Origin of the sequence: Arenimonas donghaensis DSM 18148 = HO3-R19, from assembly GCF_000743535.1 — a bacterium.
Taxonomy (GTDB): Bacteria; Pseudomonadota; Gammaproteobacteria; order Xanthomonadales; family Xanthomonadaceae; genus Arenimonas; species Arenimonas donghaensis.
The window spans coordinates 113,397-224,853 of record NZ_AVCJ01000012.1; the positions used below are offsets into that span (position 1 = coordinate 113,397).

The window sequence follows — 111,457 nt, forward strand, 5'->3', positions numbered from 1 at the left end:
GACCACGCCGATGTGCAGCAACAGGGCGGATCCGGTCACCAGTCCGAGCAGGGTCAGCCCCTGGCCCAGCACCAGGCCCAGGCCCACCGGCAGGTAGTGCCAGCGACTGGCCTCGGCCTGCGCCATCCAGCGCGGGAACACCGTCAGCAGGAAGCCGAAGATGAAGGTCGGCAGCACCTGGTACTGCATGATGAAGGCATGCATCCATCCCGCCGGCACCGCCGGCGCGGGCAGCAGGCCGCCCAGCCAGCCGGTCCACCAGGCCATCGCCGCCAGCACGTTGGCGGCGCCGATGAAGAACAGCAGGCGATGCGGCGCGGCGGCCAGCGGAAACGGAGCGGGGAGGGCGGCGACGGCCATGTCGGGAGTCCTGGAACCAACGTGGCCCCACTGTCGCCCGCCGGACGGCCGGGCGCCTTGACGCAAGTCATTCGCATCGCCCATGGGCAAAAAAAAGGGGCCACCGAAGTGGCCCCGTCAATCACGCTTCGGAGAAACCAGGGATCAGCGTGCCGATTCCGTGGCGCCATCCACGGGCACCGGTACCGATTTCGGGGCGATCCACAGGCGCAGTACGAACCAGGCCAGGGCCAGGGCACCGACGCTGAAGAGCGTATCGCCGGGCACGCGCATCCAGACCAGCATGTCCACGATCGGCTGCTGCATGAACTCGGCCGAACGCGCGAACCAGTAGCCATGGTTCATCGCCGCGTTGACCTGCAGGATGCCCAGCGGCAGCAGGGTGAACAGCGCCATGCCCGACAGGCCGATGTTGAGCGACCAGAACGCGGTGCGCAGCGGCGCTTCGGGCCAGATCGCCTGCGGCTTCATGCCGCGCAGGCAGAACAGCATCAGGCCGATGCCGAGCATGCCGTACACGCCGAACAGCGCGGTGTGGCCATGCAGCGGGGTCAGGTTCAGGCCCTGCATGTAGTACAGCGGCAGCGGCGGGTTGATGAGGAACCCGAACAGGCCGGCGCCCACGAGGTTCCAGAACGCCACCGCGACGAAGAACAGGATCGGCCACTTGTAGCGCTGCATCCACGGCGTCGACTTGCCCAGCTTGAAGGTGTGGTACGCCTCGAAGCCGACATAGGCCAGCGGCACCACTTCCAGGGCGGAGAACGAGGCTCCCAGCGCGATCACCGCGGTCGGCGTGCCGGTGAAGTACAGGTGGTGCAGGGTGCCCAGCACGCCGCCGGCCATGAACACGATGGTGGCGAAGAGCACGGCGATCGTCGCCGTCGTGGTCTTGATCAGGCCCAGCTTGGTGAACAGGAAGGCGATGACGGCGGTGGCGAACACTTCGAAGAAGCCTTCGACCCACAGATGCACGACCCACCAGCGCCAGTATTCGACCATCGACAGGTGGGTGTGTTCGCCCCAGAGCAGGCCGGCGCCGTAGAACAGGCCGATCGCGACGGTGGAGAGGAACAGCAGGGTGGTGATGGACTTGGACTCGCCGCCCATGCGGATGGCCGGCACCAGGCAGCGGCCCACCAGCGTCAGCCAGATGCCCAGGCCCAGGAACAGGAACCACTGCCAGAAGCGGCCCAGGTCCACGTACTCCCAGCCCTGGTGGCCGAACCAGAAGTTGTTGGCCAGCCCCAGCTTCTGCATCACCGCGAACCACTGGCCCGCGAACGAACCGACCACGATGATGATCAGGCAGACCCAGAGCACGTTGACGCCCAGCGCCTGGTACTTGGGTTCATGCCCGGAAATCGCCGGTCCGATGTACAGGCCCATGCCCAGCCAGGCAGTGGCGATCCACAGCACCGCCAGCTGCGTGTGCCAGGTGCGGGTCAGCGAGTAGGGCAGGATTTCCGACAGCGCGAAACCGTAGAAGTCCTGGCCTTCGACCTGATAGTGCGCGGTCATCGCGCCGAGCAGGATCTGGGTGAGGAACAGAGCGACCACGAGCCAGAAATACTTCGCGGTGGCCTTCATCGACGGCGTCACCTTCACTTCGGCGAGCGGGTCGGTCAGCGGCAGCTTCGGGTCCTCGTCGCGCTCGTGGTTGACGGCGTAGTGCCAGCCGAGCAGGGCGATGCCGGCGATCAGGAACAGCACGCTGAAGACGGTCCACATCAGCAGGTTCGACGGCGGCTCGTTGCCCACCAGCGGGTCGTAGGGCCAGTTGTTGGTGTAACTGATCTCCTTGCCCGGGCGCTGCGTCACCGCGGTCCAGGACGTCCACCAGTAAAAGGCCGTCATCTGCCGGCGGTGCTCGGCGTCGGCGACCGTGGCTTCCTTCATCGCATAGGCTTCGCGCAGCGACCGGGTGGCCGGGTCGTTGCTGAACAGGCTCTGGTAGTGCGCGGAGACGTTGTTGATGGCCGCCAGGCGGTCGTCGTCGATGACGATGGTGCCGTTGGCCTCGTCGAAGGTGTTGGTGCGCAGCATGTCCTGCAGACGCGACTGCAACGCGGCCTGTTCGGGCTTGCCCAGGGCGTCGTAGCCGGGGGCGGAGTACTCGGCGCGGGCCCAGCGGTCGAGGATCTCGACGGCTTCGCGATGCAGCCAGTCGGCGGTCCAGTCGGGCGCGACGTAACCGCCGTGTCCCCAGATGGATCCCAATTGCTGGCCACCGATGGACTGCCAGACCACGCGGCCGGTCTGGATGTCGTCGCGGGTGAAGACCACCTCGCCGGAGGTGGTGACCACCTGTTCCGGTATCGGGGGCATGACGCGGTGGATTTCGCTGCCTACCCAAAGCAGGGCGGAAAACGAAACCACCAGCAGGGCGGCAAGGCCCAACCACAGTTTCTTGGTGCTGCTCATGACGACTCTCCTTGCAGGATGCCGTCATGGTCCGGACCTGGCCCGGACCCGTCACTGACACAGGTCAAGCGGCCCCCTTGTGGGAGGGACTTCAGTCCCGAAGCCCTTAGCTCTTGGCCTGTGGTCAAGAGCATCGGGACTCAAGTCCCTCCCACAAGGGCGCGGGCTAGTTGCGCAGGACGGCCATGGCCAGGGCTTCGAGGCGGTCGCGGTCGATGATTTCCAGTTCGCGGCGGTCGACCTTGACCATGCCCTCTTCCTGCAGGCGCCGCAGCACCCGGCTCACCGTTTCCGGGGCCAGCCGCAGGTAGTTGGCGATGTCGGTGCGGGTCATGGTCAGGTGCAGGCGCGTGCCGGAGAACCCGCGTTGGGCGAAGCGCCGCGACAGCGCCACCAGGAAGGCGGCCATGCGCTGGTCGGCGCTGTAGTCCCCGGCCAGCAGGGCGGCCTTGCCGATGTCCTGGCTGAGCAGCCGGAACAGCTGGGCCTGCAGCCCGGGCATGCGCGTGGCCAGCAGCGCCATCTTCGGGAACGAGAACCGGCACAGCATCACCGTGTCCAGCGCCACCGCATTGCAGGGGTAGCGCGACTGGCTGATGGCATTGAGCCCGATGATCTCGCCCGGCAGGTGGAAGCCCAGCACCTGTTCGTGGCCGGTGGCGTCGAGCACGTAGGTCTTGACCGTGCCGGCGCGAACGGCGGCGATGGCGTTGAACTCGTCGCCCTCGCGGAAAATGTGTTCGCCTTCGTGGAATGGGCCGACGTGTTCGACCAGCACGTGCAGGTCCATCAGGTCCGACTTGTTGTACCCCTGGGACAGGCAGGCGTCGGAGAACGCACAGGTGCTGCAGAAATGAAGGGCGTCGCCGTCGTCGGCGATGGGATTGTGCCGGGGTCGGCGCGCCGTGGGGCTCACGCGGACGGCCCTTCGGGGTTCAGATGGCCTTGGAGAACCGGGTCGGTTCGGCCTGGGGCTGGTGCAGGTAGCGATCGAAACATGCGGCGATGATACGCAGCAGCAGGCGGCCGCGCGAGGTGGCCCTGATCCGGGTCGCCGACACGTCCACCAGGCCATCGGCCTTGAGTGGGGCCAGGCGGGCCAGTTCCTGGGCGAAATAGCGCCCGAAATCGATCTCGTGGCGCTCTTCCAGCGCCGGGATGTCCACTTCGCCCTGGCACATCAGCTGCTGGATCAGGTCGGCGCGCAGCTCGTCGTCGGCGTCGAGCTGCATGCCGCGCCAGGTCGGCAGGTGGCCGTTGTCGATGGCGATTTCCCAGCTCGGCAGGTCGCGCGGGTTCTGGCTGTAGGTGCCCCCGACGTGGCTGATGGCGCTGACGCCCAGCCCGACCAGGTCGCAGTCGGCGTGGGTGGTGTAGCCCATGAAGTTGCGGTGCAGGCCACCCCGCTCCTGGGCGACGGACAGGTCGTCTTCGGGCAGGGCGAAATGGTCCATGCCGACGTAGCGGTAGCCGGCCGCCGACAGCTTCTCGATGGCCAGCTGCAGCAGGCCCAGCTTGTCTTCGGGGCTGGGCAGCTGGGAGGGGTCTATCTGCTTTTGCGGGCGGAACAGCTGCGGCATGTGGGCGTAGCTGTACACGGCCAGGCGGTCGGGTCGGGTGGCGATGACCGTGTCCAGGGTCTTGCCGAAGCCGGCCCGGGTCTGCAGCGGCAGGCCGTAGATCAGGTCCACGTTCACCGAGCGGAAGCCGTGCTGCCGGCAGGCGTCGATCACCGCCTGGGTTTCCTCGACCGACTGGATCCGGTTCACCGCCGCCTGCACCGTCGGGTCGAAGTCCTGCACGCCCAGGCTGGCGCGGTTGAAGCCCATGAAGGCCAGAGCCTCGATGTCGCCCTTGTCGACGAAGCGCGGGTCGAGTTCGATCGAAAAATCGCGCGCCGGCGATTGGCTGAAGCGGAAATGGGTATCCAGGCTTTCGAGCAGTTCGCCGATCTGGCCGGCGCTGAAGAAATTCGGGGTGCCGCCGCCCAGGTGCAGCTGGATCACTTCGCGGTCGCGGTCGAACAGCGGTCCCAGCATCGCCACCTCGCGCACCAGGCGCGCCAGGTAGGTACCGGCCCGGGCCTTGTCGCGGGTGATGATGCGGTTGCAGCCGCAGTAGAAACACGGACTGAAGCAGAAGGGCACGTGCGCGTAGAGCGACAGTCGGCGCGGGATCGGGTCGTCGTTGCTCAGCCGGGCCGCTCGGGCGAACTCGGCCGCCCCGAAGCCCGGCGTGAACTGCGGCGCGGTCGGGTAAGACGTATAGCGCGGACCGGGCCGGTCGTAGCGGCGCAGCAGGTCGGCATCGAAGGGAGGGATTGCGGCCATGGCAGGCATCGTGCCGCCAGGCGGCCAAGCCCGCCTTGACCTCCGTCAAGCCAGGCATCCCCTCTGTGGGAGGGACTTCAGTCCCGATGCCTTTTCCGCAGGAGCGGCTTTAGCCGCGAAAGGCTTCGGGACTGAAGTCCCTCCCACAGAAGCGAAGTATCACAGCCACTTGGCGCGGCGCAGCAGGACGAACAGCCCGCCGACGACGGCCAGCGTGGCGCCCACCACCACCGGGTAGCCGAAGCGTCCGGCGAACTCGGGCATGTGCGGGAAATTCATTCCGTACCAGCTGGCCACCAGCGTCGGCGCCGCCAGCAGGGCCGCCCAGCCGGCCAGGCGTTTGACCACTTCGCCCTGGGATACGGTGACCAGGGCCAGGTTGACCGACATCGCCGCCGTCAGCATCTCGCGCAGGGTGTCGGTGGCTTCGTTCACCCGCAAGGTGTGGTCGTAGATGTCGCGGAAGTAGAGCCGCATTTCCTCGCCCACCAGCTGGGTGTGCACGCGGGTGAGCTGGCCGGTGATGTCCTGCATCGGGGCCACCGCCAGCCGCAGCGTGGTGACCCGGCGCTTGAGGTCGTAGAGCTTGCGGACCGTGTCGCGGCTGAAGCTCTCGGCGAAGATGTCCTGTTCGAGGTCGTTGAGCTGGTCGCGGAACGCGTCGACGATCGGCAGGTAGTTGTCGACGATGAAGTCGAGCACCGCGTACAGCCCGTAGGACGGGCCAAGCGCCAGCAGTTCGGGCTCGCGTTCGACCCGGGCCCGCACCGTGTTGTAGGACAGCGAGGTGCCGTGGCGCACCGTCACCAGGAAACGCGGCCCGACGAACAGGTGGGTTTCACCGAACGAAACAACGTTATCCAGCACCTGTGCCGTGTGCACCGCGATGAACAGCGAGTTGCCGTAGGCCTCGATCTTGGGCCGCTGGTGGGCGTGGTGGGCGTCCTCGATGGCCAGGTCGTGCAGGTTGAACTCCACCTGCAGCTTGTCCAGCAGCGCTTCGTCGGGCTCGTACAGACCGACCCAGACGAAGCTGCCGTCGTCCACCGCCAGCACGTCGCTGATGGTGTCCAGGTCGATGTCGCTGCGGGTTCCGTCGCGCGCGTAGCGGACGCAGTTGACGACGGTGGGCGAGGCGGGGGCATCCATGTGCCTACTGTGCCTCGTCCCCCCGCTTCGGGTCCATGGTGCGCAGCAGCGCCCAGTGCAGGGGCAGCAGGAGCAGCACCCACTCGACGTTTTCCTGGGGCAGGAAAGGCAGGAACTTGAGGAAGCCCGCCAGGGCGGCGCCGCCGGCGACGAGCCACAGCAGTATCCGGAATCGGCGCGTCGGCCTGCGTCCGCGCAGCGCCGCCCAGGCGCCGGGCAGCAGGAACAGGCACAGCGGACTCAGCAGCAGCAGGTTCTCGTTGCCGTGGCCAGCCACGTGGGCGGTGCCGAGCCAGATGAAGGCCATCAGTGCGCCGGCCAGGCCGGCCAGCAGCCAGAACACCAGGGCGCCGGCGGCCAGGGCGCGCGGCGCCCGCTTGCCGCCCACCACCACCAGCAGCGCCAGGGGGAGCCCGGCGAACAGGGCGGGCGTGCGCAGCCGCGGCGCTTCGGCGGGCGGCGGCACCAGTCGGTGCGGCAGCAGTTGCTGTTCGGCCTTCACCAGCGGCCGGCCATCCTCGCGCTTCACTTCGCGCAGGGCGTCGCGCAGGCGCATGGGGATGAAAGCTTCGTCCCAGCGCGACAGCGGGCGGTCGGCGTGGCCGGACAGGCCGACGTGGAAGCCCAGGGCCATCCACGGGGCGGGCGCCGCCAGGCGCACGGATTCGCTGCGGTGGGTATTGCCCTGCGAGCGGCCGCTGAGCTGGGCCCGCAGTTGGCCGCCCAGGGCTTCGTCGACGGCATCGCGGACCCGGGTCGAACAATTGGCGGTGTAGTAGTCGTAGGTGTAGCGGGCGTTTTCGGGGCGGGCGTTTTCGGCCAGGCGTGCCGCCATCCGGCGCGCCTCCTCCGGGTCCAGGTCGAGCCATTGGATGACCGCGCCGCGACCGGTGCGTTCGTAATAAGCCAGGTCGCTGGCCATCGGCAGCACTTCGAGCCGGTACTCCATGCGCCCACGGATGAAGTTCCAGTGGAAGCCGGGTTCGTCCAGGTCGAAGAAGCCGAAGTTGTACGACAGCGGGTAGGGCGCCGCGGCGTCGTCGACGATGATGGCGTTGTGGCCGAAGCGTTCCCAGAAGATCTCGCCCGGCTCCATGGTCAGCACGCCGATGCGCGGCGCGGCCAGGGCCAGGGCCGGCACGACCCAGGCAAGCAGGGCAAGCAGCAACCAGGCGGGTTTCCAGGCGCCGGGGCGCCTGCCGTCAGTCCTCGCCATGCACGCTGACCACGAAGGTGTGGACGCGGCGCTGGTCGGCGCGGCCGACGCGGAAGTGGAACCGGCCCAGGGCGAGCTCCTCGCCGGCCTCCGGCAGGTGGCCGATGGCCGCGGTGACCAGGCCGCCGATCGTGTCGTATTCATCTTCCGGGAAATCGGCGCCGAAGCGCTCGTTGAAATCCTCGATCGGGGTCAGCGCGTCCACCAGGTACTGGCCGTCGGCCTGGGCGGCGATGAGCTTGGTCTCGTCGGCGTCGTCGTGCTCGTCGTCGATTTCGCCGACGATCTGCTCGAGCACGTCCTCGATGGTGACCAGGCCGGCGACGCCGCCGTGTTCGTCCACGACGATGGCCATGTGGTTGCGCGAGAGCCGGAATTCCTTGAGCAGCACGTTCAGGCGCTTGGATTCCGGGATCAGCACCGCCGGGCGAAGCAGTTCGCGCACGCTGCCGGGCCCGCCGTCGGTGACCATGCCGCGCAGCAGGTCCTTGGCCAGCAGGATGCCCAGGATTTCGTCACGGTCGTCGCCGTGCACCGGGAAACGGGAGTGGCCGGACTCGACCACCAGGTGCATCAGGTCCAGGAACTTCGCATCGATGGGCAGGGACACCATCTGCGACCGGGGCACCATGATGTCGCCGACCTGCTGTTCGGACACCGACAGGGCGCCCTCGAGCATCTTCAGGGTATCGGCCTCGAGCAGGCCGTTGGCTTGGGCCTCGCGCAGGATCTCGACGAGGTCCTCGCGGGTTTCGGGTTCGCCGGAAAAGGCCTGGCTCAGGCGTTCAAGCCACGAGCGGCGTTCCGGCGGGCTACTAGGGGAATCTTCGGACATTTCGGGGTTCAGGGGCGCCAAGGGGGCGGGGATGCAAGTCTAACCGGAACCCGGGAAGGCTTCATTTCCGCCTGGACCCCTGTAGGAGCGGCTTCAGCCGCGAATCTTTTGCTTGGCCTTTGGCCAAGAAGAACTTCGCGGCTGAAGCCGCTCCTACAGGGTCGGTCAATACGGGTCGGGGAAGCCCAGCCCGGCCAGGATCTCGCGTTCGAGCAGCTCCATCGCCTCGGCCTCGCGCTCGTCGTCGTGGTCCAGGCCCAGCAGGTGCAGCACGCCGTGCACGGTGAGGTGGGCGTAGTGGGCGGCCAGGTCCTTGCCCTGTTCGCGGGCCTCGCGGGCAACCACCGGGGCGCAGATGACCAGGTCGCCCAGCAGCGGCAGGTTGACGCCCTCGGGCAGGTCCACCGGGAAGCTGAGCACGTTGGTGGCGTAGTCCTTGCCGCGGTAGTGCCGGTTCAGGGCCCGGCCTTCCTTGGCGTCGACCACGCGGATGGCCAGGTCGCCGCGCCGGATCCGGTCGCGGGCGGCGGCTTCGGCCCAGCGGCGGAAGCTGACGGCGGCCGGCAGGCCTTTTCGCGGCAGGCCGTAGCTGACGCCGACGTCGAGATCCAGCGGTTTCCGGCTCATTCCTGCGACTCCTTGCCGTCCCGGGCATCGTAGGCCCGCACGATGCGTGCCACCAGCGGGTGGCGGACCACGTCGCGGGCCGTGAAGAAGGTGAAGCTGATGCCGTCGACGCCGCGCAGCACGTCGATGCCGTCGCGCAGGCCGGACTTCTGGTGCTTGGGCAGGTCGATCTGGCTCAGGTCGCCGGTGACCACCGCGGTGGAACCGAAGCCGATGCGGGTCAGGAACATCTTCATCTGTTCGATGGTGGTGTTCTGGGCTTCGTCGAGGATGACGAAGGCGTCGTTGAGCGTGCGGCCGCGCATGTAGGCCAGCGGCGCGACTTCGATGACGTTGCGCTCGAGCAGCTTGGCGACCTTCTCGACGCCGAGCATCTCGTACAGCGCGTCGTAGAGCGGCCGCAGGTAGGGGTCGACCTTCTGGCTGAGGTCGCCGGGCAGGAAGCCCAGCTTCTCGCCGGCTTCGACCGCCGGCCGCACCAGCAGCACGCGCTGGACCCGGCTTTCGTTCAGGGCCTCGACCGCCATGGCCACGGCCAGGAAGGTCTTGCCGGTGCCGGCCGGGCCGATGCCGAAGTTGATGTCGTGGGTGGCGATGGCATGCAGGTACTTCTGCTGGTTGTCGCCACGGCCGCGGATGGTGCCGCGCTTGACCCGCACCGCGACCTCCTGCGGCGCGAAGCCCTGCTCGAGCCGGTCCATGCTCGATTCGCCCATGCGCAGGTGCAGCTTGTGCGGGTCCAGGGTCTCGGTCGCGGTTTCCTCGTACAGCGCGTGCAGCAGTTTTTCGGTCGCCTCCACCGGCTTGTCTTCGCCGGTGACCCGGAAGACGTGGCCACGGTTGGCGATCTCGACGCCCATGCGCAGCTCGATCTGCCGGAGATGCTCGTCGAAGGGGCCGGCCAGGTTTGCCAGCCGCTCGACGTCCTGCGGCTCCAGCACGAAGTCCCGGTGCGTCCTGTGTTTGCTCATACGACTTTGCCGCGCAGGGAGTTGGTGCGCGCTTCGGTGATGCGCACGTCGATGAACTGGCCGACCAGGCGCGGGTGGCCGGGGAAATTGACGTTGCGCATGTTCTCGGTCTTGCCGGTCAGTTCGGCCGGGTCCTTGGCGCTGGGGCCTTCGACCAGGACGCGTTGCACGCTGCCCACCATCGCCTCGGCGTAGCGGCGGGCATTGTCGTTGATCGCGGCCTGCAGGCGCTGCAGGCGCGCGCTGGCGACGTCGGCGGGCACCTCGTCGTGCAGGTTGGCGGCCGGCGTGCCGGGGCGGCGCGAGTAGGCGAAGGAGTAGCTCTGGTCGAAGCCGATGTCGTCGATCAGCTTCATCGTCGCCTCGAAGTCGCGGTCGGTTTCGCCCGGGAAGCCGACGATGAAGTCCGAGCTGATCGTGATGTCGGGGCGGGCTTCGCGCAGGCGGCGGATCTTGGCCTTGTACTCGAGCGTGGTGTGGCCGCGCTTCATCGCCGCCAGGATGCGGTCCGAGCCCGACTGCACCGGCAGGTGCAGGAACGCCGCCAGCTCGGGCACGTCGCGGTGCGCCTCGATCAGGCTGTCGGTGAATTCCACCGGGTGCGACGTGGTGTAGCGGATGCGGCCGATGCCTTCGAGCTGGGCGATGGCACGCACCAGCAGGGCCAGGTCGGCTTCGTCGCCGTCCACGGTGGCGCCGCGGTAGGCGTTGACGTTCTGGCCCAGCAGGTGGATTTCGCGCACGCCCTGGGCGGCGAGCTGGGCGCATTCGAGCAGCACGTCGTCGAAGGGGCGGCTGACCTCCTCGCCGCGGGTGTAGGGCACCACGCAGAACGAGCAGTACTTCGAACAGCCCTCGATGATCGAGACGTAGGCCGACGGACCTTCCGCGCGTGGCTCGGGCAGGCGGTCGAACTTCTCGATCTCGGGGAAGCTGATGTCCACCTGGGCGCGGCCCTCGGCGCGGCGGGCGTCGATCATCGCCGGCAGCCGGTGCAGGGTCTGCGGGCCGAACACGAGGTCGACGTAGGGCGCGCGCTTGAGGATGGCGTCGCCTTCCTGGCTGGCGACGCAGCCGCCGACGCCGATCAGCACCGGCTTGTCGCGCTTGAGGTGCTTCCATCGGCCGAGCTGGGAGAAGACTTTCTCCTGGGCGCGTTCGCGGATTGAGCAGGTGTTGACCAGGATGACGTCGGCCTCGGCCTCGTCGCTGGTCAGTTCCAGGCCGTGTTCGACGGCGAGCACGTCGGCCATGCGGGCCGAGTCGTACTCGTTCATCTGGCAACCGTGGGTCTTGATGTAGAGCTTGCCTTTGGCAGGCGAAGTCCCGGGCATGGCGGCGGTTAATCCGTTCCGGAAAGGGGCGCCATTGTAGCGCCCGGTGGCTGTCCTGGCCGGCCGGCAGGGTCCGTTGTTCATGCAGGACCGGTCATTTTCCCGGCCCGAAGCCTTGGCAATTGCCCCGGCAAGGAGTAAACCTCGCCGCCATGGACCCTCGTTTGCCCCTGCTGGCCTGCCTGCTGCTGGCCGCCGCCTCGCCGGCGGCGGCCGGCACGCTCTACCGCTGCACCGGTGCCGACGGCGTGCCCAACTACACCGGCAAGAAGGTCGCCGGCTCGAGCTGCAAGGTGGTTTCCACCTACTCCGCGGCGGACGCGAGGCCAAAGGCGCCGCCGCCTGCGGCGGCGTCGGGCGGTGGCGGCTCCGGCGGCAAGCCGGCGCGGGCCGTGCGCTTCCAGACGGCCTCGGCCGGCCAGGCGCTGGCGCCGGCGGCGGCCGGGTCCGGGGCCAAGGTGACCCGCGGCGCCGTCTACAAGTACGAACGCGACGGCGTCACGCACTACACCAACGTCCCGCAGCCGGGCACCGGTGCCCAGATGTTGTTCAGCTACGTCGAGACCTGCTACGCCTGCGGCCTGCTGCCCGGCGTGGACTTCGGCAGCGTGCGGCTGAACATGGACGCCTATTCGGGCGAGGTGAAGGCCGCGGCCGAGGAGTTCGGGGTGGAGGAGGCCGTGGTGCGGGCCATCATCCACGCCGAATCCGCGTTCCGGCCCAATGCGGTCTCGCATGCCGGCGCCCAGGGACTGATGCAGCTGATCCCGGCCACGGCGGCCCGCTTCGGCGTCACCGACGTCTTCGAACCCAACCAGAACATCCGCGGTGGCGTGCAGTACCTGGCCTGGCTGCTCAAGCGCTACAACGGCGACCTGACCCTGGCCGCCGCCGGCTACAACGCCGGTGAAGGTGCCGTCGACCGCCACGGCGGCGTGCCCCCGTACGCGGAAACCCAGCGTTACGTCCAGCGCGTGGGCCAGCTGGCCGACCGCTACCGCGGCGCCCTCGCCGGGCGCTGACGCCCCCGGTCCGGCCCCGGCCGGGACCCTCGATGGCGCCGGCGTTGTCGCTCTCGCGCCCCGTCCGCTACAATTGCGCGTCTTTGCCGGCCCCGGGTGGGCTGGCTGCCGTTTTTCAGCCACTTAGCAAACGTTTCGGAGAGCCGGATGGCTAACCAAGGGGTCAACACGGGGCGTCGCCGCTTCCTGACTGCAAGCACCGCCGTGGTCGGCGCGGTGGGCGTCGGGTTCGCCGCGGTGCCGTTCATCAGTTCCTGGAAGCCCAGTGCACGGGCCCAGACGGCCGGTGCCCCGGTCGAGGTCGACATCAGCAAGATCGAGCTCGAGCCCGGCATGCGCATGATCGTCCAGTGGCGCGGCAAGCCGGTCTGGATCTTCCGGCGCACGCCCGAGCAGCTCGCCGCGCTGCCGGCGCTCGACGACCGCCTGCGTGACCCGAACTCGGAAAACGCCGACCAGACCCCGGCCTTCGCCAAGAACGAAGCCCGGTCGATCAAGCCCGAGCTGGCCGTCATCGTCGGCATCTGCACCCACCTGGGCTGCTCGCCGACCTACGTGCCGGAACTGCAGCCGCAGGCGTTCGACAGCGAATGGCAGGGCGGCTTCTACTGCCCCTGCCACAACTCGCGCTTCGACCTGGCCGGCCGCGTCTTCGAAGGCGTGCCCGCGCCGTCGAACCTCGAGGTCCCGCCTTACCACTTCATCGACGACAACCGCCTGATGGTCGGCGTCGCTCCCGAGGAGGCCGCCTGATGGCCAGCAAGTTCTCCCGTGGCGTCGATGGCGTGGTCGGCTGGTTCAACGACCGCACCCCGGGCCTGATTCCCTTCTACAAGAAGCACATGTCGGAGTACTACGCTCCGAAGAACTTCAACATCTGGTACTACTTCGGCTCGCTGGCCATGTTGGTGCTGGTCAACCAGATCGTCACCGGCATCTTCCTGACGATGCACTACAAGCCGTCCGCCACCGAGGCTTTCGCCTCGGTCGAGTACATCATGCGCGACGTCGAATGGGGCTGGCTGATCCGCTACATGCACTCCACCGGCGCGTCGCTGTTCTTCGTCGTGGTGTACCTGCACATGTTCCGCGGCCTGATCTACGGCTCCTACCAGAAGCCGCGCGAGCTGGTCTGGGTGCTGGGCGTGGTGATCTTCCTGGTGCTGATGGCCGAGGCCTTCATGGGCTACGTGCTGCCCTGGGGCCAGATGTCCTACTGGGGCGCGCAGGTCATCATCAACCTGTTCGGCACCATCCCCTTCATTGGTCCCGAGCTGACCGAGTGGATCCGCGGTGACTACCTGGTCGCCGACGCCACGCTCAACCGCTTCTTCGCCCTGCACGTGATCGCGCTGCCGCTGGTGCTGCTGCTGCTGGTCGTGCTGCACCTGGGCGCGCTGCACGAAGTGGGCTCGAACAACCCCGAGGGCGTGGACATCAAGAAGGTGAAGGATCCGGCCACGGGCAAGCCCAGGGACGGCATCGCCTTCCATCCCTACTACACGGTCAAGGACCTGTTCGGCGCCGGTTTCTTCCTGATCCTGTTCGCCTTCATCGTGTTCTTCGCCCCGACCATGGGTGGCTGGTTCCTGGAGTGGGACAACTTCATCGAAGCCAATCCGCTGGTCACGCCGGCGCACATCAAGCCGGTGTGGTACTTCACCCCGTTCTACGCGATGCTGCGCGCCATCCCGCATCCGCTGTTCGGCGTGATCGTGATGGGCGGCGCCACCATGATCCTGTTCGCGCTGCCGTGGCTGGACCGCTGCAAGGTCCGGTCCATCCGCTACCGCCCGATGCTGCACAAGGTGCTGATCACGCTGTTCTGCATCAGCTTCGTGGTGCTGGGCTGGCTGGGCGCGCAGTCGGGTTCCGACGTGCAGAAGCTGGTGGCCCAGATCCTGACCTTCTATTACTTCGCCTTCTTCATCCTGATGCCTTTCTGGTCCGTGATGGGCCAGACCAAGGCCGTTCCCGAGCGGGTGCCTTCGCATGACTAAGTTGCGCTACTTCGTCTTCCTGGCGGTGCTGCTTCCGGCCCTGGGCCTGGCGGCCGGTCCGGGTCCGGCGCTCGAGCACTCGGGCACCGACCTGAGCGACAAGGCCTCGCTGCAGCGCGGCGCCGGCCTGTACATGAACTACTGCGCGGGCTGCCATGCCCTGTCGATGCATCGTTATTCCCGCATCGCCAGCGACCTGGACCTGCCGCCGGAAGTGGTCGAGCAGTACCTGGTGCCGCCGCAGGCCGCCATCGGCGAGACCATCCGCACCGGCATCGACGCCGGGGATGGCACCACCTGGTTTGGCAAGGCGCCCCCGGACCTGAGCCTGGTCTCGCGCGCCCGGCTCGGTGGCGCGGATTGGGTGTATTCCTACCTCAAGGGTTTCTACATCGACGAAGCCCGCCCCCTGGGCTGGAACAACACCGTGTTCCCGGGTGCCTCGATGCCCAACGTGCTGTGGGAACTGCAGGGTATCCAGCGCCCGGTCTACGACCAGGGCGAAGACGGCGCCTCGCACCTGAGCAAGCTCGAGCTGGCCACGCCCGGCCGCCAGAGCCCGGAGGAGTTCGACCGCACCGCCCGGGACATCAGCGCTTTCCTGCAGTACGTGGCCGAACCGGCCGCGCTCAAGCGTGAATCCATCGGCGTCTGGGTCATCCTGTTCCTGGCCTTCTTCACCTTCATCGCCTACCTGCTGAAGCTGGAGTACTGGCGCGACGTTCACTGATTCCCATTAAAATCAGTAACTTGGGGCCGCCATTTGGCGGCCCTTCGTTTTTCGGGCCGGCGTTCCGGCGTCCGGTGCGAGGCCGGCTTGCGGGAAAGACGGCATTTCGGGCAGGGTTAAGGCTTCCGATGACCGCCGGCAGGGGCTGGCGGCACCCTGGGGGATTCCTTGATGGCTGCCAGTCCGCGCATTCGCAACGCCCTGACGCTGTTCTCCGCCCGCGATTGCGTCGTTTGCCATCGTGTCCGGCTGGTTCTGGCGGCCAAGGGCGTCACCTACGACCTCATCCCGGTGGATCCGACCAACCCGCCGGAGGACCTGGTCGACCTCAATCCCTACCACTCCGTACCGACCCTGGTTGATCGCGACCTGGTGCTCTATGCCGCTTCGGTGGTGTCCGAGTACCTGGACGAGCGCTACCCGCATCCGCCGCTGATGCCGGTGGACCCGCTTTCCCGCGCCCGCCTGCGCCTGGCGATGCTGCGGCTCGAGCACGACTGGGTCCCGCACGTGCAGGCCGTGCAGCACGGCACCAAGGCCCAGGCCGACGCCGGCCGCAAGCGCCTCAAGGAGCTGCTGATCGCGTCCTTGCCCTTGTTCAAGGCGTCCAAGTTCTTCCTGAACCCGGAGATGAGCCTGGCCGACTGCGCGATCGCCCCAATCGTCTGGCGCCTGCCTTCGCTTGGCGTGCAGTTGCCCAAGGAGGCCAAGGTCATCGAAGACTACGGCAACCGCATCTTCCGCAATCCGGCCTACCTGCGTAGCCTGACCCCTGAAGAAAAGGCGCTGCACGACATCCCGCAATGACCCAGACCCCCCGAATGGGATCCAATCGCCCCTACCTGCTGCGGGCGTTGAACGAATGGATCAACGACAACGGCATGACCCCCTACCTGCTGGTGGACGCCGCGCACGATGACGTGCAGGTGCCGGCGGCCTCGGTGAAGGAAGGCCGGGTCGTGCTCAACATCGCGCCGCGCGCGGTGGCGCGCCTGGCCATCGACAACCAGGGCGTCAGCTTCAATGCGCGTTTTGGCGGCGTCAGCCAGTCGGTGTACGTGCCGGTGGGTGCGGTGCTGGCGATCTACGCCCAGGAAACCGGCCAGGGCATGATGCTTCCCGACGACGGCGCCGACGTCGAAGAGGGCGATGATGGTTCCCCGGAGCCGCCGTCGGGGCCCGACGGTGGTGGCGAGCCGCCCAAGCGCAGCCATCTGCGGGTGGTCAAGTAGCCTCGGTCTGAGGCGACGGCGGTGCCGGTCCGGCCAGGGCCACCAGGCGGCGCCCGTGCAAGACGATCCGGCCGGCGTGGCGATCCTGGCCGCCGGTGGAATATTCGAATCCGTAGTGTCGTTCCAGGCCAAGCCAGCCATCCGGCCCACGCCGCAGGCGCAGGGCCAGCAGGTGCACGCTCTGGTCGAGCCACTGCACGCCGGCGCGTGTACAGGCCCGCTGTCCTATGACAGTGGCGGTTTCCGCGGCCGCGCGCCCTGAATACCAGAACACGACCAGGGCCATGGCGAAGATCGAAACGAGCAGGGTGCCTAACATGCCCAGAGTGTGGGGCCGGATCGGGCCCGTCACAAGTTGCCCCTCCCGGCTGCGTGAAGACATGGCTAAGATAAGCCCGGACCCCGGCCCGACCGGCGCACGGCGATTCGCAGGAGAGCGAAGATGAAACTGGTGTTTCCCAACGGCGAACATCCGCAGGTGCTGCTCAGCCATGGCGTCAACCGCATCGGCACGGCAGGCGAGGGGGCGGTGGTGCTGCAGGTCGAAGGCGTGGCCGCGCACCACTGCGAAATCCACGTCACCGGCACCGGTGCCAACCTGCAGGTGCCGGCCGGCGGCGGCGAGGTCAGCGTCAATGGCAAGCCGGTGGCCGACATCATGGCGCTGCGCGCCGGCGACATGATCGGCATCGGTCCGGTCCAGGCGCGTTTCGCCGTCGTCGAGGCCGCGCGTTCGGCCTCGCCATCGGCGGCCGGTGCGTCGGCCGACCGCGACGACGACAACGGCGTCACCCGGGTGCGCATGGCCTTGCCCAAGTACATGCTTCGCGGCGTGTCCGGCGCGGTGTTCGGCAAGGTGTTCCCGGTGCATGGCCCGGTGGTCATCGGTCGTGCGGCCGAAGCCGACATCTCGGTGGCCGCCGAGGAAATCTCGCGCCGCCACGCCCTCGTGAAGCCGACGGCCGATGGCCTGTCGGTCGAGGACCTGGGTTCGTCCAACGGCACCTACATCAACGGCAAGCGCGTGCAGCAGGGCTTCCTGAAGCCGGGCGACGAACTGCGCCTGGACGCGGTGCGGCTGATCCTGGTCGCACCCGGCATGGAAATGGCCCAGCAGGCCACCCGCGTGGTCTCGTCCGACGCCGGTGCGCCGGCGGCGTCCCCCGGCATGAGCAAGTGGGTGCCGATCATGCTGACCGCGGCGGCCCTGGCGGTGATTGCCGCGATGTTCCTCAACCGCGGCTAGACAGGATGCCCTGTGGGAGGGACTTCAGTCCCGATGGCTTCGGGACTGAAGTCCCTCCCACAGGAACTCAGCTGCTTGCCGGGCCCAGGCGCAGCGACAGGTCCAGCGCCTGGACGTGCTTGGTGAGCGCACCGATGGAAACGTAATCGACGCCGGTATCGGCGATCGCGCGCAGGCGTTCCAGCGTGACGCCGCCCGAGACCTCCAGGGGGATCCGGCCATCGGCGCGGCGCACGGCTTCACGCAGGTCGTCGTCGCTGAACTCGTCCACCAGGATGCGGTCGCAGCCGGCGGCCAGGGCCTGGTCGAGTTCGGCCAGGGATTCCACTTCGACGATCAGCGGCAGCGCCGGGTGCAGGTTTCGCGCGGCCGCCACCGCGGCCGCGATGGAGCCGGCGGCGTGGATGTGGTTTTCCTTGAGCATCACGGCATCGAAGAGGCCCATGCGGTGGTTGAGCCCGCCGCCCGCGCGCACCGCGTACTTCTGCGCCTGGCGCAGGCCGGGCAGGGTCTTGCGGGTGTCGAGCACGCGGGTTCGGCTGCCGGCCAGCGCGGCGACGCATTCGGCGGTGCGGCCGGCGGTCGCCGACAGCGTCTGCAGGAAGTTCAAGGCCGGTCGTTCGGCGCTGACCAGCGCCCGGGTCCGTCCACGCAGCGTCACCAATACGGTGCCGGCGTCGATGGCCTGGCCCTCCTGCACGTGCCAGTCGATCCGGATCGCCGGGTCCAGGGCCCGGAAACAGGCGTCGAACCAGGGACGGCCCGCGACCACGCCGGCTTGCTTGGCGACGACGTGCGCTTCGCTGTGGTCGTCGGGCAGCAGGTCGGCGGTGGCGTCGCCGGGCCCGATGTCTTCGGCCAGGGCGCGTGCGACGTCCCCGGCCACCACGTCCGGCGGCGGCGGGCTCAGGGGCGCGGCCATGTCAGCGCGGGAAGCCGTCGATGGTGTCGGTGGCCAGCGCCTCGTCGGCCAGCAGCACCGGGATGCCGTCGTCGATGCGATAGGCGGTGCGGCGGTCGCGGGTGATCAGGCCGGCGTCCAGGGCCTCGGCCTGCGGACTGCCGTCGGCGCGGCTGACGCCCCCGGCGGCGATGGCCCGGTTGATCGCCTCGAGTTCGGCGCCGCCGAGCAGGGCCAGGGGCTGCTTGCTGGTCGGGCAGCACAGGATGTCGAGAAGTTTGCGGTCCATGGGGGCCGGTGTCCGGATGGTGGGCAAGGGTCTAGAATAGCGTTTTGCCGAAGCAGGCCGCCATGAACCAAGCCACGAAGAACCCACTGGTCGGCGTGATCATGGGCTCCCGGTCGGACTGGGAGACCATGCAGCATGCCGTCGCGCGCCTCGAGAAGCTGGGCGTGCCCCACGAAGTGCGCGTGGTTTCCGCGCACCGCACCCCCGACCTGCTGGCGGAATACGCCAAGGCCGCCGAGGGCCGCGGGCTGCGCGCGATCATCGCGGGCGCCGGCGGCGCGGCGCACCTGCCCGGCATGGTGGCGGCGATGACGCCGGTGCCGGTGCTGGGCGTGCCGGTGCAGAGCAAGGCGCTCAACGGGCTCGATTCCCTGCTGTCCATCGTGCAGATGCCCGCCGGCGTCCCGGTGGCGACCTTCGCCATCGGCGTGGCCGGCGCCGCCAATGCCGGCCTGTTCGCCGCCGCCCTGGTGGCCCAGCACGAACCGGGTGTCCGCGACGCCCTGGCCCGCTTCCGCGCCGAGCAGACCCAGGACGTGCTCGACCACTCGGACCCGCGGCAGCCGTGACCACCGTCGGCATCCTCGGCGGCGGGCAGCTGGCCCGCATGATGGCTTTGGCCGGCGCGCCGCTGGGCCTGCGCTTCCTGGTGCTCGACGCCACGCCCGACGCCTGCGCGGGCCAGTTCGCGCCGATGCTGGAAGCCGACTATCGCGACCAGGCCGGCCTGGCCGAGTTCGCCGGGCGCGTGGACGTGGCCACCTTCGACTTCGAGAACGTGCCGGCCGAAAGCGCCCGCTGGCTGGCCGAGCGCGTGCCGGTGTTCCCGAACCCGCGTGCGCTGGCGGTGGCCCAGGACCGGCTGGCGGAAAAAACCCTGTTCCGCGAACTGGGCATCCCGGTGCCCGAATTCGCCACCATCGACAGCCGCGAACAGCTCGACGCGGCGCTGGCGTCGGTGGGCACGCCCTGCATCCTCAAGACCCGCCGCCTCGGCTACGACGGCAAGGGCCAGTTCCGCATCAAGTCCCCGGCCGATGCCGACGCCGCCTGGCAGGCGCTGGGACCGCAGGCCGCCAGCGTCGGGCTGATCCTCGAAGGTTTCGTGGCCTTCCAGCGCGAGCTGTCGGTGGTCGCCGTGCGTGGCCGTGACGGCGAGCTGCAGGCCTGGCCACTGACCGAAAACTGGCACGACCACGGCATCCTCTCGGCCAGCCTGGCACCGGCGCAGACCGACGCGGCCCTGCAGGCGCAGGCCCTGGACGCGGCCCGGCGGGTCGCCGAGGCGCTGGACTACGTCGGCGTGTTCGCGCTCGAGCTTTTCCTCAAGGACGGCGTGCTGGTCGCCAACGAGATGGCGCCGCGGGTGCACAACTCCGGCCACTGGACCATCGAAGGCGCCGAGACCTCGCAGTTCCAGAACCACCTGCGAGCGGTGCTCGGGCTGCCGCTGGGCAGCACCCGGGCGCTGGGCCACAGCGTGATGCTGAACTGGATCGGTGCCATGCCCGCCGCCGCGCCGGTGCTGGCCGAAGCGTGTGGCCACTGGCACGACTACGGCAAGTCGCCGCGCGAAGGCCGCAAGGTCGGGCATGCGACGCTGCGCGCGGACAGTGCGTCTGAATTGGCCGGGGCGCTCGAACGCGTCGGCAAGGCCTTGGGGCGCGAATCGCAAGTCGCGCCAGTCATCGCCCGCCTGCGCGATTAATTCTTGTAGGAGCGCCTTCAGGCGCGAATCCGTTCTTCGCCGAAGGCAAAGCCAAAAGATTCGCGCCTGAAGGCGCTCCTACAGGGAGCCCGGCTCGCCGGGAAAGACCACGACATGGGCCAGGTCCGGGTGCACGCGAAGAAAGCTGCCCGGCTTGCGCTGCTGGTGGCTGGGCACCAGTGACATCAGGACGGTGCCGTCGCCCAGTCGCAGCGTATGCAGGGTTTCGGCGCCACGAAACGCGATGGCGGTGACTTCCGCTTCGATGCCGCCTTCGTCCACCGGGCGCAGGTCGTCGGGGCGGAGCAGGACGCGAACCTCGGTGCCGTCGGGCCAGGCCATCGGGCGCGCCACCGGCAGTTCGCCCAGCACGGTGGCCACGCGGTTGCCCGCCACCACCCGCGCCGGCAGGAAGCGTCCCTCGCCGACGAACGACGCCACGAACGGCGTCGCCGGCCGGTGGTAGAGCTCGAAGCCCGGCGCCCACTGCAGCAATCGGCCGGCCTGCATCACGCCCACGGTGTCGGCGAAGGCGAAGGCCTCCTCCTGGTCGTGGGTGACCAGCAGCGCGGCGATGCCGAGTCGGTGCAGCAGCTCGCGCAGGTCGTCGCGCAGGCGACCGCGCAGATCCGCGTCGAGGCTGGAGAAGGGTTCGTCGAGCAGCAGCAGGTCCGGCCGCGGTGCCAGCGAACGCGCCAGCGCGACGCGCTGCTGCTGGCCGCCGGAAAGTTCATGGGGGTAGCGGCCATCCAGGCCTTCCAGGCCGATCAGCGCCAGGGTCTCGCGGATGCGTTCGGCGCGCTCGCCGCGGCCCAGGCGGTGCAATCCGAAGCCGACGTTGCCGGCGACGGTGAGGTGCGGGAACAGGGCCAGGTCCTGGAACACGAAGCCCAGGCCGCGGGCCTCGGGGGCCAGCGGCAGGGCGTTGCTGCCGCGAAGCAGCAGGCGCCCCGCGTCCGGCGCGTGGAAGCCTGCGATGGCGCGCAGCAAGGTGGTCTTGCCGCAGCCGCTGGGTCCGAGCAGGCAGCCCAGTTCGCCGGCGGAGAGCGTCAGGTCGAGCTCCCGCACGGCCGGCTGCCCTGCGTAGCCGCAGGACAGCCCGTGGATCGACAGCAGGGCTGGGGCCATCCGGCCTCAGGCCATCTGGCTGGCGACGAAGTCCCAGTTCACCAGGTTCCAGAACGACTCGACGTACTTCGGTCGCGCGTTGCGGTAGTCGATGTAGTAGGCGTGCTCCCAGACGTCGCAGGTGAGCAGGGCCTTGTCGCTGCCGGTCAGCGGGGTGGCGGCGTTGGGCGTGCTGACCAGGGCCAGCGAACCGTCCGGGCGCTGCACCAGCCAGGCCCAGCCGGAGCCGAAGGTGGTGATGGCGGTCTGGCTGAACTGTTCCTTGAACTGCGCGAAGCTGCCGAAGGCCTTGTTGATCGCCTCGGCCAGGGCGCCCGACGGCTCGCCGCCGCCCTTGGGGCTCAGGCAGTTCCAGTAGAAGGTGTGGTTCCAGACCTGGGCGGCGTTGTTGAACATGCCACCCTGGGCCTTGCGGATGATGGACTCGAGGTCCATGGACTCGAATTCGGTGCCTTCGATCTGCTTGTTGAGGTTGGTCACGTAGGCCTGGTGGTGCTTGCCGTAGTGGAAATCGATGGTTTCGGCCGAGATATGCGGCTCGAGCGCGGCGCGATCGTAGGGCAGGGCGGGAAGTTCGATGGCCATGGGCTGTCTCCTTTCGGGTGGGGGAAGGCGCCGGTAGGGCACCCAGCCGTATAATTCTATCCCCATCGCGGCCCGCACCCGGGCCGTCAGCGAAACGGAGCTTCACATGAGCGTCATGGATCGAATCAAGGCCGAGGTCGACGGCCACCCCATCGTGCTCTTCATGAAAGGCACGCCGCAGTTCCCGATGTGCGGCTTCTCCAGCAGCGCCGCCAAGGCGCTCAAGGCCGCCGGTGCGTCGTCCTTCCACAGCGTCAACGTGCTCGAGGATCCGGAGCTGCGGGCCAATCTCCCGCGCTATTCGGACTGGCCGACCTTTCCGCAGCTGTTCGTCAACGGCGAATTGATCGGCGGCTGCGACATCACCCGCGACCTGCTCGACAGCGGCGAGCTGGCGCGCATGGTCGCCGAGGCGCAGAAGACGGCATGAGCAGCCAGGCCGCCATGCCCGACGTCGCCGCCGACGCCCTGGCCGGGCGGGTCGTGCTGGTCACCGGCGCGCAGGGTGGCCTGGGCGCCGAGGCCGCCAAGGCCTGCGCGCGCGCCGGCGCCACGGTCGTGCTGCTGGGCCGGAAGCTGCCCAAGCTCAACCGGGTCTACGACGCAGTGAAGACCCTGGGCCCGGAACCGGCCCTGTATCCGGTGGACCTGGCGGGCGCCGACCCGGCCGACTACTCGCAGCTGGCGGAGAAGGTCGCCTCGGAGCTGGGCGGCCTGCACGGCCTGCTGCACTGCGCCGCGGAATTCACCGGCCTGGCGCCGCTGGAGGCGACCGAGCCGGAAGCCTTCGTGCGCTCCTTGCACGTCAATTTCACCGCCCCCTGGCTGCTGACCCAGGCCTGCCTGCCCTGGCTGCGCAAGTCCGGCGATTCGGCGGTGGTGTTCACCACCGACGACCCGGCGCGGGTGGGCAAGGCCTACTGGGGCGCCTATGGCCTGGCCAAGCAGGGCGTGGCGGCCCTGGTGCGCCAGCTCAGCGCCGAAACCGACCAGACCGCGGTGCGCGTGGCCGGGCTCGAACCCGGGCCGATGCGCACCGACCTGCGTGCGCGCGCCTACGCCGACGAGGCCCAGCTGCGGGTCCCCGCGCCGGCGGCCTACGCCCCGGCCTGCGTGCACCTGCTGTCGCCGGCGGGCATCGACCACCGGGGCCGCATCTGGGCCCCGCGGGTGCCGGCATGACCACCCTGTCGGCGGCCCTGCTGCTGTTCCTGATCCTGGACCCGCTGGGCAACATCCCCATCTTCCTGGGCCTGCTCAAGCCGCTGCCCGGCCAGCGCCGGCGGCGGGTGCTGGCGCGCGAACTGCTGATCGCCCTGGGCGTGCTGATGGCTTTCCTGTGGGGCGGCAAATACGTGCTGGACCTGATGCACCTGCGGCAGGAGTCGGTGTCCATCGCCGGCGGCATCGTGCTGTTCCTGATCGGCCTGAAGATGATCTTCCCCAGCGCCGAGGGCATGTTCGGCGAGGTGCCCGAGGGCGAGCCCTTCATCGTGCCCATGGCCATCCCCCTGGTGGCCGGCCCGTCGGGCATGGCGGCGGTGATGCTGCTGGCGGCCCAGGAACCGCACCGGATGGGCGACTGGAGCCTGGCCCTGGTGATGGCCTGGGGTGCCACGGCGGTCCTGCTGTTCTCGGCCACCTCCCTCTACAAGGTACTGGGCATGCGGGTCCTGACCGCCGTGGAGCGGCTCATGGGCATGCTGCTGGTCGCCATTTCGGTGCAGATGCTGCTCGACGGCGTGGCCACCTACCTGCGGGCGCCCGGGCTGGGCTGACGGCCCCCGGGCCCGGCCCGTCGCGCTGTCACCTGAATGACATGTAATCCCGTTAGCGTGTTAAACTCTTGTTATTGCCACGGGGCAGGGGAACCACCCGAACGCGGCAATCCTTCAAGGACTAGCCGGGCCTGGCCCATCAGGCACCGCGGCGGGACGCCGCAGCCAATTTCAGCCACTTTACTTAAACCAGGGTTCATCACCATGACCAATCGCAACCGGGTTCGGCTTTCGCAGCTCTCCCTCGGCCTTGCCATCGCCCTCGCGGCGGCGCCGGCCTTCGCGCAGAACACTTCCGCCGGCGTCAGCGGCCGCATCGTCGGTGCCGACGCCGCGCCCGTGACCGGCGCGCAGGTGACCATCGTGCACACGCCCTCGGGCACCGTCAGCAACGCCACCACCGGCGCCGACGGCCGCTATGCCGCGCGCGGCCTGCGCGTTGGCGGTCCGTACACGATCACCATCGTCAAGGACGGCGTGACCGAAGTCCGCGAAGGCATCTACCTGCAGCTGGCCGACGTCACCTCGGTTGACGCGACCCTCGGCGAAGAAGCCGCGACCCTGGCCACGATCGAAGTCACCGGCGCCAACGTCGCGTCCGAAATCTTCTCGTCGGACAAGATGGGTGCCGGCAGCAACGTCACCAACGCCCAGATCCAGGCCTTCCCGTCGATCGAGCGCAACCTGCAGGATTACGCCCGCCTCGACCCGCGCGTCACCCAGACCGACAAGTCCCGCAACGAAATCTCGGTCGGCGGCCAGAACCCGCGCTACAACGCCATCCGCATCGACGGCATCAGCACCAACGACGCCTTCGGCCTCGAGTCCAACAGCCTGCCGACCCCGAAGCAGCCGTTCTCGATGGACGTCATCGACGAAATCGCGATCGACGTGGCCAACTACGACGTCACCATCTCCGGTGGCACCGGCGGCGTGATCAACGCCGTCACCAAGTCCGGCACCAACAACTTCAGCGGCTCGGTCTACGGCCTGTACCGCGACAACTCGATGGTCCGCGACAACGACGACGGCAGCGACTTCTCCGGCTTCGAGGACGAGACCACCTACGGCGTCACCTTCGGAGGCCCGCTGGTCAAGGACCGCCTGTTCTTCTTCTTCAACTACGAGAAGTACGAGCAGGGCGCGCCCGGCCCGAGCTTCGGCCCGGTCGGCTCCGGTGCCTCGAACATCGTCAACATCACCCAGGGCGACATCGACGCCATCCGCGGCATCGCCCAGGGTTACGGCTTCGACGCCGGCACCTACGGCGCCGGCGGCGCCGACACCACCGGTGAAGAGTACGGCCTGAAGATCGACTGGAACATCAACGACGCCCACCGCGCCGCCTTCCGTGTCGGTACGTCCGACCAGAGCGTCGCCAACTTCCCGGGCTTCGGCAGCACCCAGATCGCCCTGAGCACCTACGCCTACCAGCGCGACTACAAGTTCGACACCTACACGGCGCAGCTGTTCAGCGACTGGACCTCGAACTTCTCGACCGAAGCCAAGGTGTCCTACCGCGACTACTCGGCCGTGCGTACCCCGACCGTCGACCTGCCGGCCGTGGCCGTGCGCGTCGGCAACGCCACCGTGAACTTCGGCACCGAGGAAAACACCCACGCCAACATCCTCGAGACCGAGACGCTCAACGCCTACCTGGCGGGCAACCTGTTCGTCGGCGACCACACGCTGAAGTTCGGCGTCGACTACGAAGACAACGACATCTACAACCTGTTCGGTCGTCGCAGCAACGGCGTCTACACCTTCAACTCGATCGCCGACTTTCAGAACGGCCGTCCCAGCTTCTACCGCTACTACCACCCGGCCGGTGGCAACCGCGACAACACCGCGGCCATCTGGGGCATCGAGAACCTGGGCCTGTTCGTGCAGGACACCTGGGCGGTCAACTACAACCTGACCCTCAGCTTCGGCCTGCGCTACGACGAGCCGATGGTTGACACCGACCCGACCTACAACGCCGCCGCCGAGGCCACCTTCGGCTTCGACAACAGCTCCACCATCGACGGCAACGGCCTGGTGCAGCCGCGCTTTGGCTTCAACTACACCTTCGACAGCGACCGTCCGACCCAGATCCGCGGCGGCTTCGGCCTGTTCCAGGGCGCGGCGGCCAACGTCTGGCTGTCCAACCCGTTCACCAACACCGGCTTCGGCTACATCGACTACAGCTTCTTCAGCGGCCTCAACACTCCCTGCAACACCTCGGATGGCCGCTGCTTCGTGGCCGATCCGAACGGCCAGCTGGTGCTGGTGCCGCCGGGCGCGAGCGAAGGCACGCAGTCGGTCGACTTCGTCGATCCGAACCTGGGCCAGCCGGCCGTGTGGAAGGCCAACCTGGCCTGGGACCACGAGCTGCCGTTCTGGGGCCTGACCGCGTCCGCCGAAGTGATCTTCTCCGAGGTTGAAGAGGCGATCTACTACGAGCACCTGAACCTGGGTGCGCCGACCGCCGTGGGCCAGGATGGCCGCCTGATCTACTGGAACGCCAACGGCCTGAATCCGGCCCGCTGGAACCAGTTCGGTTCGGGTTCGGGCGTCAGCGCCCGCGCCAACCGCGACAGCAGCTTCACCGACGCGATCATCGCCCGCCCGACCTCCGAGGGTGAGTCCCAGCAGATCTCGTTCTCGCTGAGCAAGATGAACAACGGCGAGAGCCCGTGGTCCTGGATGGCGTCCTACACCTACACCAACGCCGAGGAGGTCAGCCCGCTGACCAGCTCCACCTCCGGTTCGCAGTGGGGCAACAACAACACCTTCAACCCGAACGAAGAGGTCTCCGCGACGTCCTCGTACGAGATCAAGGATCGTTTCGTGGCCGCCGTGAGCTGGGAGAAGCGCTTCTTCGGTGACTACGCCACCCGCGTCTCGATGTTCTACGAAGGCCGCTCCGGCCGTCCGTTCAGCTACGTGTTCGACAACGACGCCAATGGCGACGGCCGCTTCGGCAACGACCTGCTCTACATCCCGACCGGTCCGGGCGACGTGCGCTTCGGCAGCGCCGCGGAAGAGGCGGCGTTCTGGGCCTACGTCGAGAGCAACGAGTACCTGCGCGCCAACCGTGGCCGCGTCGCCGAGCGCAACGGCGCCCGCGCGCCGTGGGTGAACCAGTTCGACGTGCGCATCAGCCAGGAACTGCCGGGCTTCTTCAAGGACCACAAGTCCGAGATCTGGCTCGACATCCTCAACGTCGGCAACATGATCGACAAGGACTGGGGCCAGATCGAAGAAGTCGGCTTCCCGGGCAGCCGCGGCGTGGTGGAGTACGGTGGTATCGACCCGGTCACCGGTCAGTACGTCTACCGCTTCAACACCCCGGACACCACCCGCATCTACGACGACCGCGCCATCTCGCGCTGGTCGCTGCAGATCGGCTTCCGCTACAAGTTCTGATCGCGGCACACCGAGTCACGGCGACGGCCGGCGGGAAACCGCCGGCCGTTTGCTTTTGTGGGCCGCGGCCTTGTGGGAGGGACTTCAGTCCCGATGGCTTTCGGGACTGAAGTCCCTCCCACAAGTTGATCTGCCCGGTGCTAGAGTCCGGGGTTCGAAAACGAAAAGACCAAGAGAAACAGCGCCATGAGCGACACCCTGACCCCCGCCGCCACCGTCAACGCCCGGATCTCGCCGCGCGGTGGCCTGGACATCCTTTCCCGCGATGAAGTCGCCCGCCTCGCCGACGCCTCCGTCGGCGGCCAGCGCGATCTGCTGCGCCGCTGCGCGCTGGCCGTGCTGACCAGCGGCAGCGACTCCGACGATCCGCGCGCCGCCGCGCAGCGCTTCGCCGATTTCGACATCGAGGTGCACCAGCAGGACCGCGGCATCAAGATCGAGCTGCGCAATGCCCCGGCCGAAGCCTTCGTCGATGGCGAGATCATCCGGGGCATCGCCGAGAACCTGTTCGCGGTCGTGCGCGACATCGTCTACAACGCCAACGAGGTGGCCGAAGGCGGCCGCATCGACCTCGAGTCCGGTCCGGGCATGACCGAGGCGGTCTTCGAGATCCTGCGCAATGCGCGGGTGATGAAGTCCTACATGGAACCGAGCCTGGTCGTCTGCTGGGGCGGCCACTCGATCGGCCGCGACGAGTACCTTTACACCAAGCGGGTCGGCTACGAGCTGGGCCTGCGCGGCCTGGACATCTGCACCGGCTGCGGTCCGGGCGCGATGAAGGGGCCGATGAAGGGCGCGACCATCGCCCACGCCAAGCAGCGCCACTGGAAGCCGCGCTACATCGGTATCACCGAGCCGGGCATCATCGCCGCCGAATCACCAAACCCGATCGTCAACCACCTGGTGATCATGCCGGACATCGAGAAGCGCCTCGAAGCCTTCGTCCGGCTGGGCCATGGCATCATCGTCTTCCCCGGCGGCGTCGGCACCGCCGAGGAAATCTTCTACATGCTCGGGCTGCTGCTGCACCCGGACAACCAGTCGCTGCCGTTCCCGCTGATCCTCACCGGCCCGCGCGAGTCGGCGGCCTACTTCGAGCAGATCGACCAGTTCCTGAAGCTGGCCCTGGGCGAGGAAGCCCGCAAGCGCTACCAGATCATCATCGACGACCCGGTCGCGGTGGCCATGGCCATGCGCCAGGGCCTGCGCAAGGTGCGCGAGCACCGTCTGGACGAGAAGGACGCGTTTTTCTTCAACTGGTCGCTGCACATCCCGTTCGAGTTCCAGCAGCCGTTCGCGCCGACCCATCGGGCCATGGCCGGCCTGAACCTGCATCGCGAGCAGCCCCTGCATCTGCTGGCGGCCGACCTGCGGCGCGCCTTCTCCGGCATCGTCGCCGGCAACGTCAAGGAAGAAGGCCTGCGCGAGGTCGAAAAACACGGCCCGTTCCGGATTTCCGGCGACAAGGACATCATGGCCGCGCTCGATTCGTTGCTGCGCGCCTTCGTCGAACAGCGACGCATGAAGATCGCCGGCGACTACGTGCCCTGCTACCAGGTCATCGACTGACCGGCAGGGTGATCGTCGCCACGTAGCGGCCATCGAGCACCCGCGTCTCCAGTCGTCCCCGGCCTTCGCTCAGGGCCTGGATGCGCTCGCGCGCCGACGCCAGGCCTACCTGGTGGCCTGCCGCGGGCCGTCGACCGGCGGGGGGCAGGTCATTGCTGATGACCACCCGCACCTCGTCCACCTCCTGCACGACGGCGATGTCGAGCCGGCCACCGGCGGGGCAGGGTTCGATGCCGTGGCGGATGGCGTTCTCGACCAGGGGCTGGACCGAGAGCGCCGGCACGACCACGTCCGGCAGTGGCGCCGGCAGGGTCCAGTTCACCCGGAGACGGTCACCGAATCGCAGGCGTTCGATCTCCAGGTAGCGGCGGGCCAGGTCGAGTTCGTCGGCCAGTGGCAGCTCCGTCGGACCCGACAGGGCCGCCCGGAACAGGTCGGCCAGGTCGAGCAGCAGCTGCTCGGCCTCGCCGGGCCGGGCGTGCACCAGCGCCGCGCCGGTATTGAGGGTATTGAAAAGAAAATGTGGCCTGATGCGCGCCTGCAGGGCCTCGAGCTCGGCCTGCTTGGCGCGCACGGCCGCCAGCCGCCCCTTCCAGTGATTGTGGAAGGCCGCCAGGCCGAGCAGGCCGACGGCGATGGTGATGCCGGAGACGTTCAGCGCCAGGTTGCCCCAGTCCACGCGTCCGACCGACCCGCCCGGGTCCAGGTAGGAGCGCACGGCGAAGGTGATCAGCCAGCCCATGGCCAGGGCGATGACCAGGGCCAGCGCGGCCACCGACGAGGGGCCCAGGCGGTTGAGGGGGCGGCGGGCCAGGTACAGCACCGCGAGCGTCAGCAGGCTGGTCCACTGGATCCATAACGAGGCCAGGCCAAAATAGACCATGCGGTCACCGATGACCTTGGGGGCAAGGGCAAGCGCGGCGGCCAGGCCTTCACCGCCAAGGATGACCCACATGATGGCGGTGGCCTGCCAAAGCATGTCCAGGGGGCGGGTGGCAGGTTGGGGCAAGGGGTCGGCCATCGGTTCCGGGGCGCGGGGGAACGCCTCAATCATGCCCGTAAACGCCGCCAGAGGGGGCTTGCTGCCGCCCGCACGGGCAGGCGGCCCGTTCGTCGGGGGCCATTGGCCACCGGGGCCGGCTTGGGGATAAGTTGCCCACGTCAGCCTGTAAAGGATGGGGAAATGGGCCGCAACACACATGCGACGGGTGGATTCACCCTGGTTGAACTGATGGTCGTGCTGGCCGTGCTGGCCGTGCTGCTGGGGGTTGCCGTGCCCAGCTTCCAGAACATCACCAACCGCAATCGTTTGACGGCCGTCACCAATGAAATGGTGGGTGCCCTGCAGCTCACCCGGGTCGAAGCCGTGCGCCGGAACGGCCGGGTCGTCTTTTGCCCGACCACGAACGGTACCGCCTGCGGCGGCGACGACTGGACGCGCAGCATCGTGCTCGCGCCCGGCGGCGAAGTGGTCCGCGAGCTGAACTTCGAAGGGGCCGGCCTGGTGGTCCTCGCCAGCCCCGCCGTGGACACCGGCGACCAGATCTCCTTCGGTGCCAGCGGCTTCGCGCGGGCGGGCACCACGGTGACCAATCGCGCCGGTGGGCTGCGCGTCTGCAGCACGCTGGTCAGCGGCAACGAAAACGCACGCGATGTCATGGTCAACGTCAGCCGCGTCAGCGTGGTGACCCGCGGTAGTGCGGGCTGCGCCGTCGCGCCCGGGAATCTATAAGGCAGCCAGCATGCGAACCAAGCAGACATTCCCCCGGACCCAGCAAGGCGCGAGCCTTCTCGAAGTCCTGATCGCCATCCTGATCCTTGCGATCGGCCTGCTCGGCATCGCCGCCCTGCAGGCGGTCACGCTGCGCAACATGCAGGGTTCGGGCGACCGCTCGGTGGCGGTCATCCAGGCCTATGCCATGTTCGACATCATGCGCGCCAATCGTGACGACGCGCTCGACGGTGACTACGACACCGCCGGTTTCATCTGCGAGGCGCCGGCGGCCGGCACTCGCGTCAACAACGAGAAGGCGCTCTGGATCAACCAGATGCAGGCGGCGATGGGCCCAACGGCCTGTGGCGAGGTCGACTGCCTCGGCGGTGAATGCACCGTCAGCGTGCGTTGGGACGAAAGGCGGCTTGGCGGCAATGAAGGCAACGCGGAAGCGGAAGAGCACACCCTGAGCATGGAGTCCACGCTGTGAACCAGAACGCCTCTCTGCGCGGCGTCGCCCGCCCACGAACCGGTACCGCCGGCTTCTCGCTCATCGAGCTGATGGTCGCGATGCTGCTCGGCTTCCTCGTGGTGGCGGCGGCCGGTGGTGTCTTCCTGTCGAACAAACGCGTGTATGCCTCCAGCGAAACCATCGGTCGCATCCAGGAAAACACCCGCGTGGCCTTCGAGCTGATGTCCCGCGACGTGCGCGAGGCCGGCGGCAATCCCTGTGGTTCGGCCAGCGTCCCGGTCAACATCCTGGAAGGTACGAACGACATCTTCTGGGACCGCTTCAACGAGGGGCTGACCGGTTACGACGGCGGCGACGCGCTGCCGATGACCGCCACCGGTACCGGCGTCGCCCAGCGGGTGGCCGGCACCGACGCGATCGAGGTGCACTCCGCGCTCGACGGCGGCGTCCGGGTCATCGAACACGACGGCCCCAGCGCCAACCTCCAGGTGACGTCGATCACCGGTTTCGTCGACGGGGACATCCTGCTGGTCTGCAACATCTCCCAGAGCTTCATCTTCCAGGTGACCGGCTTCAGCGCGGCCGGTGGCGGCCTTTCGATCCAGCACAATGCCGGCGGCGGCACCTCGCTCAACTGCAGCCAGACCTTCCAGGTCTTCGACGGCGATGCCGACACCGACTGCAGCCCGGGCGCCAGCAGCGCCGTCGACTACTGCTTCACCGAGGTGGCCGCAGGCAATCCGCAGTGTGACTTCGGCAGCTTGTCGCCGGCCTACGTGGTGCGGCCCGGCAGCATCCAGTGGTACGTGGGCAACAATGCCCGCGGCGGCACGTCCCTTTACCGGTCGGTGGTGGTCAACCGCTCCGGGACGGCCACGCCCAACGTCGAGCTCGCCCGGGACGAAATCGTCGAGGGCGTCCAGGGCCTGGCCCTCACGTATCTCGAGCAGGGTGAAAGCGCTTATACCAACGCGGCCGGCGTCGGTGACTGGGGTCGTGTCCTGGCCGCACGCATCGAGCTCGTGATGACGGGCGCGGACGGCGCCCTGGGCGGCGGCGAGATCGAAGGCACCGACGGTGCCGTGCTGTCCCGCACCGTTGCCCACGTCGTATCGCTTCGCAACCGGGAGGGCACGCTGTGAGCCTGCGCAACTTCCATGCTCCGAACCGCCAGCGCGGCGTCACCCTGGTGATCGTGTTGCTGCTGCTTATCGTCGTCACCCTGCTGGGCCTGGCCGCGATGCGTGGCAGCATCCTGCAGGAGCGCATGGCCGGTAACGTCGCCGCGCGCGGCATCGCCTTCCAGGCGGCGGAATCCGCCCTCCGCGTCGGCGAAGAGTACCTGCGCGTCGCCGATCCGGCCGTGCCCGCCAACGGTTGCAGCGGCGGCGTCTGCGCCATGCCCGTGGATGGCGGTGCCCCGGCTTACGAGGCCGCCAACTTCTGGTCGACGGCTGCCAATTACCGTTCCGTGGCCCTTGACGACGATACCAACCTCTCGATGCTGCGTTATTCCATCGAGTCGCTGGGCGAAGGCACCGCGAGCGCGGCCAGCAGCGGGCCCGCCGAATGCCTGGGCGCCGAGGGCGACCAGTCCGGCTGCGTCGGATCCGATGGCGCCGCCAACGTACGCAACTACCGAATCACTGCAATCGCGCAAACCGACAACGGGGCGCAAGTCGTGCTCCAGTCGACCTTCCAGATGCCCTGAGGCAGGTGAAGCCATGAAGCGTTCAATCCCCCAATCCCGCTCGCAGCGCCCGCTGGTCGCCGCGCTTGCCTTCGTCGCCACCTGGCTGGCCCTGCCGGTCTCGTCGGTCATGGCCCAGAGCTTCCCCGAATACCCGCTGCAGACCGGCGCGGGCAACGTCGAGCCGAACATCATGTTCGTGCTGGATGACTCCGGCTCGATGGCCTTCGACTACATGTACAACCCGGCCCTGGGCGACATCGAAGCCTGCGTGGACGTCCGGAGCAATGGCACCTGCAGGACCACCCTGGACATCACCGACCAGGCCTATGTCGGCAATACGCTTTATTACAACCCGGCGCAGGTCTATCGCACCTGGATGCAGGCGAACGGCACCCGGATGACCGGCGGCACCACCCTGGGTTCGGTCTATGGTTCGCGGAACTTCGCGGGCAGCGGTTATGGCGGGGAAAGCGACACGCTTGACCTGCTCAATCCGTCGAGCTGTGAAACCTACGACAACAACGGCAGCAACAATACGATCTGCGGCAGCAACGCCCAGACCTTCTACGTTCCCAAGAACCCGGCCAGCACCAGCGCCGCCTACCTTGAGAACGCGCTCAACTACTACCGCTACCAGATCCGCAATTTCGAGGGCTCGGTCCGGCTCATCCGCAGCGAGCTGATGCCGGGCGGTGGTTACGGCGACTTCCCGGCGACCACGACCGTGGATCAGAACCAGGTTTATCTCTACAACAACCTGTCGCTCGGCCGTAACCAATCCTTCAATGGCGACTGGTTCTACATCGACCAGACCGTCGACGAACTGATCGCGACCACGGTCGGCAACAACGGCAACGCCAATCTCCGTGTCTATCGCTGGAACGGCAGTGGTTGGAGCCAAGTGTGCCAGTCGGCCGCCAACAACAACAGCAACGAGACCTGCACCATCACTGATGCACAGGGTTATTACTACCTGCAGGTCTATACGCCCAACAACGGCAGTGCGCCCTTCACCGGGCTGACGGTCCGGGCCATCACCCGCGACACCGAGACGGTCACCCGCGATTCGGGCTGCGACGTGACCACCGAGACCTACGGTTGGGGTGGCTGCACCTTCGCCGTGCCCGTGGCTGGCCGGAGCGAAAGCCAGGAATACGCGAATTTCGCGACCTGGTATTCCTACCACCGCACCCGCATGAAGGTGGCCAAGGCCGGTGCGGCCGACGCCTTCCACCAGCTGGGCAACAACGTCCGCACCGGTTTCCGATCGCTGCACCAGAACAACGGCAACAGCAACTACGACATCCCCGTCAACGACGGCAACAACGGCGTTTTCGAGGGCAGCGCCCGCACGACCTGGTTCTCGAAGCTGATGAATGCCCGTGGCCAGAGCGGAACCCCGCTGCGCACTGCGCTGGAAGGCACGGGTAGCTACTTCAGTTCCAGTTCGTCTTCCGGCCCCTATGGCCCCGGTAGCGTGGCCAACCAGCTGGCCTGCCGCCAGAACTTCGCCATCCTGACCACGGACGGCTACTGGAACGGCAGTTACAGCGGTGGCGCCGGCGACCAGGACGGCACCAATGGGCCGTCCATCACCAATCCGGCCGACGGCACCAACGCAGTCCGTTACACGGTCTCGCACCCGTTCAGGGACGGCGTCGGCGCGAACTACAGCAATACGCTGGCCGACGTCGCCATGCGTTACTGGAAGCAGGACCTGCGCAGCGACCTCGACAACATCGTGCCCACCGCCACCAACAACCCGGCGTTCTGGCAGCACATGGTCACCTTCGGTGTCTCGATCGGCCTGCGCGGTACGGTGGACCAGACCACGGTCGCCGACGTCCTGGCGGCCGGGCGCCCGCGCATCAATGGTGTGTCGGTGAACTGGCCGGATCCGACCGATGCCGAAAACGCCGAGCGCATCGACGACCTGCTGCATGCCTCGGTCAACGGGCGCGGCGAGTTCATCGCCGCCAGCAACGCCGAGGACTTCGGCACGGCGCTCAACAGCGTGCTGGGCCAGATCCAGTCCCGCCTGGCGTCCGGCTCCAACGTGGCCACCAACAGCACGTCCTACCAGACCAACTCGCGCATCTACCAGGCGACCTACCGGTCGGTGCAGTGGACGGGCGAACTGGCCTCGATCCCGATTTCCGCCAGCGGTATCGGCAGCACCCCCAGCTGGCTGGTCACCTCCCGCATCGCGGCCACCTATGCCGACGGCAGCCCCGCCAACGACTACCACAACCGCACCGTGCTGACCTGGAACGGCAGCCAGGGCGCGAACTTCCCGACGTCGGCCCAGACCACCGCGCTGGCCCGCACCACGGGTTCGGCCCAGGTAACGGGCGCGAATAATGCCGCCTACATCAAGGGCAATGCCTCGCAGGAGCGGGCCAACGGCGGCGTGCTGCGCAACCGCCTTACGCGTCTGGGCGACATCATCAACTCTTCGCCCTTCTACGTGGCCGACACGGAGACCATCTACGTCGGCGCCAACGACGGCATGCTGCACGGCATCGACGCGCTCACCGGCGACGTGAAGTTCTCGTACGTCCCGGCCGGCCTCAACTTCGCCCGTCTCAAGGACATCAGCGACCCGGCCTATGCCCATGCCTACTTCGTGGATGGCCAGGTGACGGTGAGCTCCTCGCGCGTGACGCCGGGTGAAAACCTGCTGGTCGGCGCCCTGGGCCGCGGCGGCAAGGGCGTATTCGCCCTGGACGTCAGCAACCCGTCGTCCATGTCCGGTGGCAACAACGGCGACGTGCTTTGGGACAAGACCGCCGCCGTCGACGCCGACATGGGCTATGTGCTGGGCACGCCGGTCATCGTCAAGGCCAACAACGGCCAGGTGGTCGCGCTGGTGCCCAATGGCATCGAAAGCACCAACGGCGACGCGGTCCTGTACGTGATCGAAGTCGAGAGTGGCGCCGTCCGCGCCAAGATCAGCACCGGCAACACCGTCGGCAATGGCCTGAGCACCCCGCGTACGGCCGACCTGGATGCGGACGGTGACGTCGATTACGTGTATGCCGGCGACATGCTCGGCAACCTGTGGAAATTCGACCTCACCAGCGCCAATCCCGCCGACTGGGGCGTGGCTTACGGCGGTGAACCGCTGTTCGTCGCCCGTACCGCGAGCGGTGGCGTCCAGGCCATCACCGGCACCCCGGCGCTGGCGCGCGAAACGGCCGCCAACCGGATCTGGGTGAGCTTCGGCACGGGCCGGTTCATCTACGAGTCCGATGTCAGCAATACGGAAATCCAGACCTGGTATGGCGTCATCGACGACGAGGAATCCGACCTGCGCCGGGCCGACCTCACCGAGCGCGAGATCGCGGCGGTGGGTACCGATGGCCAGGGACGCGACATCCGCGCCTTCGAGCGCTACTCGGACCTGCCCGACGACTCCATGGGTTGGTTCGTGGATCTCGACCGGCCGCTCACGGGTGAGCGCATCATCGGTTCGGCCCGGGTCAATGGCCGCGCCGTGATCGTTTCGAGCATGGCGCCCACGGTGTCCTCGGGCTGCGAAAACGAGGGCGCGGGCTTCCTGAACGCGATCGACATGTTCACCGGCACCAGCCCGGAGAACTCGTCGGGCGGTGGTCCGGCCTCGTTCTTCGACCTCGACGGCGACGGCACGGGCACCAGCGACGGTGACTTCCTCACCGACGAGGACGGCAATCGCATCGGCGCAGGCTCGGTGGATACCGGCGTCGGCGCGCACTACGATTCGCGCAACGTCGATGGCGACTACGTGATCTGCGGTTCCAACGGTACCTGCGAGCTGGTCGACGGCGGCGAACAGGAAGGCGGCGCAGGCGACACCAAGCGTCTGTCCTGGCGTGAACTTTTCGAAGAGGATTGACCGATGACCATGTTCAGCCGGAACACGAAGGGATTCACGCTGATCGAGTTGATGATCGTCGTGGCGGTGATTGCGATCCTGTCGGCGATTGCCTATCCCTCGTACGTGAATTACGTACTGGACTCCAGGCGCGCCACCGCCACGGCCTGCCTGGTCGAGCATGGCCAGTTCATGGAGCGCTATTACACGACCAACCTCGATTACGAGATTGATCCGGCGGCCATGCCGGCCTTCGGCTGCGAAACGGAGTTGGCGGACTTCTATGCCTTCAGTTTCGTGGCCGATCCGACGGCCACCGCCTATACGGTGCAGGCGGTCCCGCAAGGCTCCCAGCAGCGGGACACCGAATGCGGCACGCTGACGCTCAACCAGATCGGCAACCGCACAGAAAGCGGCTCGGGTGACCTGGACGACTGCTGGTAAGCCCTGGCCCACGGCACCGGGAAAAGAAAAAGGCTCGCAGCGATGCGAGCCTTTTTCATTGAACCTTGGCGCCCGAAGTTGGACTCGAACCAACGACCCCCTGATTAACAGTCAAGTGCTCTAACCGGCTGAGCTATTCGGGCGGGGACGGGCATTTTAAACGACCCACCCCCCGGGTCAAGCCCCGCGGGTTCAGGGAAGGAAGGGGCAGGGCGGTGGATCGACGCGTGAAACCCTTGCGTGGCGCACCCTGCCGGCGATATTCACCACCACGCTGCCCAGGTGCACGGCCCGCTTTCGGCTGCACAGGCGCAGGCTGGCGTTGTTGCCTCCCGACATCCCCGTGGGTTGGTAGCGGACCCTGTGGCGGCCCGGCGTGGCACGGATGGCCACCGGACCCGGTGCCAGGGCCTCTGTCCACAGCACGTCTTCATCCTTGGCCGGCTGCGGTGAGCGCGTGGCGTCGACGTAGACCAGCCAGCCGGCGTCCCAGACCAGGTCGCCGCGACAGCTCCGGCCATCGGCGCTGGGGCAGAGGGTGACCGGCCGCCCCAGTGCGACGGCTGCCATGCGTGCCTGGGCAAGGCCGGCGGTCAGGGCATGGAAGGCCTGCAGCGTCGCCATGCGTTCGCGCAGCAGCGACAGGGACGGCGCCGCCACGGCCAGCAACAAGGCAAGCAGGAGCAGCACCAGAACCAGTTCCACCAGGGTGAATCCTCGCCGTTGGGCCCGCATGGCCGACCTCCGGGAAACCGGCCACCAGTTTCCAAAAGCAGGCGTGGCCAGCCGTCCCCGGAAGCCTGAACCGCGGGTCGGCCAACGCGCCGGCCTGGCGTAGGCGGGCCGCTATACTGCTTGTTTGACCCCGCGAGGACGTGCCCCCGTGTCCGAACGATTCGAACTGATCGCGCCCTACCAGCCCGCCGGCGAGCAGCCGCAGGCGATCAAGCGCCTGGTCGAGGGCTTCGAGGCTGGCCTGGCGCACCAGACCCTGCTGGGCGTCACCGGCTCGGGCAAGACCTACACCATTGCCAACGTCGTCGAGGCCGTGCAGAAGCCGACCCTGGTGCTGGCCCCGAACAAGACCCTGGCGGCCCAGCTTTACGGCGAATTCAAGAGCTTTTTCCCGCACAACGCGGTCGAATACTTCGTCAGCTACTACGACTACTACCAGCCCGAGGCCTACATTCCGTCCACCGACACCTTCATCGAGAAGGACAGCAACATCAACGAGCACATCGAGCAGATGCGCCTGTCGGCGACCAAGGCCCTGCTCGAGCGCCGGGATGCGATCGTGGTGGCCAGCGTCTCGGCCATCTATGGCCTGGGCGATCCCAACGAATATTTCCGGATGGTGCTGCACCTGGTCCGGGGCGACCGCATCGACCAGCGCGAGCTGATCCGCCGCCTGACCGAGATGCAGTACAGCCGCAACGAGACCGAGCTGGTGCGCGGCGCCTTCCGCGTCCGCGGCGAAGTGATCGACGTGCACCCGGCGGAGTCCGAGATCGAGGCCCTGCGCATCGAGCTTTTCGACGGCGAGATCGAGAACCTGGCCCTGTTTGACCCGCTCACCGGCCACATCAGCCGCAAGCTGCCGCGGTTCACGCTGTACCCGAAGTCGCACTACGTCACCACCCGTCGCACCGTGCTCGACGCGATCGAGACGATCAAGGTCGAGTTCACCGAGCGCATGGACCAGCTGTACAAGGCCAACAAGCTGGTCGAGGCCCAGCGCCTGCAGCAGCGCACCCTGTACGACATGGAGATGATGGCCGAGGTCGGGTTCTGTTCGGGCATCGAGAACTACAGCCGGCACCTGACCGGCCAGATGCCGGGCGAACCGCCGCCCTGCCTGTTCGACTACCTGCCGCCGGATGCGCTGCTGGTCGTGGACGAATCGCACGTGACCATCCCGCAGCTGGGCGCCATGTACAAGGGCGACCGGTCGCGCAAGGAAACCCTGGTCGAGTTCGGGTTCCGGCTGCCGTCGGCGCTCGACAACCGGCCGCTGAAGTTCGAGGAATGGGAGCGTCGCTCGCCGCGCGCCATCTTCGTTTCCGCGACGCCCGGCAAGTACGAGATGGAGAAGTCCGGCGACCAGGTGGTCGAACTGGTCGTGCGCCCGACCGGCCTGGTGGATCCCGAGGTCGAGGTACGCCCGGTGGCCACCCAGGTCGACGACGTGCTGTCGGAGATCCACGCCCGGGTGAAGCTGGGTGACCGCGTGCTGATCACCGTGCTCACCAAGAAGATGGCCGAGAACCTGACCGACTACCTGGCCGAACACGACGTCAAGGTGCGCTACCTGCACAGCGATGTGGACACGGTCGAGCGGGTCGAGATCATCCGCGACCTGCGGCTTGGCGTTTTCGACGTGCTGGTCGGCATCAACCTGCTGCGCGAAGGCCTGGACATGCCCGAGGTGTCGCTGGTGGCGATCCTGGACGCCGATAAGGAAGGCTTCCTGCGCTCCACCGGTTCGCTGATCCAGACCATCGGCCGCGCGGCCCGCAACCTGCGCGGCAAGGCCATCCTCTATGCCGACCGCATCACCAACTCGATGAAGGCCGCGATGGACGAAACCGACCGCCGCCGCCAGAAGCAGGTCGAGTACAACGCGGCCCATGGCATCACCCCCAAATCGGTGGTGCGCGCGGTGATGGACGTGATGGAAGGCGCCCGCTCCGAACCCGAGGAAACCCGCGGGAAGGGCCGCAAGGTCGCCGAGGCCGACGCCGACTACGCGGCCATGGATCCCGCCAAGCTGGCAGTGCGGCTCAAGCAGCTCGAGGCGAAGATGCACCAGCACGCCCGCGACCTGGAGTTCGAGGACGCCGCCCGGGTCCGCGACGAAATCCACCGCCTGCGTGAGCAGGGGCTGATGGCCTGAGCCCGCCTTGCATTACTTCTGGCAGGGGGGTAGAACGGGGCCATGGACGGGTGGGGACCCGTCCGGAGCGAGCCAATGTCGACTTTGGGGATACGCGGCCTGTTGGCCGGGGGATTCGTGCTTTCGCTGGGCCTGCTGACCGGGGCCAGCCACGGTGCCACGCAGTGGTCCGGGGCTTCGGTGGCGGACGTGGCGCCCGATAGCCCCGGCCTGCTCGACCGCGCCCAGGCCAAGGCCTGCGAATGGAGCCACGGCCTGTCCGGCCGCAGCGACCGCCGCGGCAGCGAACAGCGCCGGACCGACTGCGCCCGCCGCCACGGACTGGCCGACTGACCCGCCATTGCCGGGCCCCGGGGCGCTTGTTATACTTCGCGGCCCTTGCGGGCGGTTAGCTCAGCGGTAGAGCACTACCTTGACATGGTAGGGGTCACAGGTTCGAAACCTGTACCGCCCACCATCCTTCCGAGGATGGATCGCAAGGCACCAGAAGCCGCCTCCGGGCGGCTTTCGTGTTTCTGGCGTTCCCGGCCGCGGTGCCTCAGGCCTGCAGGCGCTGCGCATGCAGCTTCTGGTAGGCCGGCCGGCAGGCATCGGCCACCGCCCGCGCGTCGGCGTCGAGCACCGGCGCGGGTCGCGCCGAGGGCGGCTCGAAGCCCGTGGACTTCCACACCGTGCCGTACCAGTGCGGGGCCCAGACGCCATCGCTGTCGCGCCGGCCTGCCGGCCAGCCCAGCATGCGCTCGGTGAACGCCAGCCCGAGCAGCCCGCACAGGGTGCGCAGGTAAGCCTCCGGCGCCGCGAGGAAGTCCCCCGAGTCGATCACCACGGGTGCCGCGCCGGTGGCTTCGGACAGTTCGTCGAAGAGCGCCGCCTGCTGCAGCAGGCCGATGTCGGCCGGCGCCACCGTCGCGCGCGAACGCAGGTAGGACGACACCACCTCATCGGGGTCCCGGATCAGCAGCACGTTGTGCAGGCCGTGGATCCAGTCGTGGTCCATGCCCGGCAGGAGGTGGTGCGCCATGTGTTTCTGGTACCAGACCGGCTTGTCGCCGGGCACCGGTCCGAGCAGGGCGTCGGCCACGCGCCGCCAGTCGGTGTCGCCGCTGGCGATGACGTCGTCGCGACCGGGATGGTCGAGGCCGGTCGTGGCCAGGTAGGCGGCGTAGAGCGGTTCGTCGCTGACCGCGCAGTCGGGCCGGTTTTCCCAGGCCCGCATCATCGCCGTGGAGATGTTGCGCGGCCCGGACCACATGCCGATGCGCAGTGGCTTCATGCCAGCCTCTCCCCGGCGCGCACGGCGACGTCGCGCTCGACCAGGCCGCGGTACAGGGCCTGCAGCCTGGCCACCATCGGTCCTGGCCGGCCGTCGCCGATACGGCGGCCGTCCACTTCGCGCACCGCCACCAGGCCGGCGAAGGTGCCGGTGCAGAAGGCTTCCTCGGCGGAATAGACGTCGGTGAGGGTGAAGTTCTTCTCCCGCGCCGGGATGCCTTCTTCGGCGCAGGCGCGCAGGACGTTGGCGCGGGTGACGCCATGCAGGCAGTAGTCGCCGGTGGAGGTCCAGACCTCGCCACGGCGGACGATGAAAAAATGGGTGGAATTGCAGGTGGCGACGAAGCCGTGCGGGTCCAGCATGAGGGCTTCGTCGGCGCCGGCCTGGGTGGCCTGGATGCAGGCCGTGATGCAGTTGAGCTTGCTGTGGCTGTTCCAGCGCGGGTCCTGGACGTCCGGGTAGCCGCGGCGCACGTGCACGGTGAACAGCGTCAGGCCGCGGGCCAGCAGCTCGGGTTTGGCCTGCTTGTGCTCGGGGATGATGACGATGGTGGCCGGGCCGGCCGAGGCGCGCGGGTCCTGGTAGGGGGTTCGCTTGGGGCCGCGGGTCACCATCAGGCGCAGGTGCACCCCGTCGTGCATGTCGTTGGCGGCCAGGGTCTCGCCGATGGCGGCCGCCAGGCCCTTGCGGTCCAGGCCGATGTCCAGCGCGATGGCGCGGGCGCCTTCGAACAGGCGGTCCAGGTGCTCGTCCAGGAACACCGGCTGGCCGCCGACCACCCGCAGGCCCTCCCAGACGCCGTCGCCGAGCACGAAGCCGCTGTCGAACACCGACACGGTGGCTTCGGCGCGGGGCAGCAGGCGGCCGTTGATCCAGATCAGGATGTCGGCGTTGCGGGGGTCGTCGTGGAACTCGTGGACGCTCTGGGCCATGCGCGGTCTCCCGATTGACAGGGACGAGTCTAGCCCGCCGGGCGCCGGTTTCATTGACTTGGCGGCCCCCGGGCCCTACCTTTGGCGGGGTAAACGGCTGAAAAAGGTGGCCCCGGGAAACCGGCGTCGAGCGTGCGACATGAGCACTACCCCGATTCCGTAGACACCCTGCCAGGCTTCGCATCCGCGAGGACGCCTGGCGTCCTTTTTTTTGCCCCGAAGAAACCCGGAAACCCCGCACCATGATCAACATCACCCTTCCCGACGGCAGCCAGCGCCAGTTCGACCAGCCCGTTTCGGTCATGGAAGTCGCGCAGTCGATTGGTCCCGGCCTGGCCAAGGCCACGGTCGCCGGCAAGGTCGACGGCCGCCTGGTGGACGCCAGCGACCGCATCGACCACGACGCGACGCTGCAGATCATCACCCCCAAGGACCCCGACGGCGTCGAGATCATCCGCCACTCCTGCGCCCACCTGGTCGGCCATGCGGTGAAGCAGCTTTTCCCCGAGGCCAAGATGGTCATCGGCCCGGTCATCGACGAGGGTTTCTACTACGACATCTTCACCGAAAAGCCGTTCACCCCGGACGACCTGGCCGCGATAGAAAAGCGCATGGCCGAGCTGATCGCGAAAGACTACGACGTCGTCAAGAAGATGACGCCCCGGGACGAGGTGATCAGCGTGTTCCGCGGCCGCGGCGAGGACTACAAGCTGCGGCTGATCGAGGACATGGCCGGCGAAACGGCGATGGGCCTGTACTGGCACGAAGAATACGTGGACATGTGCCGCGGCCCGCACGTGCCCAACACGCGGTTCCTGAAGGCGTTCAAGCTCACCAGGGTGTCGGGTGCCTATTGGCGCGGCGATTCGAAGAACGAACAGCTGCAGCGCATCTACGGCACCGCCTGGGCCGACAAGAAGCAGCTCGAGGCCTACATCCAGCGGGTGGAGGAAGCCGAGAAGCGCGACCATCGCAAGCTCGCCAAGCAGCTCGACCTGTTCCACATCCAGGAAGAAGCCCCGGGCCTGGTCTTCTGGCATCCCAAGGGCTGGCAGCTGTGGCAGGTGGTGGAGCAGTACATGCGCCGCGTCTACCGCAGCTCGGGCTACGACGAAGTGCGCTGCCCGCAAATCCTTGACGTCTCCCTGTGGAAGCAGTCCGGCCACTGGGACAACTACAAGGAAAACATGTTCTTCACCGAGTCGGAGAAGCGCACGTACGCCCTGAAGCCGATGAACTGCCCGGGCCACGTCCAGGTCTTCAACCAGGGCCTGCACAGCTATCGCGACCTGCCGATCCGCTACGGCGAGTTCGGTGCCTGCCACCGCAACGAACCCTCGGGTGCGCTGCACGGCATCCTGCGGGTGCGCGGCTTCACCCAGGACGACGGCCACGTCTTTTGCACCGAGGACCAGGTCGAGGCCGAGGTCACCGCCTTCCACCGGCAGGCGCTGCGGGTCTACGCCGACTTCGGGTTCGAGGACGTGCAGGTCAAGATCGCCCTGCGCCCCGACAACCGCCTGGGCGACGACGCCACCTGGGACAAGGCCGAGGCCGCCCTGCGGGCCGCCCTGGGCGCCTGTGGGGTCGAATGGGAGGAGCTGCCGGGCGAGGGCGCCTTCTACGGCCCCAAGATCGAATACCACCTGCGCGACGCCATCGGCCGGACCTGGCAGCTGGGCACGATGCAGGTCGATTTCATGATGCCGGCCCGCCTGGGCGCCGAATACGTGGACGAGGCCAGCCAGCGCCGGCATCCGGTGATGCTGCACCGCGCCATCGTCGGCTCCATGGAGCGATTCATCGGCATCCTGGTCGAAAACCACGCCGGCATCTTCCCGGCCTGGCTGTCGCCGGTGCAGGCGGTGGTGCTCAACATCACTGACGCCCAGGCGGATTGGGCCGAATCGGTGCGGAAAACCCTTGTGAATCAAGGCTTCAGGGTCCAGGCCGATTTGCGGAACGAGAAGATCGGCTATAAAATCCGGGAGCACACGCTTCAGAAGATCCCCTACCTGCTGGTGGTTGGAGACCGCGAGAAGGAAAATGGGATGATCGCGGTGCGTACGCGTTCGGGGGAAGACCTGGGGACCATGAAGGTCGAAGACTTCCTTGCACGCCTGAATGAAGAGAGTGGCCCGGTGGCCTGAAGGCAACCGGTACTGGAACCCAATAGGAATCAAGCGAATCAACAGCTCATCCAACGACAAGCGTAACCGCAAGAACCAAGAGATCCGTGTCCCGCGCGTCCGCGTCATCGGCCTGGACGGCGAAATGGTCGGCGTTCTATCGCGCGACGAGGCGCTTGCGCTCGCCGAAGAATCCGGCGTGGACCTCGTGGAAATCCAGCCCACCGCTGATCCGCCGGTGTGCCGCATCATGGATTTCGGCAAGTACAACTTCGACCTCCAGAAGAAGGCGAACGCGGCCAAGAAGAAGCAGAAGATCGTCGAGATCAAGGAACTCAAGTTCCGGCCCACCACCGACGATGGCGACTACAACATCAAGCTGCGCAACCTCCGCCGGTTCCTGGAGGAAGGCGACAAGGTGAAGGTCAACATCCGCTTCAAGGGCCGCGAAATGGCCCACCAGGAGCTCGGCCTGGTCATGGCCAAGCGCATCGAGGCCGACCTGGGCGAGGATGTGGTGGTCGAACAGCGCCCCCGCCTCGAGGGCCGCCAGATGATCATGATGGTCGCGCCCAAGAAGAAGTAAGGCCGCCTTCTGTGGGAGGGACTTCAGTCCCGAAGCTTTGCCGACAAGGCTTCGGGGCTGAAGCCCCTCCCACAAAGTTCACAAGTCACGGATTTTCATGCATAATTCGCGGCTCGCCGGGTTTCCGGCGGACCCCCGGTGCGGCATCCGGGCCCGGTTCATCGGGCGAAGCTGTCATGGACCTGCCCTTGTTTCCTTTTGGAATCAAGGGCTTATAAGCCGGCACGGGCAGGACGGAAAGTGTGGCGCAAGCCACCGCCCAGGTCAGTAAACAAATATCCCAAAGGGACTTCCCATGGCCAAGACCAAGATCAAGACCAATCGGGCGGCCGCCAAGCGCTTCCGGAAGACTGCTTCCGGCAAGTTCAAGGCTGGCCACGCCAACCGTAGCCACATCCTCACCAAGAAGAGCACCAAGCGTAAGCGCAACCTCCGCCAGACGAACCACGTCCGGGCCGAGGACGCCGGTCGTCTGATGCGCCAGCTGCCCTATCTCTGAGGAGGACTGAACCATGGCACGAGTCAAGCGTGGTGTAACGGCGCGCCGCCGTCACAAGAAAATCATCAAGCTCGCGAAGGGCTACTACAACGCCCGTCGCAAGGTATTCCGCGTCGCCAAGCAGGCCGTCACCAAGGCCCAGCAGTACGCCTACATCGGTCGCAAGCAGAAGAAGCGCCAGTTCCGCAGCCTGTGGATCGTGCGCATCAACGCCGCGGCCCGCATGCACGGCCTGAGCTACAGCCGCTTCATGAATGGCCTGCTCAAGGCGAACGTCACCCTGGACCGCAAGGCCCTGGCCGACATCGCCATCCACGATCCGGCCGCCTTTGGCGCGATCGCCGAACAGGCCAAGCGCGCTCTCGCGGCGTAAGGCCCATGCCTGCGGCGGCGAGCCGCACGCAGGCAGCATTCAAGCGGGGAAGGGCGAGAGTCCTTCCCCGTTTTGCTTACAGGACCCGGAAAACCATTCGAGCATGTCCGACATCCAGACCCTGACCCGATCGGCCCTGGCCGAAGTCGCCGCCGCCGGCAGCCTCGAGGCGCTGGACGCCCTGCGCGTTTCGCTGCTGGGCAAGAGCGGCTCCATCACCGGCCAGCTCAAGCAGCTTGGCACCCTGGCGCCGGACCAGCGCAAGGCCGCCGGCGAGGCGGTCAACCGTGCCAAGGAGGCCGTCGCCGCCGCCATCGCCGAACGCAAGGCGGTGCTCGAAGCGCAGGCCCTGGCAACCCGCCTGGCCAGCGAACGCATCGACGTCAGCCTGCCCGGCCGCGGCGCCGCGGTGGGCAACCTGCACCCGGTCTCGCGCACGCTGGAGCGCATCACCGACATCTTCGCGCGCCTGGGTTACCAGCTGGCCGACGGCCCCGAGATCGAGGACGACGCGCACAATTTCGAGGCCCTGAACTTCCCGCCGCACCATCCGGCGCGGGCCATGCACGACACCTTCTATTTCCCGCCCGACGCCAAGGGCGAGGCCCGGCTGCTGCGCACCCACACCTCGGGCGTGCAGGTGCGTTTCATGCAGGCGGCCGTGGCCGGCAAGAGCGGTCCGCCGCTGCGCATGATCGCCGCGGGCAAGGTCTATCGCAGCGACTCCGACCAGACCCACACGCCGATGTTCCACCAGGTCGAAGGCCTGCTGGTGGACGAGACGTCCAGTTTCGCCGACCTCAAGGGCACGCTGTCCGAATTCGTTCGCGCCTTCTTCGAACGCGATTTCGAGATGCGCTTCCGGCCCAGCTATTTCCCCTTCACCGAACCCTCGGCCGAGGTGGACATCGCCTGGCAGCAGCCCGACGGCAGCACCCGCTGGCTGGAGGTGCTGGGCTGCGGCATGGTCCACCCGAACGTCCTGCGCGCCTGCGGCATCGACCCCGAGAAATACACCGGCTTTGCCTTCGGCCTGGGCGTCGAGCGTTTCGCCATGCTGCGCTACGGCGTCAACGACCTGCGCAGCTTCTTCGAAAATGACGCCCGCTTCCTGCGGCAGTTCGCCTGACCACCGCCTCTCTGTGGGAGGGACTTCAGTCCCGATAGCTTTCGGGACTGAAGTCCCTCCCACAGCAGCCATGATGGATACCTGACAAATGAAATTCCCGGAAAGCTGGCTCAGGGAACATGTTGCGACCACCGCCACCCGCGACGAGCTCTCGGCGCGCCTGACCGCCATCGGCCTCGAGGTCGAAGACCTGCAGGTCCTGGGCGAAGGCCTGGACGGCGTGGTCGTGGCCGAGATCCTGTCCTGCGAAAAACACCCCGAAGCCGACCGCCTGCAGGTCTGCCAGGTCGCCACCGGCACCGGCAACGTGCAGATCGTCTGCGGCGCACCCAATGCCCGCGCCGGCCTGAAAGCGCCGCTGATCCAGGTAGGCGCCACCTTGCCGGGTGGCATGAAGATCAAGGCCGCCAAGCTGCGCGGCGTCGAGTCCAACGGCATGCTGTGCTCCGGCAAGGAGCTCGGCATCGACGCGGACGCCGACGGCCTGCTGGAACTGCCGGCCGATGCATTGGTCGGCCAGCCGCTGGCCGCCTTGCTCGGCCTGCCCGATGCCAGCTTCGAGCTCAAGCTCACGCCCAACCGCGCCGACTGCTTCAGCGTGCGCGGCATCGCCTTCGACGTCGCCGCCGCCATGGGCGCGCAGGTCACGCCGATGCAGATCGACGAGGTCGAGGTCACCAGCCAGGCGGCCATCGCCGTGCAGCTGCAGGCCGGCGCCGACTGCCCGCGCTTCTGCGGCCGGGTGGTGGAAGGCCTGGATCCGGCAGCGCGTACGCCGCTGTGGATGGCCGAACGGCTCAAGCGCGCCGGCCTCAGGCCCATCAGCGTGTTGGTCGATATCACCAATTACGTGATGCTCGAACTCGGCCAGCCGCTGCACGCCTTCGATGCCGACAAGCTCACGGGCCCGGTCATCGTGCGCCACGCCGAGGCCGGCGAAAAGCTCAAGCTGCTCGACGAGCGCGAAGTCACGCTCGACCCGGGTTTCCTGCTCGTCACCGACGCCGGCCGCCCGGTGGCCCTGGGTGGCGTGATGGGGGGCTGGGACACCCGCGTCACCGACACCACCACCCGCGTATTCTTCGAAGCCGCGCACTGGGTGCCCAGCGCCATCATCGGCCGGGCGCGCAAGCTGGGCTTGCATACCGACGCCGGACATCGTTTCGAGCGCGGCGTCGACCCGCAGCTGCCGCGCTACGCCGTCGAACGCGCCACCGCGCTGGCGCTGCAGATCATGGGCGGCCAGGCCGGCCCGGTCACCGAAACCACGTTGCCCGACCATCTTTCCGCGCCGGCCGCCGTGGCCCTGCGTCGCGATCGCCTCCAGCGCGTCCTCGGGATCCGTGTTGCCGACGACGAGGTCGAACGCATCCTGCGCGCCCTGGGCATGCAGGTCGCGAACACGGCCGACGGCTGGTCGGTCACCCCGCCCACCCGTCGCTTCGACATCGCCATCGAGGAAGACCTGGTCGAGGAAGTGGCCCGCATCCACGGCTACGAAAACATCCCGACCAGCACGCCCACCGGCGAAGTGCGCCTGGTCGCCCCCAGTGAAACCCGGGTCGCCGACGGCGTGCTGCGTCGCCAGCTGACCGGCCGCGACTTCCTGGAAGCGATCAACTACGCCTTCGTCGACGCCGGCCTGCTTGAGACCTGGCAGCTGCAGGACCGCGCCGTCGTCCTGGCCAACCCGCTCTCGTCCGACCTGGGCGTGATGCGCACCGCGCTGCTGCCCGGCCTGGTCGCGGCCCTGGGCCGCAACCAGTCGCGCCAGCAGGCGCGGGTACGCCTGTTCGAACTGGGCAAGGTCTTCCACCAGGCGGCCGATGGCGGCGCGCCGGTCGAAACGCCGCGCCTGGCGGCCATCGCCTGCGGACCGCAGGCGGCCGAGCAGTGGGCCCAGGACGATCGCGAGGTCGATTTCTTCGACCTCAAGGCCGAGGTCGAGGCCCTGCTGGCCCTGGCCGGCGCCGAAGGTGAATTCCGCCCGGACGACAGTCCCTGGGGCCATCCGGGCCGCAGTGCCTCGGTCTGGCGCGACGGCCGGCGCATCGGCTGGCTGGGCCACCTGCACCCGGCCCTGGCCAGGACCCTGGACCTGGATGGCGAGGTGGTCGGCTTCGAGCTCGACCTGGCGCCCCTGGCAGCCCGGCCGGTGCCTCGGGCCGGGGAGGTTTCACGGTTCCCGTCCGTCCGCCGGGACATCGCGCTCGTCGTCCCGGAAACCACCCCCTTCGCGGCCCTGCGGGCCAGCCTGGAAGCCGCGCTGGGCGGGCTCCTGCAGGACGTGGTGCTGTTCGACCGCTATGTCGGGCCGGGCCTAGACCCGGGTTCAAAGAGTCTGGCTATGGGCTTGATTCTGCAGGACGTTTCACGCACCCTAACTGACCGCGACGCCGACCAGGCCGTGGCCACCGCCCTCGAGGCGCTGGGCAGGGACTGCGGCGCGCGGTTGCGGTCATGATGTTCGTCGGCAACGGCGGGTTACAGGGGATGTTATGGCACTGACCAAGGCCGAAATGGCCGAGCGTCTGTTCGAGGAAGTTGGCTTGAACAAGCGCGAGGCCAAGGAATTCGTGGACTCCTTCTTCGATGCGTTGCGGGAGGCGCTGGAGCGTGGGCAGCAGGTCAAGCTGTCGGGCTTTGGCAACTTCGACCTGCGCCAGAAGAACCAGCGTCCGGGCCGGAACCCCAAGACCGGCGAGGAGATTCCCATCTCCGCGCGAACCGTCGTGACCTTCCGTCCAGGCCAGAAGCTGAAGGAGCGCGTGGAAGCCTATGCTGGATCCAGGCAGTAACCGGGAACTCCCGCCGATCCCGGCGAAGCGCTACTTCACCATCGGTGAGGTCAGCGAGCTGTGCGACGTCAAGCCGCACGTGCTGCGCTATTGGGAAACCGAATTCACCAGCCTCAAGCCGGTCAAGCGCCGGGGCAACCGCCGCTATTACCAGCGCCACGACGTGCTGATGATCCGCCAGATCCGCGGACTGCTGTACGAAGAGGGCTACACCATCTCCGGCGCCCGCCAGCGCCTGGAGGGTGAAACCGGGCGCATGGAGAACTCCATGACCGCCCAGGTGGTCAAGCAGGTCCGGATGGAGCTCGAGGAAGTCCTCAACCTCCTGAGGCGCTGAGCGTCTTGCCCGTTGTGGGAGGGACTTCAGTCCCGAAAAGCCTTCGGGACTAAAGTCCCTCCCACAGTTCACTTCATCGCGTATAATCGCCAGCCCGGCTCCGGCCGGGGAACACGAATCGGGGCGTAGCGCAGCCTGGTAGCGCACTAGCATGGGGTGCTAGGGGTCGTGAGTTCGAATCTCACCGTCCCGACCAATTCGTGAAGCCGGCCCGTACCCCAGGGCCAGCGTCGAGAAGCCCGCCACCCGGCGGGCTTCGTGTTTTCAGCCCTTGGCGTCCGGCCCGCAGGCGGACTCGCCGCCGGGCCCGGTTTCGACCAGGGCAAGCAGGGCCGCCGGCGGGGCCATCGCGTACAGCGCCGCCGCCGCCGCGCCACGAAGCAGCAGCGGGCCACCCTGCGGACGCACGCTCGGATCCGCCAGCGTGCCGCCGACCTTCAGCGGGGAGCGCAGGGTGAAGGGGCTGAAGTCCTTGGGCCGGGGTCGCAACACCAGGTCGAGCTGCTCGTCGCCCAGATGGACCTGGCCCTCGCCCAGCACCAGGGTGTCGGAGGTGTCGAATCCCAGCGCCCGGGCGGTCATGACCCCGTCTTCGACTGCGAAGTCGGCGTAGCCGCAGTGCACCGGCACCTCCTGGTCCTCGCCGAGCTTGAACTTGAGCATCTCGGCGAAGTCCAGCCCGACCAGTTCCATCATGTAGTTGCTGATCCGGCCACGGCCCATCGCCAGGCCGGCTTCACCGTCGGCGGTGGCGAGCACGCCGGACACCGACTCGCCGCGGCCGCGAAGCTGCACGCGCCCGCCCAGCAGGCCCTGGCTTTTCGCGGCCTCCGCCTCGGGCAACATGCGCGGCAGCTGCAGGCCGCGCGCCTGCAGGTCGATGTCGGCCGTCATCGGGTCCTGCCGGGCGTCGAGGTGGATCGTGCCCAGCAGATGGCCGCCGGCGAAGCCGAAATCCAGCGGATCCAGGCGCAGGTCGCCGTTCTCAAGCTCGAGCCGCGCGTCCATGGATTCGAAGGGCAGCGGCGGTGCACTGAGCGCTTCGGCGACCAGGCTCACCCGCGCATCCATCGAGCGCAACTTGGTGGTGTCGTACGGACTGGTGGGGAACACCCTGCCATCGTCCGGGTCCGCGGCCTGGGGCTTGCCGCCGATGAAACCCGCCAGGTCGTCGAGGTCGAGCCGCCGGGACTTCAGGTCCGCGACCAGCAGGGTGCGCTCGCGGCCGGTGTCCACGCTGACCTCGCCGGCCAGGTCGGATTCGCCGACGATGCCCTGCACGCCGCGGTAGTGCCAGGTGCTGCCGGTGCGGCCGAGCCGGCCCGCCAGGTCGTAGGCCGCCGTTTCCGGGATGGCCAGGCCAAGCAGCGGATAGAGGTCGGCCATGTTGTCGCCGGCTATCGAAAAGTCGACCTCGAAGTCCTGCAGCTGCAGTACCGAACGCAGGCCGCCGTCCACCCGGGCACGGGTGGCGCCGGCCTTGGCGGACAGGTTGATCCAGTAACGCTGGTCCGGGTCCCTGTCGACCAGGTGCAGCGGTGACCCGATGCGGCCTTCGATCACGAACGCATGCCCGCGGTAGCTGCCGCCGCCGTCCACCAGCAGCGGCGCCAGGCGGCCGGTCGCGGTGGGCTGGCCGCTGCGGATGTCCACCGACAGGTCGGTCCGGCGCTTCTCCTGCGCTTCCAGCAGGTGAAGCTGGCCTTCCCGCACCTGGAGGGCTTCGATCTCGGGGAAGCGCCGGGGTAGCGGGTCGTTGACCGGTTCGTCGCTGAAGCGCCAGTTGGCGCGCAGGTCGGCGTCGCGTTCGAGGTTGAGCACGGGCTGGTCCAGCTGCACCGCAGTCACCACCACATCGCCCAGCAGCAGGCGCCAAGGCACCCATTCGATCCGGACGCGGCGGGCTTCGAAGAGGTTTTCGTGGGCCGCCCAGTCGGCGTTGCCGAGCCTGACGTCGCGGCCTTCGACGCGATGGCGGACCAGCCCGGGTGACAGCGACAGGCCACCGGCGATGCTGAAGTCGCGGCCGGTGCGGGCGCTGACCTGGTGTTCGATCAGGGCCTTGGCGACCGGATTGGCGGCGACGATCACCAGCAGCAAGGCCAGCAGCACCAGCAGCAGGCCGCGGGCGTGGCGTCCGCGGGTCGCGTCGGAGTGTTGGCCAGGGCGATCAGTCATGCGCCCAGCTTAGGCGCACCAAGCCGACCGGAACCCGAACGGCCTCGGCGCCGTTCAGGTTCCCGCAGGGCAGCCTCGCCCTCAGCTGTCGAAGTGCGCCTCGTCCAGGCCCAGCAGGTTGCCGGCGCCGCTGCGCATCGCCGCGGCATGGGCCTGGGTGCGCGGCAGGATACGGGCGAAGTAGAAGCGTGCCGTTTCGCGCTTGGCGGCCTTGAAGCCCTCGCCGTGGCTGCCGGCTTCGGCCGCCACCACGGCACGTGCCCACCAGTAGGCCAGCGCGACGTAGCCGGAGTAGTACAGGTAGTCCACCGACGCCGCGCCGACCTCGTCGGCATCGGCCATGGCCTTCTTGCCCACTTCCATGGTCAGCTCGCCCCACTGTTTGGCGATTTCGGCCAGCGGCAGGACGAACTCGGTGAGCGATTCGTCCTTGGCGTGTTCGGTGCAGAACGCCTGGATCATCTTCATGAACATCTGCAGGCCGGCGCCCTGCAGCTGCATGGTCTTGCGGCCCAGCAGGTCCAGGGCCTGGATGCCGGTGGTGCCTTCGTAGATGGTGGTGATGCGGGCGTCACGGGCCAGTTGCTCCATGCCCCATTCGCGCACGTAGCCGTGGCCGCCGAAGACCTGCAGTGCATGGTTGGTGCACTCGATGCCCCACTCGGTGAGCATGCCCTTGACGATCGGGGTCAGGAAGCCGAGCAGGGTGTCGGCCTGCTTGCGCTCATCGGCGTCCCTGGAACGCTCGATGACGTCCACCAGGGTGGCCGCGTGCAGCGCCAGCATGCGGCTGCCTTCGCCCAGCGCCTTGCCGGTAAGCAGCATGCGGCGGATGTCCGGATGCACGATCAGCGGGTCGGCCGGCTTGTCCGGGTTCTTGGCACCCGACAGCGAACGGCCCTGCAGGCGATCGCGGGCATAGGCCAGGGCGTTCTGGTAGCTGCGGTCGATCAGGCCCAGGCCCTGCAGGCCGACGGCCAGGCGCGCGGTGTTCATCATGGTGAACATCGCATTGAGGCCCTTGTTCGGCTGGCCGATCAAATAGCCCTGGGCGCCGTCGAAGTTCATCACGCAGGTGGACGAACCGTGGATGCCCATCTTGTGCTCGATCGACCCGCAGCGCACCGCGTTGCGTTCGCCGGTGCTGCCGTCGCGCGCGGTGCGCAGCTTGGGCACGATGAACAGCGAGATGCCCTTGGTGCCCGCCGGTGCGTCCGGCAGGCGCGCCAGCACCAGGTGCACGATGTTGTCGGTGAAGTCGTGCTCGCCGCCGGTGATGAAGATCTTGGTGCCCGAGACGGCGTAGCTGCCATCGTCCTGCGGTTCGGCCTTGGTCTTGAGCAGGCCCAGGTCGGAGCCGCAGTGCGGTTCGGTCAGGCACATGGTGCCGGTCCACTCACCGGAGATGATGCGCTTGAGGAAAACCTCCTGCTGCCAGTCCTCGCCGTGGTGCTTGAGCGCCTCGGTGGCGCCGTGCGAAAGCAGCGGATAATTGCCCCAGCTCAGGCAGGCGGCGTCGATCATTTCCTTGAGCGCGGCGCCGAAGCTTTCCGGCAGGTCCTGGCCGCCGAATTTCTCCGGGGCGGTCAGCGCACTCCAGCCGCCATCGACGAACTGCGCATAGGCTTCCTTGTAGCCCGGCGGGGTGGTCACCGCGCCCGTGGCCTTGTCGAACCGGCAGCCGTGTTCGTCGCCAACGGCGTTGAGCGGCGCCAGCACGGTTTCGTTGAAGCGCGCGGCTTCGTCCATGACGGCGTCGAGCAGGTCGCGGCTGGCGTGTTCGATGCCAAGCTTCTCGTAGAGCTTGTCGGCGCCGATGACGTCGTAGAGCGCGAACTTCATGTCGCGCACGGGGGCTTTGTAGCGGTTCATTCGCGGGTTCCTCGGTGTCAGCGCAGGACGCCGTCGAGCCCGGGGACCGGGTCGAGGCGGCTGGGGTATTCGATGGGGTCGTCGGTGCGCGGGTCGCTGCTGGCCAGGCGGCCCGACAGCAGGTAGGCGACCGAACTGCGATTGGCCAGGGCCTTCTTCACCGCGTCGCTGGCGGCCGCGCCCGGGGTGAACACCTGCTCGATCAGTTCGGCCGAACCGGGACCGACGGTGACGGCCGGGTCGAAGTCGAAACGGGCGGCGTCGTGGCCACCGACGGTGAAGCTGGCCTGCAGGCGCGAAAAACGCATGGGCACGGTGCTGAAGTTGCGGATGCGCAGGCTCAGCCGCCAGCTGCCGTCGTCCTGGACCCGCAATTCCTGCACGCTGGCCTGGGGCGGATATACCCGCTTGGGCGGGCCGCCGGCGCAGGCGGCCAGCAGGGCGACCAGCACCAGCAGGAGGACGGCAAGGCTCGGTTTGCGCATGGCAGGCAGGCTCCGTGAGGCGAAGCCCCGAGCATACCAGTCCGTACGTTCGCGGCGCGTGGGTTCAGGTCATCAGGCCGCGTCGTACCGCGTAGCGGATGACGTCGGCGGTGTTCCTGGCCTCGAGCTTGGAAAGCACGCGCGCACGGTGGTTTTCCGCGGTCTTGGTGCTGATGTCGAGGCGCCGGGCGATTTCCTTGGTGCTCATGCCCTCGATGACCAAGTGGAAAACCTCGCGTTCGCGCGGCGTGAGGCTGCCGTAGGGATCGTCCATCGACTGCTTCGGGCGGTGCAGTTGCTCGGCCAGGATGCGGGAGGCTTCGGCGCTGAAATGGCCGCGACCCTCGCCGACGTTGCGCACCGCGGTCACCAGTTCGGCGCTCGGGCTGTCCTTGAGCATGAAGCCGGTGGCGCCGGCGCGCACGGCATGGAGAAGGTACTCCTGGTCTTCGTGCATGGTGAGCACGAGCACGCGCGTGCGTGGTGACTCCGCCTGCAGCCGGCGCACGACCTCCAGGCCGCCGAGGTGGGGCATCGATATGTCGATGATGGCGACGTCGGGGTCGTGTTCCGCGGCCAGGCCCAAAGCCTCCAGGCCATTCGACGCCTGCGCCACCACCTGGCAGGCGCCCGCGGTTTCAAGCACGGAAACAAGGCTCTCCCTGACCAGGGTGTGGTCATCGGCGATCAGGACCCGCAGGGCGCGGCCTGGATGCGTGCTCATGGAGGCAGTATGCCACTCTCCCCGGGGATCGGGACCGCGGCGGCAAGCCGGGTGCCGTCATCGCCGGACTCCAGGTGCAGGTGGCCGCCGTAAAGCGCGACGCGGTCCTTCATGCCGCCCAGCCCGGTGCTTTCCCCGCGCCGGGATTTTTCCATCGCGGCCACGACGTCGAAGCCGGGGCCGTCGTCCCACACGGTGAGCCGCAACATGCCTGCGTGCACCCGGACCGAAACGATCGCCTGGCTGGCGCCGGCATGGCGCGTGACGTTGGCCAGGGCTTCCTGGGCCAGCCGGAAGACCAGGGTCTGCAGGTCGGGTTCCAGTGCGGGCAGGCCATCGGCGCGGATCTCGATGGCCAGGCCACCGGACGTGCCCAGGGTGCGTGCCAGCCAGTCCAGCGCCGCCTCCAGGCCCAGGTCGTCCAGGACCTGCGGACGCAGCAGGCGTGAAAGTTCGCGGGTATCGGCCAGGCCTTGCGAACACAGCGCCAGGCTGGCGTCGATGTCGGGCTGCAGATCGGGGCGCGAGTCGCCCAGCTGGCTCGCCAGCAAGGCCAGGCGGTGTTTGAGCGCGGTAAGGTTCTGGCCCAGTCCGTCGTGCAGTTCCCGGGCAAGGCGGCGGCGCTCTTCTTCCTCGACGCGGAAAACCGCGCGGCCCAGGCGCTGGAACTCGCGCTCGTTGGCTTCCAGGCGCTGGACCAGTGCCCGGTAATCCCCCCGCAGGTTGGCAAGCGTGGCGGACAGGTCCTCAGTCTTGCCGGTCATCTTGCGTCTTCTCCTGGACAGGCAGGGAGAGGGCCTGCGATCGCAGGGAATCGAGCGCCCGCGTCGCGCGTTCGGCGGCCTCGGCCGAGCCTTCGGTGTCGCCTGCCTCGGCCAGGGCGCGTGCGCCCAGGGCATGCAGGCGGTGCGCGCGCAGGTAGCCCTGGCGACGAAGCAGGAGATCGGACGCCAGCCGGTAGGAAGCGGCGGCGCCGGCGGGGTCGGCGTTTGCCAGGCGTGCCTGCATGCGTTTTTCCAGCCAGAGCAGGCGCAATGAAAGATTGCCCAGCGCGGCGACGTCCGCTTCGATGGTCGCTTCGTCGCGGGCCCCTTCCAGGCCCAGCACGTCGGCCTCAAGTCGAAGGACCCGCACGCCTGACTCGTCGGAAAGCGCGCGCGCGCGCACCAGGGCCGAAGTGGCGCCGCGCTCGTTGCCGGCGTCCTGCTGCAGGCGGGCATCGAGCAGGGCGGCGATGGCGCGTTGCTCAAGCGAACTCTCCAGCAGGGCCGGCCGGATCTGGTCCAGCAGGGCCATGGCCTGCGCGTCGAGGCCGGCGGCCGCCAGCAGGCGCGCCTGCAGCAGGTCGGCGTCGACCAGCCCGCGCTGGTCGCCACGCTCGGCGAAAAGCCGTCGCGCCTCGTCCAGATGCGTGGCCGAGGCCGACAGTTGCCCTTGCAGCAGCGCCAGTTCGGCAAGGTTGCGCAGGCTCACCGCGGCTTCCTCGGGCATGTGGCGGGACCGCGCTTCGTCCAGCGACCGGGCGAGCCGGCGGTCCGCCTCCGTCCAGTCGCCCCTGGCCAGGTCGAGCAGGCCGAGGTTCTGGTCGGCGCGCACGATGCCGTTGTGGTCGTCGAGCGCCAGGAACGCGTCCCTGGCCTGCTGCCAGAACACCCGCGCGTTGTCGTAGTCGCCGAGCTGGTAGTGGGCGAAGCCGATGTTGTTGAGGCTCTCGGCCGTGCCCTGTGGATCGTTGACGGCTTCCCGCCCACGCAGCGCGCGCTTGTAGGCAGCCAGTGCCTGGCCGTAGTTCCCGCGTTCTTCGGCCAGCAGCCCGAGCTCGTTGTCGACGGCAGCGGCGCCGCCGCGGTCGCCCAACTGTTCGAAAAGGCGTCCGGCTTCGGCGAGGTTGTCCTGGGCGGCGTCGAAATGGCCGCGGACCATGGCGATCTGGGCAAGGTTGCGCAGGCTGCTCGCCAGTCCGCGGCGGTCGCCCAGTTGACGGCGCAAGTCGGCGGCCTTGCGGTATTGCTCCTCGGCGTCCTCGATCTGGCCCAGCCTTGCGTAGCCCACGCCCATGGCATTGGTTGTCTCGGCCTCGCCGAAGGTGCTGCGCCCGCGCTTGTACAGCACCAGGGCGCGCACCAGATGCTCCTCGACGGCGGCGCGATGATCGCCCTGCAGGATGGCGGCCTTGCCCAGCAGGAACCACGCCCGCGGGTCCTGGGGGTCGCGGTCGAGCAGTTGCTGCAATACCTCGATGGCGCTGTCGAACCCACCGGCGTCGATCTCCAGTTCGGCCAGCGCCAGCCTGGCGTCGAGATCATCGGGACGGGCCTGCACCAGGGCGCTTTGCCGGGCCAGCACGTCGTCGAAGCGGCCTTCGTAGATGTCGAGGATGGCCTGCAGTTTCGGTTTGACCGGCGATGGCAGGCTGGCGCCGGTGCGTGCCGCTTGCTCGGCCAGCTCGTGTTGCCCGGCGGCACGGGCGCTTTGCGCCAGTCCCAGCCAGCCCGGCGCGAATGCCGGCGCCCCGTCCACCAGCGCCTGGAACGCGGCCGCCGACTCTTCCCAGCGGCCGGCGTCGCGCAGCGCCAGGGCAGCGCCATAGGCGCGCAGGTGTGCGTCGTCGTCGGGCAGCAGGCCGGATGGCAACTCGCCCAATCCGAACCGTCGGGCGAGCGCGGTCGCCGTCCCGGCCAGGCTCGTGCCCTGCGGCGCCTGGAATCGAAGCGGCGTCGCGTCGCCGGCCTGCACGTAGCTCGCTTGCAGGCCCGTGCCGGCGTCCTGGCCCAGGCGCAGGATGCGGGTGGCCGGCAGCACGGCAAGCAGCGATGCATCGTCGGCGCGGCGCCCGCCGAGGCCGGCCTGGGCCAGCGCGAGCTGGCTGCGCTCGGCCTCGACCATCGGCGGGGCGGGCGGTCCTGAGAGGCCCAGGCGAAGTGCCTCGGCGATCGCGGTCAGCGCGGCGACGTCGTCGGACGCGGCGTCGGCGACCAGCACCAGTCGATCCGGGACATGCTGCTCCGGGGGCGGCCGCTCCGGCGCCGGCCCGGCCTGCCACCAGGTGAAGACGGCGACGGCGGCGGCGACGACGACGACGAGCAGGAGCGTGGTAGCGCGCTTGCCGGGGCGCAGGTCGCGGGCGACGTGGCGTGCGTCGATCGCGGCGACGACGGCCTCGGCATCCTGGAAGCGGCGCGCGGGGTGCGGCTGGAGCAGCCGGTCGACCAGCCTCACCACCCAGGCGGGGAGGTCGTCGCGCAGGGTGTCCAGGCGAGGCGGTGGCTGCAGCATGCGCTGGGTCAGCGACTCCGCGGGCGTGCCGTCGGAAAAAGGCGGCTTGCCGGCCAGCATTTCGTAGAGGATCAGGCCCAGTGAGTACAGGTCGCTGCGCGCGTCCACCGGGGCTGCCCGCGCCTGTTCCGGGGACAGGTAGTCCGGCGTGCCGACAATGGCGCCCGGCTGCGTCAGGCCGCTGGTGCCCAGGGAGCGCGCCACGCCGAAGTCGCTGATCAGCGCCTTGCCCTGGGCATCGAGCAGGACGTTGGACGGCTTGAGGTCCCGGTGCACGATGCCGCTGGCGTGCGCGGCGGCCAGGCCGGACGCGACCTGGCGCGCGATGGCAAGCGCCGACTCCGTCGGCAGGCGTCCTTCGCGGTCCAGCCGGCGGTCGAGCGATTCGCCGTCCACCAGGTCCATGCTGATGAACCAGCGGTCTTCATGCCGGGCAATGTCGTGGATGCGCACGACGTGCGGACTGGACACCTGGCGGGCAAGCAGCAGCTCCTGCCGGAATCGTTCGAACGACTCCGGCCGCGAGGCCAGCTCCGGACGCAGCAACTTGATCGCGACCGGGACGCCCAGGTCCTGGTCCCGGGCAAGGTAGACCACGCCCATGCCACCGATGCCCAGCATGCGGGATATCTCGAAGCGACCCGCCAGGACCATCCCGGGCACCAGCTCCGCGCCGGCCATCTGGCCGGTCATGGTCGCGGGGTAGTGCCTGGGGCCGGTACCGGTCATTCCCGGCTCACGCGGCGGCGCCTTCGGCGCCCGGCCAACGCGCCTGGCGGGCGACTTCGGCCAGGGCGAGTTCGCTTCGCCGCGCCGCGAGCCACAGGGCCGCGCGTTCGCTGAAGGCCGAGAGCAGGTCCAGTTCCAGGGTGGTGATCGCATGGCCGGGCTTGCGGCTGTCGGCGTAGGCCAGGCCCAGCACCTCGTCCTGTGCCACCAGGGGCAGGCAGACCAGGCTGCGCAGGCCGCCGGCAATTACCGAGGCCCGCCCGGCAAGCGCGCTGTCGAGCCCGGCATCGTTGACCACCACCGCGCGCCGCTCGCGAAGCGCGCGATCGACGGCGCCCCGGCTGCCGTCGAAGGACGGCGCGGCCACGGTGGAGGCGTCCAACCCCTGCCAGGCGCCGACGACCGGCCCTTCGGGCTGGTTGATCAGCAGGAAGCCACGCTCGCAGTCGGCCAGGTCCACGACGGCTGCCAGCGTGGCCTTGAGCAGGTCGGAGGGCGCGCCGGACTGTTCGATCGCGCGCTGGTGCAGGACCGATGCGGTCTGGCGCTCGATGCGACGTGCGCCCGCCCGGGCCAGGGACTGTTCGTCGACGTCCAGCAGTTCGCAGGTGACATCGCCGAACCGCAGCCAGGCATTCCGGGGCAGGCGGCGCCCGCCGGCGGGGGTGCCGTCGATGAAACTGCCGTTCTTGCTGTCCAGGTCCACCAGGCGCCAGCCGCCGTCCTCGGGCTCGAGGCGGGCATGGCTGCGGGACACCGAGGGGTGGTCGATGAGCCACTCACTGGGCGGCGCGCGCCCCACCTGCAGGCCATGGCCTTCCGCCAGCAGCGTTTCGACCGCGGCTCCTTCGGGCAGATAGGCTGTCAGGCGGGCAGGCATGGCCCATCTTAGCCCCAGCCGGCAGGGCCTCGAAATGGCCGGTGCAGCGGCGCCAGGCTCGCGCCGTTGCTCAGGGACCGTAGTCGCGCAGGTAGCCGATGCTGAAAGCCAGGGTGTCCAGGCCCGAGAGCAGTTCGCCGGCGATGTTTGCGACGTCGCGGGTAGCGCGCCAGTCGTCCGGGATGTGGGTGCCGGCGCGTGCGGAGACGCGCGAGCGCATGGCGTCGAGCAATGCATTGGCGGCGGCGAAATCCTCCACGGCCACGGCGTCCTCGATGCCGTCGATCATCGCCACCAGCGGCGCCTGCTCGCTGGCGGCCAGCAAAGCGGCCTGGTCACGCAGGAACTGGATTTTCTGGGCCACGACGGCGTCGGTCGGACGCAGGTCGAGCGCCACGACGAACTGAGAGAAACCGCCGGTGGTGCCGCGGGTGCGCACGCTGCCGGGCTCGACCGCACTGGTGATGTCCCGGAAAGCCCCGCCCAGGGGCGCCTTGAACAGGCGCAGGCGGGAGCCGGCCGTGTAGGGCAGGGCGTGGGTGTGCACCTCGACGTGGACCCGACGCTCGAAGGCCAGACCGCCCAGGGTCGGCGGCTCGACGGTGATCATCAGGGGCAGGTCGGTGGGCACCGACACCAGGCCGCTCGGAAGCCGGGCCAGCAGGGCGGGGGCGCTGACCGTCACCAGTTGGGCATTGAGCCCCAGCGAAGCCGCCGACAGCCCGGTCGAGTCGTCGAAATCCAGCTGCAGGTCGGCCAGCGGGGAAAGCGCCGGGCCGATGCGGACGTCGGCGGTGTCGCCGGAAATGGATACGTCCAGCGGCAGCAGCTGCGCCTGCGCGGCCGGGGCGGCCAGCAGCAGGGCGAGGGCGAGGCGGTGGATCAGCGTGGTCATGCGGATGTCCCCCTGTGGGATGCGGTGCGCTTGAAAGTGGCGCGTCCGCTGCGCCGCATGCCGTCCTGGGTGGTCCGGTGGCAATCGTGGCCCCGGCTCCATGAATCCTTGTGAAACCGAGACTAGAGCCTAAACGCCCTCCTGTCTCTAGGTGATTTCCCCCAGGCCGGCTGGGGGGTCTTCCCGATTTCCGGGCGTCGCCGGGCGGTGGAGGCTGTTCCCACCTTGCCGCGTCCGGCTTGGACGCACCCTTTCCCGGAGAACCGCCATGACTTCCCGTTCGTCCCGCAAGATCCGCGTGTCCGCCCTCGCCATCGGCCTGCTCGCCAGCGGCGTGGCCCTGGCCGACGCCCACCTGGACCCGCAGCTGGTGAACAAGCTCGCCAGCGCGCTGCCCACCGACGAGCTGCAGGTCGTCGTCACCTACCAGCAGTCCGGCCCGGTGACCGCGGCACAGGTCCAGGCCCTGAAGGCCCTGGGCATCGAGAAGGGCGTGACCATGCACACGCTGCCGATCGCCGGCGCCCTGGCCACCCCGGCTGAAATCGAGGCGCTGCGCCAGCGCGACGACGTCGTGTCGATCTACCACAACGCGCCGCTGCGCTTCTTCAACAAGGAACAGCGCGAGATCTCCGGTGCCGCCCGTGTCGTGCAGAACCCCAACGACTTCGGCAAGGCCATTCCCTACAGCGGCCGCGGCGTCACCGTGATGGTGAACGATTCGGGCATCGACGCCACCCACGAAGACATCAAGCTCGGCGAGAACGTCGTCGAAAACGTGCTCGCGCCGCAGAACATCCTGGCCGAGCTCGCCGCCATCGCCGCGCCGGGCATCGTGCCGATGACCTACCTGGAAGGCCAGCCCAACACCGACCTTGGCTCCGGCCACGGAACCCATTGCGCCGGCACCATCGGCGGCACCGGTGAGCGCTCGAATGGCCTGTACCGCGGCGTCGCGCCCGGTGCGGACATGATCGGCTACGGCTCGGGCGGCGTGCTGCTGATCCTCGACGCCGTCGGTGGCCTCGACTACGCGGCCACGCACCAGTTCACCTTCGATGCACCGGTTCGCGTGACCAGCAACTCCTGGGGCAGCTCGGGCAAGTTCGATCCGCTCAACCCGGTCAATGTCTCGACCTATGAACTCTACAAGCGCGGCATCGTCAGCGTGTTCGCCGCCGGCAACGACGGCCCCGGCGAGGACACCCACAATCCCTACGCGCAGGCGCCCTGGGTGGTGTCGGTCGGCGCCGGCGAAAAGGACGGCGTGCTGACCTCCTTCTCCTCGCGCGGCAAGCGCGGCGAATCCGGCACGTTCACCATGCCCGACGGCAAGCAGTGGACCTACTTCAACGAGCCGACGGTGGTCGCCACCGGCGTGGACATCGTGTCCACCCGCGCGCTGACCGGCGCGCTGCCGCCGCTGGCCGCCGAGCAGGACGCCGCCAACCTCACGCCCGCGCACCTGCCGTTCTATACGCACATGAGTGGCACGTCGATGGCGACCCCGCACGTGTCGGGCGTGATCGCGCTGATGCTTGAAGCCAACCCCGACCTGACGCCGGCGCAGATCAAGGCGATCCTGGAAGAAACCGCCACCAACATGACCGGGCGACTGCCCTGGGAGGCCGGTGCCGGCCACCTGAACGCGTATGCCGCGGTCGCCATGGCGCAGGGCCTGCGCGACGATTACGGTCGCACCGTCAACCTGCTGCGCGAATTCAACGCCAATGCGCTGCTGGCCCCGGGCGGTGATCCGCTGCCGTTCGAGATCTTCTTCTCGCCGGTGGGCGAGGTCGAAAGCCAGTCCTTCGAAGTCGGCGCCGACGTCGCCTGGGTCGCGGCCCGTGCGCAGGTCGATGCCAACACCATCGCGGTGGTGCTGACCGACCCGGACGGCAATCGCTACGGTTCCTCGATCACCCTGCCGGTGCTGGGCGACACGGCCGTGACCGGCGCGCCGGGCAAGCCGGGCACCTGGACGGTGACGGTGCGCGGCATCGGTTCGGTGTCTGGCGTCGCGCTGGATCCGGCGTCCGTCACCAACGGCTACGCCGCGCCGGGCAACATCGCCGGTGAGATCAGCTTCCTCAAGAGCGCCGGCTTCACCGGCATGGACGATGTCGGCAACCATCCGGCCCGCCAGGCGATCGAATTCGCAGTGGCCAACCGCCTGGTGGATGGTTATTCGGACCGCAAGTTCCGTCCCGACCAGGTCCTGCGTCGCAGTGAGCTGGCCCAGTACCTGGGCATGGGCGCGAGCATCCGCCAGTCCCTGCCGCTCGATGGCAGCAGGAGCTTCAGCGACCTGTCGGTGTCCTCGCCGGCTTATGCCTACGCCGAGGCCGCCGTCGCCAAGGGCGCGTCGCTGCGTGACCTGACCTGGAACCAGGACGGCGTGATGCGCCTGGTCAACGGCGGCTTCAAGCCCAGCAGCAGCGTCAACCGGACCGACCTGGCCTATGCGCTGGTCCAGGCCCAGGGCCTGCAGGCCGAAGCCCGTGCCTTCGACGGCGAACTGACCGCCTTCTTCAACGGCCAGCGGGTGCCGGTCCGGGACGCCAGCCAGGTGCCCGCTGACCTGCGTGGCTACGCCCAGCTGGCGCTCGACACCGGCGTGCTCAATGCCCGCTTTGGCATCGAGCAGGGTCCCTTCGACCTGCAGCCCAAGGTGGTGGCCTACTTCGATCCGGGCCAGTCGGTCACCCGTGCCGCCTATGCGGTCGCGGCCGGCCGGTTCATGACGCAGTTCCAGACTGCCGAAGACTGATTCTCCCCCTGGATCTTCGGCTTTCTGATTCGGGCGGTCCGGTTTCCGGGCCGCCCGTTTTCTTGCGCGGTGGCCCGCACCTGGCGAGCCGGCGCCGCCACCTTGCTCCCCGTCCGGTCAGGACTGGCGGGCGCTGGAGGCGTTCATTTCAGCGATCAGCCTGGCCTGGAACGCGTCGAAGTCCAGGCCCTGGTCGGCGGCTTCCTGGTGGGCCGCGGCGCGCAGGGTCGCCGAAAACACCAGCGTGACCTCGCGTCCTTCGTCGCGGGCGATGGCCGCCGCGCGCTTGAGGATGGCCAGCACATGCGCGGCGCTGGTCGATTCACCCACCATCCTGCCGCCCAGGCCCAGCACCCACTGGCCGTCCTTGAAAACGATGCCGCCCAGCAGCTTGCCGGCCTTGTCGCGCAGGTGGGCGTGCGGTTCGCCGAGTTTTTCGGCGGCGATGGGCGGGGTGGGTCGTTTCGGCATGGCCTGGTTCCGGTGCGGGGGTCGCGGGCCGAGCGGCCCGGGTCGCGGGTGCACAGGGTAGCCGAGTCCTTGCCCGGAGGGGGTGGGCGCCCCGGTTGTCCTGCGCCGCCCGGGGAAGGCGTTTTTCCGGGTATCGCCGAGCCATGCAGGGAGCCTTCGAATGATCCGTCGCCTGGGCACCCTGGCCGTGTTGTGCCTGTCCTGCATCCTCGGTGCGCCGGAAGTGGCCGCGCAGACCGTGCACCGGTGTGATCGCATGCCCGCGCTTTCCTCGGTGGGTTACGGCGTCGGCACGGCGTCCGGCGAGTGTTACCTGTGGCCGGGCAGCAGCCGGGAAATCAGGCTCTATTACCCGCGGGAATGGGGGACGCCGCTGGCCGGCGACAACAACGACCGGCTGGCTGAGATTTTCGCCACGGTGCGGGATTCGCTGGCCACCTACACCCGTTCGGGCCTGATGACGCCGCCGGTGACCGACCGCATCAGCATTGCCTACACCACCAACATCGTGCCCCCGAGGCCGGACGACGAAGAGGGCCTCATCACCGCAGCGGTCACGAACTCCAATAACCGAAGGGATGGTAGTTGCGCCATCCTGCTCGTACACGACGGACTTCCGGGCGGGACCGCGATGCAGTTCACGGTGGCCCACGAGGTCTTCCACTGCGTGCAGATCAACAGCTATGGCCAGGCCTACGAGGACGGCGGGTACTGGTGGCAGGAGGGGTCGGCCGAGTTCGCGGCCAACCTGGTGTACCCGACATACGATGACGAGCACTTCAGCGCCCTGCAATACGTCCAGGACCACGCCGTGTTCGACCAGGGCCTGGGCTATCCGGCGACGATCTTCTTCCAGTCCCTGTCCAACAAGGTGGGGACGCGGATGCTGGCCAAGATCCTGCGAAGGATGCCCGACACGCGGGACGCCGGCGTGCAGTACACCCTGCTGGCCGGCATCACCGGCTTCGACCAGCACTTCCACGAATTCACGCGGGAGTTCGTCGATCGCAACGTCACCGACACCAGCGGCGGCACGATGGCGCAGCCCAACCCACGTTACCGGCCCCGGCTGCGCGTCGAGGGCGACAGGGACCTGGAACTGGAAGTGACCGCTTATGAAGTCGGCGCCGCGGAAATCACCCTGGCGGCAGGCAAGAAGTATTCGATCGCCAACACCGCGTCCGAGGAGCTTCCCTGGGTGAGCTACAAGGAAGAGGGGGCCGACTGGCAGCGGTTTCCGCCAACCACCGGCTTCGAAGTAAAACGTAGTTGCGATGGACCGGTGACGGTCAGGTTCGCGATGAGCGCGGTGAGCGACCAACCCGACTTCTTCACCATGCCGGTGCATGTGCGCGCGGAGGATTGCGACGAACCACCGCCCGATTGTGTTGCACGCAACCGGCTGCCGCGCTGCGTCATTGGCGAATGGAACGTCGGGCTGGACGACCTCGGCGGGGAGCGCGGGTCCTACGACCAGTTCAAGTACCACGTCATCGTTCACCCCGATGGCAAGTACGAGGAAACCCTGGAGCAGTCCAACTCCGCCACCGGCCCGCGCTTCAACGGGCCTGGCCCGGGCAGCGTGACCATGCAAAGCGCGGTGTCGGCAAGCTCGAAGGGTTGGGTCTGCCGCGTCGGCGACAAGGGCCTGCGCTTCATCGGCACGCAGACCATCACCCACAGCCAGAAGATGAACTCGCCCAGCGGCGACAAGACGAACTCGCGCAGCTACCCGGCCAGTGCGGTGACCACCGACACCGGATTCGCCTGCGGCACGGGCAGTACGACGCGCCCGCCCTTCGCGCATCCCGCCAACATCAATATCCTCCAGGAACGGGCACGCAGGCTCGGTCTGTGAGTAGGGCGGGGCAGGTGATCGCGCGGCCAAAAAAAAGGCCTGCGATTTCTTGCAAGCCCTTGATTCTTGTGGTGGCCGGGGAGGGAATCGAAACCCCGACACGGGGATTTTCAAGCCGGCTGGAAGTCTAATATAAACAGCCACGTACGGCGCTTGCCTGCCACAGAAGTGGCAATTGAGCGAATATCCAGTAGGCCACAATCTGGCGGGGCTTCAAGCGAATCATGGAGGATCTGGATGACTAGCGCGTCTCCCAATTTTGGGATGTTGGATCGGGGGCATGTTCTGGCAGCCATCCAAGCGGTTGATCAAGGTCAGCCGAATAACTTTGCCGAGTCGACGAAGTTCGATCTCATATACCTTGGCCGGCGGTATCCCCCCAAACGAATTGCCGGTATGGCGTTGCAGCTGATGACAGGTCAGCCATACGGCCCCAAAGCCTTCAAAGGTGGGGTCGACACAGCGTGCTTTGGTGCCCTTCGGCGCTGCGGTTTCACGCTAATCGAAAAGCTTAGAGAGCCGAGTGGCCGCTCGCTCCGCGACACCATCGGCGAAGTGCTTGAACTTCAGAAATCGTACCAATCGACAAACACGCCCCAGATGCAGAGGCGCGGAGCGTTGATTCGGAACGAGATTCCTAATCAACTGCGTGAAGTCATTTCAGTTTTTGAACCAACGTTCTCAAGAGCCGGGTATGCATGTGAAATTGAAGGTTCAGATGGGGTTGGCCGAAAGAATGAATCACCCTGGGTACGAATCTATGATCCGGAGTTGTCGCCGTCAGCCACTCAAGGCTGGTACATCGTTCTTCATTTTTCTCGGCTCGGTGATTTCACTTATTTGACGATAGGGTGCGGGGCAACTGTCTTTGATCGAGGAAGTCTCGTTGATGTTCCTTCAACGGAACTGGCAAACAGGGTAGCTTGGGCTCGGGGTTTTGCCACTGAAAATGGGCTCTCAGTCGCGGACTTTGGCAGCGAACCTAAGCTGCATGGCAACCATCTTTCCGGGAAATTTGAACAGGCAATAGCGTTCGCAAAAGCCTACTCAACGGAGCATTGGGATGAGTCGGCGTTCTTGTCTGATCTAACGCGCATTTCTACGCTGCTGGTCCGAATCTACGATGCCGAGCGCTTCGGAAAGGATCCGGTGGCGGGGACCGTCGAGGATCAGCTGGTGGCGCAGCTGGATGGTGTCCTCAATCCGGGCAGACGAAAAGGTCAGGGGCGCGGGCTCTCAAAAGCAGAGCAGACCGCTGTCGAGCATTACGCTATGGCGGTCGCCAGGCGGTCTCTTCAAGATGCTGGGTTTGACAGCATCAAGGACACCTCGGAGAAGTTTGCATACGACTACTCAGCAAAGCGAGATGGCAAGTCATGGTTTGTCGAAGTAAAGGGAACGACCTCAACAGGTTCAGATGTGATCCTTCTGACGGCCAATGAATTGAAGCTGCATAGGGAAAACATGGGCAGCACCGCCCTCATAATCGTCAGCGGCATTATCCTGGATCGGATAATTTCGCCTCCATCCGCTGCGGGTGGCGAAATCGAGATTTTCGCCCCGTGGGATCCCGAGGAATGGGAGTACGCGGCCACGGCGTTTCGGGCTACTCGAAAAAAATAGGGGGTCGAGGCTCTATAGCCAGGCAACATCTCTAGGCCGAATTTGGCGGCGGGGGCATTGAGATTGTCGGTAGGGGAGTCTGTGTTCGGACGCACCTTTCGTCGGATGTCTTCTTGGTTTGGTTGGAGTCAGTTGGGGGTGGGTCAGATGGATCTTATTTCAGCGTTCAAGAGTGAATTGTTCCGCCCGTTGGCTACCTTGGTAGCGCCAGGCCTCTTTGCTATCGCCCCAGCGCTAATGCTTATCGCGCAGCAGCACGAAGAAGTTGGTGCATTCTTAGACTCGAATCCCTTTGGATTCGCGGGGTTGCTGCTTGCTGTCGCTACAGCAGCCGGCATGATTTTGGAGAGTGTAGGCGCCCGAATCGAGGCAGGGATTGACCAGTGTCTCGCGGAACGATGCTATCCGCGCTTTTGGGATATTTGGGGAAGTTACCTTCAATTGAAGACTGATTCCGAAGTTATTGGGCAGCGATACGCACGAACGGTGATTACTCGACTCAAGTTCTCACTCTCGTTTGCGCCGTCGCTGATCCTGTTCGCAGTAACACTTCTTCTCGTCAACACGAAGTTAAAGGTGCTTACATTGGGCTCAGCCGTTTGCGTAGCAACGATTTGTTTTGCTCTGGCCGGGTTCTTGCTTCTAGAGGCTGTCAAAATGTGCGACACCCTGAACTACACGCGATGCAGAGTTCTTGCGGCGCATGACGTTGAATGCACAAATCCTGAGCATGATTTGCCGGCTGCGAAGGCATTTGTCTGCTACGTCTTATTTCATCTTCTTGGTTTCCGATCCAAGCGAATTACTGGGCTGCTGAAATCGCACAAGCTTCTAGGTCCTCTGCCTGACCCGAAATTGGCGAAAGCAGAGAACGAAGAATGAGTCAGGATAAGTTTTTCGCCCTAAACGTCTCGTTTGATTGCCCCGACCCAGCTTGCCACGCGCTATCGGCCGACATGGAAATTCGGATGGCTTCCGGGGCATCGCCTGCGTGGCCGGCCAATATTGCTTTGTCTAGGCAATTCCCGCTGTGCCGCTGCGGTTCCGCCGGCCGGTCTAGAATTAGTGGGGTCAGATTGTCACGACAACGCGGTCGCCGAGAGCTTCTTCCAGCTCCTCAAGCGGGAGCGGATCCGGCGGAAGATCTGCCTGATCCGGGCCGATGCCCGGAGCGATCTGTTCGACTAGATTGAGATGCTCTACAACCCCCGCCGCCGCCACGGCTCCAAGGGAGGCTTGTCTCCGGTAGAGTTTGAAAGGCGGTCTGGACATTCAGGCCGGTAGGTGTCTATGAAACCCGGAGCGATTCAATGAGGGCGAAGGCACCCAAAGTGTTTAGTCGGGCAGGCCTTAGTCGGGCAGGCCTTTAGGGAGCGGCTCAATTTCGGACCTCGGTATTCCGGCTGGGAAATGCTCCCTCATCGCCAAGCGCGCCTCACGGGCGTGCCGCATAAGCTGAGCCAGAGTAGCCGCAACAGCGTTGCCTGCACTTACCGTGCCCTCATCCAGCAATTTGGGTGGCGGGGAATTACGAGCGCCGATTAGCAACCCAAGGGTGTGAAGTAGGCTTGAGCCTGCGGCCGGTGGGAATAGTGAGAATTCTGATGCGAATCGCTCCATCAAGTCGAAGCCCTTTGTGGGGATATTGGTGAGGGCCAATCGGATGTGATCCGGCACGCCTGTAGCAAGGGCCTTGTTTATGGCGTCCCAAGCAAAATGAGTTTGACCAAAAATCATGTACAGCTCGCGGTCTAATGCGAGCGCAAGGATTCCTCGCTGAGCGGTCTCTCGCTCGATCTCTACTTGCCTCTCTGAGTCTCTCAATTCCCGCGCCAGATTCTCGGCTCTGGCCGAAGACTGAAGAGCGACGATTACCGCCCAAAACGTAACGCCTGCCGCCAACATGCCAACCCCTACGTTGGCCCAGTCGCTCGCGGTTCCCCACTCGATAGCTTGCGGACAGAACATTTCTCGCTCTCCTGGCATCCCCGCCTCATAAGACAGGAACGGGCCATCCGGCCGCAAGTCATGTCAAACGCATGCCAAGGACTCTGGGGGGAGTTGGGCGAGACCCTAAAACGAATCGCCCCGCAGGGCTGAGAGCCAAGCGGGGCGCGGGATTCGTGGATGGTGGCCGGGGAGGGAATCGAACCCCCGACACGGGGATTTTCAATCCCTTTTCTAAACGACCCGAGCCCGCCCCGCCCCTGGTAAATGCTCGTGATTACCACTAGAGGGCTAATTTATAGCGAATTGCACCGTCCCGGGGTATCCCCTACAGTCCCCGGTTATGTAGGGACTGAGTAGGGACTGTAGAATGGGCATTACCGTTCGGGGGCTGGAATCGCTGAAGCCGGGGGAGTGGCTCACTGAGTCCGGGAACCGCAATGTTGGCGCCCTGCGCGCCAAGGGTGGCCCCAACGGCGCGCGCTTCTACTTCCGCTATCGGGACTCCGCTGGCCGGTATGACGATCTCCCGCTCGGTGCGTTTGACGCCAGGGGCCGCGATGGCCTGACCCTGACCGAGGCGAAGACCCGGGCCGGCGAGTTGAGCCGGCGCTACCTGGGCGGCGAGACCGACCTACGCCTGGCGCTGGAAACCGAACGCCGCGAGACCGAGCTGGCGCTCGAGGCCAAGGCTCGCGCCCACGAGGCAGCCAAGGCCAAACGGGCCGCCACGCTGGGAGCCCTTCTGACGGCATACGTCGCCCAGCTCGAGCGAGACGGAAAGGCCAGCGCCAAGGCGGTGGCGCGCGCTGTGACGCGCCATGTGGCCGAACCGTGGCCGAGCCTATGGGAGAAGGCGGCCGAGGAAGTGACCATTGAGGACCTTGTGGCGGTGCTGGCCCGCGTCGTGGACGGCGGGAAGCTGACCGAGGCCCGCAAGCTCCGGGCCTACCTGTCGGCGGCGTATCAGGCCGCGATCCGGGCCCGACAGGATGCGCGAGGGTTGGAGGCGCTGCGAAAGCTGCGAATCACGCGGAACCCTGCCCGGGACCTCGCCACCGTCGACGGAGGCAGCAAGGCCCGCGACCGCGCGCTGAGCGTGGCCGAGCTGCAGGCCTACTGGCGCCGTATCCGAGCGCTCCCCTGCCGCCCGGCAGGGGCTCTTCTGCGGTTCCATCTCCTGACGGGCGCACAGCGAGTCGAGCAGCTTTCACGGCTGACCAAGGACGACTTAGATCGGGACGCGGACGCGGTCTGCCTGCGGGATGCGAAGGGCCGGCGCAAGGTGCCGCGGCTACATCTGGTGCCCTTGCTGCCCGAAGCCTGGGACGCACTGCAGGCCATGGCCCCGGGCCGGGTGGGGCCGTTCCTTTTCTCCGTGACAGCCGGCGAGACCGGCGCGGCCTATTCCAGCGTCCTCCTGCGCCTGCGCGAGGTGGTGGCCGCCATGGAGAAGGCCGGCGAGCTGGAGCGCGGCCCGTTCACCGTGGGCGACCTGCGCCGCACGGTGGAGACCCGGTTGGCTGCGGTCGGTGTCTCGACCGAGACGCGCGCGCAGCTCCAATCCCACGGTCTCGGCGGTGTCCAGGCACGGCACTACGATCGACACGACTACCTGGAGGACAAGCGGGCGGCCCTCGTGACGCTGCTTGGCCTCTGTGAGGCAACTCCGGCCACGGTGACTCCGATTACAGGCCGCAAGATACCCGCTAGGCGCCGGTGATGGCGGCCGACCGAAGCGGCTAAGTAGCTGCGCCTAGGCTGATCCCCGAACGCCGGGAACCTTCCCCGGCTGGCGCGGCCCTTCAGGAAGGGCGAAGAGGCGTGCGGACGTGAACGTAGCTCTTATCAGCCGAGAGTTCCCCCATCGATTAGATGGATTGAGCTTGCCATGAACGGGAAAAACGAGAGTAAGAAGCGATTGACGATCGAGGGGTTGGTGCGCTGGAAAGAGGCGCAGAAATTCGATGCGCCTGCCCCCTTTTCTGGTGACACAACGAATATGCCCAGCAGGCTTTATGCGGAGGAGGCGCTGGCAGGCGATTCGAGCTTCGCAGATCAAGTCTTATCAACGTACTACTGGAAGATGATCTGTGATCATGATCTGACACCGTCTGACAGAGCTGTATTGGCGTTCATGCTTCTTCGGATCCTGGATGCCCCTCCTGCAATGGCGGCGGTCGCCGGGGTGAATAAGAAGGGCGGTGCCCCGCGGCGCGGCATCGTCGGGGCACAGGTTGCGTTTGATGTTCTGACCGCTTCGGCCGCGGAAACAAGCATTGAGAATGCGATTGCTCGTGTGGCGGAGGAGCGAAACCTCTCTGAAAGCCGGGTCAAGCAGCATTGGATTGAGTGGCAAGACCGCATCAGAGAGTCATATATCTCCTTTGCGAGAGAGCAGTTTGCAGATCGCCCTCATCTATTGAATTCCTTGGAGGGTAGATACGCGAAAAGGAAAAAGGGCAGGAAACCCCCGCGTTCCCAATCCGATTAGAAAGTCGCGCTTTTTCTAGCCTGACTTAGTTCAATCGTGGAAACAGCATCACTCGCACGAGCCCGGGCTGTCCCCGGGTAAAGCGAGAGGTGTCAGAATGACCCGCAGTGCAGGGGCAGCCCTACTGGGCAGTCGAGTTCTTGAGCGTCTTCCGAGCGTGAGGTCCCGCACGGGGCTCAGTCGCTCGGAGATCTACCGCAGGATCCAGGTTGGAATGTTCCCGGCGCCGGTGAAGCTGGGCGAGCGGGCCAGCGCGTGGGACTCCGGAGAGATCGACAACTGGATCGCCGGACGGCTGGCGGAGCGCGATGCGAGGGCCGGCACATGACGGCCCCCAAAAAGGCGAGAAGCCGCGGGGACGGCCGCAGCTTCTCGGGTGCAAATGGGGCAAGGGGTACGCTCCACGCAGAGTCCGAGGCTACCAACTCCAGCGGCAAGCGCAAGGGCTGGCAGGACGTGCGGCTCCCGCGGAACTGGCGGGAGCGTCTGCCGTTGCCGGTGGCGTATTACCCGACCCGACTTGAGCTGCTGACGCGCGCTAATCCGTCGGGTTGGGCGCAGGCACGCTGTCCGTTCCACGAGGACGGCACGGCCAGCCTCTCCGTGCAGATGAACGACCAGCGCGGCGGCTGGCGCTGCTTTGCCGGATGCGGGGCGGGAGACCTGGTCGCTTTTCACATGCGCGCCACGGGCAAAGGCTTCCGCGATGCGGTGCTCGACCTTGTAAGGGGTGGAGCATGAGCGCGGTTTCCCAGGCGTGCCTCCAAGCCGCGGTGCGTCGACTGGCGGCTGCGCGAATAAGCGAAGGCTTCGCCCCGCGGGCGCTCCACGAATACCAGCTTAAGGACGGTTCGACTTGGTGCTGGCGGATTCGCTGCGAGCATCCCGACGGCCGGAAATGGATCCGGCCCATGTGTGCAAACGGGCAGCGGTTCGCGATCGGTGAGCCCGAAGCGCCCAAGCAGGGGAAGCCGCTGTATCGGCTGCCTGAGCTTGTGAGGGCGCCCAAGGAAGCGCCGGTCTGGATCGTGGAAGGCGAGAAGTGCGCCGACGCTTTGGCGGCTCTGGGCTTGGTGGCCACGACCAGCGGCGCGTGCTCAAGCGCCGCGGCGGCCGATTGGAGCCCCCTCAAGGGGCGTAAGGTGATCCTCTGGCCGGACCATGACGATCCGGGCGCGCGCTATGCCGAAGACGTCGTGAGCGCCCTGCGCGGCAGAGTGGCGGGCTGTGAGCTGGTGGAGGTTGCCGCGCTCGGCCTGCCCAAGCACGGCGACTGCGTTAACTGGCTGGCGGCGAATGAGGGGGCTACGGCCAGGGATCTGCAGGCGCTGCCCCGTTTCGAGCCCGAACCCGAGACCGAACTTGAGCCCAGCGCGCCCGAGCCGCTCCGCCGGCCGGTGCCTCCCGCGGAACCGTACCCGTTGGCGGAGCTTGGTGAGCTGCTCGCACCGGCTGCCGCGGCTATCCGGCGAGTAATACAGGCGCCGGACGCCATCATTGGCGGCTCGCTACTGGCGGCGGCGTCCCTGGCAACGCAGGCGCAGGCAGATGTTCACCTTGACGGCCGCACCTATCCGCTCTCGCTATGGCTCCTGAGCGTGGCCGAGTCGGGTGAGCGCAAGTCTGCGGTCGACGCTGAGGCGATGCAGGCGGCTCGCGAGTATGAGAAGGAGCTCGCCAAGGCCTACGCCGAGGCGGCAGATTCCCACACCCGCGATCTGGCGGAGTGGGAGGCGCGGAGGGACGGGGCAAAGGCTGAGGCGAGGAAGAAGTCGGGCCAGGGCTTGGCGGAGAAGCTCAACATCATTGGTCCCAAGCCGGAGCCGCCCCTATTGCCCCGGGTGACCGCGGCCGACTTCACGGCAGAGGGGCTGTTCAAGCTGCTGAGCGTCGGGCGGCCGACCATCGGCGTCTTCACTGACGAGGCGGCCTTGGTCTTCGGTGGCCACGGCATGGCCAAGGAAACGGTCATGCGGACCGCCGGCACGCTGTGCAAGCTCTGGGATCGCGGCGAACTGGACAGGGTTAGAAGCGGGGACGGAGCATCCAAGCTCTACGGCCGGCGCTTTGCCCTACACCTGCTGGCTCAGCCGGTCATCGCGGAGCGCGCGCTCTCGGATGACGTGCTGGCCGGGCAGGGATTCTTGGCTCGCTGCTTGCTGGGCTGGCCCGAGGGGACGGCCGGCACGCGTCTGTATCGCTCAGAGAACCTCCGGGATGACGTGGCCCTCCAGCGCCTCCTTGACCGGCTGCTCTACCTTCATCGGCTCCCGCTGCCCTTGGATCCTGGTGAAAAGCAGGAACTGTCCCCGCGCGCGCTCAGCCTCTCCAGGGAAGCGATGGAGCTCTGGTGCCGGCTTCACGACACTGTGGAGGGCCACTGCGGGCCCGGTGGACGCTTTGCGCAGGTGAAACCTTGGGCCAGCAAGACCCCGGAGCAGGCCCTGCGAATTGCCGGCGTGCTGACCCTCCTCGAGGATCCGAGCGCCCAAATGATCGATGCCAGCACGCTAGAGCGCGCGGCGGAGGTCTCTCTTTGGCATCTGAATGAGGCGCGCCGGCTGGTCGGGACGGCCGAAGTTTCACGGGAAGTTCGCGATGCCGAGGCGCTCCTGGCATGGGCCCATGCGACCCAGCGGCGGCACCTGCATTCCGGTGAGGTGCTCAGGCTGGGGCCAAGTCGGATCCGGGAGCGGGAGGCGTTCTCCCTGGCTATCGGTGAGCTCGAACGCGCCGGCTGGGCGGAGCGCATCGAAGGCGGCATGTTCCTCGACGGTGCCCGCAGGCGGCACGTGTGGCGCATCGTTCCGGCAGAGGAGGGCCGATAGATGGGCCGGCTCTTGGACGGCTTGCAGGCCGAATCCGAGGAAGCTGCCGCTGCGAATCCCGCGAATGTTGGGAGTTCTTCCTCCGCGAGTTCGCAGATTCGCGAGATTCGCGAGGTGCAGGAGGTCGAGAATCAGCTCCGGCGGCAGCGGCTGTTGGCCCTGGCGGCTAGCGAAGGGCTGGCTGCGGCTCTGGTGTACGGCCAGCCCGAAGCCGAGTTGTCACTGTGCGACCAACTGCCAGAGGGCGGGGTGCGAGCATACCTGCGGGCTCTCGACGCCTCGAATCGCATTGGGTCGGGGCTGGTGCCCTCGGGTTGGAGCCATCGGCTCGACTGCGCCCACTGTGGTCCGGTGTGGTGGCACCGGGGCGGTTCGGTGCTCGCCTGCCCCTGGTGCGCGCGCCACCGTGCCGGCAAGGCCTTTCCGCGCCCCATTGTGACCTGTCGGCCCTGCCGGCATGCCAAACCGGACCACATAAACCCTTATGGCGGCGTTGGCCGCTGTGCCCTCGAGGGCGCGCGCATCCATTGGCCGGACCAGCGGCACGTCTGCGCCGAACACAAAGTGGGGGAGATGTCCGATGCCTAGAGCGCGCGGAGGTGGTGGCGACAGGGCGGCAGCCTCGAGCCGGCAGGTCTCCAGGGTAGCGGCGAAGGCAAAGAAAGCCGGCGGGGGGCGGGTTCGGCCTGCCCCCCAGGAGAGGGGAGAGTCGAAAGGCAAAGACATTGTCCGAAAGATCTCGCGGCCCTCGGTACTATCCGCCATCACGATCGACGCCTTCCGTCCTTTGGGCCTTGAAGCGCTATCGCTACCCGCCCTAGTCGAGGAACTAGGAGCACAGGTCACCCGCACAGTCAGCGGGGATCTGAATCGGCCGGTGGAGATGCTGACGGCACAGGCACACACGCTTGACGCCATCTTCAACCGCTTGGCGATGCGAGCTGCTTCGAACATGGCGGAGTATCCCGCTGCGACTGAAACCTATCTAAAGCTCGCTCTGCGCGCGCAGAGCCAATGCCGGGCAACGCTCGAGACGCTGGCCGCGATCAAGAATCCTCCGGTGGTCTTCGCCAAGCAGGCGAACATCGCTCATGGCCACCAGCAAGTGAACAATGGGATCCCGCGCGCGGAGGAAAGCGGGAACGCGCCAAACAAACTATTGGAGGGGCAGGATGGCCAGTGGATGGACGCCCGAGCGGCGACTACGTCAAGCAAAGCTGATCCGGCGGTGGCGCCCTTGGGAGAGGTCCACGGGCCCGACGAGCGAGGACGGCAAGGCGCGGACTAGCCGTAATGCTTGGAAGGGTGGGGCTAGAGCAATGCTGCGGGAGCTGGCTCGACTACTGCGTGCCGCCCGTTAGGCGTAGTCAGCGACCCTCCACTGAGACGAGGCAAAACGATCCCTCTCAGATTGCGGGCGCTGGTCGACCCTGATATTTGCGCCTGAATGAGCTGACCAGCGATTCTGGTGTTATCTGCGCGAGCCCGCCGGGGTGACGGCAACTGATATCTACTGGGAAGGGCGACTTCCGCTCCCGGCCATTCTGTTGGAAAACTCAGATCGCGAGAATCTGCCTTGAATTTGCGCTTGGCAGTGGTCGCGACAGTGTGTTTCTGAGTCTCTAGATGACTGCCGAACGCCCAGAAGGTAACTGTCACTAGCGCCGGTCGGATGGTGACCCAAGCGGGTCGAGTTTTTAACAGAATAGAGCACAAGTATAAATCGGAGAATGATAGAACGCCGTGCTTAAGCGGCCGCCGGCAGACGAATTTCACGAAACCAAATAGCTTCTCGCCGCGTTCCGCCGGTATGCATGGTTCGCCGCCACCTAGAAAAGTATCCCCGTAATGTCGCTGGCCGCGTTCCTCCCTGCTCGGTAGTCGCTGCTAGTTTTCGGGAGCACGAACATATACCGGGGGTCGCCGTGGTAAACAATTTTGAAGTGCTTGCCGTCTTCAGAAAGACTGAACCCAAGGCGAATTAGCTCGCCACGAATCCTGGCATCCATCGTCCTGTAGTCCTTCAGAATGGCCTTAACCCCTTTCGCCAGCTCAGCGGCATGATTGGAATGAGGGTTTGCCTCCATCAAGTCGTGGACTATATGTTCCCGACGGCTATTCTTCCGCACGCCGCTTAGGCTAGCTTGGAGAATGGAGATCACAGTGTCACGAACCTCATTCGGATACAGGTCGTGCTCTTTGCCAAGAACTAGGATGCCTCCGCCACTCGTCGCAATTGACGAGTTTGAGGCGCTAATCCGGCGGATCTCGGCATTTAGCCTTTGAATCTCATCCTCAGCCTCTTTTAGGCGCGTCTCTTTTGCCCTGAGCTCTGCATCGAAAGCTTCGACGTAGTCGTTCAGCGACGACGATCCTTGCTCCCGTAGCTGGGTGACCCGATACCGTGAGAGCTCCTCTTGGAGATGCGCCCACGTGCATCGACTTGAGAGGCGCCGGTTTGATAACGCCAAACGCAAGTCGTCTGAGAGCGTCCTCTGAAGCGCCCGAGCGTCATTCTCGAACATGGAAAGGTAATAGGACTTTCTGGCTCGACTCTGAGGCCAGTAGACGCCTACCGTGCCCCCGTAAACGTTCCGTCCATCGACGAGCTCTCGCAGCTTCGAGGAAAAGGCCCGTGACGGCTCAACAACGACGTGCGCCAAGCCGGAAACGTAAGCCGCAAGGGAGTTCGCATCGATGGCGGGCTCTCCGTCAAATCCGGCGCTTACGTACACGATAGGTAGCCTATTCTTTGCCACGCCTTCGATCAGTGCTGCCGCCGCGGACGCGTGCGCCTCTCCAAGCTCGAACGCCTTGTCTGTGACTGGTATCACACCATCTTCGCCGCCACCGAGAGTTCGGAGAACCTGTTTAATTATGTAGGGCTTTTTCGCCTGCGGAAGGCTTACGGCGGTGCCAAAGGATTCGCAGGAAACAAGAACGCTAAAAAGCGTTTCACCCCCCTCGCGTCGCGCCACGATTGAGGTTGACCACTCGAGTCCGGCATCTATTCTGCGATATAGCAAGCCCGCCATCTCGCTACTGCCTGTGACTACGGACGCAATCGTTGCAGTCTCATTTCCAGCTCGCAGCTCAATCGCGTCGTTCGTAGGGGTTGCTGCAAAACTCGACTCAGCGAAGGAGGTGTGAGGACTTCCGGTTACCCATTCACATGCCAGCCGAAGTACGGCGTCGGTTCCAATTCCGCTGGCGAGTGGAAATTCGGTGGAGAATGTGATCATGGCTAGCTACACGTTCAGGAGTGATGGCTAACGCCTGGGTCGAGCCGCGCGGAAAGGCGTTGGCTTAACTGATTGGTTAGTCGACGCTAGACCCGAATAGCTGAGGCCGCAACTCCCCTGGCGCCTACAGGCATGAGAAAGTTTCGCACCCGCCTGACTGCTGGGCACCGAAGTCGGTTACGGGCGTGGCAAAGTCCTAAAGCTTGAAGTCCGGGCTGGTAGACGTTCGGCCTGAGCGACGCTCGGACCGGGTATCTGCCACGCATTCTCCGATCAAGACTGACTTCAAGAAACTCCATCCGTAAGACCTAGTGCGAGCCGGCCCCTATGCCTTAGTGCCGGTGGCTGGTAAGCCCGGGATCGGGCGATGTCTGCCTCCGGCCAAAAGCGGACATCGTTACCAGGCAGAACGTTCGAGCTACGCTGCCCATGGAGGCAGGTACTGTAAGCCCGGACTGAGTCGATTTGCGGAGTACCTCTGGCCGGGCTCACAGAGCCTGCCGGATCGGGACAGCTTAAGCGAGGGTGTGGGCCTCAGTGCTCAGCGCCGGCGGACTTACTGCTCCTCTGAGCTCTCTTCGTCCTCAACTTCTTCAATCGACGCTGTCAATCCAAAGGTCGGAGCTTCAAGTACCTCCGCTTCTTCAGCGAGAACCAGTGACTCGACTGCTTGCTTGGCGCTCGTGATTTGAACGTACGCTTGATTCAGTGAAGCGAAGAACTGTGTAACGGCTGCACCATACTCCTGGGCAATTTGCCTCTGTCGATCAATGTGTGGCAGAAGGACGGTCATATCAAGAACGTCAGTATCGGAGATGACGGGATATGCAGTTTCAGTAATCGAGGACTGAAACTGGAACCGTGCAAGCGATGTACGAAGAAACAGCGCCAGATAACCCGGGTCGACTTCGTTCCAATCTCGGATTCGAAGTGTTGTAAAGAATACAGTGCAAATTTGCTCGTCAAACTCTTCTGGAACTGAAGCGATCGCGCCGCGCGTAGGCCGCCGCGTCGATATGAGGATGTCGCCGGTCTTCATGATACGGCGAGCGTTGTTAGGTGCTTGGTCGCCACGAAAGCTTCTGTAGCTCTTTATCCTCCCCAGGGCTACATCTATATCGCTAATCTGAACGTAGCGAAATACCTCGGTTGCCGTCTGCTTTTTGTTCCGCTCGTTGCGGTGCGCGTCGGCAAACTCCTTGATCTTCTTTGCAGTGAATCCACTGTTATCTAGCAGATCCGCGATATCTAGGTTGTTATTCTCGACGCGGAACTTGTGCGAGAGGTCCGTAATTGGAAGCGTGAATGCCTTTTTGACGCTGATCATTCCGGCAGCTCCCAGGTGATCTTGTCGCACATGTGTGTGATGCAGGCCTCCACTTCGCTTCCTGCCCTGGGTCTACCTGTCGCGTCGTAGCCGATGTTCTCGAGGAGGTAGAACGCAACGTCGTAGCGTTTCTCGTTGTCGAAGTCGGCAGGCTTCTTCTGCAGAAGGCAGAGGCTCGTCTTTGTGGTGGTGCCGAAGGGGGCAAACGTCTCAGATGGAAGGCTCACCACGCCTCGAAGTAACATGTGCTCTAGCAACCAGTCCCGAACGAACTGAACGTTTGAGTTTCCGAGATTTCCGTCTGGCAGAACAATTGCCATACGTCCGCCGGGCTTGAGGAACTGGTAGCAACGCTCGATAGCAAGAACTTCAAGCGGAACTGACTTCTTCTTCTGTGGGAGAGAGAACCTCCCAAGCATCGTCCGGGCTTCTTCGCCTAACAGGCTACCAAAGGGAGGGTTCGTTAGTATCAAGTCAAATATCGCAGGATCTTGAGTGTTGTCCTCGCGAAGCGCAATGATGTCAGGGTAGTTGTCGAAACTAAGTAGCGAGTCAGTATTGCGAATGTTGGTGTGTCCGTCGTCATGCATCAGCATGTCGGTCATGGCAATCCGAACCATTCTTTCGGACTTTTCAATGCCGTGCAGATGAAAGAACTTGAATTGATGAAACGCGTACTCCGTCAGATGAGCCTTCTGATTTTGTGAGACGTAGTCTAGCGATCGCGTTAGGAAGTGTCCGGATCCGCAGAATGGATCCAGGATAAGATCAGCCGCCTTTGGACGGGCGATTCGGACGGCAATCTCGACCACGGGGTCGGGAGTGAAGTATTGACCCATGCCCGCTCGAATCGCGGGTCCAAGGACTTTCTGAAATGCGCGCCCCTTAATGTCTGCCTCGGTATCGACCAGCGAAAACTCCTGCAGCAGCTCGACTACGCGGTAAAGGCATGTGTCGCTCAGTCGGATCGAGGACTTGAAGACTCCTCTCGATCTTTCGTAGCCAGGAATGCGCTGCGAGTAGATTTCGATGTCGCGTTTCCGTGCATCATCGTAAAGCTCGCGTATGGTGGATGCCGCCTCTGACGGGTTGCTCGTACCGTAGACTTGAAAGCGAAAGGGCGTGTTTGCTGGCTGCTCGCAGGTAAAGCGCTCGTCGTATATCTTCGTGTAGAGCACCTTTGCCAGTTCATCAAGGGCCTCGTCATCATGAAGGCCGTCAATGTCTCGAATGGCGCTATGAACCTCAAACAGTCGTCTTTCGTATTGCTCAGTGATGACCTTCAATCCAGTCGTTGGTCGAGCCTGGGGGTCAGGTGGGAGTTCACGTACTAAAAGGGCCTTCTGCGTTGCCGTTCCGCCAAACGCGGGAATGTCCGGTATGTACTCGAAGTCATTGGGATCAATCTTCTTTCGGACACAGCGAACACGGTCGCCGTCAGTGACCAGGCCTATTGTTGCTGTGTGCGTAGACGCGAGGTAGGTTTCTAGTTGTCTCTCGGCTTCATGGAATTCGGCCTCGTCGACTCCTCTCTTCTTGACTTCAAGGTAGAGGAAGGTGCGCCCAGCTTTGTTCTTGAGCGATATGTCGGCCTCTTTGGTCGAAGAGCCCATTTTGACGGGTTCCTCAATTACGATTTGCTCTCCGATCCATTCCATTGGGTACTTGTAGTTATGAAGTAGTTGGCGAAGTGCCCATTGGCGGACAAATTCTTCGATCTGGCGCTCGGCGCCATCCAACGATCCCTTGAGCTTGAAATACTCCGCAACGCGAGCCTTAGCGGTCATCACGTCTCTGTGAGTGGCGAACAGCCATTCTTCCGGGGGTATAACGTAAAAATCTGCGATCAGAGCCATGAGGTTTTCTTGGTCTTTGGAAGACGTGAATGCTAAGGGTAGGCGCGCAAGGGTTGCGGATGTGGCGCCTAACGCCGGATTTGAGCCGGGTAGCGGAGTGGCTTCGGCTTAAATGAATTGTTCGACCTTAGCTGCATGGCCGAATTCGAAAAGTGATTGTAGCCGCGCCACCAACGCCAATACCCATGAACTTGCCGTCTGCACTAAAACTAGCAGCGAACTCAAGCTCGTGAATCTCGTACTCTGTGTTGGCTGTGTCGATGATTTCCTGAATTAGGGCGTCGATTTCATCTTTGGCCTTGGTGAGCCCCCTCATGAGCTTGCCTGGCTCCACAACGCTTCCAGCGGGGATCAGTACCTTGCTCCCGGGTGCATTGGTGTAGCCCTTAGGGCGTTTAGGGATAGCTCTCTTTATCGCGATGAAGTCACGTGAGGCCTTCTTCTGCGCGGCTTTCTTAGCAGGCTTCTTTTTGGCAACCGCCATGACTCCCCTCCCCCTAGCGCCTGACACCTGAGTCAAGCTGCGTCGCGGAGCGACGTCGGCTCGAATGGTTGGTTGGTCCTCGGCCCAAACTCCAGGTGGCGAGGCCCGTTATGGAAATCCTAGCAAATGATAAGTCGCGCCGGCCGCACAGTGACCTGCCGAGAATCGCCGGCTGCAGGCCGAGGTGAACCGCCTGACCGAGCAGCGCGGCATCCTAATAGAGGCCGCGGCGGACTTTGCCAAAGGGTAAGGGCAAAGTAAGCCTTCATGAAGGCGCACTAGCGAGAGTTCCGCGTAACTACGATGTACCAGGTGATGGGCGTGCAGCGCCTGGCCTGCTGCGCGTGGCCGGCTGCGCCGCTGAGCGACCGGGTCGCGGAGAAGCCACAGTTGGGGGCGGCCAGCGCTGGCGCGACCACGAGCTGGCGCGCCCCATCGTCGAAGAAGTTGCCAAAAAACTTGAGGGCTGGCTCACCACCCCGACCTAGGTCCGATCCCTCGCCTTCGGGGCTAGCTGGGCGTTGCCGAGGCCAGCGGTGGGGCTCAGGCCGCCAGCGGTGAGCCGCCTTGCAATGCCAGCCAGTAGGTCAGGCCCTCGGTTCGATCGCGTGCCGCAAACGAGGAGATCGACAAGCACCTCGCACGCAGTCGCAGTGCTGCCAGAAGCTGCCGCTCGGGGCTCTTGGTGGGCTGCTCAAGGATCGCCTCGGAACGCGCTTCCAGTAGCTTAGCCAAGTCGTCGCAGTTCAGGCTGGGGCACAGCGATATTGCCAGCGAATACTCGTGGCTTGTCTCCCAAATTGAACTTGACCTCGATGCCTCCAACCGACTGTCCTGGCATGAAATGCTGGGAGTGATTATCGCTTGTCTTCATCGCGCGCGCAGGTCGACGGCAGAGGAGGCCCGGTTGGCCACCCTGCAGATGCGACCGAGCTTCCCGTGAGCCAGTGGGTCGACCTCATAGAGCTCCTGCCAACTGCTTCGGGAGTTGGCCCGCCTTCTTCGGGTCTTCTGGGAAGAGCAGCGCCGGGCGCGCTAACATTGCCTCGCTAGCGGGAGGTCCCACCCCGGGCAATCGTAGCCCGGCGGTCGTCTCCCGCCGGCCCAGTGCCGTGGTTGGGCCGTCATTCTGTAGTTGGCGGCGTCGGCTCTGGTCGATACGGCAGTTCGTGAATCTCTAACCCTTCGATTGCGGTTCCTCCGGGTACATGCTGATAGATGCCCGGCGGCAGTGTGCGAACGTCCAGACCCTGGTACAGCGCCCCCTCCATGGCGCTGGTGAACGGCACCGGGGAGTGCTTACGCAGCACGGCGATAGCCCAGATGCGCATTGGATCGCTCCCCTCCGTATCCTCCGCGCCTGGTGGTTTTGATAAAACGCCCACGGCGATGCTGACGTAGTCCTTGCTCAGAGAATCTCGAGCTACGGTCTGCTGAATCCATGCGCCGATAGCGGCCACCAGCAGCGGAACAGCCAAAGCAGAAATGGTGCGCGTCCACTCGTGCCGGAACTGGGAAATGGCCGGCGACACTCCCTGCTCTTCGAGGGTCTTCGTATCCATAGGCGTCCTCTCTGGCTCAGGGCACCCGGGCAATCTACCTGAACCGTCTCAACCTGTGAGGCGACCGTCGATATCCTCGTGGCCATGGCCCTTTCTCCGTTCCGTGACCGCCTGATGCGTGGGTACGCCTGCACCCGAACCCTAGACCGCCAGGCGGACAGCCTGCGCCAGCGCATGGCCGATCTCTCCAGTGACCCGGAGGCCGCGGCTGACGTGTTCGCGGCGATTCGCGAAATTCGCAAGACGCTGGACCGTGCAGAAGTGACGGCGAGACTCCTCGAATCAGAGCTCAGGATCTCGAATCCTGCCGACTAGGGACCCTGTAGGGACTGCCGGTGCCGGGCAAAAGAAAAGGGCCTGCCATTCCTGGCAAGCCCTTGATTTATATGGTGGCCGGGGAGGGAATCGAACCCCCGACACGGGGATTTTCAATCCCCTGCTCTACCAACTGAGCTACCCGGCCATCCGTCGCACCGGCGTGGCCGGGCGAGCGCGAGATTCTATCCGAGCCGGGGAGGGCGAGGCAAGCCGGACTGTGCCTGACTCGCCCGGGGCCGCCCGGATCGCCGGCGTAAACCGGGTCTGAATGCGTGGCGCGGGGCTTGTGCCCAGTTCACGCGCCCGGGAGTAGGGTTGCTGCACGGTCCAGCACGGCCGAAGCTAGAAGGAGATTCGCCATGAAAGCCCGCATTGCCCTGATTTCCCTGACCACGGCCCTGGCCTTCGGCCTGGCGCTGCCCGTGGCCGCCAAGTCCGACAACCCCGCCAGGGACGCCAAGCGCCTCGAGCTGCTGCAGGCCAACGCCGGCGAGTCGAAGCAGACGGTCAAGTTCCTGCGCGCGATCCACGGTTACGAAGTGATCGATGCCCAGCACGTGCTCGTCTGGGAGACGCCGCACAAGGCCTGGCTCCTCGATCTTCGCGAAAGCCCGGCCTGCAACGGCCTGGATCGTGAATTGAGCATCGGCATCGAGTCGCTTTACGACACCATCAACACCCGCAACGGTTACGTGGTCGGCGACCATGGCCTGCGCTGCAAGATCGACGAACTGCGCGAGGTCGACGTCATGGCCTGGAAGCAGGCCGAGCGCGACGCCGGCATCCGCAGCTAAGGATTCGTCCTTGCCTCAGCCTGCCGGCGGGACATAGCCGGCAGGCTTCTCGGCGCCATCGCCGAAGAAGTACTTCTCCATTTCCGCCTCCAGGAAAGCCCGGTGTTTCGGGTCCAGGGGCGAGAGCCGGTTTTCGTTGATCAGCATGGTCTGGTGCGCCAGCCACTGCTGCCACGCCTCCCGGCCGATGTTGTCGTAGACGCGCTTGCCCAGCGGGCCGGGCCAGGGCACGAAGCCCAGGCCTTCGGTTTCGGTTTGCATCTTCTGGCAGAAAACGGTGCGGCTCATGGCGGGGCTCCCAACAGCTTCTTGACCGGGGCCGGCAGGCCGAGTTCGTGCAGGTTTTCCATCGGCTGCCAGCGCAGGTCGGCATTGTCGCCTACCCGGGCGTCCTCAGCGACGCCGGCATCGGACAGGCGCCAGCGGCGCGGTTCGATGTGCAGGCGGTAGTGGCTGAAGACGTGCTCGAACACCGGCAGGTCCTCGCCGGCATCGAAATCGGCGGCCACGTGCCGCGCCAGCCATTCGCGGGCGGCGTCAGCGCCTTCGGTTTCGGGCAGCGACCACAGGCCGGACCACACGCCCTTGCCGCGTCGTCGCGACAGCAGCACGCGGCCCTGGGCGTCCTGCACCCACAGCATCAGCGTGCGCCGTTCGGGCAGCGGCTTGCCCGGTTTGGCTTCGGGCAGTTGCCCGACGCGGCCCTCGCGGCGCGCCACGCAGTCATCCTGCATCGGGCACAGCACGCAGGCCGGGTCATGGCGGGTACAAAGCGTTGCCCCGAAGTCCATGATCGCCTGCGTGTAGTCCGCCAGCCGGGTATCGGGCAGGTGTGATTCGGCGAGCTGCCAGAGCTTCTTCTCCACCGGTGAACTGCCCGGCCAGCCTTCGACGCCGTGGAAACGCGCCAGCGTGCGCTTGACGTTGCCGTCGAGGATGGCGAGCCGCTGCCCGTGCGCCTGCGCCAGGATCGCGCCGGCGGTGCTGCGGCCGATGCCGGGCAGGGTGGCCAGCGTTTCGAAGTCATCCGGCAGGTCGCCGCCGTGTTCTAGCACGCAGACCTGGGCGGCCCGGTGCAGGTTCCGGGCCCGCGCGTAGTAGCCCAGCCCCGCCCACAGCGCCATCACCCGGTCGGTGTCGGCGGCGGCGAGGTCGGGCAGCGTGGGCAGGGCGTCGAGGAAGCGCGTGTAGTAGGGGATGGCCGTCTGCACCTGGGTCTGCTGCAGCATGATCTCGGCCAGCCAGACGCGATAAGGCGTGCGCGGGTGCTGCCAGGGCAGGTCATGGCGGCCGTCGCGGTCGAACCAGGCCAGCAGGCGGTCGGCGAACTGGCTCATTCTTCCCCGGCCGGGGCAGGCTCCACGATTTCAGCCTGCACGTCTTCGAGCGTGAATCCTTCGATCACCAGCGCCGGTGCGGAGAACCGGCCACGCAGGGGCGGAACCGGCCGACGGTTTTCGTCGGCAAGCCAGGCCTGCATGTCTGCGATCACCAACGTTGCATCGAGCGTCGTCTCGCCGCGTTCGAGCTTCGCCGACAGCGGGTCCGACAGATCGGCGGCGCCGGCATAGTCGACCGTGAAGCGCGTCGGGACGGCGACCTGCGACGCGGGTTCGGGAAGCACCGGCCAGTCCCCGGGCCATTCGGGCATCGAACCCTCGAGCCGGAACCGGGTCTTGCCGTCGCGCTGTCCCTGGCTGTAGCTGAGCCGGTCGGCGCGAACGCTGGGCAAGGGCGACGTGCCTGTGAACTGCGATTGGGTGCAATTCACGCCCAGCTCCGGTTCCTGGCGGTGGAAGAAGCAGTCGGCGGCCTCCAGGCGGTAGGGCAGGCTGCCCGGCTCGCGCTCGATGACCCCTTCCGCAAGGAGCCCGAATGCCGTTGATTCACCGGCTTTTTCGACGGTGAGCACGGCGTCGCCCGATACGCGCAGCGACTCGCGCACGAACGTGCCGGCGAGTTCGATCCGGGCTGGTTCGTTGGCCGCCAGGTGGTCGAGGGCCAGCGACAGGTCCTGCACATGCCAGCCGTCGCCTTGCACGCGGCCTTCGACGACCTCGATGCCGCGGGTCAGGGTGGGCACCTCGAAAACCCCGGCCGGGGGCCGGCTTTGCCGCCAGTCGGCGAGCGCCGCCAGGTCCAGCGCCGAGCGCTCGAGCTCAATACGGGTGATCACCACCGTGTCGTCGCCGCCCCAGACGGTGTCCCAGGGCAGCGAAATCTCTGCGCGCCCGGCGGTAAGCAGCGGTGCGGCGGCACCCGGCTGGCGTGCGACCACGTTCGGCAGCACCAGGCGCGGTTCCGGGCGCAGCGCGTACGCGGGCTGTCCCTCGAAGGTGATTTCCAGACCCTGCGATTCACCCAGCGCCGACAGCACGGTGCGCGCCAGGCGGCTTGGCTCGAGCTGGTGGTTGATCCAGAGTCCCGCCGCCGCCAGCAGGGCCAGCCCGATCCCGAGGACCCAGGGCCAGCGGCGCTTGCGCGGGGCCGGGGCCATTCAGGCGGCCGGCGCGGCCGGCAGCAGCGCGTCGACGAATCCTTCCGGGTCGAACACGCGCAGGTCCTCCGGCTTTTCGCCCAGGCCGATGAAGCGGATCGGCAGCCCGAACTCGCGGGCCAGCGCGAACACCACGCCGCCCTTGGCGGTGCCGTCGAGCTTGGTCACGACCAGGCCGGTCACCTTGACCGCGGCGTGGAACTGGCGCAGCTGGTTGAGCGCGTTCTGGCCGGTGGTGCCGTCGATGACCATCAGTACCTCGTGCGGGGCGCGGGCGTCGAGTTTTGCCAGCACCCGGCGAATCTTGCCCAGTTCCGCCATCAGGCCCTGCTGGGTGTGCAGGCGACCGGCGGTGTCGGCGATCAGTACGTCGATGTCCTTGGCCTTGGCGGTTTGCAGGCCATCGAAGGCCACCGACGCGGGGTCGGCGTCCTGGCCCTGGGCCACCACGTGCACCTGGTTGCGCTCGCCCCAGATCTTGAGCTGCTCGACCGCCGCGGCGCGGAAGGTGTCGCCCGCGGCCAGCATCAGCGAATGGCCGTCGAGCTGGAAACGGCGCGCCAGCTTGCCGATGGTGGTGGTCTTGCCGACGCCGTTCACGCCGACGGTGAGGATGACGAAAGGCTTGGCGGTGGCGTCGATCTCGAGCGGCTTGGCCACCGGCTTGAGCATCGCCAGAAGGTCGTTGCGCAGGGCGCGGAACAGGGCGGGCACGTCGGCGAAGTCGCGGTCCTTCATGCGCTTGCGCAGGCGTTCCACGACTTCCGTGGTGGCCGGCACGCCCATGTCAGCGGTGATCAGCGCGGTCTCGATCTCGTCGAGAAGGTCTTCGTCCAGCTGCGGGTTGCGGGAGAACAGGCCGCCCAGGCTGCGGGCGAACAGGCTTCCACCCAGCGTTCCCTTCATGGCCTCGCGGCCTTCGGCCAGCTCGGCTTCCAGGCGCGCGGCTTTTTCCTCCTGGTGCACGGTGAAGGCGCGGGCCAGGTCATCGGGGCTGAAACCACTGCGCGCAGGCGCGGCCGGCTTGGCGGAGGGCTTGGCCGGCTCGGTCTTTTCGGGCTTTTTCTTCAGGAAATCGAACATCGCGCTGCTTTCGCGGACAATGGCGCGAATGTTAACACCCGGGCCCCTGCCTCCCCGATGAACCAGCGACCCAAACCCCGTGCCCCGGGCAGCGTGCGCATCATTGCCGGCAGCCTGCGCGGCTCGAAGCTGCCGGTGCCCGACCGGCCCGGCCTGCGCCCGACCTCGGACCGGGTTCGCGAGACCCTGTTCAACTGGCTCCAGCCCCGGCTGCCGGGCGCCCGGGTGCTGGACCTGTTCGCCGGCACCGGCGCGCTGGGCTTCGAGGCGGCGTCGCGGGGCGCCGCCGGGGTGTTGCTGGTCGAGCGCGATCCCGAACTGGCCCGGTCCCTGCGCGAGCAGGCCGTGCGCCTGAAGGTGGAGCGGCTGCAGGTGGTCGCCGAGGACGCCATCGCCTGGCTGGGGCGCAAGCCGGAGGCGGTCTTCGACCTGGTGTTCCTGGACCCGCCGTTCGCGGCCGGTCTCTGGGAGCCGGCGGCCGCCGCCCTGGCGCCCTGGCTGGCCCCGGGGGCGCTCATCTACGTCGAAAGCCCGCGCAACGTGGTGCCTTCGCTGCCGGCGTCCTGGCCGGTGCTGCGCGCAGGCGAGACCCGCGACGTCCGCTACGCGCTGCATCGCGCCGGAGACTGATACACTTCCGCCATACCCACCCGCAGGGCGTATTGATCGGCATGAGCCTGGCCCGAACCCGCGTCGCGGTCTATCCCGGCACGTTCGATCCCATCACCAACGGACACATCGACCTGGTCGCCCGCGCGGCCCCGCTGTTCGACAAGGTGGTGGTCGGTATTGCCGAGAGCCCCGGCAAGGGGCCGGCGCTGCCCCTGGAGCAGCGGGTCGATCTGGCCCGCATCGCCCTTTCCGGCAACGACAACGTCGAAGTCGTCGGTTTCCACTCGCTGCTGGCCCATTTTGTCCACGACATCGGTGCCGGCGTGCTGCTGCGCGGCCTGCGCGCGGTGTCGGATTTCGAATACGAATTCCAGATGGCCAGCATGAACCGCCACCTGATCCCGGACGTCGAGACCCTGTTCCTGACCCCGGCCGAACAGCACAGCTTCATTTCTTCCAGCCTGGTGCGCGAGGTCGCGCGTCTTGGTGGCGACGTTTCGGGGTTCGTGCACCCGGAAGTCGCCAAGGCCCTTGCCGCCCGGTGGAAGCAGTCGTAGTACACAACTCACATAAAGAGGTATCGCCATGACCCGTGCTCTGATTCCCGTCGCCATGCTGCTTTCCGCCCTGTTCCTGTCGGGCTGCAAGAAGGAAGAGCCCGTCGAAGCGGCGCCGGCTCCGCTGACCGCCCCGGCCAGCACCGACGACAACGAATGGAAGGCCTACCTGGGCCAGGTCATTGGCCGCAACCAGGAAGGCGTCACCGACCGCGTCTTCTCCTACTACCTGCCCATCGACAGCGATGTGCCGGCCGAGGGCGACCAGGACGGCAAGACGATGTTCGACCGCCAGCTCGAGAACGTCACCGTGGTCGTCCAGCGCACCGTGCTGCCGGGCAACATGCTGGCCTTCGGCTCGCCCGACAGCAGCAAGATGGCCGACCTGATCGTGATGTCCTTCACCGACGCCGATCCCAGCGCCCTGGCCGGTTCGCAGGTGCTGTACATCGGCAACGCCGCGGACAGCGAGCGGGTCAAGGCAGCCGTCGAGGCCGCCGGCGCCAAGTACGTCTTCGTCGAAGCCAAGTAAGCCGCTTCGTACCCGGACGGATCCGCCGCCAGCCGGCGGATCCGACGGGACGGACGGGACGCCCCATGTCCCTGCTCATCAGCGACATCTGCATCAACTGCGACGTTTGTGCGCCGGCTTGCCCGAACACCGCGATCTCGCAGGGTGAAGTGATCTACGAAATCGATCCGGCCCGCTGCACCGAGTGCGTGGGCCACTTCGACGAACCCCAGTGCGTGGTGGTTTGCCCGGTCGAGTGCATCGACCTCGATCCCGGGCATCCCGAGTCGCGGGAAATCCTGCTGGCCAAGTACCACGCGCTAACGAAAGGAAAGTCAGCCGCATGAAGCGATTCCTGCTGTCGCTGCTGCTGGCGCTGTCGCCGCTGGCCGCCGCCGACGTTCCGGCGCCGAAGGTGCCGGCAGAAGCCGGCATCGCCAGCGCCAACGCCTACGCCACCGACGCCGGCATGCAGGTCCTGGCCGAGGGCGGCAATGCCTTCGACGCCGCCATCGCGGTCAGCGCCACGCTCGGCCTGGTCGAACCGGAAAGCTCGGGCCTGGGCGGCGGTGGTTTCATGCTCCTGCGCATCGCCGGCCAGGACCGCGACGTTTTCGTCGACGCCCGCGAGCGCGCGCCGGCGGCAGCGACCCGCGACATGTTCCTCGACGCCAAGGGCGAGGTGGACCGCGACAAGGCGGTCAATGGCGCCCTCGCGGCGGGCATCCCCGGCCTGCCTGCGGGCCTGGACCACCTAGCGAAGAAGTACGGCCGCCTGCCGCTGTCCCGGTCGCTGGCGCCCGCCATCCGCCTGGCCCGGGAAGGCTGGCGCTTCGGGCCCAAGAACGCCGCGATGCTGGGCTACCGCAAGCAGGTGCTGGCGCGCAGCCCGGCGGCCGCGGCGCTGTTCCTTCGCGACGGCGAGGTGCCGGCCGAAGGCACCCTGATGCGCAACGAAGACTACGCCCGCACGCTCGAGCGCCTTGCCGACGGCGGCGCCGATGCGTTCTACCGCGGGGACTTCGCCCGCAAGCTGGCGCGCGGCGTGCGCGAGGCCGGTGGCCTGTGGACCGAACGTGACCTGGCCGAATACACCGTCGTCGAGCGCCAGCCCATCCGCATCAGCCACCGTGGTTTCGAGATCGTCACCGCGCCGCCGCCCTCGTCGGGCGGCGTGGCGCTGGCGACCATGCTCAAGGTGCTCGAGGGCTACGACTACCCGCGGCTGGGCAAGGTCGAGCGCAGCCACCTGTTCGTCGAGGCCATGCGCCGCGCCTACCGCGACCGGGCCCTTTACCTGGGCGATCCGGACTTCGTGCAGGCGCCGGTGGACATGCTGGTTTCCGATGCCTACGCCGCCGGCCTGCGCGCTTCGATCCATCCCGGCAAGGCGACGCCGAGCGAGCTGCTGCCGGGCGTCAACGCCGAGCCGCTTCGCCCCGACACCACGCATTTTTCAATCGTGGACCGGGAAGGCAACCTGGTCGCCGTCACCCAGACGGTGAACCTGCCGTATGGCAATGCCCTGGTGGTGCCGGGCACCGGCTTCCTGCTCAATAACGAAATGGATGATTTCTCGGCCAAGGCCGGCGTGCCCAACGCCTTTGGCCTGGTCGGCGAGGACGCCAACGCCATTGCCCCCGGCAAGCGGCCGCTGTCGTCGATGACGCCCAGCTTCCTGGTCGGCGGGGGTCGCACCGCCGTGCTGGGGACCCCGGGTGGCAGCCGCATCATCACGATGGTGCTGCTGGGCATGGTGGAACTGATGGAAGGCAAGGGCGCCCAGGCCACGACGGCCGCGCCGCGTTTCCACCACCAGTACCTGCCCGACGCCGTGCAGGCGGAAGCCGGTGTCTTCGAGCCGGCGGAAGTCGCCGCGCTCGAGGCGATGGGCCACGTGGTCCAGGCCGGCGACCGCACCTGGGGCAACATGCAGGTGGTGGTGTGGGACCATGCCACCGGCGAGGTCGAGGCCGGCACCGATCCGCGCTGGAAGGGCGTGGGCAAGGGTTCGTCCACCGAAGCCTCGGTCTATCGTTAGGAGGTCGTCATGAAGCTCTGGTCGATCCTTGGTAACTCGCAGCGCCTGGACGGCGGCGCGATGTTCGGCAACGCGCCGCGTGCCATGTGGCAAAAATGGTCGCCGCCGGACGAACTCAACCGCATCGAGCTCGCCTGCCGGGCACTGCTGGCGACGCCGGTGAACGGCAAGACGGTGCTGTTCGAGGCCGGCATCGGGGCCTTCTTCGAGCCGAAGCTGCGCGAACGTTATGGCGTGGTCGAAGAACGCCACGTGCTGCTCGACTCGCTTGCCGAAGCAGGCTTCGGCCATGAGGACGTGGACGTGGTGGTGCTGAGCCACCTGCACTTCGACCATGCCGGCGGGCTGCTGGCGGCGTGGGAAAAGGGAAAACCGGCCCGGCTTCTGTTTCCCAATGCCACCTTCGTGGTCGGGGCCGAGCACTGGCGCCGGGCCCGCGAACCGCACCCGCGCGACCGCGCCAGTTTCATCCCCGAACTGATGGACCTGCTCGAAGCCAGCGGGCGGCTGGAGCTGGTTTCCGGCGACCGCTGCAGGGTCCTGGGCGACGCGGTGCGCTTCCACTTCAGCGAAGGCCACACGCCGGGCCTGATGCTGGCCGAGCTGTGCGGCCCGGCCGGCGACGATCGCCGCCCGCGCGGCGGCTTGGTCTTCTGCGCCGACCTGGTGCCTGGCCGGCCCTGGGTGCACGTGCCGATCACCATGGGCTACGACCGCTATCCGGAAATGCTGATTGATGAAAAGCGCGCCTTCCTGGAAGACAAGCTGGCGCGCAACGTGCACCTGTTTTTCACCCACGATCCCGGCTGCGCCCTGGCGCAAGTGACCCGGGACGACAAGGGCAAGTTCGGAACCACCCACGAGGTCGCCGCGCTGCATGCCCGCCCACTGGCTGCCTGAGGAAAACCGAATGAACCGACTGCTCCTGCCGCTCCTGCTGTGCCTGTCCCCGGTGGCGTTGGCCGCCGACTACGGCGAGCCGATGCCCGAAGGCGAGGCCACTGCCATCGCCAAGGCCGCGGCCAGCCCGGCCGCCTACCAGGGCAAGCCGGCCAAGTTCAGTGGCCGCATCACCGAGGTTTGCCAGAAGAAGGGATGTTGGATCGTGCTCGAGCAGGACGGCCACAGCGCCCGCGTCATGGCCAAGGACCATGGTTTCGAGGTGCCCAGGGACGCCAGTGGACCCGCCGTGGCCTATGGCGTGCTGCAGGTCGAGCCGATCAGCGAGGAACACGCCCGCCACCTGGTCGAGGACGATGGCGCCCAGGCGCCGGCAAAGCAGGAGCTGCGCATCGTCGCCACGTCCATCAGCCTGCCGGACGCCTGACTGTCACCTTCGACCCGCAGCATGGTGGGTCGGTCCGGACCACCGCGGGAGAACGGCGTGAACCCTATCGAAGAACCGCCGCGCATCGCGCGGCGCCGGCTGCTCAAGGGCGGCCTGGGCCTGGGCGTGGCGGCGCTGGGCCTGGGGCCGATGGGGACGCTGCTGGCGCAGGCCGGCGGTGGCCTGGCGGTTTCCCCGGGCTACGGCCCGCTGGCGCCGGTGCGCGATCGCGCCACCGGCCTGCCGCTGCTGCAGCTGCCTGCTGGATTCGAATACACCAGTTTCGGCTGGGCCGGCGAGGACATCGCGCGGGGCCAGGCCTGCCCCGGAAAGCATGACGGCATGGGCGTGGTTGGCGTGGACGGGGACCTCGTCACCCTGGTGCGGAACCACGAGATCACCCGCGAGCCGGGTGGCAGCTTTGCGCCAGCCTCGGCGACCTACGATCCCGACACCCGCGGCGGAACCGTCACCCTGCGCTTCGATACCGCGCGTGGCACCTTCGTCGACGCCCGGCCTTCGCTGTCGGGCACCCTGGTCAATTGTGCCGGCGGCGTGACGCCATGGGGGTCCTGGCTCTCGTGCGAAGAGGTCGTGCTCGACGCGGGCCAGAAAGTCCGGCTGGGCAAGGACACCGTGCACGAGATGAAACGCAGCCACGGTTTCGTGTTCGAAGTGCCCGGGAAGGGCCTTTCCAATGCCGAGCCGCTGCTGGACATGGGCCAGATGGAGCACGAGGCCGCCGCCGTGGACCCGCGCGACGGCGTCGTTTATCTCACCGAGGACCAGGAGCCGTATGCCGGCTTCTACCGTTTCATCCCGCGTGCGCCAGGCGAACTGCACCGTGGCGGCCGACTGCAGATGTTGCGCGCCGAAGGCGCGCCCGACCTGCGCACCGGGCGCCGGGTGGGCGAGGTCGTGAAGGTGCGCTGGGTGGAGATCGAAGAGCCCACCCGCGGCCGCAGCGCCAACGGCGATCCCGATGGCCTGGTGCGCCAGGGCCTGGCCAACGGCGGTTCGGCCTTCATCCGGCTCGAAGGCGTGATCGTCGCCGAAGGACGGGTCTTTTTCACCGCCACCAGCGGTGGCGACGCCGGCTGCGGCCAGCTTTGGGCCTACCGTCCGCGCGAGGGCCTGCTGGAACTGGTCTTCGAGTCGCCCTCGCCGGACGTGCTGGACTACCCCGACAACATCGTCGCCAGCCCGCGCGGCGGCCTGGTGATCTGCGAGGACTCCGACCAGCCCGTGCAGCGCCTGTACGGCATGGACCGCGGTGGTGGCCTGTTCGAGTTTTGCCGGAACAACGTGGTGCTGGACGGGCACCGTGGCTTCAGCGGAGACTTCCGGGACGAGGAGTGGGCGGGTGCCTGTTTCTCACCGGACGGCCAGTGGCTGTTCGCCAACATCTACGAGCCGGGTTTCACGGTCGCCATCAAGGGTCCCTGGAAGCCCGGCCTGATCTGAAGGACCGGACATGATCACCATGCTTTACGCGGGGCTTTGCACCCTGCTCATCCTCGCCCTGGCCGGACGCGTGATCGCCGGCCGCTGGCGCCACAAGGTCGGCCTGGGCGATGGCGGCAACAGCGAGCTGAGCCGCCTGGTGCGCGCACACGCCAATGCCGTGGAGTACGTGCCCCTCGCCCTCATCCTGCTCGGCGGCATGGAGCTCAACGGCTACGCGGACGGGCTGGTGCACGCCTTCGGCGCGACCTTGTTCGCGTCGCGCCTGCTGCATGCCTGGGGCCTGGCCACCAGCGGCGGAACCAGCACCGGCCGTTTCCTGGGCACGGTGCTGACCCTGCTGCTGATGATCGCGATGAGCGTCATGGCGATTCTGGGATTCGTCGCCGGACAGGCCGGCTGAAATTTCCCTGTGGGAGGGACTTCAGTCCCGAAAAGCTTCGGGACTGAAGTCCCTCCCACAAACGACGTTCAGCGGCGCGGCGGGGCGAGCAGCTCGACCCGGCTGAGGAAACCGTCGCCGTTGGCGTCCTGCCGGTGGAACTGGGCGCTGAAGCGCGCCTCGTGCTCGGCCAGGGTGATGCGCGGGGCGTCGGGCACGTGCTGTTCGTGCGGTTCGAGCACGCCGTTGCCGTCCAGGTCCATCTGCCGGAACGCAAATCCCATGCGCTCCAGGAATTCGGCAAGCGACACCCGGCCATCGCCGTCGAGGTCGACGCGAGCGAAATAATCGTCCGCCTGCGCGAAAGCGGGCGGAGCCAGCAGCACCAGCGCCAGCAGGCTAGCCCGCATAAACCGTGATTTCCTCGCGGTCGTGGTACAGCTGCTTGGCGCGCAGGGTCAGCGGCCGCCCGGCGTGGTCGACGAAGTGCTGCAGGCAGTCGCGGGTTTCGTCCCAGCGTTTTTTCATCGGCAGCTTGAGATTGAAGACCGCGCGCTTGCACCAGCCTTCGCGGAACCAGGTGGCCATGCGGTCGGCCACCTTGGCGGGGGACTCGACCATGTCGCAGACCATCCACTCCACAGGCTTGGGCGGCTGCCAGCGGAAGCCGTCGGCGCGGATGTGTTCGATGATGCCGGTGTCCATGGCGCTGGCCGCCATCGGGCCGTTGTCGATCGCCGCGACGCGGATGTGCCGGCGCGCGAGCACCCAGCTCCAGCCACCGGGCGCGGCGCCCAGGTCGGCGGCGTTCATGCCCGGCTGCAGGAAGGCGTCGCGCTCTTTCTCGGTGAGCAGGCACATCAGCGCCTCTTCCAGCTTCAGCGCCGATCGGCTGGGGGCGTCGGCGTGCGCGCGCAGGCGCGGCACGCCCAGCGGCCATGGCGAGGCGTCCTTGGGATCGGCGCTGGCCAGCAGGGCGTGGTTGCCGGCCAGCATCAGCACGTGCAGGCGCGGCAGCCGCGGGTCTTCCTTCTCGGTGATCAGGCCGCGCTGGCGAAGCGCCGGACGCAGCGCATTGCCCAGGGCGCGGGCCAGGCCCGAGAGCTGCCGGCCATCGTCGGAGTCGGTGTGCTCGACCCAGACGTCGCCGTGGCGGCCGCGACCGCCCAGGGCGTCCATGATCGGCGCCACGCGATCCTTCGGGTCCATGCCCGGCAGGTCGGCGAGCAGGCGCAGCTTCTGGCGCGCGAAGATCAGGGTGGACCAGGGCAGGGCCTGCGAGAGCGCGGCGCCGTCTTCGACGCCGAGCAGTTGCACGAAGCCGGTGTTGCGTTCGGCCTTGGCGTAGCCGGGGAAACCGGCCATCGCCGAACGTTCGCCCAGTTCAGCGGCCAGTTCCGGTTCGAAACCGGGTCGGCAATAGGCCAGCAGGCCATCAGTAGACAAGTCCGGACTCCCCGTAGTCACGCAATACGTCGCGCGCGTGGTCGCGCAACAGGTCGGTACTGACGCGGATGCCACGTTTTTCCAGCTCGCCGCGCCAGTCGGCGGGCAGGGGGCCTTCGTCGAAGCCGGCCAGGTCCTGCACGTCGTCGGCACGGGCGCCGATCAGCAATTCGTCGATGCCGGCCCAGACCACCGCGCCGTAGCACATCGAACACGGCTGGGCCGAGGCGGCCAGCGTGATCGGGCCGCCGGACTGGTTGAGCCGGAAGCTTTGCAGTCGCTGCTGGCTGGTTGCCAGCGCCATCACCTCGGCGTGGGCGGCCGAACAGTTGTGCGGCACCACGCGGTTCACGCCGACGCCGACCAGGCGTTCGCCGCTGAACACGGCCGCGCCGAACGGACCGCCGCTGCGGTGGTCGACGTTCCGGCGCGAGAGCTGGATCGCGAGCGCCACCTTGTCCTCGGCCGACGGATAGGCGCGCTGGGCGTCCACTTCCTCGTGGATCCAGGCCGGCAGGGTGAGGTGGAGCTGGGCGTAGATCATGCGCGGGTCACTTCCTGGCCCAGGTGTCGCGCAGCGTGACGGTCCGGTTGAACACCGGGCGGCCGGGGCCGTGGTCGCGGCGGTCGGCGGTGAAAAAGCCCAGGCGCTCGAACTGCACGCCGGACTCGGCCGCCAGCCCGGCCGCCGAAGGCTCGACCCAGGCCTGCACCACCCGCACCGAATCGGGGTTGAGGTGGTCGCGGTAGGTCTTGCCGTCTTCGTCGCGGTCCGGGTCGGGTACGTTGAACAGGCGGTCGTAGAGCCGCACCTCGGCCGCCACCGCATGCGCGGCGCTGACCCAGTGGATGGTGCCCTTGATCTTGCGGTCGGCGCCCTCCATGCCCGGTCGCGACTGCAGGTCGAGCGTGCAGCGCAGCTCGGTGATCTCGTCGCCGTCCTTGACCACTTCCTGGCAACGCACGATGCCGACGCCGCGCAGGCGCACTTCGCCACCCGGCACCAGCCGGTGGAAACCCTTGGGCGGGACCTCCATGAAGTCCTCGCGCTCGATCCACAGCGTGGACGAGAACGGCACGTCGCGTTCGCCGAAGCCCGGGTCCTTGGGGTGGTTGGAAAAGCGCAGGGTTTCGGCGTGGTCGTCGGACAGGTTGGTGATCACCAGCTTCACCGGATTGATCACCGCCAGCCGGCGCGGGGCGGCCGCGTCCATGACTTCGCGGATGCAGCCTTCCAGCACGGAGTAGTCGATCAGCGAGTTCTGCTTGCTGATGCCGACGCGGTCGGAGAACAGGCGCAGCGCCGCGGCGGGCGTGCCACGACGGCGCAGGCCCTGGAGCGTGGGCATGCGCGGGTCGTCCCAGCCGGCCACCAGGCCGTCCTGGACCAGGGCCAGCAGCTTGCGCTTGCTCATCACCGTGAAGTTGATGTTCAGGCGCGAGAATTCGATCTGGCGGGGCTTGCCCGCGGGCACGGTGAAGCCGGCATCCACCAGCGGCTGGTAGAGCGCCGGGTCGCCGGCCAGGTCGACGTTGTCGACGAACCAGTCGTAGAGCGGGCGGTGGTCTTCGAACTCCAGCGTGCACAGCGAATGGGTGATGCCTTCGAGCGCGTCGGAAAGGCAGTGCGCGTAGTCGTACATCGGATAGATCGGCCAGGCGTCGCCGGTGTTCTGGTGCGCCACCTTCTTGACCCGGTAGATGGCCGGGTCGCGCAGGTTGATGTTGCCGCTGGCCATGTCGATCTTCGCGCGCAGGGTGCGGCTGCCGTCGGCAAACTCGCCGGCGCGCATGCGCCGGAACAGGTCCAGGTTCTCTTCGACGCTGCGCGAACGGAAGGGCGAGTCGCGGCCCGGTTCGGTCAGGGTGCCGCGGTACTCGCGCACCTGCTCCGCGCTCAGGTCGCAGACGTAGGCCTTGCCCTGTTCGATCAGCTTGATCGCGCCGCGGTAGAACACTTCGAAATAATCGGAGGCATGGCGCAGTTCGGCCCACTCGAAACCCAGCCAGCGCACGTCTTCCTTGATCGCCTCGACGTACTCGGGGTCTTCCTTGGCCGGGTTGGTGTCGTCGAAGCGCAGGTTGACCCGCCCGCCGAACTCGCGGCCGATGCCGAAGTTCAGGCAGATCGACTTGGCGTGGCCGATGTGCAGGTAGCCATTGGGCTCGGGCGGGAAGCGCGTGCGCACGGCCGCGTGCTTGCCGCCGGCCAGGTCCTCGCGGACGATCTGGCGGATGAAGTCGTTCTTTTCCGGCGCCGGGCTGGCGTCGGTGGGGTCGGGGTTCGGGGTCATGCGTCCGGAAACAGCGTGGAAAGGCGTCTAGTCTAACGGCTTGGCCGCATTCCGCGGTCCCCGCTGCGCCCGGGCCCGCGGTCGGGCTAGAATCACCGGGCAGGGGGCTGCAACAATCCGTAGGGGAGACGGCGCTTGCGCACTGCTTGGGCCCTGACCAGCTTCATCGCCGCCGCCACGCTGGCCGCCGCGACCTTCCTGGCGACCGGCGCCCGGGCCCAGCCGCAGGTGACGGGCGTGATCCCCCCGCACGCGCTCGACCTGGCCGTGATGGAAACGCCGGTCGGGACCACCCTCGACGACATCCTCACCGGCCGGGCCCAGCCCGGCTTCACGCCCGTGCTGCGCCCTGGTTTCTCCTTCACCGCCCGCGAGGAGCGCGTGCTGTGGGTGCGCATCCGCGTCGACCTGCCGGCGGGCGAACACGCCTGGCAACTGGGACTGGTGCGCGTGCCGCTCGAACGCCTGAGGCTGCGCGTGCACCCGCCCGGGGACGTAGTCGCGCGTGACAGCTTCTTCAACCGCGGCGATGGCCAGCGGCCCTGGCCGAGCCACTTCGAACTGCCGCTGCCGGCCGGGCTGTCCGGCCCTACCGAGCTCTACCTGGAGCTGGAAGGCCGGGTGATGGGCGGATTGCACGTCAGCCTGCGCGACGCCGCCGTGGCGGACGCGGAAGAAGACCTGGCCCGGTTCTGGTTCCGGGTGGTGTACGCCCTGTTCCTGCTGGTGGCCCTGCTGTCGCTGGTGCGCCACGCCGAGGACGCGCGCGCCGGGGCGCTGGCGGTGGGCGCCGCGGCCTTTTGTTCGTGGCTGGCCTGCCTGGGCATCAACGGCCATCTTTATTCACTGCCGGAAATCGCGCTGCTTTCCGGCCTGGGCGCGGTGGTGCCCCAGGCCTTGTTCCTGCTCGGGGCCGGGCCGGTGGTGCTGGCCACCCTGCATTACAGCGGCCTGGCGAAATCGGCACCGCCCTTGGTGGGGTGGATGCGTGGCCTGGGCTGGTTGCTGGTGGCCGGCGCGCTGTTCGCGCTGACGCTGCCCCCCAATGCCAGCATCGTGCTGCAGTGGGTCGCCTGGTTCAGTTATCCGGTGGCGCTGGTGGCCTGCATGGTGATGCTGGTGCTCGACTCGCGCAGCTACCGCTGGGCGCCGATGCTCACCTGGCTGCTGATGGGGGCCGGTGTCCTGTTGCGGGTACTGGCCGACCACCAGGTGGTGGAAGCGAACTGGTGGACGCTCTACGGCTGGCAGCTGCTGCTGGCGCTGGCGATGGTCCAGTACCTGGGCCTGCCCTGGGCGCGGGCGCGCCTGCAGCGCTGGGCCATGCGCAAGCGTGCCGGCCCGCCCGAGCCCAGCGCCGAAGAAAAGATCGAGCTCGCCCGCGAAAAGCTGATGTCCAGCCTGCAGCACGGCCTGGCCCACGCCGACGACGACGACGTCGCCTGGATCGCCTACCGGCGCCTGCTCGACGGGCTCAAGTCGGTGCTCAAGCAGGACAGTTCGGCCGTGGTCGGCGAGCACGCTGACGGCGAGGAACTGCTGCAGGTCGAACCCAAGTCGGCCGAAGGGCGCTACCGCGACCTGCTGCGCGACCGCGCCACCCTGCTGCGCAACCTGAGCAAGCTCAAGGCGGCCCAGCAGGTCGGCTTCGATTTCGACGGCCCTGAAGGCCCGCTGGAAAAGGTGCAGCTGGCGGTCATCCCCTTGCCGATCCCCAAGCCAGGCTGGGGTGCGCTGCTGGTCGAGCGGCCCGCGGACGTCAATTATTCGGACGCCGAGCTGGCGCTGTGTGCGGAATTCGCCGCCATGGCGGTGGTCGCCGGCGAGGAAGCCTCGGGCACGGTCAGCGCCCAGCGCCAGGCCGAAACCGACCCGGCCACCGGCATCTTCCGCGTAGACGCGATCAACGAGCGCCTGCGTCAGATGCTGGAGATCGCTCGCCTGAAGCAGACCCCCTTCAGCCTGCTGTGGATCGAGATCGACCAGTTGCCGGCGCTGCGCGAAGCCGGAGGCGAGGTGGCCGTCGTTTCCGCGCTGCGACCGGTGGCCAGCCTGCTGCGCGACGAAGTGAGCCACGGCGACCTGGTCGGCCGCAGCGCCGGCGACGGCCTGCTGGTGTTGGCGCCGGGCAAGCGGCTGCTGCAGGCGCGCGAATATGCCGAGCGGCTGCGCGCGGCGGTCTCGCACATGGCGGTGGACCCGCGCATCGCGCCGACCCTGAGCATCAGCGTCGGCATCACCCAGGCCGCCGCCGACGAACGTCGGATCGACGAGATCACCGAGCGTGCCGCCAGGGCCGCGCGCGTGGCGTCGAAAAACGGCGGCGACCAAATCTTCAGCTGACGGCCCATGTCCACGACCCTCGTTATCGGCAACAAGAACTACTCGTCCTGGTCACTCCGGCCTTGGCTGCTGCTGCGGCATGCCGGGGTGGCGTTCGACGAGGTCCGCCTGCCCCTGGACACGCCCGAGTTCCACGCCCGCATCGGCGACTGGTCGCCGACGGGCCGCGTCCCCGTGCTGCACGACCACGGCCTGGCGGTCTGGGATTCGCTGGCGATCTGCGAATACGCCAACGAACGCTGGCTGCGCGGCAGCGGCTGGCCGCAGGACGCCGGCCAGCGGGCGGTGGCGCGCGCGCTGGCCGCCGAGATGCATTCGGGCTTCCCGGCGCTGCGCGCGCAGCTGCCGATGAACTGCCGCCGCGAGCCCCGCGAAAGGCACTGGGACGCAGCGGCGCAGCGCGACATCGACCGCATCGTGTCGCTGTGGACAGAGCGGCTCGATGCCTCCGGTGGCGACTTCCTGTTCGGGCGGTTCGGCATCGTTGATGCGATGTTCGCCCCGGTCTGCGTGCGGATGCGTGGTTACGGCGTGCCCTTGCCGGAGGCCGCGGCCCGCTATGTCGAGGCGATGTATGCCTTGCCGGCGATGAGCGACTGGCTGATGGCGGCGCGCGCCGAAACCGAGACGGTGGCGCACGACGAAGCCTGAGCCGGCACGGGGCTCAGAACGATTCGAGTTCGCAGACGTAGATCAGTTCGCAGGCCCCGTCGCCGCTGTCCTCGCGACTCAGTGAACTGCGCCATTGCGAGCCGTCGTCGCGAGTGATCTCCACCAGCCATCCCTTCAGTCGCACGGTCTGGTGTTTCCGGACGTCGTCGATGGCGTCGGCCACCGCGTCGTTGGCCGGGACCAGGTGCATGTTGGCGCTTGAGCGCACGATCTCGCGCACGGGGATCGGCGGGCCATCGGCGCCCCAGCGATAGCGATACCAGCGGCCGCCCTGGCTGATGTCGAGGCGCTCGTACACCGCCTGGTCGGCCATGCGCCGCCAGCCCAGGGCGAGGTCGGTGGGCGACACCTTGGCACCCGGGTCGAAGCGGTAGTCTTCGCGGCCCAGCACGCGGGCCTCGAGCGCGAAGGCCGCCAGCGGGCGCATCGTATGGTTGCCAAGCCGCACCACCGGGGCGTCGTCGACGCGGATCTGCAGCGGTTCGGACAGGCCGGCCGGCGACGCCATGGGCGGACAGGCCAGGGTGCCACCCGGACCGGTGGCCGGTTCGATCGACGGGCCGCGGCCGGCGGCCCAGACCAGGGCCAGGGTGGCGACGACCAGGGTGATCCAGAGCCAGCGTGGCATGGGGCCCGGCGTCCGGTCGTCAGAGCGCCCGGTCGCCGGCGGCTTCGGGCTGGTAGTCGATGGCGGTGACGCGCAGGCGCAGCGAGCGCCCGCCCGGCGCGTTCCAGTCGATGCTCTGGCCCACGGAGAGGCCCAGCAGCGCCGTACCGACCGGCGCCAGCACCGACACGCGGTGGCGGTCGACGTCGGCGTCGCGCGGGTAGACCAGGGTCAGCCGGTGGGTTTCGCCACCCACGTCGTCCACGCAGGTGACCCGGGAGTTCATGGTCACCACGTCGGCGGGCATGTTTTCCGGCTCGATCACGTTCGCGCGCCCGAGTTCGGCCGCCAGTGCGATGGCGGCGGGGTTGGTGGCCATCGCGGGGGAGTCGAGCAGCTGTTCGAGCCGCTCCAGGTCGCGGCTGGAAAGGGTGAGGGTCGGCGCGCTGGCCATGGTGGCTCCAAAAAGAGAAACGGGCGCCGCGTTGCCGCGCCGCCCTGGGTCAGAATGATTGTCCGGCCAAGATAGCCCGTGGCCCGGGGGGCTTCAAGCCTTGGATGGGCGCCGGGCAGGCTCGCCTTCAGGCAGCTCGAGCAGGCCCGCGGGCAGGTCGCGCAGCACCTCGGCCAGGTCATGCAGGAAACCGCCCATGGCCGAGCTGCGCCGCCAGACCAGGGCCAGGCGGCGGCTTGGCGGCGGGTCGCGGAAGGGCAGCAGGCGGATGTCCTCGGAAACGGGCACCGGCGGTTTGACCGCCAGGACCGGCAGCAGGGTCACGCCGACCCCGGCGGCGACCATCTGGCGCAGGGTCTCGAGGCTGGTCGCCCGGAACCCTTCCTTTTCGCCGGCGCCGGCCAGGCCGCAGACTTCCAGCGCCTGGTCGCGCAGGCAATGGCCTTCCTCGAGCAGCAGCAGGTGCTGGTCGCCCAGCTCGCCCAGGCGCAGGTTGCGCCGCCCGGCCAGCGGGTGCCCGTCGGGCACGGCGAGCATGAAGGGCTCTTCGAACAGGAATTCGGTATGGGCCCATTCCTCGTGCAGGGGCAGCGCCAGCACGGCGGCATCGAGCTTGCCGTCGCGCAGCATGTGCAGCACGACTTCGGTCTTTTCCTCGACCAGCAGCAGTTCCAGCCGCGGGAAGCGCTTGCGGATCCTCGGCACCACGTGCGGCAGCAGGTAGGGGCCGAGCGTCGGGAACAGGCCCAGCCGCACGCTGCCGGCCTCGGGGTCGGCGGTGCGCCGGGCGGTTTCACGCATCTGTTCGACTTCGGCCAGGACCCGGCGCGCACGCAGCGCGATGTCCAGGCCGGCCGGGGTCAGCATCACGTGGCGCGGGGCGCGTTCGACCAGGGAGACGCCCAGTTCCTCTTCGAGCTTCCTGATCTGGGTCGAGAGCGTCGGCTGGCTCACGTGGCACGACTCCGCCGCGCGACCGAAGTGCCGCAGGTCGGCCAGGGCCACCAGGTATCTCAGGTCGCGGAGGTTCATGGCGATTGCTATAGCCTATGGAACCGGCAATGACAATCGTGAAGATGTGAAGGGTCGGCGCCAGAGTAATAGGCTACATCTATCGTAACGATAGAAAACATCACTTTCACATATCAATAGGTTTTCCCTAACATTGCCGCAAGTTTCGATTCACCCTCCCTCATAAAAAGGAGTTTCCATGTCCCTGATCAACACCGAAATCCAGCCGTTCAAGGCCCAGGCCTTCCACGACGGCAAGTTCGTCGAAGTCACCAACGAGTCGCTGAAGGGCAAGTGGTCGGTCATCGTCTTCATGCCGGCGGCCTTCACCTTCAACTGCCCGACCGAGGTCGAGGACGCGGCCGACAACTACGCCGAGTTCCAGAAGATGGGCGCCGAGGTCTACATCGTCACCACCGACACCCATTTCTCGCACAAGGTCTGGCACGAAACCTCGCCGGCCGTGGGCAAGGCCAAGTTCCCGCTGGTCGGCGACCCGACCCACCAGCTGACCCGCGCCTTCGGCGTGCACATCGAGGAAGAGGGCCTGGCCCTGCGTGGCACCTTCATCGTCAACCCGAAGGGCGTCATCAAGACCCTCGAGATCCACGACAACGCCATCGCGCGCGACATGAAGGAAACGGTCCGCAAGCTCAAGGCCGCCCAGTACGTCGCCGCCCACCCGGGCCAGGTCTGCCCGGCCAAGTGGAAGGAAGGCGAGAAGACCCTCGCCCCGTCGCTGGACCTGGTCGGCAAGATCTGACCCAGCCTCGTCGCGGAACCTCGCCCGGGCGGATTTCCCGCCCGGGCGTCCCGGTCGCGACCGGAAGCAAGAACCCGGAGGTTTGCGCCTGCGGCCGACGACGGCCCCAGGCGCAAACCCCTGCTCAAGGAGTACGGACATGCTCGACGAAAACCTGAAGACGCAGCTCACGGCCTACCTGGAAAAGCTGCGGCAGCCGATCGAACTGGTCGCCTCGCTCGACGAGGGCGAAAAGTCGCGTGAGCTGGGCGAACTGCTTGGCGAGATCGCCGCGCTCTCGGGGCAGATCAGCCTGCGCACCGACGGCGACGACGCCCGCAAGCCTTCGTTCGCCATCGTGCGCGTGGGCGCCGAGGACGTCGCCGTGCGCTTCGCCGGCATCCCGCTGGGCCACGAGTTCACGTCGCTGGTGCTGGCCCTGCTGCAGGTGGGCGGCCACCCGTCCAAGGCGGCCCCGGAGGTCATCGAACAGGTCCAGGCGCTGGATGGCGACTACCTGTTCGAAAGTTACTTCTCGCTGTCCTGCCAGAACTGTCCGGACGTGGTGCAGGCGCTCAACCTGATGAGCGTGCTGAACCCGCGTATCCGGCACGTGGCCATCGACGGGGCGCTGTTCCAGGACGAGGTCGAGGCGCGCGAGGTCATGGCGGTGCCCAGCGTCTTCCTCAATGGTGAATTGTTCGACCAGGGCCGCATGAGCCTTGAGCAGATCGTCGCCAGGCTCGACGTCGGCGCCGAGCGTCGCGCGGCCGAGCAGATAGCGGCCAGGGACGCCTTCGACGTGCTCGTCGTCGGCGGTGGTCCGGGTGGCGCCGCGGCCGCGGTCTACAGCGCCCGCAAGGGCATCGCCACGGGCATCGTCGCCGAGCGGTTCGGCGGCCAGCTGCTCGACACGATGGGCATCGAGAACCTGATCGCGGTGACCCATACCGAGGGCCCGAAGCTGGTGTCGGTGCTCGAGCAGAACGTGCGCGAGTACGACGTCGACGTGATGAACCTGCAGCGCGTCGAGCAGCTGCTGCCGTCCAGCGAGCCCGGTGGCCTGCACGAGCTGAAGCTGGCCAGCGGCGCCAGCCTCAGGTCCCGCACCGTGGTCCTGGCCACCGGCGCGCGCTGGCGGCAGATGAACGTGCCGGGCGAGAACCAGTATCGCAACAAGGGCGTCGCCTATTGCCCGCACTGCGACGGCCCGCTCTTCAAGGGCAAGCGCGTGGCGGTGATCGGCGGCGGCAACTCCGGCGTCGAGGCGGCGATCGACCTGGCGGGCATCGTGGCGCACGTGACCCTGGTGGAGTTCGACTCGAAGCTGCGCGCCGACGAGGTGCTACAGCGCAAGCTGCGCAGCCTGTCCAACGTGAGCATCGTGCTCAACGGCCAGAGCACCGAAGTGCGCGGTGACGGACAGCGGGTGACGGCCTTGGTCTATACGGATCGCAGCAGCGGTGACGAACACGTGCTGGCGCTGGAGGGCATCTTCGTCCAGATCGGCCTGCTGCCGAACACGGAGTGGCTCAAGGGAACGGTGGCGCTTTCGGACCGGGGCGAGATCATCGTCGACGAACGCGGCCAGACCTCGGTGCCCGGCGTGTTTGCAGCGGGTGACGCCACCACGGTTCCCTACAAGCAGATCGTGGTCGCGATGGGCGCCGGATCGACCGCCGCGCTCTCGGCCTTCGACCACCTGATGCGCACCTCGCAGGTCGCGCCGGCCCCGGCCGAGACGGCCTGAACAAGGCTCAGGGCAGGTCGGGGAAGCGAAGCGACTCGGCCAGGCCTGTTCCGGCCCTAAGACCTCGCGCAGGTCGGGGTCGGTCAGCGGCAGGAAGTCGAAGGGACCGGCCAGCGCAACCACGCCGGCCAGGTCGCGGGGCGCCAGCCCGGAGGCGGCCAGATAGCGCTTGTCGGTGGCCAGCAGCGCGGCCATGTGCGCGCCCGCCGAATGGCCCATCACGCAGATCCGCCAGAGATCCCCGCCCGGTCGTCCGGCATTGGCGCGTGTCCAGGCCACGGCCCGGGCCGCGCAATACATGAAGTCCGGGAATGCATGGGCGCTGCCGGGCATCGGGGAGGGCGCTATGATGGGCGGGCATACGTAAGGAAGGCGTCATGACCCCCCCCGAGCCCCTCCTCGCCAGCGAGATCGAAAGACTTTTCGCGGCCATTCCCGAACGAAACACCGGCGACTGCCTGCTGCGGACCATGCAGCAGCACCATGTCCAGCTATCGACGATGGCCGATACCAAGGCCAACATCATCATCACGATGTCCTCGATCGTGCTGACCCTGGTGCTGGGACGCCTTAGCGATCCGATGCTGCGCAGCGCCTCGATCACGCTGGCGGCCTTCACCATGCTGGCCCTGGTGCTGGCGGTGCTGGCGGTGCTGCCCAAGTACCGGCCACTGAAGCTCAAGGACGGCACGATCCCGTCGCAGTTCAACCTGATGTTCTTCGGCCATTTCGCCGAACTGCCGCGCGAACGATTCCTCACCGAAATCGCCGGCGCCCTGAAGTCCGATGGCTCGGTGTACGAGACCATGGCCCGGGACACCTACGCGCTGGGGTATTACCTGGCCCACCACAAGTACCGCTACCTGCGGCTGTCCTACCTGTTCTTCCTGGGCGGCTTCGTGCTGGCCTGCTTCGTCCAGGGCTGGCAGTTGCTGGTTGGCTGAAAGTGACCACGCTCGCCAATGCCATCCGCGAAGCGGCGGCGCGCCTGCCCGGCGACGAAGCCCGGCTCGAGGCCGAGCTGCTGCTGGCGCATGCGCTGCAGCGACCGCGAAGCTGGTTCTACGCCCATTCCGGTGACGTGCTCGACGCCGAGGAAGCGCGTGCCTTCAACGACCTGCTGCGACGACGGGAAGGCGGCGAACCCGTGGCGCAGATCACCGGCCACCGCGGTTTCTGGTCGCTGGAACTGGCGGTCACCTCCGACACCCTGATCCCGCGTCCTGAAACCGAGTTGCTGGTTGAACTCGCGCTCGAACGCCTGCCGCTTTCCGAAATGGGCCAGGTGCTCGACCTGGGCACCGGCAGCGGCGCGATCGCGCTTGCCATCGCCAGCGAACGACCGCTGGTGGATGTCAGTGCAGTGGACGTCAGCGAAGCCGCGCTGTCGGTGGCCCGCGCCAATGCCGCCGAGGCAGGGCTGCCGCTGCGCCTGCTGCAGGGCAACTGGTTCGAACCGGTGGGCGGTGACGTCTACCGGATGATCGTTTCGAACCCGCCCTACATCCCCGACGACGACCCCCATCTGGTCCAGGGCGACCTGCGTTTCGAACCGCGTTCGGCCCTGGCCTCCGGCCCCGATGGCCTGGACGCGATTCGGCTGATCGTCCACCAGGCGCCGACCTACCTGCTGCCCGGCGGCTGGCTGCTGCTCGAGCACGGGAACGACCAGGGCGCGGCGGTGCGCGCGCTGTTCCAGGGCGAGGGTTTCGCCCAGGTCGCCACGGCCCGCGACCTCGAACGGCGCGAGCGGGTGACCCGGGGGCAGTGGCTGGGCTGATCAGTCCGCGAGTCGGACTTCGACCCGGCGGTTGAGGGCCCGCCCGGCGTCGGTGGCGTTGTCGGCGACGGGCCGGGTTTCGCCCAGTCCCTCGGCCGACAGCCGCGCGCCGTCCACGCCATGTTCCGACAGCCAGGCCACGACGGCCCGGGCGCGCTGCTCGGACAGGCCCTGGTTGTAGGCCAGTTCCCCTTCGGCGTCGGTGTGGCCGGCGATCACCAGGCGCAACGCGGGGTCGGCCTCGAGCACGCCAAGTACCTGGCGCAGCGTGTCTTCCGACGACGGCTTGAGCGTGGCCTTGGCGGTATCGAAGTAAATGCCGTACAGGTCCACCTTGCGTTCGCGGCCCAGGCGCTCGGCGAGCGAGCCGCTGTCGGCGCCGATCGGCGTGAGCTCGAGCACGATGTCCACGCGCTGCCCCGACACAAGGTCGGCGGGCTCGCTGTCGGGGGTATAACCGGCCTTGCTGCCGGTGGTGACCACCAGTCCGGCGGGCACCTGTTCGAGCACGAACCGGCCCTGGGCATCGGTCAGCGCCTGGCGCACGTTCGACGCCGACACCAACACCCCGGCCAGCGGTTTGCCGGCTTCGCTGTCGACGGCGATGCCCCTGACCGTTCCGGCATGGCGATAGCCCTTTGGATTGACCAGCAGCCGGGCGAAATCGAAGGCGTAGCCATCGCCGGCATTGTTGTCGGGGTCGTCGATGCGTACTTCCAGGCGGCCATCGCGCACCAGGTCCAGGTATTCGGGCAGGAGCTGCAGGGTCAGCAGCTTGCCGATCGGCCCGGTCTGGTCGAGCGCATTGATGGTCACCGCGATGTCGCCGGCCTCCTCGCCGTCGAGCCAGGCGCGGTAGCGGCTGCCAAAACGCGAAGACTGGAAGTCGTCGACGAACAGCTGCAGCGCGACCGTGGTGATGTCCACGTCGCCGGGCTCGAACTCGAACACCAGCGGCTGCGGCAGGTTGTCCGGTCGCCGGGACTCATACATGTAGCCGTCGCCGGCCGCGCCGGTGTTGCCACTGACGACCATGATGCGATCGGTGCCCGGGGGATCGTCCTCGCCAGGCACGAACGGGAAACGATGCACCGGCGTCGATTTGCCGGTGAACGGGTCGAAGCCTTCCGGCCAGCCGAAGCCGAGGTTGTCGATGTCGCCGGTGCGCACCACGATGTCGGCTTCCGGCCCGTCGCGTTCGACATGGCGCGCCTGGGCCCAGTCGGCCCGTTCTTCGGCGTGGGCGGCGGGCAGGGCGCAAAGACCCATGCCCAGGACCAGCAGGACGGCGGGAAGTCGCATGGCCAGGATGTCCGCAGGGAGGTTCCGCTAAGGAACGGAATCCCGGGCCCGGGCAGGCCGTGGACCGGCCCGGCTTCAGCCGCCGGCGGCGCTGCGGCGCTGCCGGGCCAGATCGGGCCAGCGCGCCAGCACGGCGCGGCGGATGCCATCGGCGTCCAGCCCAGCCTCGGCCAGCAGCTGCTCGCGGCTGGCGTGCTCCTGCCAGCCGTCGGGCAGGCCCAGGTGCAGCAGGGGCAGGCTCAGGCCCTCGGCGGCCAGCAATTCGGCCACGCCGCTGCCGGCACCGCCGGCCACGACGTTGTCCTCGAGCGTGACGAAACCCTCGTGGCTGCGCGCCAGGTCCATCAGCAGCGCGCGGTCGAGCGGTTTGACGAAGCGCATGTTCACCACGGTCAGGCCCAGCTCCGCGGCCACGGCTTCGGCCGCCGGCACCAGGGCGCCGAAGGCCAGCAGGGCGACGCCACTGCCGCGCTGCCGGAGCTCGGCCTTGCCGATCGGCAGGGTTTCCAGGCCTGGCTGCACGGCCTTGCCCGGTCCGGTGCCGCGCGGGTAACGCACCGCCGCCGGGCCGGGGTGGCGGAAGCCGGTGCTGAGCATCGAGCGGCACTCGTCTTCGTCGGCCGGCGCCATCACCACCATGTCGGGCACGCAGCGCAGGAAGCTCAGGTCGAAGCTGCCGGCGTGGGTGGCGCCGTCCGGCCCGACCACGCCGCCGCGGTCGATGGCGAACAGCACGTCGAGCTTTTGCAGTGCGACGTCATGGATGAGCTGGTCGTAGCCGCGCTGCAGGAAGGTCGAGTAGATCGCCACCACCGGCTTGACGCCCTCGCAGGCCATGCCGGCGGCCAGGGTGACGGCGTGCTGCTCGGCGATGGCGACGTCGAAATAGCGTTCCGGGAATTCCTTGCTGAAACGCACCAGGCCCGAGCCTTCGCGCATCGCGGGCGTGATGCCCATCAGCAGCGGATCGGCGGCCGCCATGTCGCACAGCCAGTCGGAGAACACCTGCGTGTAGGTGGGCTTGGCGGGGCCGGCTTTCTTGACCACGCCCACGTCCGGATCGAAGGGCCCGACCGCGTGGTATTCGATCTGGTCGCCTTCGGCGCGTTCGTAACCCTTGCCCTTGGTGGTGATCACGTGCAGCAGCTGCGGCCCCTTGAGGCCGCGCAGCGTGCGCAGGGTCGAGACCAGCGCCGGCACGTCGTGGCCGTCGATGGGGCCGGTGTAGTGGAAGCCCATTTCCTCGAACAGGGTGGAGGGCACGAACATGCCCTTCCAGTGCTCTTCCCAGCGGCGCATGAAGCGCGCGGCCGGCTTCTTCTTGTCGCCCAGCAGCTTCTTGCCTCCTTCGCGCAGGGCGTTGAGCGTGCGGCTGCCGGAGGCGCGGCCGAGCATCTTGGTCAGGCCGCCGACGTTTTCGGAAATCGACATCCGGTTGTCGTTGAGGATGACCAGCAGGTCCGGCTCCGGATCCATGCCGCCGGCGTGGTTGAGCGCCTCGTAGGCCATGCCCGCCGTCATCGCGCCGTCGCCGATCACGGCAATCACCTTGCGGTCCTCGCCGCGCGCGCGGGCGGCGACCGCCATGCCCAGGGCCGCGGAGATGGACGTCGAGCTGTGGCCGACGCCGAAGGTGTCGTAATCGCTTTCATCGCGCTTGGGGAAGGGGGCGATGCCGTCCTTTTGCTTGACCGTGTGGATGCTGTCGCGACGGCCGGTGAGGATCTTGTGCGGGTAGCACTGGTGGCCGACGTCCCAGACCAGGCGGTCGGACGGGGTCTCGAACAGGAAATGCAGGGCGACGGTGAGCTCGATCACGCCCAGGCCGGCGCCGAAATGACCGCCGGACTGGCTGACCTGTTCGATCAGGTAGGCGCGCAGCTCATCGGCGATCGCCGGCAGTTCGTCTTCCGGGAACTGCCGCAGGTCTTCGGGGACGGCGATGCGCGAGAGGCGCGGGTAGCGCTGGGGATCCATCGGAAGGCTTGCGTGGGGACAG

General features: G+C 67.1%; 103 protein-coding genes, 5 tRNA genes and 2 pseudogenes (1 of these 110 running past the window's edge). 60 read left to right on the forward strand and 50 right to left on the reverse strand.

What is annotated here, in order from left to right; all coding sequences use genetic code 11:
* The 10 genes from N788_RS06815 to miaB all read right to left on the reverse strand — a co-directional run.
* A protein-coding gene (locus N788_RS06815) for an NnrS family protein (protein ID WP_034222792.1) crosses the window boundary here: on the reverse strand, positions 1-360 show its 5' portion. The gene continues 846 nt to the left of window position 1, outside the view; 360 of the gene's 1,206 nt are visible here — the first part of the coding sequence; its start codon is at positions 358-360; its stop codon lies off the left edge, out of view.
* A gap of 144 nt (positions 361-504) precedes the next feature.
* A complete protein-coding gene (locus tag N788_RS06820; protein WP_034222794.1) occupies positions 505-2,784 on the reverse strand; it encodes a nitric-oxide reductase large subunit in 2,280 nt (759 codons plus the stop codon).
* A gap of 166 nt (positions 2,785-2,950) precedes the next feature.
* Positions 2,951-3,700 (reverse strand): helix-turn-helix domain-containing protein, encoded by a 750-nt coding sequence (locus N788_RS15130; RefSeq protein ID WP_034222795.1) that lies wholly within the window; start codon positions 3,698-3,700, stop codon positions 2,951-2,953.
* Between the two features lie 19 nt (positions 3,701-3,719).
* The gene (hemN, locus tag N788_RS06830; RefSeq protein ID WP_034222797.1) at positions 3,720-5,114 is read right to left on the reverse strand and encodes an oxygen-independent coproporphyrinogen III oxidase; all 1,395 of its coding nucleotides are present in this window, start codon (positions 5,112-5,114) and stop codon (positions 3,720-3,722) included.
* 159 nt (positions 5,115-5,273) lie between these two features.
* On the reverse strand, positions 5,274-6,263 hold the full coding sequence (locus N788_RS06835; protein ID WP_034222800.1) for a magnesium and cobalt transport protein CorA: 990 nt from the start codon (positions 6,261-6,263) through the stop codon (positions 5,274-5,276).
* Between the two features lie 4 nt (positions 6,264-6,267).
* On the reverse strand, positions 6,268-7,479 hold the full coding sequence (locus tag N788_RS06840) for a lipoprotein N-acyltransferase Lnb domain-containing protein (protein WP_051924452.1): 1,212 nt from the start codon (positions 7,477-7,479) through the stop codon (positions 6,268-6,270).
* Positions 7,466-8,314: a CorC family transporter gene (locus N788_RS06845; protein WP_034222801.1), complete on the reverse strand. Its 849-nt coding sequence runs from the start codon at positions 8,312-8,314 to the stop codon at positions 7,466-7,468. Before N788_RS06845 ends, N788_RS06840 begins: the two co-directional genes overlap by 14 nt.
* A gap of 165 nt (positions 8,315-8,479) precedes the next feature.
* Positions 8,480-8,941, reverse strand: a complete 462-nt coding sequence (gene ybeY / locus N788_RS06850; protein ID WP_034222803.1) for an rRNA maturation RNase YbeY — start codon at positions 8,939-8,941, stop codon at positions 8,480-8,482.
* Positions 8,938-9,912, reverse strand: a complete 975-nt coding sequence (locus N788_RS06855) for a PhoH family protein (protein ID WP_034222804.1) — start codon at positions 9,910-9,912, stop codon at positions 8,938-8,940. Before N788_RS06855 ends, ybeY begins: the two co-directional genes overlap by 4 nt.
* Positions 9,909-11,246, reverse strand: a complete 1,338-nt coding sequence (miaB, locus tag N788_RS06860; protein WP_034222806.1) for a tRNA (N6-isopentenyl adenosine(37)-C2)-methylthiotransferase MiaB — start codon at positions 11,244-11,246, stop codon at positions 9,909-9,911. The genes N788_RS06855 and miaB overlap by 4 nt, the downstream gene beginning before the upstream one ends.
* A 152-nt stretch (positions 11,247-11,398) precedes the next feature.
* Between miaB and N788_RS06865 the strand changes: the two genes are divergently transcribed.
* The 6 genes from N788_RS06865 to N788_RS06890 all read left to right on the forward strand — a co-directional run bounded on the left by N788_RS06865 (position 11,399) and on the right by N788_RS06890 (position 16,230).
* Positions 11,399-12,268, forward strand: coding sequence for a lytic transglycosylase domain-containing protein (locus tag N788_RS06865; protein ID WP_034222808.1), 870 nt, complete (start codon positions 11,399-11,401; stop codon positions 12,266-12,268).
* Between the two features lie 147 nt (positions 12,269-12,415).
* Complete coding sequence (gene petA, locus N788_RS06870; RefSeq protein WP_034222809.1) at positions 12,416-13,021, forward strand: ubiquinol-cytochrome c reductase iron-sulfur subunit; 606 nt, start codon at positions 12,416-12,418, stop codon at positions 13,019-13,021.
* The gene (locus N788_RS06875; protein ID WP_034222810.1) at positions 13,021-14,268 is read left to right on the forward strand and encodes a cytochrome b; all 1,248 of its coding nucleotides are present in this window, start codon (positions 13,021-13,023) and stop codon (positions 14,266-14,268) included. The genes petA and N788_RS06875 overlap by 1 nt, the downstream gene beginning before the upstream one ends.
* On the forward strand, positions 14,261-14,998 hold the full coding sequence (locus tag N788_RS06880) for a cytochrome c1 (RefSeq protein WP_034222812.1): 738 nt from the start codon (positions 14,261-14,263) through the stop codon (positions 14,996-14,998). Before N788_RS06875 ends, N788_RS06880 begins: the two co-directional genes overlap by 8 nt.
* A gap of 171 nt (positions 14,999-15,169) precedes the next feature.
* Entirely contained in the window at positions 15,170-15,805 is a 636-nt protein-coding gene (locus tag N788_RS06885) for a glutathione S-transferase N-terminal domain-containing protein (RefSeq protein ID WP_034222816.1), read from the forward strand.
* Positions 15,802-16,230 (forward strand): ClpXP protease specificity-enhancing factor, encoded by a 429-nt coding sequence (locus N788_RS06890; protein ID WP_034222819.1) that lies wholly within the window; start codon positions 15,802-15,804, stop codon positions 16,228-16,230. The genes N788_RS06885 and N788_RS06890 overlap by 4 nt, the downstream gene beginning before the upstream one ends.
* Here N788_RS06890 and N788_RS06895 read toward each other — a convergent pair.
* Positions 16,223-16,549 (reverse strand): DUF3301 domain-containing protein, encoded by a 327-nt coding sequence (locus N788_RS06895; protein ID WP_034222822.1) that lies wholly within the window; start codon positions 16,547-16,549, stop codon positions 16,223-16,225. The genes N788_RS06890 and N788_RS06895 overlap by 8 nt on opposite strands.
* 123 nt (positions 16,550-16,672) lie before the next feature.
* On the opposite strand from N788_RS06895, the gene N788_RS13890 reads away from it, so the two are divergent.
* Positions 16,673-17,476 carry an FHA domain-containing protein gene (locus tag N788_RS13890; protein WP_051924453.1) on the forward strand — a complete coding sequence of 268 codons (804 nt, stop codon included), beginning with the start codon at positions 16,673-16,675 and terminating at the stop codon, positions 17,474-17,476.
* 67 nt (positions 17,477-17,543) lie between these two features.
* Here N788_RS13890 and nadC read toward each other — a convergent pair whose 3' ends face one another.
* Together nadC and N788_RS06910 are read right to left on the reverse strand one after the other, a co-directional pair.
* Positions 17,544-18,398 carry a carboxylating nicotinate-nucleotide diphosphorylase gene (gene nadC / locus N788_RS06905; protein WP_034222825.1) on the reverse strand — a complete coding sequence of 285 codons (855 nt, stop codon included), beginning with the start codon at positions 18,396-18,398 and terminating at the stop codon, positions 17,544-17,546.
* Between the two features lies 1 nt (position 18,399).
* Complete coding sequence (locus tag N788_RS06910; protein WP_034222828.1) at positions 18,400-18,666, reverse strand: Trm112 family protein; 267 nt, start codon at positions 18,664-18,666, stop codon at positions 18,400-18,402.
* Positions 18,667-18,728: 62 nt separating this feature from the next.
* Here N788_RS06910 and purE point away from each other — a divergent pair, with 62 nt between their 5' ends.
* Complete coding sequence (gene purE, locus N788_RS06915; protein WP_034223335.1) at positions 18,729-19,235, forward strand: 5-(carboxyamino)imidazole ribonucleotide mutase; 507 nt, start codon at positions 18,729-18,731, stop codon at positions 19,233-19,235.
* Positions 19,232-20,374: a 5-(carboxyamino)imidazole ribonucleotide synthase gene (locus tag N788_RS06920; RefSeq protein WP_034222831.1), complete on the forward strand. Its 1,143-nt coding sequence runs from the start codon at positions 19,232-19,234 to the stop codon at positions 20,372-20,374. Before purE ends, N788_RS06920 begins: the two co-directional genes overlap by 4 nt.
* 78 nt (positions 20,375-20,452) lie before the next feature.
* Here N788_RS06920 and N788_RS06925 read toward each other — a convergent pair whose 3' ends face one another.
* Both N788_RS06925 and N788_RS06930 read right to left on the reverse strand, forming a co-directional pair.
* Positions 20,453-21,502, reverse strand: a complete 1,050-nt coding sequence (locus tag N788_RS06925; RefSeq protein WP_034222833.1) for an ABC transporter ATP-binding protein — start codon at positions 21,500-21,502, stop codon at positions 20,453-20,455.
* 6 nt (positions 21,503-21,508) lie between these two features.
* Complete coding sequence (locus tag N788_RS06930; protein WP_034222836.1) at positions 21,509-22,087, reverse strand: superoxide dismutase; 579 nt, start codon at positions 22,085-22,087, stop codon at positions 21,509-21,511.
* 106 nt (positions 22,088-22,193) lie between these two features.
* Here N788_RS06930 and grxD point away from each other — a divergent pair, with 106 nt between their 5' ends.
* The 5 genes from grxD to ppnN all read left to right on the forward strand — a co-directional run bounded on the left by grxD (position 22,194) and on the right by ppnN (position 28,842).
* Complete coding sequence (gene grxD / locus N788_RS06935) at positions 22,194-22,517, forward strand: Grx4 family monothiol glutaredoxin (RefSeq protein ID WP_034222839.1); 324 nt, start codon at positions 22,194-22,196, stop codon at positions 22,515-22,517.
* On the forward strand, positions 22,514-23,269 hold the full coding sequence (locus tag N788_RS06940; RefSeq protein ID WP_034222841.1) for an SDR family NAD(P)-dependent oxidoreductase: 756 nt from the start codon (positions 22,514-22,516) through the stop codon (positions 23,267-23,269). Before grxD ends, N788_RS06940 begins: the two co-directional genes overlap by 4 nt.
* Positions 23,266-23,865 (forward strand): YhgN family NAAT transporter, encoded by a 600-nt coding sequence (locus tag N788_RS06945; RefSeq protein WP_034222843.1) that lies wholly within the window; start codon positions 23,266-23,268, stop codon positions 23,863-23,865. Before N788_RS06940 ends, N788_RS06945 begins: the two co-directional genes overlap by 4 nt.
* 204 nt (positions 23,866-24,069) lie before the next feature.
* Positions 24,070-27,273, forward strand: coding sequence for a TonB-dependent receptor (locus N788_RS06950; protein ID WP_034222845.1), 3,204 nt, complete (start codon positions 24,070-24,072; stop codon positions 27,271-27,273).
* Between the two features lie 186 nt (positions 27,274-27,459).
* On the forward strand, positions 27,460-28,842 hold the full coding sequence (ppnN, locus tag N788_RS06955) for a nucleotide 5'-monophosphate nucleosidase PpnN (RefSeq protein WP_034222847.1): 1,383 nt from the start codon (positions 27,460-27,462) through the stop codon (positions 28,840-28,842).
* Here the strand turns inward: ppnN and N788_RS06960 are convergent.
* Complete coding sequence (locus tag N788_RS06960; protein ID WP_244444099.1) at positions 28,832-29,896, reverse strand: sensor histidine kinase; 1,065 nt, start codon at positions 29,894-29,896, stop codon at positions 28,832-28,834. The two genes, ppnN and N788_RS06960, sit on opposite strands and share 11 nt — an antisense overlap.
* A 129-nt stretch (positions 29,897-30,025) precedes the next feature.
* Between N788_RS06960 and N788_RS06965 the strand changes: the two genes are divergently transcribed.
* The 6 genes from N788_RS06965 to N788_RS06990 are packed head-to-tail and all read left to right on the forward strand — an operon-like array spanning position 30,026 to position 37,021.
* Complete coding sequence (locus tag N788_RS06965; RefSeq protein WP_034222853.1) at positions 30,026-30,574, forward strand: GspH/FimT family pseudopilin; 549 nt, start codon at positions 30,026-30,028, stop codon at positions 30,572-30,574.
* 10 nt (positions 30,575-30,584) lie between these two features.
* The gene (pilV, locus tag N788_RS06970) at positions 30,585-31,046 is read left to right on the forward strand and encodes a type IV pilus modification protein PilV (RefSeq protein ID WP_034222856.1); all 462 of its coding nucleotides are present in this window, start codon (positions 30,585-30,587) and stop codon (positions 31,044-31,046) included.
* Positions 31,043-32,170: a prepilin-type N-terminal cleavage/methylation domain-containing protein gene (locus tag N788_RS06975; RefSeq protein WP_051924454.1), complete on the forward strand. Its 1,128-nt coding sequence runs from the start codon at positions 31,043-31,045 to the stop codon at positions 32,168-32,170. The genes pilV and N788_RS06975 overlap by 4 nt, the downstream gene beginning before the upstream one ends.
* Entirely contained in the window at positions 32,167-32,739 is a 573-nt protein-coding gene (locus N788_RS14840; protein ID WP_051924455.1) for a pilus assembly PilX family protein, read from the forward strand. Before N788_RS06975 ends, N788_RS14840 begins: the two co-directional genes overlap by 4 nt.
* Positions 32,740-32,752: 13 nt before the next feature.
* Positions 32,753-36,598: a pilus assembly protein gene (locus tag N788_RS13900; RefSeq protein WP_051924456.1), complete on the forward strand. Its 3,846-nt coding sequence runs from the start codon at positions 32,753-32,755 to the stop codon at positions 36,596-36,598.
* 3 nt (positions 36,599-36,601) lie between these two features.
* A complete protein-coding gene (locus N788_RS06990) occupies positions 36,602-37,021 on the forward strand; it encodes a type IV pilin protein (RefSeq protein ID WP_034222858.1) in 420 nt (139 codons plus the stop codon).
* Positions 37,022-37,087: 66 nt separating this feature from the next.
* Here N788_RS06990 and N788_RS06995 read toward each other — a convergent pair.
* Together N788_RS06995 and N788_RS07000 are read right to left on the reverse strand one after the other, a co-directional pair.
* Positions 37,088-37,164: transfer RNA gene (locus N788_RS06995), tRNA-Asn, on the reverse strand.
* A gap of 49 nt (positions 37,165-37,213) precedes the next feature.
* A complete protein-coding gene (locus tag N788_RS07000; protein ID WP_051924457.1) occupies positions 37,214-37,756 on the reverse strand; it encodes a GspH/FimT family protein in 543 nt (180 codons plus the stop codon).
* Positions 37,757-37,904: 148 nt separating this feature from the next.
* Between N788_RS07000 and uvrB the strand changes: the two genes are divergently transcribed.
* From uvrB to N788_RS07015, 3 genes are all read left to right on the forward strand, one after another.
* Complete coding sequence (uvrB, locus tag N788_RS07005) at positions 37,905-39,914, forward strand: excinuclease ABC subunit UvrB (RefSeq protein ID WP_034222861.1); 2,010 nt, start codon at positions 37,905-37,907, stop codon at positions 39,912-39,914.
* 75 nt (positions 39,915-39,989) lie between these two features.
* Positions 39,990-40,247, forward strand: a complete 258-nt coding sequence (locus tag N788_RS07010) for a hypothetical protein (RefSeq protein WP_152560412.1) — start codon at positions 39,990-39,992, stop codon at positions 40,245-40,247.
* 49 nt (positions 40,248-40,296) lie between these two features.
* Positions 40,297-40,371, forward strand: a tRNA-Val gene (locus N788_RS07015).
* Between the two features lie 81 nt (positions 40,372-40,452).
* Here the strand turns inward: N788_RS07015 and N788_RS07020 are convergent.
* Both N788_RS07020 and N788_RS07025 read right to left on the reverse strand, forming a co-directional pair.
* Positions 40,453-41,187 carry a sulfotransferase-like domain-containing protein gene (locus N788_RS07020; RefSeq protein ID WP_034222867.1) on the reverse strand — a complete coding sequence of 245 codons (735 nt, stop codon included), beginning with the start codon at positions 41,185-41,187 and terminating at the stop codon, positions 40,453-40,455.
* Positions 41,184-42,119, reverse strand: a complete 936-nt coding sequence (locus N788_RS07025; RefSeq protein WP_034222870.1) for an aminotransferase class IV — start codon at positions 42,117-42,119, stop codon at positions 41,184-41,186. The genes N788_RS07020 and N788_RS07025 overlap by 4 nt, the downstream gene beginning before the upstream one ends.
* A gap of 242 nt (positions 42,120-42,361) precedes the next feature.
* On the opposite strand from N788_RS07025, the gene thrS reads away from it, so the two are divergent.
* From thrS to N788_RS07070, 9 genes are all read left to right on the forward strand, one after another.
* Positions 42,362-44,269, forward strand: coding sequence for a threonine--tRNA ligase (gene thrS, locus N788_RS07030; protein WP_034222873.1), 1,908 nt, complete (start codon positions 42,362-42,364; stop codon positions 44,267-44,269).
* Positions 44,270-44,306: 37 nt separating this feature from the next.
* Entirely contained in the window at positions 44,307-44,834 is a 528-nt protein-coding gene (gene infC / locus N788_RS07035; protein WP_338022632.1) for a translation initiation factor IF-3, read from the forward strand.
* 295 nt (positions 44,835-45,129) lie between these two features.
* The gene (gene rpmI, locus N788_RS07040; RefSeq protein WP_034222874.1) at positions 45,130-45,333 is read left to right on the forward strand and encodes a 50S ribosomal protein L35; all 204 of its coding nucleotides are present in this window, start codon (positions 45,130-45,132) and stop codon (positions 45,331-45,333) included.
* A gap of 13 nt (positions 45,334-45,346) precedes the next feature.
* Positions 45,347-45,706, forward strand: a complete 360-nt coding sequence (rplT, locus tag N788_RS07045) for a 50S ribosomal protein L20 (protein ID WP_034222876.1) — start codon at positions 45,347-45,349, stop codon at positions 45,704-45,706.
* Between the two features lie 103 nt (positions 45,707-45,809).
* Complete coding sequence (gene pheS, locus N788_RS07050) at positions 45,810-46,835, forward strand: phenylalanine--tRNA ligase subunit alpha (RefSeq protein WP_034222877.1); 1,026 nt, start codon at positions 45,810-45,812, stop codon at positions 46,833-46,835.
* A gap of 88 nt (positions 46,836-46,923) precedes the next feature.
* Positions 46,924-49,299 carry a phenylalanine--tRNA ligase subunit beta gene (pheT, locus tag N788_RS07055; RefSeq protein ID WP_034222879.1) on the forward strand — a complete coding sequence of 792 codons (2,376 nt, stop codon included), beginning with the start codon at positions 46,924-46,926 and terminating at the stop codon, positions 49,297-49,299.
* Positions 49,300-49,333: 34 nt separating this feature from the next.
* Positions 49,334-49,633, forward strand: a complete 300-nt coding sequence (locus N788_RS07060; protein ID WP_034222882.1) for an integration host factor subunit alpha — start codon at positions 49,334-49,336, stop codon at positions 49,631-49,633.
* On the forward strand, positions 49,614-49,970 hold the full coding sequence (locus N788_RS07065) for a MerR family transcriptional regulator (protein WP_034222885.1): 357 nt from the start codon (positions 49,614-49,616) through the stop codon (positions 49,968-49,970). The genes N788_RS07060 and N788_RS07065 overlap by 20 nt, the downstream gene beginning before the upstream one ends.
* A 119-nt stretch (positions 49,971-50,089) precedes the next feature.
* Positions 50,090-50,166: transfer RNA gene (locus N788_RS07070), tRNA-Pro, on the forward strand.
* A gap of 68 nt (positions 50,167-50,234) precedes the next feature.
* Here the strand turns inward: N788_RS07070 and N788_RS07075 are convergent.
* From N788_RS07075 to N788_RS07110, 8 genes are all read right to left on the reverse strand, one after another.
* The gene (locus tag N788_RS07075; RefSeq protein ID WP_051924458.1) at positions 50,235-52,148 is read right to left on the reverse strand and encodes an AsmA family protein; all 1,914 of its coding nucleotides are present in this window, start codon (positions 52,146-52,148) and stop codon (positions 50,235-50,237) included.
* 81 nt (positions 52,149-52,229) lie between these two features.
* Positions 52,230-54,020 (reverse strand): acyl-CoA dehydrogenase C-terminal domain-containing protein, encoded by a 1,791-nt coding sequence (locus N788_RS07080; protein ID WP_034222887.1) that lies wholly within the window; start codon positions 54,018-54,020, stop codon positions 52,230-52,232.
* Positions 54,021-54,037: 17 nt separating this feature from the next.
* Complete coding sequence (locus N788_RS07085; RefSeq protein ID WP_034222889.1) at positions 54,038-54,505, reverse strand: hypothetical protein; 468 nt, start codon at positions 54,503-54,505, stop codon at positions 54,038-54,040.
* Between the two features lie 64 nt (positions 54,506-54,569).
* The gene (locus N788_RS07090; protein WP_034222891.1) at positions 54,570-55,229 is read right to left on the reverse strand and encodes a response regulator transcription factor; all 660 of its coding nucleotides are present in this window, start codon (positions 55,227-55,229) and stop codon (positions 54,570-54,572) included.
* Positions 55,226-55,993: a sensor histidine kinase gene (locus N788_RS07095; protein WP_051924459.1), complete on the reverse strand. Its 768-nt coding sequence runs from the start codon at positions 55,991-55,993 to the stop codon at positions 55,226-55,228. The genes N788_RS07090 and N788_RS07095 overlap by 4 nt, the downstream gene beginning before the upstream one ends.
* The gene (locus N788_RS07100; protein ID WP_051924460.1) at positions 55,977-59,198 is read right to left on the reverse strand and encodes a serine/threonine-protein kinase; all 3,222 of its coding nucleotides are present in this window, start codon (positions 59,196-59,198) and stop codon (positions 55,977-55,979) included. Before N788_RS07100 ends, N788_RS07095 begins: the two co-directional genes overlap by 17 nt.
* 43 nt (positions 59,199-59,241) lie before the next feature.
* Positions 59,242-60,114, reverse strand: coding sequence for a GAF domain-containing protein (locus N788_RS07105; protein ID WP_051924461.1), 873 nt, complete (start codon positions 60,112-60,114; stop codon positions 59,242-59,244).
* Between the two features lie 70 nt (positions 60,115-60,184).
* Complete coding sequence (locus N788_RS07110) at positions 60,185-61,009, reverse strand: DUF6689 family protein (RefSeq protein WP_034222896.1); 825 nt, start codon at positions 61,007-61,009, stop codon at positions 60,185-60,187.
* Between the two features lie 268 nt (positions 61,010-61,277).
* Here N788_RS07110 and N788_RS07115 point away from each other — a divergent pair, with 268 nt between their 5' ends.
* Positions 61,278-63,779, forward strand: coding sequence for a S8 family peptidase (locus N788_RS07115; RefSeq protein ID WP_034222897.1), 2,502 nt, complete (start codon positions 61,278-61,280; stop codon positions 63,777-63,779).
* Between the two features lie 117 nt (positions 63,780-63,896).
* Here the strand turns inward: N788_RS07115 and N788_RS07120 are convergent, their stop codons facing one another.
* Positions 63,897-64,250, reverse strand: coding sequence for a hypothetical protein (locus N788_RS07120; RefSeq protein WP_152560413.1), 354 nt, complete (start codon positions 64,248-64,250; stop codon positions 63,897-63,899).
* 160 nt (positions 64,251-64,410) lie between these two features.
* Between N788_RS07120 and N788_RS07125 the strand changes: the two genes are divergently transcribed.
* From N788_RS07125 to N788_RS07130, 4 genes and pseudogenes are all read left to right on the forward strand, one after another.
* Positions 64,411-66,108, forward strand: a complete 1,698-nt coding sequence (locus N788_RS07125) for a DUF6055 domain-containing protein (RefSeq protein ID WP_034222900.1) — start codon at positions 64,411-64,413, stop codon at positions 66,106-66,108.
* A 237-nt stretch (positions 66,109-66,345) separates the two neighbouring features.
* Positions 66,346-67,731 (forward strand): MrcB family domain-containing protein, encoded by a 1,386-nt coding sequence (locus tag N788_RS14355; protein WP_084695935.1) that lies wholly within the window; start codon positions 66,346-66,348, stop codon positions 67,729-67,731.
* Positions 67,732-67,812: 81 nt separating this feature from the next.
* Positions 67,813-68,613: a hypothetical protein gene (locus tag N788_RS14635; RefSeq protein WP_152560414.1), complete on the forward strand. Its 801-nt coding sequence runs from the start codon at positions 67,813-67,815 to the stop codon at positions 68,611-68,613.
* Positions 68,614-68,805: 192 nt separating this feature from the next.
* A pseudogene (locus tag N788_RS07130) lies at positions 68,806-69,015 on the forward strand (IS3 family transposase); the annotation flags it as partial.
* An 844-nt stretch (positions 69,016-69,859) separates the two neighbouring features.
* Here N788_RS07130 and N788_RS07135 read toward each other — a convergent pair.
* Positions 69,860-69,928, reverse strand: a tRNA-OTHER gene (locus N788_RS07135).
* Between the two features lie 120 nt (positions 69,929-70,048).
* Here N788_RS07135 and N788_RS07140 point away from each other — a divergent pair.
* The 6 genes from N788_RS07140 to N788_RS14845 all read left to right on the forward strand — a co-directional run bounded on the left by N788_RS07140 (position 70,049) and on the right by N788_RS14845 (position 76,288).
* On the forward strand, positions 70,049-71,401 hold the full coding sequence (locus tag N788_RS07140) for a tyrosine-type recombinase/integrase (RefSeq protein ID WP_051924463.1): 1,353 nt from the start codon (positions 70,049-70,051) through the stop codon (positions 71,399-71,401).
* Positions 71,402-71,569: 168 nt separating this feature from the next.
* On the forward strand, positions 71,570-72,172 hold the full coding sequence (locus tag N788_RS14640) for a hypothetical protein (protein ID WP_152560415.1): 603 nt from the start codon (positions 71,570-71,572) through the stop codon (positions 72,170-72,172).
* A gap of 97 nt (positions 72,173-72,269) precedes the next feature.
* On the forward strand, positions 72,270-72,500 hold the full coding sequence (locus N788_RS07145) for a helix-turn-helix transcriptional regulator (RefSeq protein WP_034222901.1): 231 nt from the start codon (positions 72,270-72,272) through the stop codon (positions 72,498-72,500).
* Positions 72,497-72,913 carry a CHC2 zinc finger domain-containing protein gene (locus N788_RS14360; RefSeq protein WP_084695936.1) on the forward strand — a complete coding sequence of 139 codons (417 nt, stop codon included), beginning with the start codon at positions 72,497-72,499 and terminating at the stop codon, positions 72,911-72,913. The genes N788_RS07145 and N788_RS14360 overlap by 4 nt, the downstream gene beginning before the upstream one ends.
* On the forward strand, positions 72,910-75,000 hold the full coding sequence (locus N788_RS13905; RefSeq protein WP_160171916.1) for a YfjI family protein: 2,091 nt from the start codon (positions 72,910-72,912) through the stop codon (positions 74,998-75,000). The genes N788_RS14360 and N788_RS13905 overlap by 4 nt, the downstream gene beginning before the upstream one ends.
* 877 nt (positions 75,001-75,877) lie before the next feature.
* Positions 75,878-76,288, forward strand: coding sequence for a hypothetical protein (locus N788_RS14845; RefSeq protein ID WP_051924465.1), 411 nt, complete (start codon positions 75,878-75,880; stop codon positions 76,286-76,288).
* Between the two features lie 541 nt (positions 76,289-76,829).
* Here N788_RS14845 and N788_RS14645 read toward each other — a convergent pair.
* From N788_RS14645 to N788_RS07175, 5 genes are all read right to left on the reverse strand, one after another.
* On the reverse strand, positions 76,830-78,242 hold the full coding sequence (locus N788_RS14645; protein ID WP_152560417.1) for a hypothetical protein: 1,413 nt from the start codon (positions 78,240-78,242) through the stop codon (positions 76,830-76,832).
* A 556-nt stretch (positions 78,243-78,798) separates the two neighbouring features.
* Entirely contained in the window at positions 78,799-79,569 is a 771-nt protein-coding gene (locus N788_RS07165) for a restriction endonuclease subunit S (RefSeq protein WP_034222903.1), read from the reverse strand.
* Positions 79,566-81,425, reverse strand: a complete 1,860-nt coding sequence (locus N788_RS07170; protein WP_034222905.1) for a type I restriction-modification system subunit M — start codon at positions 81,423-81,425, stop codon at positions 79,566-79,568. Before N788_RS07170 ends, N788_RS07165 begins: the two co-directional genes overlap by 4 nt.
* A 127-nt stretch (positions 81,426-81,552) precedes the next feature.
* Entirely contained in the window at positions 81,553-81,909 is a 357-nt protein-coding gene (locus tag N788_RS14650; protein ID WP_152560418.1) for a hypothetical protein, read from the reverse strand.
* Between the two features lie 1,124 nt (positions 81,910-83,033).
* Complete coding sequence (locus N788_RS07175; protein WP_034222907.1) at positions 83,034-83,471, reverse strand: hypothetical protein; 438 nt, start codon at positions 83,469-83,471, stop codon at positions 83,034-83,036.
* A gap of 84 nt (positions 83,472-83,555) precedes the next feature.
* On the opposite strand from N788_RS07175, the gene N788_RS07180 reads away from it, so the two are divergent.
* Positions 83,556-83,786: a hypothetical protein gene (locus tag N788_RS07180; RefSeq protein WP_034222914.1), complete on the forward strand. Its 231-nt coding sequence runs from the start codon at positions 83,556-83,558 to the stop codon at positions 83,784-83,786.
* Between the two features lie 72 nt (positions 83,787-83,858).
* Here N788_RS07180 and N788_RS07185 read toward each other — a convergent pair.
* Positions 83,859-83,934, reverse strand: a tRNA-Phe gene (locus N788_RS07185).
* Between the two features lie 214 nt (positions 83,935-84,148).
* Between N788_RS07185 and N788_RS07190 the strand changes: the two genes are divergently transcribed.
* Positions 84,149-84,583 carry a DUF6491 family protein gene (locus tag N788_RS07190; RefSeq protein ID WP_034222916.1) on the forward strand — a complete coding sequence of 145 codons (435 nt, stop codon included), beginning with the start codon at positions 84,149-84,151 and terminating at the stop codon, positions 84,581-84,583.
* A 15-nt stretch (positions 84,584-84,598) separates the two neighbouring features.
* On the opposite strand, the gene N788_RS07195 is transcribed toward N788_RS07190, so the two are convergent.
* Genes N788_RS07195 through ftsY form a run of 4 tightly spaced genes read right to left on the reverse strand, consistent with a single transcriptional unit; the run spans position 84,599 to position 88,163 of the window.
* Complete coding sequence (locus N788_RS07195; protein WP_034222918.1) at positions 84,599-84,871, reverse strand: oxidative damage protection protein; 273 nt, start codon at positions 84,869-84,871, stop codon at positions 84,599-84,601.
* On the reverse strand, positions 84,868-85,920 hold the full coding sequence (gene mutY / locus N788_RS07200; RefSeq protein WP_034222921.1) for an A/G-specific adenine glycosylase: 1,053 nt from the start codon (positions 85,918-85,920) through the stop codon (positions 84,868-84,870). Before mutY ends, N788_RS07195 begins: the two co-directional genes overlap by 4 nt.
* Positions 85,917-87,080, reverse strand: a complete 1,164-nt coding sequence (locus N788_RS07205) for an AsmA family protein (protein ID WP_034222922.1) — start codon at positions 87,078-87,080, stop codon at positions 85,917-85,919. Before N788_RS07205 ends, mutY begins: the two co-directional genes overlap by 4 nt.
* A complete protein-coding gene (gene ftsY / locus N788_RS07210) occupies positions 87,081-88,163 on the reverse strand; it encodes a signal recognition particle-docking protein FtsY (RefSeq protein ID WP_244444100.1) in 1,083 nt (360 codons plus the stop codon). It abuts the gene before it with no gap.
* Between the two features lie 57 nt (positions 88,164-88,220).
* On the opposite strand from ftsY, the gene rsmD reads away from it, so the two are divergent.
* The 9 genes from rsmD (at position 88,221) to N788_RS07255 (ending at position 95,078) form a co-directional block, all read left to right on the forward strand.
* Positions 88,221-88,793 carry a 16S rRNA (guanine(966)-N(2))-methyltransferase RsmD gene (gene rsmD, locus N788_RS07215; protein ID WP_034222927.1) on the forward strand — a complete coding sequence of 191 codons (573 nt, stop codon included), beginning with the start codon at positions 88,221-88,223 and terminating at the stop codon, positions 88,791-88,793.
* Positions 88,794-88,834: 41 nt separating this feature from the next.
* The gene (gene coaD, locus N788_RS07220) at positions 88,835-89,332 is read left to right on the forward strand and encodes a pantetheine-phosphate adenylyltransferase (protein WP_034223381.1); all 498 of its coding nucleotides are present in this window, start codon (positions 88,835-88,837) and stop codon (positions 89,330-89,332) included.
* Positions 89,333-89,360: 28 nt separating this feature from the next.
* Positions 89,361-89,864: a hypothetical protein gene (locus N788_RS07225; protein ID WP_034222930.1), complete on the forward strand. Its 504-nt coding sequence runs from the start codon at positions 89,361-89,363 to the stop codon at positions 89,862-89,864.
* A gap of 65 nt (positions 89,865-89,929) precedes the next feature.
* A complete protein-coding gene (locus N788_RS07230) occupies positions 89,930-90,190 on the forward strand; it encodes a YfhL family 4Fe-4S dicluster ferredoxin (RefSeq protein ID WP_034222939.1) in 261 nt (86 codons plus the stop codon).
* Positions 90,187-91,884, forward strand: coding sequence for a gamma-glutamyltransferase (ggt, locus tag N788_RS07235; protein WP_034222942.1), 1,698 nt, complete (start codon positions 90,187-90,189; stop codon positions 91,882-91,884). Before N788_RS07230 ends, ggt begins: the two co-directional genes overlap by 4 nt.
* A 9-nt stretch (positions 91,885-91,893) precedes the next feature.
* Positions 91,894-92,784: an MBL fold metallo-hydrolase gene (locus N788_RS07240; protein WP_034222951.1), complete on the forward strand. Its 891-nt coding sequence runs from the start codon at positions 91,894-91,896 to the stop codon at positions 92,782-92,784.
* A gap of 10 nt (positions 92,785-92,794) precedes the next feature.
* Positions 92,795-93,211, forward strand: a complete 417-nt coding sequence (locus N788_RS13910; protein ID WP_051924467.1) for a DUF4920 domain-containing protein — start codon at positions 92,795-92,797, stop codon at positions 93,209-93,211.
* A gap of 57 nt (positions 93,212-93,268) precedes the next feature.
* Positions 93,269-94,675 (forward strand): alkaline phosphatase PhoX, encoded by a 1,407-nt coding sequence (locus N788_RS07250; protein WP_160171917.1) that lies wholly within the window; start codon positions 93,269-93,271, stop codon positions 94,673-94,675.
* A gap of 10 nt (positions 94,676-94,685) precedes the next feature.
* The gene (locus N788_RS07255; protein ID WP_034222953.1) at positions 94,686-95,078 is read left to right on the forward strand and encodes an MAPEG family protein; all 393 of its coding nucleotides are present in this window, start codon (positions 94,686-94,688) and stop codon (positions 95,076-95,078) included.
* Between the two features lie 68 nt (positions 95,079-95,146).
* Here N788_RS07255 and N788_RS07260 read toward each other — a convergent pair whose 3' ends face one another.
* The 4 genes from N788_RS07260 to N788_RS07275 are packed head-to-tail and all read right to left on the reverse strand — an operon-like array spanning position 95,147 to position 98,797.
* Entirely contained in the window at positions 95,147-95,467 is a 321-nt protein-coding gene (locus tag N788_RS07260) for an EF-hand domain-containing protein (protein WP_034222955.1), read from the reverse strand.
* Positions 95,457-96,503 carry a 23S rRNA (cytidine(2498)-2'-O)-methyltransferase RlmM gene (gene rlmM / locus N788_RS07265; protein ID WP_034222958.1) on the reverse strand — a complete coding sequence of 349 codons (1,047 nt, stop codon included), beginning with the start codon at positions 96,501-96,503 and terminating at the stop codon, positions 95,457-95,459. Before rlmM ends, N788_RS07260 begins: the two co-directional genes overlap by 11 nt.
* Positions 96,493-97,047 carry a nucleoside deaminase gene (locus N788_RS07270; protein ID WP_034222960.1) on the reverse strand — a complete coding sequence of 185 codons (555 nt, stop codon included), beginning with the start codon at positions 97,045-97,047 and terminating at the stop codon, positions 96,493-96,495. The genes rlmM and N788_RS07270 overlap by 11 nt, the downstream gene beginning before the upstream one ends.
* A gap of 7 nt (positions 97,048-97,054) precedes the next feature.
* Positions 97,055-98,797 carry a glutamine--tRNA ligase/YqeY domain fusion protein gene (locus N788_RS07275; protein ID WP_034222963.1) on the reverse strand — a complete coding sequence of 581 codons (1,743 nt, stop codon included), beginning with the start codon at positions 98,795-98,797 and terminating at the stop codon, positions 97,055-97,057.
* A gap of 135 nt (positions 98,798-98,932) precedes the next feature.
* Here N788_RS07275 and N788_RS07280 point away from each other — a divergent pair, with 135 nt between their 5' ends.
* Positions 98,933-101,140 carry a GGDEF domain-containing protein gene (locus N788_RS07280; RefSeq protein ID WP_034222965.1) on the forward strand — a complete coding sequence of 736 codons (2,208 nt, stop codon included), beginning with the start codon at positions 98,933-98,935 and terminating at the stop codon, positions 101,138-101,140.
* A gap of 6 nt (positions 101,141-101,146) precedes the next feature.
* Positions 101,147-101,791, forward strand: a complete 645-nt coding sequence (locus N788_RS07285; protein WP_034222968.1) for a glutathione S-transferase family protein — start codon at positions 101,147-101,149, stop codon at positions 101,789-101,791.
* Positions 101,792-101,804: 13 nt separating this feature from the next.
* Here N788_RS07285 and N788_RS07290 read toward each other — a convergent pair whose 3' ends face one another.
* From N788_RS07290 to N788_RS07300, 3 genes are all read right to left on the reverse strand, one after another.
* A complete protein-coding gene (locus N788_RS07290; protein WP_051924468.1) occupies positions 101,805-102,440 on the reverse strand; it encodes a hypothetical protein in 636 nt (211 codons plus the stop codon).
* 19 nt (positions 102,441-102,459) lie between these two features.
* Positions 102,460-102,873, reverse strand: a complete 414-nt coding sequence (gene rnk / locus N788_RS07295; protein WP_034222970.1) for a nucleoside diphosphate kinase regulator — start codon at positions 102,871-102,873, stop codon at positions 102,460-102,462.
* Between the two features lie 93 nt (positions 102,874-102,966).
* Positions 102,967-103,905 carry a LysR substrate-binding domain-containing protein gene (locus N788_RS07300; protein ID WP_034222974.1) on the reverse strand — a complete coding sequence of 313 codons (939 nt, stop codon included), beginning with the start codon at positions 103,903-103,905 and terminating at the stop codon, positions 102,967-102,969.
* A 178-nt stretch (positions 103,906-104,083) separates the two neighbouring features.
* On the opposite strand from N788_RS07300, the gene ahpC reads away from it, so the two are divergent.
* Both ahpC and ahpF read left to right on the forward strand, forming a co-directional pair.
* The gene (gene ahpC, locus N788_RS07305; RefSeq protein ID WP_034222977.1) at positions 104,084-104,647 is read left to right on the forward strand and encodes an alkyl hydroperoxide reductase subunit C; all 564 of its coding nucleotides are present in this window, start codon (positions 104,084-104,086) and stop codon (positions 104,645-104,647) included.
* A 139-nt stretch (positions 104,648-104,786) separates the two neighbouring features.
* Positions 104,787-106,376 carry an alkyl hydroperoxide reductase subunit F gene (ahpF, locus tag N788_RS07310; protein WP_034222980.1) on the forward strand — a complete coding sequence of 530 codons (1,590 nt, stop codon included), beginning with the start codon at positions 104,787-104,789 and terminating at the stop codon, positions 106,374-106,376.
* Between the two features lie 90 nt (positions 106,377-106,466).
* Here the strand turns inward: ahpF and N788_RS14655 are convergent.
* Positions 106,467-106,709 (reverse strand): annotated as a pseudogene (locus N788_RS14655) (alpha/beta hydrolase); the annotation flags it as partial.
* Positions 106,710-106,753: 44 nt separating this feature from the next.
* On the opposite strand from N788_RS14655, the gene N788_RS07315 reads away from it, so the two are divergent.
* Together N788_RS07315 and prmC are read left to right on the forward strand one after the other, a co-directional pair.
* The gene (locus N788_RS07315) at positions 106,754-107,320 is read left to right on the forward strand and encodes a Pycsar system effector family protein (protein ID WP_034222982.1); all 567 of its coding nucleotides are present in this window, start codon (positions 106,754-106,756) and stop codon (positions 107,318-107,320) included.
* 2 nt (positions 107,321-107,322) lie between these two features.
* On the forward strand, positions 107,323-108,156 hold the full coding sequence (gene prmC, locus N788_RS07320) for a peptide chain release factor N(5)-glutamine methyltransferase (RefSeq protein WP_051924469.1): 834 nt from the start codon (positions 107,323-107,325) through the stop codon (positions 108,154-108,156).
* Here the strand turns inward: prmC and N788_RS13915 are convergent, their stop codons facing one another.
* Entirely contained in the window at positions 108,157-109,458 is a 1,302-nt protein-coding gene (locus N788_RS13915) for an OmpA family protein (RefSeq protein WP_051924470.1), read from the reverse strand. It lies immediately after the preceding gene.
* Positions 109,459-109,533: 75 nt separating this feature from the next.
* Positions 109,534-111,435 carry a 1-deoxy-D-xylulose-5-phosphate synthase gene (dxs, locus tag N788_RS07330; RefSeq protein WP_034222988.1) on the reverse strand — a complete coding sequence of 634 codons (1,902 nt, stop codon included), beginning with the start codon at positions 111,433-111,435 and terminating at the stop codon, positions 109,534-109,536.
* Between the last annotated feature and the right edge of the window lie 22 nt (positions 111,436-111,457).

What these genes read in the sequence shown, in the direction of transcription:
- N788_RS06820 (WP_034222794.1), bottom strand. Translation starts at nt 2,784, where the DNA reads ATGAGCAGCACCAAGAAACTGTGGTTGGGCCTTGCCGCCCTGCTGGTG.
- hemN (WP_034222797.1), bottom strand. Translation starts at nt 5,114, where the DNA reads ATGGCCGCAATCCCTCCCTTCGATGCCGACCTGCTGCGCCGCTACGAC.
- N788_RS06835 (WP_034222800.1), bottom strand. Translation starts at nt 6,263, where the DNA reads ATGGATGCCCCCGCCTCGCCCACCGTCGTCAACTGCGTCCGCTACGCG.
- N788_RS06840 (WP_051924452.1), bottom strand. Translation starts at nt 7,479, where the DNA reads ATGGCGAGGACTGACGGCAGGCGCCCCGGCGCCTGGAAACCCGCCTGG.
- N788_RS06845 (WP_034222801.1), bottom strand. Translation starts at nt 8,314, where the DNA reads ATGTCCGAAGATTCCCCTAGTAGCCCGCCGGAACGCCGCTCGTGGCTT.
- ybeY (WP_034222803.1), bottom strand. Translation starts at nt 8,941, where the DNA reads ATGAGCCGGAAACCGCTGGATCTCGACGTCGGCGTCAGCTACGGCCTG.
- N788_RS06855 (WP_034222804.1), bottom strand. Translation starts at nt 9,912, where the DNA reads ATGAGCAAACACAGGACGCACCGGGACTTCGTGCTGGAGCCGCAGGAC.
- miaB (WP_034222806.1), bottom strand. Translation starts at nt 11,246, where the DNA reads ATGCCCGGGACTTCGCCTGCCAAAGGCAAGCTCTACATCAAGACCCAC.
- N788_RS06865 (WP_034222808.1), top strand. Translation starts at nt 11,399, where the DNA reads ATGGACCCTCGTTTGCCCCTGCTGGCCTGCCTGCTGCTGGCCGCCGCC.
- petA (WP_034222809.1), top strand. Translation starts at nt 12,416, where the DNA reads ATGGCTAACCAAGGGGTCAACACGGGGCGTCGCCGCTTCCTGACTGCA.
- N788_RS06875 (WP_034222810.1), top strand. Translation starts at nt 13,021, where the DNA reads ATGGCCAGCAAGTTCTCCCGTGGCGTCGATGGCGTGGTCGGCTGGTTC.
- N788_RS06880 (WP_034222812.1), top strand. Translation starts at nt 14,261, where the DNA reads ATGACTAAGTTGCGCTACTTCGTCTTCCTGGCGGTGCTGCTTCCGGCC.
- N788_RS06885 (WP_034222816.1), top strand. Translation starts at nt 15,170, where the DNA reads ATGGCTGCCAGTCCGCGCATTCGCAACGCCCTGACGCTGTTCTCCGCC.
- N788_RS06890 (WP_034222819.1), top strand. Translation starts at nt 15,802, where the DNA reads ATGACCCAGACCCCCCGAATGGGATCCAATCGCCCCTACCTGCTGCGG.
- N788_RS06895 (WP_034222822.1), bottom strand. Translation starts at nt 16,549, where the DNA reads ATGTTAGGCACCCTGCTCGTTTCGATCTTCGCCATGGCCCTGGTCGTG.
- N788_RS13890 (WP_051924453.1), top strand. Translation starts at nt 16,673, where the DNA reads ATGAAACTGGTGTTTCCCAACGGCGAACATCCGCAGGTGCTGCTCAGC.
- nadC (WP_034222825.1), bottom strand. Translation starts at nt 18,398, where the DNA reads ATGGCCGCGCCCCTGAGCCCGCCGCCGCCGGACGTGGTGGCCGGGGAC.
- N788_RS06910 (WP_034222828.1), bottom strand. Translation starts at nt 18,666, where the DNA reads ATGGACCGCAAACTTCTCGACATCCTGTGCTGCCCGACCAGCAAGCAG.
- purE (WP_034223335.1), top strand. Translation starts at nt 18,729, where the DNA reads ATGAACCAAGCCACGAAGAACCCACTGGTCGGCGTGATCATGGGCTCC.
- N788_RS06925 (WP_034222833.1), bottom strand. Translation starts at nt 21,502, where the DNA reads ATGGCCCCAGCCCTGCTGTCGATCCACGGGCTGTCCTGCGGCTACGCA.
- N788_RS06930 (WP_034222836.1), bottom strand. Translation starts at nt 22,087, where the DNA reads ATGGCCATCGAACTTCCCGCCCTGCCCTACGATCGCGCCGCGCTCGAG.
- grxD (WP_034222839.1), top strand. Translation starts at nt 22,194, where the DNA reads ATGAGCGTCATGGATCGAATCAAGGCCGAGGTCGACGGCCACCCCATC.
- N788_RS06940 (WP_034222841.1), top strand. Translation starts at nt 22,514, where the DNA reads ATGAGCAGCCAGGCCGCCATGCCCGACGTCGCCGCCGACGCCCTGGCC.
- N788_RS06945 (WP_034222843.1), top strand. Translation starts at nt 23,266, where the DNA reads ATGACCACCCTGTCGGCGGCCCTGCTGCTGTTCCTGATCCTGGACCCG.
- N788_RS06950 (WP_034222845.1), top strand. Translation starts at nt 24,070, where the DNA reads ATGACCAATCGCAACCGGGTTCGGCTTTCGCAGCTCTCCCTCGGCCTT.
- ppnN (WP_034222847.1), top strand. Translation starts at nt 27,460, where the DNA reads ATGAGCGACACCCTGACCCCCGCCGCCACCGTCAACGCCCGGATCTCG.
- N788_RS06960 (WP_244444099.1), bottom strand. Translation starts at nt 29,896, where the DNA reads ATGATTGAGGCGTTCCCCCGCGCCCCGGAACCGATGGCCGACCCCTTG.
- N788_RS06965 (WP_034222853.1), top strand. Translation starts at nt 30,026, where the DNA reads ATGGGCCGCAACACACATGCGACGGGTGGATTCACCCTGGTTGAACTG.
- pilV (WP_034222856.1), top strand. Translation starts at nt 30,585, where the DNA reads ATGCGAACCAAGCAGACATTCCCCCGGACCCAGCAAGGCGCGAGCCTT.
- N788_RS13900 (WP_051924456.1), top strand. Translation starts at nt 32,753, where the DNA reads ATGAAGCGTTCAATCCCCCAATCCCGCTCGCAGCGCCCGCTGGTCGCC.
- N788_RS06990 (WP_034222858.1), top strand. Translation starts at nt 36,602, where the DNA reads ATGACCATGTTCAGCCGGAACACGAAGGGATTCACGCTGATCGAGTTG.
- N788_RS07000 (WP_051924457.1), bottom strand. Translation starts at nt 37,756, where the DNA reads ATGCGGGCCCAACGGCGAGGATTCACCCTGGTGGAACTGGTTCTGGTG.
- N788_RS07010 (WP_152560412.1), top strand. Translation starts at nt 39,990, where the DNA reads ATGTCGACTTTGGGGATACGCGGCCTGTTGGCCGGGGGATTCGTGCTT.
- N788_RS07020 (WP_034222867.1), bottom strand. Translation starts at nt 41,187, where the DNA reads ATGAAGCCACTGCGCATCGGCATGTGGTCCGGGCCGCGCAACATCTCC.
- N788_RS07025 (WP_034222870.1), bottom strand. Translation starts at nt 42,119, where the DNA reads ATGGCCCAGAGCGTCCACGAGTTCCACGACGACCCCCGCAACGCCGAC.
- thrS (WP_034222873.1), top strand. Translation starts at nt 42,362, where the DNA reads ATGATCAACATCACCCTTCCCGACGGCAGCCAGCGCCAGTTCGACCAG.
- rpmI (WP_034222874.1), top strand. Translation starts at nt 45,130, where the DNA reads ATGGCCAAGACCAAGATCAAGACCAATCGGGCGGCCGCCAAGCGCTTC.
- rplT (WP_034222876.1), top strand. Translation starts at nt 45,347, where the DNA reads ATGGCACGAGTCAAGCGTGGTGTAACGGCGCGCCGCCGTCACAAGAAA.
- pheS (WP_034222877.1), top strand. Translation starts at nt 45,810, where the DNA reads ATGTCCGACATCCAGACCCTGACCCGATCGGCCCTGGCCGAAGTCGCC.
- pheT (WP_034222879.1), top strand. Translation starts at nt 46,924, where the DNA reads ATGAAATTCCCGGAAAGCTGGCTCAGGGAACATGTTGCGACCACCGCC.
- N788_RS07060 (WP_034222882.1), top strand. Translation starts at nt 49,334, where the DNA reads ATGGCACTGACCAAGGCCGAAATGGCCGAGCGTCTGTTCGAGGAAGTT.
- N788_RS07065 (WP_034222885.1), top strand. Translation starts at nt 49,614, where the DNA reads ATGCTGGATCCAGGCAGTAACCGGGAACTCCCGCCGATCCCGGCGAAG.
- N788_RS07075 (WP_051924458.1), bottom strand. Translation starts at nt 52,148, where the DNA reads ATGACTGATCGCCCTGGCCAACACTCCGACGCGACCCGCGGACGCCAC.
- N788_RS07080 (WP_034222887.1), bottom strand. Translation starts at nt 54,020, where the DNA reads ATGAACCGCTACAAAGCCCCCGTGCGCGACATGAAGTTCGCGCTCTAC.
- N788_RS07085 (WP_034222889.1), bottom strand. Translation starts at nt 54,505, where the DNA reads ATGCGCAAACCGAGCCTTGCCGTCCTCCTGCTGGTGCTGGTCGCCCTG.
- N788_RS07090 (WP_034222891.1), bottom strand. Translation starts at nt 55,229, where the DNA reads ATGAGCACGCATCCAGGCCGCGCCCTGCGGGTCCTGATCGCCGATGAC.
- N788_RS07095 (WP_051924459.1), bottom strand. Translation starts at nt 55,993, where the DNA reads ATGACCGGCAAGACTGAGGACCTGTCCGCCACGCTTGCCAACCTGCGG.
- N788_RS07100 (WP_051924460.1), bottom strand. Translation starts at nt 59,198, where the DNA reads ATGACCGGCCAGATGGCCGGCGCGGAGCTGGTGCCCGGGATGGTCCTG.
- N788_RS07105 (WP_051924461.1), bottom strand. Translation starts at nt 60,114, where the DNA reads ATGCCTGCCCGCCTGACAGCCTATCTGCCCGAAGGAGCCGCGGTCGAA.
- N788_RS07110 (WP_034222896.1), bottom strand. Translation starts at nt 61,009, where the DNA reads ATGACCACGCTGATCCACCGCCTCGCCCTCGCCCTGCTGCTGGCCGCC.
- N788_RS07115 (WP_034222897.1), top strand. Translation starts at nt 61,278, where the DNA reads ATGACTTCCCGTTCGTCCCGCAAGATCCGCGTGTCCGCCCTCGCCATC.
- N788_RS07120 (WP_152560413.1), bottom strand. Translation starts at nt 64,250, where the DNA reads ATGCCGAAACGACCCACCCCGCCCATCGCCGCCGAAAAACTCGGCGAA.
- N788_RS07125 (WP_034222900.1), top strand. Translation starts at nt 64,411, where the DNA reads ATGATCCGTCGCCTGGGCACCCTGGCCGTGTTGTGCCTGTCCTGCATC.
- N788_RS14355 (WP_084695935.1), top strand. Translation starts at nt 66,346, where the DNA reads ATGACTAGCGCGTCTCCCAATTTTGGGATGTTGGATCGGGGGCATGTT.
- N788_RS07140 (WP_051924463.1), top strand. Translation starts at nt 70,049, where the DNA reads ATGGGCATTACCGTTCGGGGGCTGGAATCGCTGAAGCCGGGGGAGTGG.
- N788_RS14640 (WP_152560415.1), top strand. Translation starts at nt 71,570, where the DNA reads ATGAACGGGAAAAACGAGAGTAAGAAGCGATTGACGATCGAGGGGTTG.
- N788_RS07145 (WP_034222901.1), top strand. Translation starts at nt 72,270, where the DNA reads ATGACCCGCAGTGCAGGGGCAGCCCTACTGGGCAGTCGAGTTCTTGAG.
- N788_RS14360 (WP_084695936.1), top strand. Translation starts at nt 72,497, where the DNA reads ATGACGGCCCCCAAAAAGGCGAGAAGCCGCGGGGACGGCCGCAGCTTC.
- N788_RS13905 (WP_160171916.1), top strand. Translation starts at nt 72,910, where the DNA reads ATGAGCGCGGTTTCCCAGGCGTGCCTCCAAGCCGCGGTGCGTCGACTG.
- N788_RS14645 (WP_152560417.1), bottom strand. Translation starts at nt 78,242, where the DNA reads ATGATCACATTCTCCACCGAATTTCCACTCGCCAGCGGAATTGGAACC.
- N788_RS07165 (WP_034222903.1), bottom strand. Translation starts at nt 79,569, where the DNA reads ATGATCAGCGTCAAAAAGGCATTCACGCTTCCAATTACGGACCTCTCG.
- N788_RS07170 (WP_034222905.1), bottom strand. Translation starts at nt 81,425, where the DNA reads ATGGCTCTGATCGCAGATTTTTACGTTATACCCCCGGAAGAATGGCTG.
- N788_RS14650 (WP_152560418.1), bottom strand. Translation starts at nt 81,909, where the DNA reads ATGGCGGTTGCCAAAAAGAAGCCTGCTAAGAAAGCCGCGCAGAAGAAG.
- N788_RS07175 (WP_034222907.1), bottom strand. Translation starts at nt 83,471, where the DNA reads ATGGATACGAAGACCCTCGAAGAGCAGGGAGTGTCGCCGGCCATTTCC.
- N788_RS07180 (WP_034222914.1), top strand. Translation starts at nt 83,556, where the DNA reads ATGGCCCTTTCTCCGTTCCGTGACCGCCTGATGCGTGGGTACGCCTGC.
- N788_RS07190 (WP_034222916.1), top strand. Translation starts at nt 84,149, where the DNA reads ATGAAAGCCCGCATTGCCCTGATTTCCCTGACCACGGCCCTGGCCTTC.
- N788_RS07195 (WP_034222918.1), bottom strand. Translation starts at nt 84,871, where the DNA reads ATGAGCCGCACCGTTTTCTGCCAGAAGATGCAAACCGAAACCGAAGGC.
- mutY (WP_034222921.1), bottom strand. Translation starts at nt 85,920, where the DNA reads ATGAGCCAGTTCGCCGACCGCCTGCTGGCCTGGTTCGACCGCGACGGC.
- N788_RS07205 (WP_034222922.1), bottom strand. Translation starts at nt 87,080, where the DNA reads ATGGCCCCGGCCCCGCGCAAGCGCCGCTGGCCCTGGGTCCTCGGGATC.
- ftsY (WP_244444100.1), bottom strand. Translation starts at nt 88,163, where the DNA reads ATGTTCGATTTCCTGAAGAAAAAGCCCGAAAAGACCGAGCCGGCCAAG.
- rsmD (WP_034222927.1), top strand. Translation starts at nt 88,221, where the DNA reads ATGAACCAGCGACCCAAACCCCGTGCCCCGGGCAGCGTGCGCATCATT.
- coaD (WP_034223381.1), top strand. Translation starts at nt 88,835, where the DNA reads ATGAGCCTGGCCCGAACCCGCGTCGCGGTCTATCCCGGCACGTTCGAT.
- N788_RS07225 (WP_034222930.1), top strand. Translation starts at nt 89,361, where the DNA reads ATGACCCGTGCTCTGATTCCCGTCGCCATGCTGCTTTCCGCCCTGTTC.
- N788_RS07230 (WP_034222939.1), top strand. Translation starts at nt 89,930, where the DNA reads ATGTCCCTGCTCATCAGCGACATCTGCATCAACTGCGACGTTTGTGCG.
- ggt (WP_034222942.1), top strand. Translation starts at nt 90,187, where the DNA reads ATGAAGCGATTCCTGCTGTCGCTGCTGCTGGCGCTGTCGCCGCTGGCC.
- N788_RS07240 (WP_034222951.1), top strand. Translation starts at nt 91,894, where the DNA reads ATGAAGCTCTGGTCGATCCTTGGTAACTCGCAGCGCCTGGACGGCGGC.
- N788_RS13910 (WP_051924467.1), top strand. Translation starts at nt 92,795, where the DNA reads ATGAACCGACTGCTCCTGCCGCTCCTGCTGTGCCTGTCCCCGGTGGCG.
- N788_RS07255 (WP_034222953.1), top strand. Translation starts at nt 94,686, where the DNA reads ATGATCACCATGCTTTACGCGGGGCTTTGCACCCTGCTCATCCTCGCC.
- N788_RS07260 (WP_034222955.1), bottom strand. Translation starts at nt 95,467, where the DNA reads ATGCGGGCTAGCCTGCTGGCGCTGGTGCTGCTGGCTCCGCCCGCTTTC.
- N788_RS07270 (WP_034222960.1), bottom strand. Translation starts at nt 97,047, where the DNA reads ATGATCTACGCCCAGCTCCACCTCACCCTGCCGGCCTGGATCCACGAG.
- N788_RS07275 (WP_034222963.1), bottom strand. Translation starts at nt 98,797, where the DNA reads ATGACCCCGAACCCCGACCCCACCGACGCCAGCCCGGCGCCGGAAAAG.
- N788_RS07285 (WP_034222968.1), top strand. Translation starts at nt 101,147, where the DNA reads ATGTCCACGACCCTCGTTATCGGCAACAAGAACTACTCGTCCTGGTCA.
- N788_RS07290 (WP_051924468.1), bottom strand. Translation starts at nt 102,440, where the DNA reads ATGCCACGCTGGCTCTGGATCACCCTGGTCGTCGCCACCCTGGCCCTG.
- rnk (WP_034222970.1), bottom strand. Translation starts at nt 102,873, where the DNA reads ATGGCCAGCGCGCCGACCCTCACCCTTTCCAGCCGCGACCTGGAGCGG.
- N788_RS07300 (WP_034222974.1), bottom strand. Translation starts at nt 103,905, where the DNA reads ATGAACCTCCGCGACCTGAGATACCTGGTGGCCCTGGCCGACCTGCGG.
- ahpC (WP_034222977.1), top strand. Translation starts at nt 104,084, where the DNA reads ATGTCCCTGATCAACACCGAAATCCAGCCGTTCAAGGCCCAGGCCTTC.
- ahpF (WP_034222980.1), top strand. Translation starts at nt 104,787, where the DNA reads ATGCTCGACGAAAACCTGAAGACGCAGCTCACGGCCTACCTGGAAAAG.
- N788_RS07315 (WP_034222982.1), top strand. Translation starts at nt 106,754, where the DNA reads ATGACCCCCCCCGAGCCCCTCCTCGCCAGCGAGATCGAAAGACTTTTC.
- N788_RS13915 (WP_051924470.1), bottom strand. Translation starts at nt 109,458, where the DNA reads ATGCGACTTCCCGCCGTCCTGCTGGTCCTGGGCATGGGTCTTTGCGCC.
- dxs (WP_034222988.1), bottom strand. Translation starts at nt 111,435, where the DNA reads ATGGATCCCCAGCGCTACCCGCGCCTCTCGCGCATCGCCGTCCCCGAA.